103 protein-coding genes and 3 pseudogenes (2 of these 106 only partly in view) are annotated in these 114,027 nt (G+C 71.1%); 67 read left to right on the plus strand and 39 right to left on the minus strand.

From position 1 onward, the window contains the following. From ACYVHU_RS05830 to ACYVHU_RS05850, 5 genes are all read right to left on the minus strand, one after another. On the minus strand, positions 1–302 hold the 5' portion of the coding sequence (locus ACYVHU_RS05830; protein WP_498947728.1) for a hypothetical protein. Its footprint begins 196 nt before the window's first position; only the first 302 of its 498 coding nucleotides appear in the window; its start codon is at positions 300–302; its stop codon lies off the left edge, out of view. Between the two features lie 151 nt (positions 303–453). Then, entirely contained in the window at positions 454–2,307 is a 1,854-nt protein-coding gene (locus tag ACYVHU_RS05835) for an acyl-CoA dehydrogenase family protein (protein WP_498947730.1), read from the minus strand. Between the two features lie 260 nt (positions 2,308–2,567). After that, positions 2,568–3,776 carry a winged helix-turn-helix domain-containing protein gene (locus ACYVHU_RS05840; RefSeq protein ID WP_498947731.1) on the minus strand — a complete coding sequence of 403 codons (1,209 nt, stop codon included), beginning with the start codon at positions 3,774–3,776 and terminating at the stop codon, positions 2,568–2,570. Positions 3,777–4,038: 262 nt separating this feature from the next. Continuing rightward, a complete protein-coding gene (locus tag ACYVHU_RS05845) occupies positions 4,039–4,824 on the minus strand; it encodes a phosphotransferase family protein (protein WP_078764158.1) in 786 nt (261 codons plus the stop codon). A gap of 3 nt (positions 4,825–4,827) precedes the next feature. Then, entirely contained in the window at positions 4,828–5,691 is an 864-nt protein-coding gene (locus ACYVHU_RS05850) for a radical SAM/SPASM domain-containing protein (RefSeq protein ID WP_078764159.1), read from the minus strand. Between the two features lie 956 nt (positions 5,692–6,647). Here ACYVHU_RS05850 and ACYVHU_RS05855 point away from each other — a divergent pair. Further along, positions 6,648–7,376, plus strand: coding sequence for an HAD family hydrolase (locus tag ACYVHU_RS05855; protein WP_078764160.1), 729 nt, complete (start codon positions 6,648–6,650; stop codon positions 7,374–7,376). Here ACYVHU_RS05855 and ACYVHU_RS05860 read toward each other — a convergent pair. The 3 genes from ACYVHU_RS05860 to ACYVHU_RS05870 form a co-directional block, all read right to left on the minus strand. Further along, a complete protein-coding gene (locus tag ACYVHU_RS05860; protein WP_235001210.1) occupies positions 7,339–8,688 on the minus strand; it encodes a helix-turn-helix transcriptional regulator in 1,350 nt (449 codons plus the stop codon). The two genes, ACYVHU_RS05855 and ACYVHU_RS05860, sit on opposite strands and share 38 nt — an antisense overlap. A 203-nt stretch (positions 8,689–8,891) precedes the next feature. Continuing rightward, positions 8,892–10,301 (minus strand): sensor histidine kinase, encoded by a 1,410-nt coding sequence (locus ACYVHU_RS05865; RefSeq protein ID WP_432938256.1) that lies wholly within the window; start codon positions 10,299–10,301, stop codon positions 8,892–8,894. Continuing rightward, the gene (locus tag ACYVHU_RS05870) at positions 10,302–11,024 is read right to left on the minus strand and encodes a response regulator transcription factor (protein WP_078764163.1); all 723 of its coding nucleotides are present in this window, start codon (positions 11,022–11,024) and stop codon (positions 10,302–10,304) included. Positions 11,025–11,603: 579 nt separating this feature from the next. On the opposite strand from ACYVHU_RS05870, the gene ACYVHU_RS05875 reads away from it, so the two are divergent. Continuing rightward, positions 11,604–12,386: an exodeoxyribonuclease III gene (locus ACYVHU_RS05875; RefSeq protein ID WP_268805683.1), complete on the plus strand. Its 783-nt coding sequence runs from the start codon at positions 11,604–11,606 to the stop codon at positions 12,384–12,386. Between the two features lie 65 nt (positions 12,387–12,451). Further along, positions 12,452–13,369 carry a ribokinase gene (locus ACYVHU_RS05880; RefSeq protein WP_144390317.1) on the plus strand — a complete coding sequence of 306 codons (918 nt, stop codon included), beginning with the start codon at positions 12,452–12,454 and terminating at the stop codon, positions 13,367–13,369. Between the two features lie 430 nt (positions 13,370–13,799). Here ACYVHU_RS05880 and ACYVHU_RS05885 read toward each other — a convergent pair whose 3' ends face one another. Continuing rightward, positions 13,800–14,405: a YceI family protein gene (locus ACYVHU_RS05885; RefSeq protein ID WP_078764165.1), complete on the minus strand. Its 606-nt coding sequence runs from the start codon at positions 14,403–14,405 to the stop codon at positions 13,800–13,802. Between the two features lie 393 nt (positions 14,406–14,798). On the opposite strand from ACYVHU_RS05885, the gene ACYVHU_RS05890 reads away from it, so the two are divergent. Then, positions 14,799–15,386, plus strand: a complete 588-nt coding sequence (locus ACYVHU_RS05890) for a hypothetical protein (RefSeq protein WP_498947735.1) — start codon at positions 14,799–14,801, stop codon at positions 15,384–15,386. Between the two features lie 9 nt (positions 15,387–15,395). Here ACYVHU_RS05890 and argS read toward each other — a convergent pair whose 3' ends face one another. After that, entirely contained in the window at positions 15,396–17,129 is a 1,734-nt protein-coding gene (gene argS / locus ACYVHU_RS05895; protein WP_498947742.1) for an arginine--tRNA ligase, read from the minus strand. 61 nt (positions 17,130–17,190) lie between these two features. After that, a complete protein-coding gene (gene plsX / locus ACYVHU_RS05900; protein WP_078764168.1) occupies positions 17,191–18,285 on the minus strand; it encodes a phosphate acyltransferase PlsX in 1,095 nt (364 codons plus the stop codon). Positions 18,286–18,616: 331 nt separating this feature from the next. On the opposite strand from plsX, the gene ACYVHU_RS05905 reads away from it, so the two are divergent. The 3 genes from ACYVHU_RS05905 to ACYVHU_RS05915 all read left to right on the plus strand — a co-directional run bounded on the left by ACYVHU_RS05905 (position 18,617) and on the right by ACYVHU_RS05915 (position 22,107). Beyond that, positions 18,617–19,954, plus strand: a complete 1,338-nt coding sequence (locus tag ACYVHU_RS05905) for a KamA family radical SAM protein (RefSeq protein ID WP_078764183.1) — start codon at positions 18,617–18,619, stop codon at positions 19,952–19,954. A gap of 218 nt (positions 19,955–20,172) precedes the next feature. Next, positions 20,173–21,021 (plus strand): hypothetical protein, encoded by an 849-nt coding sequence (locus ACYVHU_RS05910; protein ID WP_078764169.1) that lies wholly within the window; start codon positions 20,173–20,175, stop codon positions 21,019–21,021. A gap of 33 nt (positions 21,022–21,054) precedes the next feature. Further along, on the plus strand, positions 21,055–22,107 hold the full coding sequence (locus ACYVHU_RS05915; RefSeq protein ID WP_078764170.1) for an ROK family glucokinase: 1,053 nt from the start codon (positions 21,055–21,057) through the stop codon (positions 22,105–22,107). 20 nt (positions 22,108–22,127) lie between these two features. Here ACYVHU_RS05915 and ACYVHU_RS05920 read toward each other — a convergent pair whose 3' ends face one another. Beyond that, positions 22,128–22,685, minus strand: a complete 558-nt coding sequence (locus ACYVHU_RS05920; protein WP_078764171.1) for a globin domain-containing protein — start codon at positions 22,683–22,685, stop codon at positions 22,128–22,130. Between the two features lie 638 nt (positions 22,686–23,323). On the opposite strand from ACYVHU_RS05920, the gene ACYVHU_RS05925 reads away from it, so the two are divergent. The 7 genes from ACYVHU_RS05925 to ACYVHU_RS05955 all read left to right on the plus strand — a co-directional run bounded on the left by ACYVHU_RS05925 (position 23,324) and on the right by ACYVHU_RS05955 (position 31,590). After that, positions 23,324–24,319 carry a substrate-binding domain-containing protein gene (locus ACYVHU_RS05925; protein ID WP_498947749.1) on the plus strand — a complete coding sequence of 332 codons (996 nt, stop codon included), beginning with the start codon at positions 23,324–23,326 and terminating at the stop codon, positions 24,317–24,319. After that, positions 24,319–25,470 (plus strand): ABC transporter permease, encoded by a 1,152-nt coding sequence (locus ACYVHU_RS05930; protein WP_078764172.1) that lies wholly within the window; start codon positions 24,319–24,321, stop codon positions 25,468–25,470. Before ACYVHU_RS05925 ends, ACYVHU_RS05930 begins: the two co-directional genes overlap by 1 nt. Beyond that, positions 25,467–26,276, plus strand: coding sequence for an ATP-binding cassette domain-containing protein (locus tag ACYVHU_RS05935; RefSeq protein ID WP_078764173.1), 810 nt, complete (start codon positions 25,467–25,469; stop codon positions 26,274–26,276). The genes ACYVHU_RS05930 and ACYVHU_RS05935 overlap by 4 nt, the downstream gene beginning before the upstream one ends. A 130-nt stretch (positions 26,277–26,406) precedes the next feature. After that, entirely contained in the window at positions 26,407–27,180 is a 774-nt protein-coding gene (locus ACYVHU_RS05940; protein WP_078764174.1) for an SDR family NAD(P)-dependent oxidoreductase, read from the plus strand. 10 nt (positions 27,181–27,190) lie between these two features. After that, positions 27,191–27,955: a crotonase/enoyl-CoA hydratase family protein gene (locus tag ACYVHU_RS05945; protein ID WP_078764175.1), complete on the plus strand. Its 765-nt coding sequence runs from the start codon at positions 27,191–27,193 to the stop codon at positions 27,953–27,955. A gap of 365 nt (positions 27,956–28,320) precedes the next feature. After that, positions 28,321–29,775 (plus strand): amino acid permease, encoded by a 1,455-nt coding sequence (locus tag ACYVHU_RS05950; RefSeq protein ID WP_432938273.1) that lies wholly within the window; start codon positions 28,321–28,323, stop codon positions 29,773–29,775. A 165-nt stretch (positions 29,776–29,940) separates the two neighbouring features. Beyond that, positions 29,941–31,590, plus strand: coding sequence for an AMP-binding protein (locus tag ACYVHU_RS05955; protein ID WP_432938276.1), 1,650 nt, complete (start codon positions 29,941–29,943; stop codon positions 31,588–31,590). Between the two features lie 201 nt (positions 31,591–31,791). On the opposite strand, the gene ACYVHU_RS05960 is transcribed toward ACYVHU_RS05955, so the two are convergent. Next, a complete protein-coding gene (locus ACYVHU_RS05960; protein WP_498947751.1) occupies positions 31,792–31,959 on the minus strand; it encodes a hypothetical protein in 168 nt (55 codons plus the stop codon). 1 nt (position 31,960) lies between these two features. Further along, positions 31,961–32,763, minus strand: a pseudogene (locus ACYVHU_RS05965) (IS5 family transposase). A gap of 265 nt (positions 32,764–33,028) precedes the next feature. On the opposite strand from ACYVHU_RS05965, the gene ACYVHU_RS05970 reads away from it, so the two are divergent. The 5 genes from ACYVHU_RS05970 to lysX all read left to right on the plus strand — a co-directional run bounded on the left by ACYVHU_RS05970 (position 33,029) and on the right by lysX (position 37,810). Then, on the plus strand, positions 33,029–33,157 hold the full coding sequence (locus ACYVHU_RS05970; protein WP_498947753.1) for a hypothetical protein: 129 nt from the start codon (positions 33,029–33,031) through the stop codon (positions 33,155–33,157). Positions 33,158–33,221: 64 nt separating this feature from the next. Continuing rightward, positions 33,222–34,223, plus strand: coding sequence for a radical SAM protein (locus ACYVHU_RS05975; RefSeq protein ID WP_498947754.1), 1,002 nt, complete (start codon positions 33,222–33,224; stop codon positions 34,221–34,223). 161 nt (positions 34,224–34,384) lie between these two features. Continuing rightward, positions 34,385–35,965 (plus strand): asparagine synthase-related protein, encoded by a 1,581-nt coding sequence (locus ACYVHU_RS05980; RefSeq protein WP_498947755.1) that lies wholly within the window; start codon positions 34,385–34,387, stop codon positions 35,963–35,965. Then, the gene (locus tag ACYVHU_RS05985; RefSeq protein ID WP_498947756.1) at positions 35,962–36,270 is read left to right on the plus strand and encodes a PqqD family peptide modification chaperone; all 309 of its coding nucleotides are present in this window, start codon (positions 35,962–35,964) and stop codon (positions 36,268–36,270) included. Before ACYVHU_RS05980 ends, ACYVHU_RS05985 begins: the two co-directional genes overlap by 4 nt. 31 nt (positions 36,271–36,301) lie before the next feature. After that, the gene (lysX, locus tag ACYVHU_RS05990; RefSeq protein ID WP_498947839.1) at positions 36,302–37,810 is read left to right on the plus strand and encodes a bifunctional lysylphosphatidylglycerol synthetase/lysine--tRNA ligase LysX; all 1,509 of its coding nucleotides are present in this window, start codon (positions 36,302–36,304) and stop codon (positions 37,808–37,810) included. A gap of 102 nt (positions 37,811–37,912) precedes the next feature. Here the strand turns inward: lysX and ACYVHU_RS05995 are convergent. After that, positions 37,913–38,098 (minus strand): annotated as a pseudogene (locus ACYVHU_RS05995) (Lsr2 family DNA-binding protein); the annotation flags it as partial. 86 nt (positions 38,099–38,184) lie between these two features. On the opposite strand from ACYVHU_RS05995, the gene ACYVHU_RS06000 reads away from it, so the two are divergent. Continuing rightward, entirely contained in the window at positions 38,185–38,673 is a 489-nt protein-coding gene (locus ACYVHU_RS06000; protein WP_498947757.1) for a hypothetical protein, read from the plus strand. Between the two features lie 254 nt (positions 38,674–38,927). Here the strand turns inward: ACYVHU_RS06000 and ACYVHU_RS06005 are convergent, their stop codons facing one another. The 4 genes from ACYVHU_RS06005 to ACYVHU_RS06020 form a co-directional block, all read right to left on the minus strand. Further along, positions 38,928–39,740 (minus strand): GntR family transcriptional regulator, encoded by an 813-nt coding sequence (locus ACYVHU_RS06005; RefSeq protein ID WP_432938279.1) that lies wholly within the window; start codon positions 39,738–39,740, stop codon positions 38,928–38,930. Positions 39,741–39,895: 155 nt separating this feature from the next. Further along, positions 39,896–40,645: a GntR family transcriptional regulator gene (locus tag ACYVHU_RS06010; protein WP_144390324.1), complete on the minus strand. Its 750-nt coding sequence runs from the start codon at positions 40,643–40,645 to the stop codon at positions 39,896–39,898. Positions 40,646–41,124: 479 nt separating this feature from the next. After that, a complete protein-coding gene (locus ACYVHU_RS06015; protein WP_078764180.1) occupies positions 41,125–41,313 on the minus strand; it encodes a DUF397 domain-containing protein in 189 nt (62 codons plus the stop codon). Next, complete coding sequence (locus tag ACYVHU_RS06020; RefSeq protein ID WP_078764181.1) at positions 41,306–42,172, minus strand: helix-turn-helix domain-containing protein; 867 nt, start codon at positions 42,170–42,172, stop codon at positions 41,306–41,308. Before ACYVHU_RS06020 ends, ACYVHU_RS06015 begins: the two co-directional genes overlap by 8 nt. 369 nt (positions 42,173–42,541) lie before the next feature. Here ACYVHU_RS06020 and ACYVHU_RS06025 point away from each other — a divergent pair, with 369 nt between their 5' ends. From ACYVHU_RS06025 to ACYVHU_RS06040, 4 genes are read left to right on the plus strand one after another with little or no spacing between them, the layout of a single operon-like run. Continuing rightward, positions 42,542–42,826 (plus strand): hypothetical protein, encoded by a 285-nt coding sequence (locus ACYVHU_RS06025; RefSeq protein WP_432938286.1) that lies wholly within the window; start codon positions 42,542–42,544, stop codon positions 42,824–42,826. Continuing rightward, the gene (locus ACYVHU_RS06030) at positions 42,823–43,050 is read left to right on the plus strand and encodes a hypothetical protein (RefSeq protein ID WP_498947761.1); all 228 of its coding nucleotides are present in this window, start codon (positions 42,823–42,825) and stop codon (positions 43,048–43,050) included. The genes ACYVHU_RS06025 and ACYVHU_RS06030 overlap by 4 nt, the downstream gene beginning before the upstream one ends. After that, positions 43,047–43,286 (plus strand): MerR family transcriptional regulator, encoded by a 240-nt coding sequence (locus tag ACYVHU_RS06035; protein ID WP_432938292.1) that lies wholly within the window; start codon positions 43,047–43,049, stop codon positions 43,284–43,286. Before ACYVHU_RS06030 ends, ACYVHU_RS06035 begins: the two co-directional genes overlap by 4 nt. After that, positions 43,283–43,609: a hypothetical protein gene (locus ACYVHU_RS06040; protein ID WP_498947763.1), complete on the plus strand. Its 327-nt coding sequence runs from the start codon at positions 43,283–43,285 to the stop codon at positions 43,607–43,609. The genes ACYVHU_RS06035 and ACYVHU_RS06040 overlap by 4 nt, the downstream gene beginning before the upstream one ends. A 596-nt stretch (positions 43,610–44,205) precedes the next feature. Here ACYVHU_RS06040 and ACYVHU_RS06045 read toward each other — a convergent pair. The 3 genes from ACYVHU_RS06045 to ACYVHU_RS06055 form a co-directional block, all read right to left on the minus strand. After that, positions 44,206–44,757, minus strand: coding sequence for an HdeD family acid-resistance protein (locus ACYVHU_RS06045; protein WP_144390288.1), 552 nt, complete (start codon positions 44,755–44,757; stop codon positions 44,206–44,208). Between the two features lie 113 nt (positions 44,758–44,870). Beyond that, positions 44,871–45,470, minus strand: a complete 600-nt coding sequence (locus ACYVHU_RS06050) for a carboxymuconolactone decarboxylase family protein (RefSeq protein WP_078763961.1) — start codon at positions 45,468–45,470, stop codon at positions 44,871–44,873. A gap of 53 nt (positions 45,471–45,523) precedes the next feature. Further along, positions 45,524–46,909, minus strand: coding sequence for an aspartate aminotransferase family protein (locus ACYVHU_RS06055; RefSeq protein ID WP_078763960.1), 1,386 nt, complete (start codon positions 46,907–46,909; stop codon positions 45,524–45,526). Positions 46,910–47,123: 214 nt separating this feature from the next. Here ACYVHU_RS06055 and ACYVHU_RS06060 point away from each other — a divergent pair, with 214 nt between their 5' ends. The 12 genes from ACYVHU_RS06060 to ACYVHU_RS06115 all read left to right on the plus strand — a co-directional run bounded on the left by ACYVHU_RS06060 (position 47,124) and on the right by ACYVHU_RS06115 (position 60,526). Continuing rightward, positions 47,124–48,578, plus strand: coding sequence for a gamma-aminobutyraldehyde dehydrogenase (locus tag ACYVHU_RS06060; RefSeq protein ID WP_078763959.1), 1,455 nt, complete (start codon positions 47,124–47,126; stop codon positions 48,576–48,578). Between the two features lie 94 nt (positions 48,579–48,672). After that, positions 48,673–49,818, plus strand: coding sequence for an ABC transporter ATP-binding protein (locus ACYVHU_RS06065; protein ID WP_078763958.1), 1,146 nt, complete (start codon positions 48,673–48,675; stop codon positions 49,816–49,818). A 133-nt stretch (positions 49,819–49,951) separates the two neighbouring features. Further along, entirely contained in the window at positions 49,952–51,166 is a 1,215-nt protein-coding gene (locus ACYVHU_RS06070; RefSeq protein ID WP_078763957.1) for a polyamine ABC transporter substrate-binding protein, read from the plus strand. A gap of 4 nt (positions 51,167–51,170) precedes the next feature. Then, positions 51,171–52,022, plus strand: coding sequence for an ABC transporter permease (locus ACYVHU_RS06075; RefSeq protein ID WP_078763956.1), 852 nt, complete (start codon positions 51,171–51,173; stop codon positions 52,020–52,022). Next, the gene (locus ACYVHU_RS06080; RefSeq protein WP_498947766.1) at positions 52,019–52,855 is read left to right on the plus strand and encodes an ABC transporter permease; all 837 of its coding nucleotides are present in this window, start codon (positions 52,019–52,021) and stop codon (positions 52,853–52,855) included. The genes ACYVHU_RS06075 and ACYVHU_RS06080 overlap by 4 nt, the downstream gene beginning before the upstream one ends. A 70-nt stretch (positions 52,856–52,925) precedes the next feature. Beyond that, entirely contained in the window at positions 52,926–54,341 is a 1,416-nt protein-coding gene (locus ACYVHU_RS06085; RefSeq protein WP_078763954.1) for an NAD(P)/FAD-dependent oxidoreductase, read from the plus strand. 133 nt (positions 54,342–54,474) lie between these two features. Further along, positions 54,475–55,470 carry an ABC transporter ATP-binding protein gene (locus tag ACYVHU_RS06090; protein WP_078763971.1) on the plus strand — a complete coding sequence of 332 codons (996 nt, stop codon included), beginning with the start codon at positions 54,475–54,477 and terminating at the stop codon, positions 55,468–55,470. Between the two features lie 60 nt (positions 55,471–55,530). After that, positions 55,531–56,394 (plus strand): ABC transporter permease, encoded by an 864-nt coding sequence (locus ACYVHU_RS06095; protein WP_078763953.1) that lies wholly within the window; start codon positions 55,531–55,533, stop codon positions 56,392–56,394. Between the two features lie 90 nt (positions 56,395–56,484). Continuing rightward, positions 56,485–57,720 carry a sensor histidine kinase gene (locus ACYVHU_RS06100; RefSeq protein WP_078763952.1) on the plus strand — a complete coding sequence of 412 codons (1,236 nt, stop codon included), beginning with the start codon at positions 56,485–56,487 and terminating at the stop codon, positions 57,718–57,720. A 348-nt stretch (positions 57,721–58,068) separates the two neighbouring features. After that, positions 58,069–58,434, plus strand: coding sequence for a hypothetical protein (locus ACYVHU_RS06105; protein ID WP_200813765.1), 366 nt, complete (start codon positions 58,069–58,071; stop codon positions 58,432–58,434). A gap of 74 nt (positions 58,435–58,508) precedes the next feature. Further along, on the plus strand, positions 58,509–59,681 hold the full coding sequence (locus ACYVHU_RS06110) for an ABC transporter substrate-binding protein (protein WP_498947767.1): 1,173 nt from the start codon (positions 58,509–58,511) through the stop codon (positions 59,679–59,681). 197 nt (positions 59,682–59,878) lie between these two features. Continuing rightward, positions 59,879–60,526: a response regulator transcription factor gene (locus ACYVHU_RS06115; RefSeq protein ID WP_235001186.1), complete on the plus strand. Its 648-nt coding sequence runs from the start codon at positions 59,879–59,881 to the stop codon at positions 60,524–60,526. Between the two features lie 18 nt (positions 60,527–60,544). On the opposite strand, the gene ACYVHU_RS06120 is transcribed toward ACYVHU_RS06115, so the two are convergent. After that, the gene (locus tag ACYVHU_RS06120; protein WP_394330085.1) at positions 60,545–62,734 is read right to left on the minus strand and encodes a SpoIIE family protein phosphatase; all 2,190 of its coding nucleotides are present in this window, start codon (positions 62,732–62,734) and stop codon (positions 60,545–60,547) included. A gap of 339 nt (positions 62,735–63,073) precedes the next feature. On the opposite strand from ACYVHU_RS06120, the gene ACYVHU_RS06125 reads away from it, so the two are divergent. Genes ACYVHU_RS06125 through ACYVHU_RS06135 form a run of 3 tightly spaced genes read left to right on the plus strand, consistent with a single transcriptional unit; the run spans position 63,074 to position 68,176 of the window. Continuing rightward, on the plus strand, positions 63,074–67,327 hold the full coding sequence (locus tag ACYVHU_RS06125) for a HAMP domain-containing protein (protein WP_498947768.1): 4,254 nt from the start codon (positions 63,074–63,076) through the stop codon (positions 67,325–67,327). Positions 67,328–67,329: 2 nt separating this feature from the next. Further along, entirely contained in the window at positions 67,330–67,962 is a 633-nt protein-coding gene (locus ACYVHU_RS06130; protein WP_078763947.1) for a response regulator, read from the plus strand. A 55-nt stretch (positions 67,963–68,017) separates the two neighbouring features. Beyond that, complete coding sequence (locus tag ACYVHU_RS06135; protein ID WP_159457311.1) at positions 68,018–68,176, plus strand: hypothetical protein; 159 nt, start codon at positions 68,018–68,020, stop codon at positions 68,174–68,176. A 17-nt stretch (positions 68,177–68,193) separates the two neighbouring features. Here the strand turns inward: ACYVHU_RS06135 and ACYVHU_RS06140 are convergent, their stop codons facing one another. After that, on the minus strand, positions 68,194–69,357 hold the full coding sequence (locus ACYVHU_RS06140) for a GAF domain-containing protein (RefSeq protein WP_078763969.1): 1,164 nt from the start codon (positions 69,355–69,357) through the stop codon (positions 68,194–68,196). Between the two features lie 189 nt (positions 69,358–69,546). Here ACYVHU_RS06140 and ACYVHU_RS06145 point away from each other — a divergent pair, with 189 nt between their 5' ends. Both ACYVHU_RS06145 and ACYVHU_RS06150 read left to right on the plus strand, forming a co-directional pair. Then, the gene (locus ACYVHU_RS06145) at positions 69,547–70,317 is read left to right on the plus strand and encodes a GAF and ANTAR domain-containing protein (protein WP_078763946.1); all 771 of its coding nucleotides are present in this window, start codon (positions 69,547–69,549) and stop codon (positions 70,315–70,317) included. A 199-nt stretch (positions 70,318–70,516) separates the two neighbouring features. Beyond that, positions 70,517–70,867 carry an STAS domain-containing protein gene (locus tag ACYVHU_RS06150; RefSeq protein WP_078763945.1) on the plus strand — a complete coding sequence of 117 codons (351 nt, stop codon included), beginning with the start codon at positions 70,517–70,519 and terminating at the stop codon, positions 70,865–70,867. A 37-nt stretch (positions 70,868–70,904) separates the two neighbouring features. On the opposite strand, the gene ACYVHU_RS06155 is transcribed toward ACYVHU_RS06150, so the two are convergent. Both ACYVHU_RS06155 and ACYVHU_RS06160 read right to left on the minus strand, forming a co-directional pair. Beyond that, a complete protein-coding gene (locus ACYVHU_RS06155) occupies positions 70,905–71,858 on the minus strand; it encodes a sensor histidine kinase (protein WP_078763944.1) in 954 nt (317 codons plus the stop codon). A gap of 201 nt (positions 71,859–72,059) precedes the next feature. Beyond that, positions 72,060–73,301, minus strand: coding sequence for a glycosyltransferase (locus ACYVHU_RS06160; protein ID WP_078763943.1), 1,242 nt, complete (start codon positions 73,299–73,301; stop codon positions 72,060–72,062). Positions 73,302–73,733: 432 nt separating this feature from the next. Between ACYVHU_RS06160 and ACYVHU_RS06165 the strand changes: the two genes are divergently transcribed. Continuing rightward, positions 73,734–74,639: an SDR family oxidoreductase gene (locus ACYVHU_RS06165; RefSeq protein WP_432938318.1), complete on the plus strand. Its 906-nt coding sequence runs from the start codon at positions 73,734–73,736 to the stop codon at positions 74,637–74,639. Positions 74,640–74,803: 164 nt separating this feature from the next. Further along, positions 74,804–75,565 carry a PP2C family protein-serine/threonine phosphatase gene (locus tag ACYVHU_RS06170; RefSeq protein WP_078763941.1) on the plus strand — a complete coding sequence of 254 codons (762 nt, stop codon included), beginning with the start codon at positions 74,804–74,806 and terminating at the stop codon, positions 75,563–75,565. A 78-nt stretch (positions 75,566–75,643) separates the two neighbouring features. On the opposite strand, the gene ACYVHU_RS06175 is transcribed toward ACYVHU_RS06170, so the two are convergent. Beyond that, positions 75,644–76,855: a copper resistance CopC family protein gene (locus ACYVHU_RS06175; RefSeq protein WP_235001185.1), complete on the minus strand. Its 1,212-nt coding sequence runs from the start codon at positions 76,853–76,855 to the stop codon at positions 75,644–75,646. A 106-nt stretch (positions 76,856–76,961) separates the two neighbouring features. After that, a complete protein-coding gene (locus ACYVHU_RS06180; protein WP_078763940.1) occupies positions 76,962–77,225 on the minus strand; it encodes a WhiB family transcriptional regulator in 264 nt (87 codons plus the stop codon). An 803-nt stretch (positions 77,226–78,028) separates the two neighbouring features. On the opposite strand from ACYVHU_RS06180, the gene ectA reads away from it, so the two are divergent. The 10 genes from ectA to gltX all read left to right on the plus strand — a co-directional run bounded on the left by ectA (position 78,029) and on the right by gltX (position 87,152). Further along, positions 78,029–78,541: a diaminobutyrate acetyltransferase gene (gene ectA, locus ACYVHU_RS06185; RefSeq protein ID WP_235001184.1), complete on the plus strand. Its 513-nt coding sequence runs from the start codon at positions 78,029–78,031 to the stop codon at positions 78,539–78,541. 98 nt (positions 78,542–78,639) lie between these two features. Then, positions 78,640–79,905 (plus strand): diaminobutyrate--2-oxoglutarate transaminase, encoded by a 1,266-nt coding sequence (gene ectB / locus ACYVHU_RS06190; RefSeq protein ID WP_078763939.1) that lies wholly within the window; start codon positions 78,640–78,642, stop codon positions 79,903–79,905. Between the two features lie 101 nt (positions 79,906–80,006). Next, positions 80,007–80,411 carry an ectoine synthase gene (locus ACYVHU_RS06195; RefSeq protein WP_078763938.1) on the plus strand — a complete coding sequence of 135 codons (405 nt, stop codon included), beginning with the start codon at positions 80,007–80,009 and terminating at the stop codon, positions 80,409–80,411. A 55-nt stretch (positions 80,412–80,466) separates the two neighbouring features. Beyond that, entirely contained in the window at positions 80,467–81,378 is a 912-nt protein-coding gene (gene thpD / locus ACYVHU_RS06200; RefSeq protein WP_078763937.1) for an ectoine hydroxylase, read from the plus strand. 215 nt (positions 81,379–81,593) lie between these two features. Next, a complete protein-coding gene (gene ehuB, locus ACYVHU_RS06205) occupies positions 81,594–82,502 on the plus strand; it encodes an ectoine/hydroxyectoine ABC transporter substrate-binding protein EhuB (protein ID WP_078763936.1) in 909 nt (302 codons plus the stop codon). A 10-nt stretch (positions 82,503–82,512) separates the two neighbouring features. Further along, complete coding sequence (gene ehuC, locus ACYVHU_RS06210) at positions 82,513–83,226, plus strand: ectoine/hydroxyectoine ABC transporter permease subunit EhuC (RefSeq protein WP_078763935.1); 714 nt, start codon at positions 82,513–82,515, stop codon at positions 83,224–83,226. Further along, a complete protein-coding gene (gene ehuD / locus ACYVHU_RS06215) occupies positions 83,223–83,876 on the plus strand; it encodes an ectoine/hydroxyectoine ABC transporter permease subunit EhuD (RefSeq protein ID WP_078763934.1) in 654 nt (217 codons plus the stop codon). The genes ehuC and ehuD overlap by 4 nt, the downstream gene beginning before the upstream one ends. Beyond that, positions 83,863–84,684: an ectoine/hydroxyectoine ABC transporter ATP-binding protein EhuA gene (gene ehuA, locus ACYVHU_RS06220; protein WP_078763933.1), complete on the plus strand. Its 822-nt coding sequence runs from the start codon at positions 83,863–83,865 to the stop codon at positions 84,682–84,684. Before ehuD ends, ehuA begins: the two co-directional genes overlap by 14 nt. Before the next feature lie 77 nt (positions 84,685–84,761). Beyond that, positions 84,762–85,223 carry a flavodoxin family protein gene (locus tag ACYVHU_RS06225; RefSeq protein ID WP_498947770.1) on the plus strand — a complete coding sequence of 154 codons (462 nt, stop codon included), beginning with the start codon at positions 84,762–84,764 and terminating at the stop codon, positions 85,221–85,223. A 507-nt stretch (positions 85,224–85,730) separates the two neighbouring features. Continuing rightward, entirely contained in the window at positions 85,731–87,152 is a 1,422-nt protein-coding gene (gene gltX, locus ACYVHU_RS06230; RefSeq protein ID WP_498947772.1) for a glutamate--tRNA ligase, read from the plus strand. 260 nt (positions 87,153–87,412) lie between these two features. Here gltX and ACYVHU_RS06235 read toward each other — a convergent pair whose 3' ends face one another. Further along, entirely contained in the window at positions 87,413–89,692 is a 2,280-nt protein-coding gene (locus tag ACYVHU_RS06235) for a glycoside hydrolase family 3 C-terminal domain-containing protein (RefSeq protein ID WP_498947773.1), read from the minus strand. Between the two features lie 486 nt (positions 89,693–90,178). Between ACYVHU_RS06235 and ACYVHU_RS06240 the strand changes: the two genes are divergently transcribed. Continuing rightward, on the plus strand, positions 90,179–90,817 hold the full coding sequence (locus ACYVHU_RS06240) for a TetR/AcrR family transcriptional regulator (protein WP_078763930.1): 639 nt from the start codon (positions 90,179–90,181) through the stop codon (positions 90,815–90,817). Positions 90,818–91,230: 413 nt separating this feature from the next. On the opposite strand, the gene ACYVHU_RS06245 is transcribed toward ACYVHU_RS06240, so the two are convergent. Both ACYVHU_RS06245 and ACYVHU_RS06250 read right to left on the minus strand, forming a co-directional pair. Next, positions 91,231–91,647 (minus strand): STAS domain-containing protein, encoded by a 417-nt coding sequence (locus ACYVHU_RS06245; RefSeq protein WP_144390285.1) that lies wholly within the window; start codon positions 91,645–91,647, stop codon positions 91,231–91,233. Positions 91,648–92,267: 620 nt separating this feature from the next. Then, a complete protein-coding gene (locus ACYVHU_RS06250; protein ID WP_432938336.1) occupies positions 92,268–93,194 on the minus strand; it encodes a caspase family protein in 927 nt (308 codons plus the stop codon). Positions 93,195–93,841: 647 nt separating this feature from the next. Here ACYVHU_RS06250 and ACYVHU_RS06255 point away from each other — a divergent pair. The 8 genes from ACYVHU_RS06255 (at position 93,842) to ACYVHU_RS06290 (ending at position 102,690) form a co-directional block, all read left to right on the plus strand. Beyond that, entirely contained in the window at positions 93,842–95,518 is a 1,677-nt protein-coding gene (locus ACYVHU_RS06255) for a pentapeptide repeat-containing protein (protein ID WP_498947775.1), read from the plus strand. 492 nt (positions 95,519–96,010) lie between these two features. Next, the gene (locus tag ACYVHU_RS06260; RefSeq protein WP_498947777.1) at positions 96,011–96,175 is read left to right on the plus strand and encodes a hypothetical protein; all 165 of its coding nucleotides are present in this window, start codon (positions 96,011–96,013) and stop codon (positions 96,173–96,175) included. 54 nt (positions 96,176–96,229) lie between these two features. Next, on the plus strand, positions 96,230–96,952 hold the full coding sequence (locus ACYVHU_RS06265; RefSeq protein WP_498947778.1) for a CPBP family intramembrane glutamic endopeptidase: 723 nt from the start codon (positions 96,230–96,232) through the stop codon (positions 96,950–96,952). Between the two features lie 178 nt (positions 96,953–97,130). Continuing rightward, on the plus strand, positions 97,131–98,048 hold the full coding sequence (locus ACYVHU_RS06270) for a CPBP family intramembrane glutamic endopeptidase (RefSeq protein ID WP_159457308.1): 918 nt from the start codon (positions 97,131–97,133) through the stop codon (positions 98,046–98,048). A gap of 10 nt (positions 98,049–98,058) precedes the next feature. Then, positions 98,059–98,985, plus strand: a complete 927-nt coding sequence (locus ACYVHU_RS06275; RefSeq protein WP_078763924.1) for a CPBP family intramembrane glutamic endopeptidase — start codon at positions 98,059–98,061, stop codon at positions 98,983–98,985. Between the two features lie 188 nt (positions 98,986–99,173). Then, positions 99,174–101,240, plus strand: coding sequence for an RNA degradosome polyphosphate kinase (locus ACYVHU_RS06280; protein WP_432938348.1), 2,067 nt, complete (start codon positions 99,174–99,176; stop codon positions 101,238–101,240). Positions 101,241–101,346: 106 nt separating this feature from the next. After that, positions 101,347–102,159, plus strand: coding sequence for a histidine phosphatase family protein (locus ACYVHU_RS06285; RefSeq protein WP_159457307.1), 813 nt, complete (start codon positions 101,347–101,349; stop codon positions 102,157–102,159). Positions 102,160–102,255: 96 nt separating this feature from the next. Then, positions 102,256–102,690, plus strand: coding sequence for an SRPBCC family protein (locus tag ACYVHU_RS06290; RefSeq protein WP_078763921.1), 435 nt, complete (start codon positions 102,256–102,258; stop codon positions 102,688–102,690). A gap of 961 nt (positions 102,691–103,651) precedes the next feature. Here ACYVHU_RS06290 and ACYVHU_RS06295 read toward each other — a convergent pair. Beyond that, on the minus strand, positions 103,652–104,068 hold the full coding sequence (locus ACYVHU_RS06295; protein ID WP_498947780.1) for a MerR family transcriptional regulator: 417 nt from the start codon (positions 104,066–104,068) through the stop codon (positions 103,652–103,654). Positions 104,069–104,153: 85 nt separating this feature from the next. On the opposite strand from ACYVHU_RS06295, the gene ACYVHU_RS06300 reads away from it, so the two are divergent. After that, positions 104,154–104,489 carry an EthD domain-containing protein gene (locus ACYVHU_RS06300; RefSeq protein WP_498947782.1) on the plus strand — a complete coding sequence of 112 codons (336 nt, stop codon included), beginning with the start codon at positions 104,154–104,156 and terminating at the stop codon, positions 104,487–104,489. A gap of 139 nt (positions 104,490–104,628) precedes the next feature. On the opposite strand, the gene ACYVHU_RS06305 is transcribed toward ACYVHU_RS06300, so the two are convergent. After that, the gene (locus ACYVHU_RS06305; RefSeq protein ID WP_498947783.1) at positions 104,629–105,225 is read right to left on the minus strand and encodes a TetR/AcrR family transcriptional regulator; all 597 of its coding nucleotides are present in this window, start codon (positions 105,223–105,225) and stop codon (positions 104,629–104,631) included. Between the two features lie 79 nt (positions 105,226–105,304). Between ACYVHU_RS06305 and ACYVHU_RS06310 the strand changes: the two genes are divergently transcribed. Further along, a complete protein-coding gene (locus ACYVHU_RS06310; RefSeq protein WP_498947784.1) occupies positions 105,305–106,075 on the plus strand; it encodes an SDR family NAD(P)-dependent oxidoreductase in 771 nt (256 codons plus the stop codon). Between the two features lie 331 nt (positions 106,076–106,406). Here ACYVHU_RS06310 and ACYVHU_RS06315 read toward each other — a convergent pair whose 3' ends face one another. After that, complete coding sequence (locus ACYVHU_RS06315) at positions 106,407–107,291, minus strand: helix-turn-helix transcriptional regulator (RefSeq protein WP_498947785.1); 885 nt, start codon at positions 107,289–107,291, stop codon at positions 106,407–106,409. Positions 107,292–107,391: 100 nt separating this feature from the next. On the opposite strand from ACYVHU_RS06315, the gene ACYVHU_RS06320 reads away from it, so the two are divergent. Together ACYVHU_RS06320 and ACYVHU_RS06325 are read left to right on the plus strand one after the other, a co-directional pair. Beyond that, positions 107,392–108,315 carry an oxidoreductase gene (locus ACYVHU_RS06320; RefSeq protein WP_498947787.1) on the plus strand — a complete coding sequence of 308 codons (924 nt, stop codon included), beginning with the start codon at positions 107,392–107,394 and terminating at the stop codon, positions 108,313–108,315. Between the two features lie 57 nt (positions 108,316–108,372). Continuing rightward, a pseudogene (locus ACYVHU_RS06325) lies at positions 108,373–109,219 on the plus strand (IS982 family transposase). Between the two features lie 239 nt (positions 109,220–109,458). On the opposite strand, the gene ACYVHU_RS06330 reads toward ACYVHU_RS06325, so the two are convergent. The 5 genes from ACYVHU_RS06330 to ACYVHU_RS06350 all read right to left on the minus strand — a co-directional run bounded on the left by ACYVHU_RS06330 (position 109,459) and on the right by ACYVHU_RS06350 (position 113,141). Continuing rightward, entirely contained in the window at positions 109,459–109,899 is a 441-nt protein-coding gene (locus ACYVHU_RS06330; RefSeq protein WP_498947789.1) for a hypothetical protein, read from the minus strand. Positions 109,900–110,043: 144 nt separating this feature from the next. Next, positions 110,044–111,102, minus strand: a complete 1,059-nt coding sequence (locus ACYVHU_RS06335) for an ABC transporter ATP-binding protein (protein ID WP_235001183.1) — start codon at positions 111,100–111,102, stop codon at positions 110,044–110,046. Beyond that, complete coding sequence (locus ACYVHU_RS06340) at positions 111,099–111,932, minus strand: ABC transporter permease (RefSeq protein ID WP_078763920.1); 834 nt, start codon at positions 111,930–111,932, stop codon at positions 111,099–111,101. Before ACYVHU_RS06340 ends, ACYVHU_RS06335 begins: the two co-directional genes overlap by 4 nt. After that, complete coding sequence (gene modA / locus ACYVHU_RS06345; RefSeq protein WP_078763919.1) at positions 111,929–112,738, minus strand: molybdate ABC transporter substrate-binding protein; 810 nt, start codon at positions 112,736–112,738, stop codon at positions 111,929–111,931. The genes ACYVHU_RS06340 and modA overlap by 4 nt, the downstream gene beginning before the upstream one ends. Beyond that, a complete protein-coding gene (locus ACYVHU_RS06350) occupies positions 112,731–113,141 on the minus strand; it encodes a TOBE domain-containing protein (RefSeq protein ID WP_078763918.1) in 411 nt (136 codons plus the stop codon). The genes modA and ACYVHU_RS06350 overlap by 8 nt, the downstream gene beginning before the upstream one ends. 228 nt (positions 113,142–113,369) lie before the next feature. Here ACYVHU_RS06350 and ACYVHU_RS06355 point away from each other — a divergent pair, with 228 nt between their 5' ends. After that, positions 113,370–114,027: the 5' portion of a sensor histidine kinase gene (locus tag ACYVHU_RS06355; protein ID WP_432938361.1), read on the plus strand. The gene runs 707 nt beyond the window's last position; 658 of the gene's 1,365 nt are visible here — the first part of the coding sequence; the start codon lies at positions 113,370–113,372; its stop codon lies beyond the right edge, outside the window.

Consider the following 114,027-nt stretch of genomic DNA (forward strand, 5'->3'; position numbering starts at 1 on the left):
GCGAGGGCCGCGGCGATCCACGCCTCGACGTCGGCGGTGCGTGTCCCGCCGCCCGCGAGCGTCACCGGCTCCATCGGGGCGGGCGGTTCGCCTTCGGCGATCGGCTCCTCGGGCTTCTGGTCGGCGCCGTCCGACGGGGAGCGCCGGATCGCCTGCACGTAGACCTGGCCGCTGCCGGGCAGCTCGACCACCTCGCCGAACGGCCGTTTGGCGTAGCCGGCCTCGGCGAACGTGCGGACGGATGCCTGGCCGTCCTCGGTGAGGACGCGGTGGAGCAGTTCCTGGAAACGGGGCAGACGCATGACGTTCCCTCGAAGTGCGTGTGCGTGTGCGTGGACGGTCGCGGCGCCGACACGGCTCGGCGTCACCCAGGGTAGCGTCCCGGGTGACCGTGCGGTCACCCAGAGGCAGGGCGGGAGGCCGGGGCGGTGGCGGTGCCCCGGCCGGCGTCTCTCAGCGGGTGCCGCCGGGGGCGAGGAGCCCGTCGTCGAGCGCGCCCCGGGCCAGGGGGATGTCGGCGAGGACCGCGTCGGGCAGGTCGAACGCGGCGGCCAGGGTCTCGGCCCAGGGCGCGAGCGCCGGGATCCGCGCCTCGACCGCCTCGGGCAGGGCGGAGACGTGCCGTCCCGCCAGGTACCCCTCGTTGAGCAGGTCCCCGCTGTGCTCGGCGACGCGCTGGAGCGCGAACAGCTGGTACAGCCCCATCAGTGGCGCCGCGCTCTCCCCGGCGTCCCCGCCCGCTTCGGCCTCCGCCGTCCTGGCCGCCTCCAGCAGGGCCTGCGCGGCGCGGCGTTCGGCGTGGGCGGCGATCGCGCGCAGCGCGCAGGGCGCGGCCGTGTTCCACCGGCCGAGGGGGTCGCCGGAGGGGGCGCGGCGCAGCCAGCGGCGCGCGCGGGAGAGCTGGACGTACTCGACGGCGGTGAGCAGCCGCAGCAGCAGGCCGGGGTCTGCCAGCTCCCCCCGTTCGGGGGCGGCGTCGGGCGCGTCGAGGGGGTGGTCGAGCAGCATCTCCGCGCCGGCCTTCGCCCAGACGGCGAGGTTGTCGCCCTCGGCGGTGACGGTGCCCTCGACGTCGATCAGGAACTCGGCGAGTCGGTTGGCGGGGAACAGTCCCCGCGCGCCGCACCTCCCCCGGCACTCGGTCAGGATCGCGCGGGCCTGCCAGGTGACCCACCCCTTGGTGACGGCGGCGAACCGGGCGGCCCGGTCCCGTTCCCCGTCGGGGGCGGTGACGAACGTCCGGACGGCCTCCCGGTGCAGCAGGGTCATCGCGTAGGCGGTGGCCAGGGCGCCGATCAGCGGCCCGTGGTGGCTGCGCAGCGCGAACACCGGGACGCGGCCGCGGCCCACCGGCGCGGCGATCTCGCGGTGGTGGCCGTGGGCGACCGCGACCGCCAGGGCGGTGCGCGTCGCCCCCAGCGCGGCGGCGCTCATGCACAGCTTCCCCGTGGTGACGCGGCCGATCGAGTGGAGGAAGCGCCGCCGCCGGCTGCCCGTCGCGCTGGTGAGCGTCCCGTCGGGGGCGAGGCGGCCGTGCGTCCCGTCCAGCAGCGCGCTCGCGGGCAGCCGGACCGTGTCGAAGGAGGTGAGGCAGTGGTCCACCGGGCTGCCCGCCCGGTGGTCCAGGGGGCGCACGCTGATCCCCGGCAGTGGGCCGGAGGGGCCGGTCAGCGGGACGAGGAACAGGAACACGCCGTGGTCGCGTCCGTCCGCGACCAACCGCGCCGCGACAACGGCGGTCTTGGGGCCGCCCTGCGGCCCGGTGTTGGGCATGAACTTGCCGGCCTGCGGGACGGGGGTGTGCAGGACGAACCCGCCGGTGGCCGGGTCGTGGGTGGCGGTGGTGCGTAGCGCCGCCGCGTCGTTGCCGTGGCCGAGCTCGGTGCACAGGAAGGTGCCGATCTCGTGGGTGGTCGCCGGGACGTCCCGGCCACCGCGGCCGTGGTCGAGGAGGCTGCCCAGGAACAGGTTGTAGTGGATGCCGGCGATCGTGGTCAGCCCGCTGTCGACGCAGGCCGTCCACTCGTGCAGGCTGGCCAGCCGTTCGGGGTCGGCGGCGAGCGCCTCGGCGGAGTCCAGGTCCGCGTCGAGCGCGTGCAGCCGCTCGTAGGACAGGGCGACGCGCTGGTCAGCGGTCAGGCCGGGGCGCGCCCGGAAGAGGTCGGTGCCCAGCAGCGCCCGCCAGGGCGCGTGCGACCGGTCGTACTCGGGCTCGGGGCCGTACAGGGCGCGGGTCAGCAGCGCGCGGGCGCGTTTGGCGCGCTCGCCCTCAGGGCCGGCGGGGGCGGCCTCGTCCACGTTCGTCACGTAGGGGATTCAAGCGATCACCGTCCGGGGCGCGTGCCGGAACGGCCGGATCGGCGCTGTGGCGTCGGACACCCGCCGGGCGCCGGCCCGAAGGCCAGGGGCCTCGGCGGTGGACGGCCCGGCCCGGGAGGCGGCCGTGGGCGAGAAGCCCCCGGAAACGGAGGGGACGGACAGGCCGGTTCGGCTGTCCGGAAACCCGGCGGGTTTCGACGCCCCTCAGGCGCGACCGGCGCCACGGCGGCCGCGTCTGAGGGGCGCGGCTAGGCCCGCCCGGTGAGGACACCGTTCAGGCCGAGCCAGCCCGCCATCGACTCCAGCTCGGCGCGCAGCTCCTCGGCGGCCTCGGGCGGGGCGTCCGGTTCGAAGACGGTGTTCAGCGCGCGCAGCACCCCCGCCTTGCGGTCGGCCTTCAGGTCGACCCGGGCGACGAGGCGGTCGCCGAGCAGGAACGGCAGCACGTAGTAGCCGTATTTGCGCTTGGCGGCCGGCACGTAGATCTCCAGGCCGTAGTCGAACCCGAACAGCCTGCGGGCGCGCTCGCGTTCCCAGACCAGGGAGTCGAACGGGCTGAGCAGCGCCCGCGCCGACACCGACCGGGGGACGCGCGCCCCGGCGTAGAGGTAGGCGGGCCGTTTCCAGCCCTCGATGGAGACGGGCACGACCTCGCCCGAGTCCACCAGGTCGGCGAGCGCCGCGCGGGCCTCGACGCCTTTCAGCCGGAAGTAGTCGCGCAGGCACGCCTCGGTGCCCACGCCGTGGGCGCGCGCCGCGATCCGCACGAGGTCGCGCCGGGCGTCCTCGGGGTCGGGGTCGGGGGCGTCGTACACCTCGGCGGGGAGGACCCGTTCGGGCAGGTCGTAGCGGCGTTCGAACTGGGCGGTGCGGGAGTCCGTGGTGACCCGCCCGCACCAGAACAGGAACTCCAAGGCGGTCTTCACCTCCGACCAGTCCCACCATGGCCCCGCGCCGCCCGGTCGCTCATGTTCGAGAGCGGCCTCGATCTCCCGGCAGGTGGCCGGGCCGCTCCGCTTCACCTCGGTGAAGACCTCCTCGACCAGGCCAGGCCGCTCCTCTTCGATGCGGCGCATGCGCCCCCACGCCTCGTCGCGGGCGCGCGCCATGCGCCAGCGCAGCAGCCGGTGGGTCTGCGGCGGGATGAGGCTGGCCTCGTGTCCCCAGTACTCCACGAGGTGGCGGGAGCTCCGGCTGGTGGCCCGGTCGAGCAGGGAACGGTCGTAGGGGCCCAGCCGGGCGAAGACGGGAAGGTACTGGCTGCGCGACAGGACGTTCACGCTGTCGATCTGGATGACGCCGACGCGGTCGATGACCCTGCGCAGGTGGCGCATCGTGGGCGCGCCGGTGGGGCGCCGGTCAGTGAATCCCTGCGCGGCCAGGGCGATCCTGCGGGCCTGCGCGCGCGACAGCGTGGTGTCGCGCCGGGGATGGGGGAGGGGCACAGATCCGTGCATGGCCGCCACGGTAGCGGCACCCACTGACAAAGGGGCGCGGTCGCGGTACCGGCCCTTGACCGGACGCGCGGCTCACCGCCCGCATCCCCCGTGCCCACCGGGAGAGGGGCGCGCCTACCGGTACCCCCACCGGGGCGAACCTGGCCCCCGAAGATCCGCGTGCCCGGCGGGAACCCGCAGGGCCGGCCGTGGTGCTTCCCCGCGATGGAGTCCCGCCCGCCGTGATCAGCGGGCGGGACGCCATCGCGCGACCGGGTCGGGGCTAGCGCAGGGCGCGCGCCCGGTGGTGGGACCAGGTCGAGGCGGCATCGGCCAGGGCGGACAGCCATGTGTCCTCGGGGTGCCGGTTGGCGAACCAGTCCATCATCCTGGAGCCGGCGCGGGCGAAGGCATCCAGTCCATCGGGGTCGGCACGCTGCCACGCGCTGCACCGGCCGATCCAGCTCTCGGCCGACTCGGCGCTGTGTCCGGCCGCGACGAGCTGGACGGCTACCGAGCCCAGGGTGATGAGCCCGGCACCGCGCGTGGGCCACTCCCAGTCCACGAGCCGGCTGCGGCCGTCGCCGTCGATGAGCACATTCCGGCCGTGCACGTCGGCATGGACCAGATCGTCACCCCGGAACAGCGCCCGTTCCTCCTCGGTCGCGAAGCGGTCCCACCGTGTCTCGTGCCAGTCGTGGGCGACGGGGGGCAGCGGGATGGCCGCCAGCCGGTCGAGTACATCGACCAGGAGGGGTAGATCCGGCGATCCGGGTGTGAAGTCGGCCGGTCGGGCATCGATGTGCTCGAATCCGACGACGAACCAATCCGGGTCCTCGACAGTGAACCGGATTTCAGGGGACACCGTGGTGACGAACGGTCCGACCGCGGCCTCTCGCCGGGCGGCGTCGAGGTGCCCGCCGGGGCGGTTGGGAGTCGCCTTGACGAACCATGTGCCACGCTCGGCGGTGACGGTGAAGGTCGTCGCGGTCCCATATCCGCCGGTGACAACACGGGTCCGGGTGATGTGCCCGGTGTGGGGGCGGATCAGGTTCTCGATCTGCCGCACGGGCTACCTCCGGGGTCCACACCAGCTCGGCGGGATACCAGGCCGGCAGCCGTCATCGTCCGGCCGACACGGTACCGGGGGTGTTGGGGGGTTGTCGTCCTTCTTTTCGGCACGGATGAGGGCGCGGGCGTCGCGCATAGTCGGGGCTGACAGGATGCTCTTCAGGGCGGTTTCCCGGACATTGCCGACCTCCATCCAGGTGGAGAAGACGCAGGGGGAGACTGTTCCGTCTGGGGCGATCGACGCGCGACCGTCCCCGCACCGGCCACACAGACCCGATACGTCCGGGGCTGCGCCCTCGGAGCCGCGACCGAACGGACGGACATGGTCGACACCGATGCGCTTGACTCCGAGCGCCTCCAGTTCGCGCTTGGTCGCCTCCAGATCATGGCCATCGGTGGTGATGATGCCGACCCGCAGTGGGATGCCCAGTTTCAGGGCCTTGATGATGTTGCGCCGGGTGTGCTGGTGACTCGGACGCTTGGTTAAAGCATCGTGCCGAGCTGGGTCGTGGGAGTAGTAGGAGGTCGCCAGCGAAGCTCGGTCACGTTGGAAGAACGACCACCAAGCGTTGGTGATGTGAACGAGGTTGCTATAGACCTCGACGGACAGGCCGCGGTCCAGGGCGTGGGCGGCGATGTCAAGGGCGTCGGGGTGCAGGGTGGGCTCGCCGCCGATGAACTGGACGTGGTGTACTCCGGTGGTAACGGCCTGGTCGAGGACGTCGATCCAGTCGTCGCGACTCATGATGCCGTGGTCTCCGGTGGGCCCTGAGTCGTTGTAGCAGTGAATACACTCGAGCTGGCATTTGCGCGTAAGGTCGATCCACAAGCTTTCGGGCGTGCTCCGAATTTCGGTTATGGTCACAGGTTTCTCCTTCGGCTTGGCGAGCGGAATGGTTCTGCGAGACGGGGACTCTCAGGAGTGGCTGTTGACCGATTCGAATGGAGGAAGCGCCATCACAGTCCGCGTGTAACGGTCCCTGCGCAGGCGTCCTGCAACGGCTTCATGTGGACAGTCGTCCGCTGATCTGGAAGGAGCCGGCCGGACGACCGCGCCCGGTCGGCGTGGGTGGAACGCGGGCCATGGGGAGCGGGCGTAGGCGGTTTGGAGTGCCGCGGCGACCTCCGCGCGGCTGTGCCCCTCGATGAGGCGATCGGGCCCGAGCCCCCACCAACGGCCTGTCCGTGTGCCGTACCAGATCACCGGGGCTCCTCGGGGAGAACCGAGAACGGGCGGGCCGGTAGTGACTCCGGGAAGCTCTCGACGGTGACGGTCATCGCCATCAGGGCTTTCGGTGTACTGAGGGTTCCAGCGGCCGGTTCCGCGATCGGAGGACCCGGTACGTCCACCGGTCCGCCGTACCGGTCGTCGCCGGGAACAGGACCTGACCCGGATGGGCGCGCGCAGCGGTCCACAGATTCGCCGTGGCCACGTCGTGCTCCGACGGTGTCCGGTCCTGCGCCGTGGTGGCCCGGGACCGGATGACCGTTGGCCGTATCAGCGCCAGGACGAGGCGCGTGCAGCAGGAGGAACGGAGCGGATGATGCGACAGGCTCACCGCGCGCATCAGGGATGGGCATGACATCAGCTCCTGGAAAGCCGCTTTCGTGCCCCCGGACGCCGTTCGCGTCGTGGAGGGGGCGTGCCCGTTCATGGTTACGCTCGGACGCCGTTGCCCCCATGCGCCCATGCATAATCGCGGTGTTCGAATGATGCGTGGTGTTCGAAACAGAGGGAATGGACTGCGCTGGCGCCCTCTTCCGGAAATCATGCTCGAATTCGACTGAGCGGAGAAAAAGATCGTGTGCGACGATTCGGCCATGACGCCATCCCTGACGAACAGTCTCGTATTGTGGGATATCGATCACACGCTGCTCTCCATCGGATCGGTGAGCCGGGAGATCTACACCTGCGCCTTCGAGAAGACCACCGGTTCGCCTCCCCAGGCCATCGCCCCCATGACCGGGCGCACCGAACGCGCGATCATTATCGACACCCTGGAGATGAACGGGTATCCCTCCGACGAAACCGTCGTCAGCGCCTTCTACCGGTCCTTGGGGGATGCGGCACATCGGCTCAAGGACCGCATGGCCGTTCACGGCCGTGCCCTGCCGGGCGGCCGGGAGGCGATCAAGCTCATCCGCGCGGCCGGGGGGACACAGAGCCTTGTCACGGGGAACATCCGCCCCATCGCGGTGGCCAAGCTCCAGGCGTTCGGGTTGACCGATGGGCTTGAGATCGACACCGGGGGATACGGGGACCTCAGCAATGATCGTTCTCGTTTGGTGGAATCCGCCATCGATCGCACTGGTAGGCGGCTCGGAATCTCTTTCACGCCGGCGGACACCGTGGTCATCGGCGATACCCCGCTTGACGTCGAGGGCGCTCATCGTGCCGGAGCCGCCGTGATCGCGGTCGCCACGGGGACCAGCAGCCTGGGGGAGCTCCTCGACGCCGGCGCTGACCGGGCCGTGACGGACCTGAGCGACGGTGTGCGTCTGGTGGAGCTGATCAGTGAGCTGACTCCGCGCTCGGCGCGGGAGAGGTAGCCAAAGGGCGTGAGCGGTACAGGAACCCCTGGGCGGCGTCATCGTGCCCCCAGGGCGCAAGCAGGGCCCGGAACTCCCTGATCCGGTCGTCGATACGGGGCGAGCTGAGGTGTTCCGCGAGGAGGAACGCTTCTCCGGCGACATCACACGCGGTCGCCACATCCCCCTGGGACAGGTGCGCCCGCGCGGCTCGGGTCAGATAGTGGGATCGGTCCCGGAAACGGTGTGGCGCGCGGGCACGCAGCAGCGCGAGAGCCTTCCCCAGGGATTCAAGGGCCTCGTCGAACAGGCCCATGTCCAGGTAGACGGCTCCGGCCTGCGACTCGATTTCGATCTCGTCGATGTAGGAGAGCCACACCGGCCATGCGCCTTCCCGGCAGGCGAGGTCGAAGGCCGTACGCATGCGTTCGACGCTCACGCGGGCCGCATCGGTGTCGCCGTTTTTCGCCTGAGCGCGGGCCAGCCGGGCATGCAGCATCGTGGCGGCGGCTGGTGAGGCGCCGGTTCCCGTCTCGACGGCCGTCTTCGCGAGTGCCAGGGCCCGGCGCGTCCGGCCCAGGTAGGTCTCGTGCAGGCTTAGGTAGGACAAGGCGCTGGAGACAAGATCCGTTTCCCCTGTCTCATGTCCTGCGTAGACGGCCTCGGTCAGGTGCGCGCGGGCGCCTCCCCGCTCCCCCGCGTCCATGGCGATCCAGCCGGTGAGCTGGCTGAGCGGCCCCAGGGCCTCCATCCCATGGCCATGGTGGTCCACGAGCTCACGCACGTGGGTGGTGTAGGCGCGCAGCGGGGAGTACAGATCTCCGCCGCCGGCCTGGTCGTCCAACGCCACGACGGCGGCGATCACACCGTCCATGGAGTGCCGCGCCCTCCGGTTGCGGAGGATCAGGCTTTCGGGCTTGGGAAGGTGATCCAGTAGTGCCCGCGGAGAACTTGCGGTCGCCGCCGGGGCCTGTTTCCGCGGCGGTCTGGCGTCTGGGAAGACGTCCGTGCCAGGGGCGCCAAGCCCCTGGAGGGCGGCAAGCGCCCTGCGCCGGTCGGTGAGCCCGTGCCCTGCCTCGGCGCGGGCGATGGTGCTCTGCGCGACCCCGCACATTCGCGCCAGTGCCTCCTGCGACAAGGAGTGCACCCGGCGCCGGAGGAGCCGTATCACCGTCTGGGCGTCGTGATCGCGGACGGCAGAGATCATCTCGGCGTCGCGCCATATCCACGCGGGAATGCATTCGCACACCATCCGGCAGCCGTTTCGGGGGCGCCCGCAATTACCGCACAAGCGGGCGTCTTCACCGCCGGAGCCGCGGCGGTATGGTTCCATGGCCTCTCCTCGGCGTGGCACGGCGGTGGCGTTACCGCGAAATAGGCGGTCCATCGGATGACGTGGTCCAGAAAACCGTAGCGCGGCTCCGAAAACAGAGACCCGTATTCACGGAATGGGGCGCCGTTTGTCGCCTCATGGGGAAAGACGCCCACCGTCGCCGATTGGGCTCCCGGCCGGTTCCGGCGGGGTCCGGCCGCGCCTCACCGGCGCAGGGGGAGCCGGACCCGTACCGTGGTCCCCTTCCCGAGTTCGGTGATGAGCGTCACCTCGCCGCCGTGGGCTGTCGCGATCGCCTCCACGATGGACAGCCCGAGCCCGCTCCCGCTGCCCGGCGTGCGGGTGCTGCGGTGGAAGCGGTCGAAGGCGCGTCGCGCGTCCTCCGCGCCCATCCCCGGTCCGGTGTCGGCGACCTCCAGGACGGCGGCGGGCCGGCCGTCGTCGACGGTCCCCTCGGCGCGCAACCGCACCTCCACCGGCGTGTCCGCGGGGGTGTGCTCGCGCACGTTGGCCAGGAGGTTGGCCAGGATCTGGCGGAACCGCGCCTCGTCGACCTCGGCCTCCACCACCTCGGGCACCTCCAGCGCGATGGGACGGTCGGGTTCCAGGGCGCGCGCGTCGGCCACCATCTCGGTGACCAGGGCCGCCAGGTCGCCGGTGGCCAGTTGCAGCGACCCGGTCCGGTCCAGCCGGGCCAGTTCCAGCAGCTCGGCCACCAGCCGGCTCATCCGCTCGGCCTCGTTCTCGATCCTGCGCATCGCGCCGGGCAGTTCGGAGTCGGGGATGGCGCCCTGGCGGTACAGCTCGGCGTAGCCGCGGATCGTCGTCAGCGGGGTGCGCAGCTCGTGCGAGGCGTCGGCGGCGAAGGCGCGAACCCGCTCCTCCGATTCGCGCTGGGCGCGGAACGCCTGCTGGATGCGGCCGAGCATCGTGTTGATGGCCATGCCCAGCCGGCCCACCTCGCTGTAGGGGTCGGCGTCGGGCATCCGGTCGGACAGGTCGGGGCCGGTGCTGATGGCGTTGGCGGTGGTCGCCATGCGGTCCAGCGGCGCCAGGCCGCGCACGATGAGCCAGCGGCCGGCGAACGCGAGCCCGCCCAGGAGCAGGCCCGCGGTGACCAGCTGGGTCCACACCAGCCGCCAGGGGTAGGCCTCGCGGTCGTCGGTGGGCACCCCGGCGATCATGATCGAGTCGTGGCGCAGTCGCACGGTCGCGCGGTGCGGGGGCACGGTGTCGTCGCTGGTGAGTTCGAAGATCTCGCCGGTGGCGGCGTGGCCGACCAGCCGGTCCAGGGGGATGGCGGCGATGCGGCGCAGCACGACGTCCTCGCGCAGCGTGTCGCCGTAGATCTGGTTGACCTCGCCGGTCGCCGGGTCGAGCAGCACCACGAAGTAGGGGGAGGGGCTCGGCGCGTCGACGCCCACCGGCGGCGTGCCGTTGTCCAGGCGCACCATGGCGCGTTCGGCGGTCAAGACGAGCTGGTCGTCGAGGCGTTCGGTGATGAAGGAGCGCAGCATCAGGAACCCGACCACGCAGGTGACCAGCAGCCCGGTCCCGGTCACGGCGAGCAGCCCCATCAGCAGCCGTGACCGCAACGGTCTGTCCTGGCGCATCTAGGCGCCGTCCGGGACGCGCAGCGCGTAGCCGACCCCGCGTTGGGTGTGGATCAGCGGGGGGCCGAGCGGGTCCAGTTTGCGGCGCAGGTAGCTGACGTAGGTCTCGACGATCTGGGACTGTCCGGCGTAGTCCCACCCCCACACGTTCTCCAGGAGCTGGGCGCGCGACAGCACCTGTCCGGCGTTGCCCATCAGGTAGGCGAGCAGCCGGAACTCGGTGGGCGACAGCTCGATCGGGGTGCCGCCGCGGCGTACCGTCCAGGAGCGTTCGTCCAGTTCGAGGTCTGCGACGCGCAGTACGCCGTCGTCCTCGGGCGAGCCGTTGTCGGGGGGATCGCGCCGGGTGCGGCGCAGCAGCGCCCGGATCCGCGCGATGAGGGCCTCCACCGAGAACGGTTTGGTCACGTAGTCGTCGCCGCCCAGGGACAGGCCCGTGACGGTGTCGGAGGGGGTGTCGCGGGCGGTGAGGTAGATCACGGGCACGTCGTCGCCGCGTTCGCGCAGCCGCCGGCAGACGTCGAAGCCGTTGACGTCGGGCAGCAGCACGTCCAGCACGATGAGGTCGGGCCGCCGGTCGCGGGCCAGGGTCAGGCCCTCGCCGCCGTTGCGGGCGGTGCTCACCTCGAAGCCGTGGAAGCGCAGGGCCGCCTCCACGAGGTCCCGGATGTTGGGCTCGTCGTCGACGACGAGGACGTGCGGTCGGGTCGCGGACTCGGGCATGGATCCACCTAGTGTTCCGGGGACTCGCGGGACCGGGCGCGGCCGGCCCGGTCCGGACCCATGATGCCGCAGGTGGACGAAGGGGGCGGAGTCCCCGGGGGTGTCGGACGCGGGCGGGCCATCCAAGGTGCGCGCCACGCCCGGGCCCGCCCGCGTCCGTATCGGAGCCGGTTCCCGGAGGGTCGTGAGCGGCGGTCGCGCCCGGAGGAGATCGGACGGAGATCCGGGCGGAACGCGCCCGGTCCGGGGGGACCGGGTGCCGGCGAACGCCGGCACCAAACATGAAACCGGTTTCACCTGGGACTGGGTAAAGGGACGGCTGGGAAAACGCTGAGACCGCGGGGGTCCAGTGGGGAAGGTGACGGAACGGGACAGAGGTGTTACAGGATGAATTCTTTGAAAATCGTGTGAACCGTAGTCCGCTTGTGGTCATCTAACCAACAGCGACTACGAGAGCCGGATGCGTGCCAGGAGTCGTGCAGGAGCCTTTGGCGTGGAGGACGGCCGCGCCAAGGGCTTTCGGCTTCCCCGGACACGTCGTGGCCGCCGTCGAAAGAACGCTAGCCTGACGTTGTGCGAGTGGCGACGTGGAATGTGAACAGCGTTCGGGCGCGTGCCGAGCGGATCTCGGCCTGGCTGGAACGGAGCGACGTCGACGTTGTCGCCGTCCAGGAGACGAAGTGCCGCGACGACCAGTTCCCGGCCGAGGTGTTCACCGGGCTCGGTTACGAGGTCGCCCACCACGGACTGTCCCAGTGGAACGGTGTCGCCATCGCCTCGCGGGTGGGCCTGGAGGACGTCCAGATCGGCTTTCCCGAGCAGCCCGGCTGGGGCGAGCCTGCCGCGGCCGAGGCGCGGGCCATCGGCGCCACCTGCGGCGGCGTCCGGATCTGGAGCCTTTACGTCCCCAACGGGCGCGACGTCGAGGACCAGCACTACCTCTACAAGCTCCAGTGGCTGGACCGGCTGCGCGCGGCCGGCGCCTCCTGGCTGGCCGAGGACCCCGGGGCGCAGATCGCCCTGTGCGGCGACTGGAACGTCGCCCCCCAGGACGACGACGTGTGGGACATGGCCGAGTTCGAGGGCAAGACCCACGTGACCAAGCCCGAACGCGACGCCTTCCAGGCCGTGGTCGACACCGGCTTCGCCGACGTCGTCCGCCCCTACGCGCCCGGTCCCGGCACCTACACCTTCTGGGACTACAAGGGCCTGTCCTTCCCCAAGCGCAAGGGCATGCGGATCGACTTCGTGCTCGCCTCGCCCGCCCTGGCCGCGCGCGTCGGCGACGCCCGGATCGACCGCGAGGAGCGCAAGGGCAAGGGCGCCTCCGACCACGCGCCGGTCATCGTCGACTTCGGCTGAGCGTCCCGAGCGGACCGCCGCCGCGGTGAGCGGGGACGCCGTGGCTTCTCGGTAACGTACAAGGCGTGAACTCAGCATCGGCGCCGCGCATCGCGGTATTCGGCAGCATCAACATGGACCTCGTCGCCTACGTCGACGCCGCCCCACGCAGCGGCGAGACCGTCGCCGGGCGGGAGTTCCGTCAGGTGCCCGGGGGCAAGGGCGCCAACCAGGCGCTGGCCGCCGCCCGGGCCGGCGGGGACGTCGTTTTCCTGGGGGCCGTCGGGGACGACGCTTTCGGCACCCAGCTGCGTACGAACCTGGTCGACTCCGGTGTCGAGGTCTCGGGGCTGCGCCTGGTGCCCGGAACGTCCGGGGTCGCGCACATCGTCGTGGACGGCACCGGCGCGAACTCGATCATCTTCGTCTCCGGCGCCAACAAGACGGTGACCGACGTCACCGAGGAGGACGTGGCGCTGCTGGAGGGCAGCGCCGCGCTGCTGCTCCAGCTCGAACTGCCCATGGAGGGCGTCGTCGCCGCGGCGCGCGCGGGACGCGCGGCCGGCGTCCCCACGGTCTTGACCCCCGCCCCCGCCCGGGAGCTCCCCGGTGAACTGCTGGACCTGGTGGACCTTATCGTGCCCAACCAGCACGAGGCCGCCGCGATCACCGGCGAGTCCGAACCCGAGGCGGCGCTGGAGGCGCTGCTGCGGCGGGTGCCCGAGGCGATCATCACGCTCGGCGAGGAGGGGTCCCTGTACGGGCGCCGGGGCGAGGAGCCGATCCGGGTTGCGGCCCGCGCGGTCACCGCCGTGGACACCACCGCCGCCGGCGACACCTTCTGCGGCGCGTTCGTCGTGGCGCGCGCCGAGGGGTACGCGCCCGCCGACGCGCTGCGGTTCGCCTCGACCGCCTCGTCGCTGGCGGTCCAGCGGCACGGCGCCAGCACGTCGATGCCCACCCGCGCCGAGATCGACGCGGCGCTGGAGGCCGACCGCGCCTGACCCGGCACACGGTGCCGCGCCCGGGGCGCCTTCGGCGCGCGCGGCCACGCCCACGTCGTGGTCCGCCCGTGCCCAAGGCGCCCCTGTCCGTTGCCGGGCACGTCGCCGCGCCGCGCGCGGGCAGCACGGGGGACCTCCCGGCGTGGAAGGGGAGCGTGGTGGCGGTGATGTGGCGCTGTGGCGCGGGGGTTCGACGGTGCGCTGCGGCGGTGCCGGCGCGGGCCGGTCCACGGCCCCGAGGACGCCGGTGCGGCGGGGCCGACGACCTCCGTCGGCCGGTGGGATGGGCCGTCTGGGCGCGATGACGGCCGCCTTCCCGTCGCGCGTCGCCGTGCGACGCCTGGGGGCGGCGCGGGGTATCCCGCGCGGACCGGTGGGGAGGGCCCGTCTGAGAGGACGCCCGGTCCGCAGGTGCCGGGACCGGGGACGTCTAGACGTGCCCGATCTGGCGGAGGAAGTCGATCGGGTCGTGGTTTTGGATGCGGACCTCCAGCACGACGTCGACGGTGTCGCCGACGAGCCGGCCGCCCCATGGGAGGTGGTCGCCCTGGCCGATGCCGAAGTCGGACAGGCGGATCTCGGTGTTGGCGGCGAAGAAGTGCCCGTAGCCCTTCTCCTGGTCGACGTAGTCGGGGGCCTCGCCCACCCACTGGCAGTCGAAGGTCGTCTCGCGCGTGGTGCCGTGGATCGTGAGGTCGCCGTGCATGAGGAAGGAGTTGCGGGCCCGGCCGCGGCGCTCCAGCCGGGTGCTGGTGAAGCGCAGTTCGGGGTGGTTCTCGACGTCGAGGAAGTCGGCGGAGCGCAGGTGGTTGTCCCGCGCCTGCACGCCGGTGTTGAGGCTGGCGGCCTCGACGACGACGTCCACCTCGGAGTCCAGCGGGTTCTCGGCGACGGTGACGGTCCCCTCGGCGCTGCCGAAGGTGCCCTGGACCCGGCCGAACTTCAGGTAGCGGGCGACGAAGATCAGGCTGGAGTGCAGCGGGTCGAGGTGCCAGACGCCCGGGGTGGGCCCGACGGACTCCTCGGTCTGTGGCATGGGTTTCACGAGTGTTTTCTCCTTCTTTGAATATCTTTCGGAATTCACAACACTAATGTCCCGCCCGGCGACGCGTCCCGTCCGGAGCGAGCGGGGGCGCTGGGGAAGGGCCCCGGGGAAGGCGCGCGCGGCGGGGGCGGATCCGCGTGCCGGCCGTATCCGTGAAGGCGGGAGGACGCCGGGGCGTCCGGTGTCACCTGGGCCTTCTGTGAATCGACTCACAGGTGAACGCCGGGAAGCGCGCTGGTTGCCGGACTTCTCCCTGCTTTAGCGGCTAAGTGGGACGGGAAAGGCGAAATGGGCGCCTACCGTTCTAGAGGCGCCGATCCGGTGGACCGGCGACCCCGGCCGCGGGCCGGACCGAAGGACCCCCGAGGAGGAGAGAGGAAGGGCATGGCCGGCGAGACCCGACCGGAACGCCAGTCCCGCAGCGCTCGGAGGCGTCGGGAACGGCGACGCAGACGGCGCAGGATCGCCGTGTGCGCCGTGGCCGGCGGAGCCCTGCTCACCGGGGCCGCGCTGTTCGTTGTGGACCCCACGAGCGCGGGCGCGCCCGCGCCGACCGGCGCCACCAGCCCCCAGACGCCGACTCGGGAAACGACGTCCCCCACGACGCGGCCCACCGCCCGGCCCGGCACCCCCGGCGCGGAGGCGTCGGCGAGCGTCGGGGCCTCGCGCGAACCGGCCGGCGCCCGGCCGGAGTCCTCCTCCCCGGCCCCCTCGGCCGCCGACAGCGGCCCCTCGGAGCCGCGCGCGGCCGACACCCCGACCCGGGAGCGCCCCGGCGACCAGGGCGGATCCGACCGCCCCGGCGACGACCGTCCCGGCGGCCAGGACCCCCGCCCCTCGGCGACGCCCGAACCGAGCACAGAGCCCGAACGGCCCGGCCCCTCACGGCCACCGCAGTCCCCCTCGCCCGAGCCGCGGCCCACCCCCGCGCCGGCCCCGACGTCCCCGCAGGGGCCGGGCGCGGGAGCGTGAGAACCGGGGCTACATCTGCTCCGGGGCGCTGACACCCAGCAGCGACAGGCCGAGCACCAGCGTGCGCAGGGTTGCCGCGGTCAGCGCGAGCCGCGAGGCGCGCACGTCGGCGTCCTCGGCCTTGAGCACCGGGCAGTGCTCGTAGAACGAGGTGAACGTCTGCGCCAGGTCGAACAGGTAGGCGCACAGCCGGTGCGGCTCCAGGGAGTCGCCGACCTGTTCCACGACCGGGCCGAAGCCCAGCAGCGTCAACGCGAGGGCGCGCTCGGCCGGCTCGGCGATGCGGATCGGGCCGGTGGCCTCCTCCGGCGTCAGCCCGCCCTTGCGGAAGATCGAGCGGATGCGCGCGGTCGCGTACTGGAGGTAGGGGCCGGTGTTGCCGTTGAGCGCGAGCATGCGGTCGAAGTCGAACACGTACTCGTTGTCGTGCGACACCGACAGGTCGGCGTACTTCACCGCGCCCACGCCCACCTCGCGGGCGATCTCGGCGCGGGTGGCCTCGTCCAGGTCGGGCCGGTTCTCGGCGACGACCCGGCCGGCGCGTTCGATCGCCTCGTCCAGCAGCGCCATCAGGCGGATCGGGGCGCCGCTGCGGGTGCGCAGGATCTTGCCGTCGGAGCCGAGCACGTTGCCGATCTGCACGTGGATCGGGGTCGTCCCGCCGTCCAGCCACCCCGCCTTGCGCGCGGTGCCGTAGACCATCTCCAGGTGCAGGTGCTGGGGCGCGCCGATCACGTAGAGGATGCGGTCGGCCTTGAGGACCTCGGCCCGGTACTTGATGGTGGCGAGGTCGGTGGTGCCGTAGCCGTAGCCGCCGTCGCTCTTGCGGATGATGAGCGGGACCGGCTTGCCCTCGCGCCCGGTGAAGCCGTCGAGGAACACGCACAGCGCGCCCTCGCTGACCTCGGCGATGCCCTTGTCCTCCAGCTCGCGGCAGATGCCTTCGAGCGCGTCGTTGTAGGAGCTCTCGCCGGCCAGGTCGGCGTCGGTGAGGGTGACGTCGAGCTTGCGGTAGATCTTGTTGAAGTAGGACTTGGACAGCTCGATCAGCTCGCCCCACAGCCGCAGCGTCTCGGCGTCGCCGCCCTGGAGGGCGACCACGCGCCGGCGGGCGCGGGTGGCGAACTCCTCATCGCCGTCGAACTTCGCCCGGGCGCCCTGGTAGAAGGCGTTGGGGTCGCTCTTGAGCAGGTCGGCCTGCTCCGAGTGCTCGCCGACGTCCAGCAGGTGCTCGATGAGCATGCCGAACGGGGTGCCCCAGTCGCCGATGTGGTTCTGCCGGATGACGTTGTGCCCGAGGAACTCCAGCGTCCGCGCCAGCGCGTCGCCCACCACGGTCGTGCGCAGGTGGCCGACGTGCATCTCCTTGGCCACGTTGGGCGCGGAGTAGTCGATCGGGATGTTCTGCGCCTCCTGCACGGCCACGCCGGCGCGCGGGTCGGCGAGGATCTGCTGGGCCTGCGCGGCGATCCACTCGTCGCGCAGCGTCAGGTTGATGAAGCCGGGGCCGCTGATCTCGACCTCTCGGACGACGTCATCGACGTCCAGGCGCTCGACGATCTCGGCGGCGACGTCGCGCGGCTTGCGGCCGAGCCTCTTGGCCAGCGCGAGCGCGGCGTTGGCCTGGAAATCGGCGAACTGGGACGGGCGGATGACGGGGTCGGTCTCGGCGTACTCGGGGCCGAAGGCGGCGCCGAGCGCGGACTGGACCCGGTGCGAGAGGACTTCTTGCGGGTCGGCCATGTCGAAAGCCTACCGACCTCGCCGACCAGCGCCGTCTGCCTGCGCGAACGCGGGAGGGGGCTCACTCCTCGGGCTGGCCGCGCCGGTGCAGCCAGGCCGGGGCGCGTCCGGCCGGACCCAGGCGGCGGCGCACCTGGTCGACGATCCGGCCGGCGACGAGGTCGTGGGCGAGCCGGCAGGCCTGCGCGACGCCGCGCGCGTGGCTGTCGCCGTGGGCGATGACGACGGTCCCGTTGAGCCCGAGCAGCACCGCGCCGCCGTAGCTCTCGCTGTCCATGCGGTCGCGGAGCCCGCGCAGCGCCCTGCGCTGGAGCAGCGCCCCGGCCCGGGCCAGCGTGCCGGAGGTGAGCGCGCCGCGGATCTCGTCGAAGGCGAACCGCACCGCCCCCTCCACGGACTTCAGCGCGACGTTGCCGGTGAACCCGTCGGCGACGACCACGTCGACCCGGCCGGCGAGCAGGTCGTGTCCCTCGATGTTGCCGCGGTAGTCCAGGCCGCCGGGGCCGGCCGCGGCGGCGAGCAGCTCGGCGGCCTTGCGGGTGAGCCGGTTGCCCTTGCCCGGCTCGGTGCCGATGGTGAGCAGGCCGACCCGCGGCTCGGCGATGCCGTGCGCGGTCTGCGCGTAGGCGACGCCGAGGTGGGCGAACTGGACCAGCATCTCGGGCTTGGCGTCGGCGTTGGCGCCGGCGTCGACCAGGATCGTGGGGGTGGGCAGGGTGGGCAGGACGACCGCCAGGGCCGGCCGCAGCACCCCGGGCTGGGTGCGCAGCCGCACCGTCGAGGTGGCGACGACGCCGCCGGTGGAGCCGGCCGACACCAGCGCGTCGGCGTCGCCCTGGCGGATCAGCTTGCAGGCGACCGCGACGCTGGAGCGCGGGCGCCGCCAGCTCGCCAGCGCGCCCTCGTGCATCGCGAGGGTGTCCTCGGCGTGCACGATCGGGATCTCGCGGGCGGCGTCCTGTTCGGACAGCAGCGCGAGCAGTTCGGGGGTGCGCCCGACCAGGATCACCCGTAGCCCGTGTTCGCGGGAGGCTTCGACGGCTCCGGCGACGATCTCGCGCGGGGCGTGGTCGCCTCCCATGGCGTCCACCGCGATGACGGGTGGGGCAGCGGGCTCGTCACCGGAGGGCCTTCCGGCGGGAGATTGGCTGGTCATGGGGGTGGGCTCCTGTCGTGCGGTGGAGGGACGCACCTGCGTGCCCCTGCCGGGCGCCAGGTTATGCCCGAAGCGGAGTGGTCCGGTCCGGGCGGGGCGGTCGGGTGGATCGGGATCGAGAGAACGGAAAAAGAGTGAGGAAAGCGAAAGAACGGGTATATCCGTCGCCCGGACCTGGCGTCTCCCCCGTCCCTGCCAGGTCCGATCACACCGCCAACAACGCGGCGGCCTACGGACGTCCGTCCTGGGACCGCCGCCGGCCGCGCGCCGCCCCCCAATCGGCGGCGACCGCGCGGCCGCAGAGAGGAGACACGTGAGCTTGACGCACGACGTGGCAGTACCCCCGTCCGCCGGACGTCGGTTTCGTGCCTACACCGCGAAGCACCTGGACGAGTTGACGGCGCGCGCCGGACTCGCCCCCGACGAACGTCTCGCGGTCCGCGCCGTGGCCAGTGTGTTGCCCTTCCGGGTCAACGCCTACGTCATCGACGAGCTGATCGACTGGGACTCGGCTCCCGACGACCCGATCTACCGGCTGACCTTCCCCCAGCCGGACATGCTCCCGCACGAGGACGTCGCGCGGATCGCCGACCTGCTGCGCGGGGACGCGCCGCGCAAGGAGGTCGACCGGGTCGCCAACGAGATCCGCGCCCGCCTCAACCCCCACCCCGCCGGCCAGATGCTCCTCAACATTCCCAAGCTCGGCGCCGAGGAGCCGATGTCGGGGGTGCAGCACAAGTACCACGAGACGGTGCTGTTCTTCCCCAAGCAGGGGCAGACCTGTCACGCCTACTGCACCTACTGCTTCCGGTGGGCGCAGTTCGTCGGCGAGCCCGACCTCAAGATGGCCACCGACGACATCGACCGGCTCGTCGCCTACCTGCACCGCCACCCCGAGGTCACCAGCGTCCTGCTGACCGGCGGCGACCCCATGATCATGGGTGAGGGCGTCATCTCCCGCTACATCGAGCCGCTGCTCGCGGTTCCGACCCTGGAGTCGATCCGCATCGGCACCAAGTCGCTGGCCTACTGGCCGCAGCGGTTCCTCACCGACCCCGACGCCGACGACACGCTGCGGCTGTTCGAACGGGTCGTCGACGCGGGGAAGAACCTCGCCTTCATGGCGCACTTCTCCCACCCCAACGAGATGGCCCCCGCGCTCGTCCAGGAGGCGGTCCGCCGCATCCGCGACACCGGCGCGGTGATCCGCACCCAGGCGCCGCTGATCCGCACGATCAACGACGACTCCGCGATCTGGGCGGACATGTGGCGCACCCACGTCCGGCACGGGATGGTGCCCTACTACATGTTCGTCGAGCGCGACACCGGGCCACAGGACTACTTCGCGGTGCCGCTGGCCCAGGCTTACCCGATCTTCCGGGACGCCTACGCCGAGGTCTCGGGCCTGGCCCGCACGGTCCGGGGACCCTCCATGTCGGCCACCCCGGGGAAGGTCTGCGTGGACGGCGTCGCCGAGATCGCCGGGGAGAAGGTGTTCGTGCTGCACTTCATCCAGGCGCGCGATCCCGAACTGGTCGGCCGTCCCTTCTTCGCCAAGTACGACGAGAAGGCGGTCTGGCTGTCCGACCTGGAACCGGCGCTGGGCGCCACCCGCTTCCCCTTCCAGGAGGGGCCGGCCGGGGCCGGTGCCACGGCCGCGCGGGAGTAGCCGGGCGGGGCGGCGTCGCGTCGGGCGGGGCCGCCCTCTGTGGGCTTTTCCACACCCGCTCGTTAAGCCGTAAATCGCTACCTTTTGTGACCGAAACCCGGATCGAGGGGCGCGGGCGGCGGCATAATCGGGCGGGTACGAGGCGTTGGTTCCGGGCATGGAGCCACACTCACGGATCGGCCGACACGCCGGCCGGTTCCGGGCGGGAGGGCGCGCGCATGGCTGACTGGTTCACCGACCACGTGATCGCCACCGGCCGGTTGCCGTTGTTCAGCTTCTTCATCGCCTTCGTCGCGGGATTCCTGCTGATCCGCGTCAGCGTCCGGTTGATCCGCGCCGAGGTGCGCTGGTGGCCGGGCAACGTCACCCCCGGCGGCCTGCACATCCACCACGTCGTGTTCGGCGTGGCGTTCATGCTGCTCGGCGGGGTCGCCGGGCTGCTCATCACCGACCGCGAGGGGATTCCCATCGCGGTGGCCGCCGCCCTCTTCGGGTTCGGCGCGGCGCTCGTGCTGGACGAGTTCGCGCTCATCCTGCACCTGCGCGACGTCTACTGGACCGAGCAGGGCCGCACCTCGGTCGACGCGGTGTTCGTGGCCATCGCCCTCACCGGCCTGCTGCTCACGGGGATCCGCCCGTTCGGCTGGAGCGAGCTCAGTGCCGCCGGCGCCGGGGGCGAGGCGGTGCGCCTGGGCCTGGTCCTGCTCGCGTTGGTCAACCTCGCGGGCTCCGTCGTGAGCCTCCTCAAAGGCAAGATCTGGACAGGGATCGCCGGGGTTTTCGTCCCCGCCATCTCGATCGTGGCCGCGCTGCGGCTGGCCGTTCCCGGCTCCCCGTGGGCGCGCTGGCGCTACCCCGAGGGCTCACGCCGCCATCAGGCGGCGGTCCGCCGTGACCAGCGTCTGCGCCGCCCGCTGATCCAGGCCAAGATCCGGTTCCAAGAGCTCATCGCCGGCCGCCACGACCTCGTCTTGGACCCGCCCCCGGGGCTGGGGCCCATCGACCCCGGGGTCCGACCCGCCGAACCGGTCCCGGTGGCGCCCGCCACGCGCGGGCCTCGGCCGTGAGGTCGCCGCAGGTCCAATAAGGTGTCGTGGGCTATGGCTTTTACCAAGGGGGCTGGCCCGCACCAGCGCGGGCTCACGATCGGCGTCGACATCGGCGGCACGAAGGTGGCGGCGGGTGTCGTCACGCCGGCCGGGCGTGTGCTGGCCCGGGTGCGCACGGAGACGCCGCACAAGAGCAAGAGCCCGAAGGTCGTCGAGGACACGATCGCCGGGGTCGTCGAGGAACTGCGGCGCGACTACACGGTGGGCGCGGTCGGGGTCGGCGCGGCCGGCTTCGTCGACGACCAGCGGGCCACCGTACTGTTCGCCCCGCACCTCGCCTGGCGCAATGAGCCGCTACGCGACGCCCTCAAGGCCCGCCTGGACCTGCCGGTGGTCGTGGAGAACGACGCCAACGCGGCGGCCTGGGCCGAGATGTGCGCCGGCGCCGGACGTAACGCCGACGACGTCATCGTCGTCAACCTCGGGACCGGTATCGGCGGGGCCGTGGTGATCGGCGGGGTCCTGCGCCGCGGCCGGCACGGGCTGGGCGGTGAGTTCGGGCACATGACGATCGTGCCCGACGGCCACCGGTGCGAGTGCGGCAACCGCGGCTGCTGGGAGCAGTACGCCAGCGGCAACGCGCTCACCCGTGAGGCGCGCGAGCTCACCCAGGCGGAGTCCCCGGTCGCGCGCGGCCTGGCCCAAGCCGTCGGCGGCGACCCCGCGCTCATCACCGGCCCCTTGGTGACCGAGCTCGCCCAGAAGGGCGACCGGGCCTGCGCCGAGCTGCTGGAGGACGCCGGGACGTGGCTGGGGATCGGCCTGGCGAACCTGGCGGCGGCCTTCGACCCCGAGCTGTTCATCATCGGCGGGGGTGTCTCCGAGGCCGGCGACCTGCTGCTGGAGCCGGCCCGCAAGGCGTTCCGCCGCACCCTGACCGGGCGGGGCTACCGGCCCGAGGCCGAGATCGTCGCCGCCGCGCTGGGCAACGAGGCGGGCCTGATCGGCGCCGCGGACCTCGCCCGCGACGCGCTACCACGCTGGCGCCAGGGGCGCCGTCAGCGCCGGCTGTCCCGCTCCCGGGAGTCCCGCCGCGCTTTCTGAGCGGGACCGCGGGCCGTCCCTCAGCGTAGGGGGAGCTGGCCCGCGGGAACGGATTCGCGCCGCTCTTCGGGTCCTTTGTAGCGCGGGGGCAGGGGCCGCGCGGCCCGCGCGGGGGCGCTTTCGTCGCCACGGGTCTGGGCGGTCTCGGCGCCCGACATCATGCTGGCCGCGATCCACTCATAGACCGTGACCCACGACGAGCTCATCCGCGACGACCAGGTGGGCGACAGCTCGCTGACCGCGCGGACCATGGCGCGGCCGACGTAGGGGTAGTGCTCGGGCTTGACGCCGAGCGCGGTGTGGTGGCGGGCGCCCAGCCGGCGCAGCTCCTCCTGGACCTCCTCGGGCTGGTCCAGGTGGCGGATGACGCCGAGCAGGGCCCGGCTCATCCTGAGGTGCTGGGGCCCCATGTCCTTGGAGAACATCGACCGGATCTCGGGAACCAGCTCGAACAGGTGGTCGTAGAAGCGCTCGGCGAGCTCCACCGAATCCTCGGGCAGGTCCGCGCAGGAGAGTCTGACGTCGTCGATGGCCTTGGCGTCAGGCAGGGGGACTGAGGAGATGGGGCGAGGTTGCATCGCTGGCTCCGGGTGCGTTGACGGCGGTTCGATCGCGCTTCGGAAGGCCGATCCCGGTGGCCGGGCAACGCCCATGGGGCGTGCAGCGCGTTGGCCCACCGGGTCGCCGCGGGCGGGACGGTGCCGTCGGGAAGGCGCCTGCCGCCGGTCCCGTCCGATGTCGACCGGTGGAGAGCACGGACACCGTGGCTCCGGAGATTATCACTGCATTATTCGCGATAGCGATACGCATTCGGAGACAGTGCGCGGATAATCCGACGTTTCCAAAGCTGAGATCCCAACAGAACGATGTCTTCGGAAGGGGGAAATCGGTGGGCGATCCTCCGGAATCGTACCGGAGCGTGCGGTAACCGTGTCCCCACCTGCCGTGACGGCGCCCTCTGGTGGGGGCGGACGGCGGTGGGGCGTCGCCCGTGACCTCGGTCGAGGGGCGTCCCCGACGGTGGGTGTGACGTAGGCGACAGGGCCTGTTTCGGTGTCCCGCGCCAGGGGCGAGGACCCTGGTGGCTGGGGGATCTGGCCGTTGTTTTGCTGTTTTGCGTGGAATGCGAAGAAAATCGACTGGTCCGCTCCGAAGCGTTCGGGAAACGAACGAGGTGGTCCAGGACGCGCGACGGGGACGGAAAGCTTCGGAGGTGATGATGAGGTCAGGCCGGAAACGGCGGCCATGGGCGATCCTGGCGGCCTGCGGGCTGCTGCTCGCCGGATGCACCAACGGGGAGATGCCCGCCGGGACGGGGGCCGCGGCACCGGTGCCGGCGGAACTCGCCGACGGCCCGTTGACCATGGCGGTCGTCAGCCACGCCAAACCCGGTGACGCCTTCTGGGAGGTGGTCAAGAGCGGCGCGGAGCAGGCGGGGACGGAACTCGACGTCGCCGTCGAGTACGCGGGCGACCCCGATCCCGTCCAGCAGACCCAGCTCATCGACAACGCGGTCGCCCGGGGGGTGGACGGCCTCATCGTCTCCATGGCCAACCCCGAAGGGGTCAAGGCCGGGGTCGAACGCGCGGTCGCGGCGGGCATCCCCGTCATCACCATCAACTCCGGCCTGGAGGAGTCCGCCGACTACGGCGCGATCACCCACGTCGGGCAGAGCGAACGGATGGCCGGCGCGGCGGCCGGCGAGGCGTTCGCCGACGCCGGGGCCACCAAACTCGTCTGCGTCATCCACGAGGCCGGCAACGTCGGCCTGGAGGAGCGGTGCGGCGGGGCGCGCGACGCCTTCCCCGGCGAGGTGGAGAACCTCCAGGTGGACATCTCCAACACGGCCGACGCCCGCAGCACCATCCGCAACAAGCTGATGTCGGACGACGAGGTGGACGGCGTCCTCGCGCTCAACCAGGCCGTCGCGGTCGCCGCCGTCGGCGCGGCCGACGACGCCGGGAGCGACGTGGGGATCGGCACCTTCGACGTCTCCACCGACATCACCGACGCCATCGCCTCCGGCGACCTGCTGTTCGCCGTGGACCAGCAGCCCTACGTCCAGGGCTACCTTCCGGTGACCCTGCTCGCCCTCAAGGCGCGCAACGGCAACGAGGTCGGCGCGGGGGAGCCGGTGTACTCGGGGCCGGCGCTGGTCACCAAGGACAACGTCGATCAGGTCAGCGCCTTCACGGAACGGGGGACCCGGTGATGGGTACGAGCACGGGCGCGGCCGAGCCCCTTCCCGGCGCGCGGCGCCCGACGGTTCCGCGGGCCTCGCTGCGGGTCCGCCTGCTGCGCCGTCCCGAGGTGGGCGCGCTGGCCGCGGCGGTGGCCGTCTTCGTCTTCTTCTCCCTGGTCACCGACACCTTCCTGACACCGCAGGGGGTCGCCACCTGGCTGGAGTCGGCGGCGCTGTTCGGGATCATGGCGGTCGCGGTGTCCATGCTGATGATCGGCGGCGAGTTCGACCTGTCGACCGGTGTCATGGTCGGCTCCACCGGGCTGCTCACCGGGGTGCTCGCGACCCACGCCGGCGTCAACGTCTGGGTCGCGGTCGTGGTGTCCCTGGTCGCGGCGCTGGCGGTCGGCCTGGTCAACGGCCTGCTGGTGGTGCGCACCGGGCTGCCGAGCTTCATCGTCACGCTCGGCACCTTCTTCGTCCTCCAGGGGCTCAACCTGGCCCTGACCAAGGCCGTCACCGGCCAGGTGGCGGTGCAGGGCATGACCGGCGCCGCCGGGTTCTGGGACGCCCGCTGGCTGTTCGGGTCGAGCATGCGCCTGGGGCCGGCCACCTTCCAGGTGTCGATCCTGTGGTGGGCGCTGTTCACCGCGGCCTGCACCTGGGTGCTGTTGCGCACCCGCGCGGGCAATTGGATCTTCGCCGCGGGCGGGGAGGCGCGCAGCGCCCGGCACAGCGGCGTCCCGGTCCTGCGGACCAAGGTCGGCCTGTTCGCGTTGACGGCGTTCGCGGGCTGGCTCGTGGGCATGCTGTCGCTGTTCCGTACCACCACGGTCCAGGCGTCCACCGGCGTGGGCGTGGAGTTCGTCTACATCATCTGCGCCGTCGTCGGCGGCTGTCTGCTGACCGGCGGGTTCGGGTCGGCGATCGGGGGCGCGCTGGGCGCGCTCATCTACGGCATGACCTACCAGGGCATCGTGTTCGCCGGTTGGGACAACAACTGGCTCAAGGCGTTCCTGGGGGTGATGCTGCTGGCCGCGGTGGCGGTCAACACCTCGGTGCGGCGCCGGGCGCACACCGCCGGCGCGGCGCGGACCGCGCGGACCAGCCCGCACGTTGCGGCCGCCGGCGGGTCTCCCGGCGGGGCGGCCCTCGACCCGGAAGGCGAGGTGCGGCGGTGAGCGGCGTGGACGGCGCCCCGCGCGGCGGCGAGGTGATCATCGAGGCCCGCCGTATCGGAAAGGACTACGGCAACGTCACCGCCCTGGCCGACGTCTCGACGACGGTGCGGGCCGGCGAGGTGACGTGCGTGCTCGGCGACAACGGCGCCGGCAAGTCGACGTTCATCAAGGTCCTGTCCGGCGTGCACCGCCACGACCACGGCGAGCTCGTCGTGGACGGCGAGCCGGTCGTGTTCGACGGGCCGCGGGCCGCGCTGGAGCGCGGCATCGCAACGGTCCACCAGGACCTCGCGATGGTGCCGCTGATGCCGATCTGGCGGAACTTCTTCCTGGGCTCCGAGCTCACCCGGGGGCGCGGGCCGCTGCGCCGGCTCGACGTGGCGCGGATGCGCGCCATCACGCGGGCGGAGCTGCTGCGCATGGGCATCGACCTGCGCGACGTGGACCAGCCGGTGGGCACCCTGTCGGGCGGGGAGCGCCAGTCCGTGGCGATCGCGCGCGCGGTCCACTTCGGCGCGCGCGTGCTGATCCTGGACGAGCCGACCGCGGCGCTCGGGGTGAAGCAGGCCGGGGTGGTGCTGCGCTACATCGTCGGGGCGCGGGAGCGCGGCCTGGGGGTCGTGTTCATCACCCACAATCCGCACCACGCCCACCCGGTGGGGGACCGTTTCCTGCTGCTCAACCGGGGGCGCAGCCTCGGCGACTTCGCCAGGGGCGAGGTGGACCGCGCGGAGCTGGTCCACCTGATGTCCGGCGGCGCGGAGCTCGACGAGCTGGCCCACGAGTTGGACCGGGACCGCTCCTGACCCCTCCCGGGGTGCCGGCCGCGTGGTCCGGCCCCGCCTTCCGGCAGGTGGGAGGGGGTGGCAGCGCGGCCCACAAGAATTACCGAACCTCGTTCTACTCGGAGGAGGGGGAGTCGGTAGAGTGCCGCGCATGGAGCTGAATGGAGTAGCCGCCCTCGTCACCGGCGGGGCGAGCGGGCTGGGAGAGGCCACCGTCAGGGAACTCGCCGCGGCGGGGGCCACCGTCGTCATCGCCGACCTCAACGCCGAGCGCGGTGCGGCCCTGGCCGAGGAGGTCGCGGGCGTCTTCGTCGCCACCGACGTCTCCGACGAGGAACAGGTCCAGGCCGCGGTGGACGCCGCCGTCGCCACCGGGCGACCGCTGCGCGTCGCGGTGTCGTGCGCCGGCATCGGCTGGGCGACCCGCACCGTCAACCGCGACGGGGTCCCCCACGACCTGGCCTCCTACAAGAAGGTCATCGACGTCAACCTGATCGGAACGTTCAACCTCGTCCGCCTGGCGGCCGCGGCCATGGCCGCCACCGAACCGGTCAACGAGGACGGCGAGCGCGGGGCCATCGTCAACACCGCGTCCCTGGCCGGGATCGAAGGACAGATCGGCCAGATCGCCTACTCCTCCTCCAAGGGCGGCATCATCGGCATGACCGTCCCCGCCGCCCGCGACCTCGCCGCCATCGGCGTGCGCGTCAACACGGTCGCGCCCGGCATCCTCGACACCCCCATCTACGGCCAGGGTCCCGAGGCCGAGGCGTTCAAGGAGCGGCTGGCCGCCCCGGTCCCCTTCCCCAAGCGCCTGGGCACCCCCGGGGAGTTCGCCAAGCTGGTCCGCGCGCTGCTCGAGATCAGCTACATCAACGCCGAGGTCGTCCGCATCGACGGCGGCCTGCGGATGCAGCCGAAGTAGGGAGGTTCCCGTGTCCGACGAGGTTCTCTACACGACCGAGGACGGCGTCGCCGTCATCACCATCAACCGGCCGCAGGCCAGGAACGCGGTCAACGCCGCGGTCGCCCGTGCCGTCGCCGAGGCGCTGGACGACCTCGACGCCCGCCGTGACCTGTCCGTGGGCATCATCACCGGCGCGGGCGGCACGTTCTGCGCGGGCATGGACCTCAAGGCGTTCATGCGCGGCGAGGTGCCCCACGTCGAGGGGCGCGGCTTCGCCGGCCTGGTGCAGCGTCCGCCCCGCAAGCCGCTGATCGCCGCGGTCGAGGGGTACGCGCTGGCCGGAGGGTTCGAGGTGGTGCTCTCCAGCGACCTCGTGGTCGCCGCCGAGGACGCCAGGTTCGGCATCCCCGAGGTCAAGCGCGGCCTGGTGGCCGGCGCCGGGGGCCTGCTGCGCCTGCACCACCGCATCCCGCGCAACATCGCCATGGAGCTCGCCCTGACCGGCGACTTCGTCGACGCCGGGCGCATGGCCGAACTGGGCCTGGTCAACCGGGTCACCCCCTCCGGCGGGGCGCTGGAGGGGGCGCGGGAGCTCGCGGCCGCGATCGCGGCCAACGCGCCCCTCGCGCTGGCGGCGTCCAAGCGGGTCATCGTCGAGGCCGACGACTGGCCCGGCGCCGAGCGCTGGGAGCGCCAGAGCGACATCATCGGCCCGATCTTCGCCAGCCATGACGCGATGGAGGGCGCGGCGGCGTTCGCCGAGAAGCGCCCGCCCCGCTGGAAGGGCGAGTGACCCTCGCCGTCCCCTTTCCCGGGCGGGGCCGCGCACGCGGCCCCGCCCGGCCGCGTCCGGGGGCCGGACGGGCCGGCCGATCCGCGGTGTCGCGCACGGCCCGGGTTACGGGGAAGCGCGGCGCCGGGAGGTTACCCTGACCGTGGGCTCCGCCGGAGCCCGTCCGGCCCGCGCTTCCGCGCGGGCCTGCGCGGAAGCGCGCGCCCACGGCCGCGCCTCCAGTGATGCGGAGCCCGCGGGCGAAGCGGCACCCGCGGGCCGACCCCCACCCGTCAGGGCATGGCCGAGCGCCGGTGACCCACCGGAGCGGCCGCCGTCGGTCCCACGTGTTCCCACTCCGTGCCCCACGAGGGATGAGGAACCGGATGAGTGGACAGACGATGCCGCGCGACGGGGGGACGCCCGTCCCGCCCACGGACGCCGGCGACGCCGGGTACAGCAAGTCGCTGAGGGCCCGCCACATCAACATGATCGCGATCGGGGGAGCGATCGGGACGGGCCTGTTCCTGGGCGCCGGCGGGCGGCTGCACGACGCGGGGCCGGTGCTCGCGCTGGTCTACGCGGTGTGCGGGGTGTTCGCGTTCTTCGTCGTCCGGGCGCTGGGCGAACTGATCCTGCACCGGCCCTCCTCGGGCTCCTTCGTCTCCTACGCCCGGGAGTTCATGGGGGAGAAGGGCGCCTATGCCGGCGGCTGGCTGTACTTCCTCAACTGGGGCACCACCGGCGTCGCCGACATCACCGCGATCGCGATGTACACGCACTACTGGGCGGTGTTCAGTGACGTCCCGCAGTGGGTGCTGGCGTTGGCCGCGCTGGCGGTGGTGCTCGCCGTCAACATGATCTCGGTGCGGATCTTCGGCGAGATGGAGTTCTGGTTCGCCATCGTCAAGGTCGCCGCGCTCGTCGCCTTCATGCTCGTGGGTGTCGGGCTCCTGGTGGCCGGTCACGACGTCGGCGGACACGACAGCGGCCCGCACCTGCTGGTGGCGGACGGCCTGCTGCCCAACGGGCTGCTGCCGGTGGTGCTGGTGGTGCAGGGCATCGTGTTCGCCTACGCCGCGGTGGAGCTGGTCGGCGTCGCCGCGGGCGAGACGGCCGAACCCGAACGGATCATGCCCCGGGCGATCAACTCGATCATGTGGCGGATCGGGGTCTTCTACGTCGGATCGGTGCTGCTGCTGGCGATGCTGCTCCCGCACGGTGCCTACACCGCGGGGGAGAGCCCGTTCGTGACGGTCCTGACCGAGCTGGGGGTTCCGGCCGCGGGCGACGTCATGAACCTGGTGGTCCTCACCGCGGCGATGTCGAGCCTCAACTCCGGCCTGTACTCCACCGGCCGGATCCTGCGGTCGATGGCGGTGGCGGGGTCGGCTCCGCGGTTCGCCGGTGTGATGAGCCGCAGCCGGGTCCCCTACGGCGGCATCCTGATGACCTCGGGGGTGTGTGTTCTGGGGGTGGGGTTGAACTACGCGGTCCCGGCCCGCGCGTTCGAGATCGTGCTGAACTTCGCCGCCATCGGCATCCTCAGCACCTGGGGCATGATCATGCTGTGCCACCTGCTGTTCTGGCGTCAGGCGCGCGCGGGCCTGGTGGAGCGGCCCGTCTACCGGCTGCCGGCGGCGCCGTGGACGACGCTGGCCACGCTGGGCTTCTTCGCGGTGGTGCTGTTCTTGATGTGGCTGGACGAGGAGGCCGGGCGGGCGACGGTCATGTGCGTGCCCGTCATCGCGGCGGGGCTGGTCGCCGGCTGGTTCGTGGTGCGCGGCCGGGTGCGGGCGGTCGCGGCCGGTGAACGGGAGGCGCTGCCGGAACCGGGCTGACCGGGGCGGGGCGCTCCACCCGCGCGGCCGTGCCTGGTCGGGCGAAGGACGGGGCGGGCCACCACCGTGTCGAAGGGGCCTCCACGCGCCGGCCCGCGCGTCTCGGGCCGCATTGGGCGCTCCACCCTCTTGACCGTGAGGTGGCTCACAGACAAGGTGGCCGTTATGCAACGTCTTTCCTACGCCAGTGGGACATCGGACTTCCCGCTCCTGGGCGAGACCATCGGGGAGAACCTGCGGCGCGTGGCGGAGCGTTTCGGCGAGCGCGACGCCCTCGTCGAGTACGCCACCGGCCGCCGCTGGACCTACGCGCACTTCGACGCCGCGGTGGACGAGATGGCCAAGGGCCTGATCGCGTCCGGGGTCGCGCCCGGCGACCGGGTGGGCATCTGGTCGCCCAACTGCGCCGAGTGGGTCATCACGCAGTACGCCGCGGCCCGGGCGGGGGCCATCCTGGTCAACCTCAATCCGGCCTACCGCACGCATGAGCTGGCCTACGCGCTGCGGCAGTCGGGGACCTCGCTGCTCGTCTCGGCCACCGAGTTCAAGACCAGCGACTACCGCCGCATGGTCGAGGAGGTCCGGCCGGACTGCCCGCAGCTGCGCGAGGTCGTCCACATCGGCACCCCCGACTGGGCGGAGCTGATCGCCCGGGGCCGCGCCCTCGACGACGGCGAGCTGCGCGCCCGCGAGGCGGCGCTGTCCTGCGACGACCCGGTGGACATCCAGTACACCTCGGGGACGACGGGCACGCCCAAGGGGGCGACGCTGACCCATCACAACATCCTCAACAACGGGTTCTCCGTCACCGAGCTGCTGGGCACCACCGAGCACGACCGCTTCTGCGTGCCGGTGCCCTTCTACCACTGTTTCGGGATGGTCATGGCCAACCTCGGCATCACCTCGCACGGGGCGTGCATCGTGATCCCGGCGCCGGTCTTCGACGCCGCGGCCACCCTGGCGGCGGTCCAGGCCGAACGCTGCACCGCCCTGTACGGGGTGCCGACGATGTTCATCGCCGAGCTCGACCACCCCGACTTCGCCTCCTACGACCTGTCGAGCCTGCGCACCGGGATCATGGCGGGTTCGCCGTGCCCGGTCGAGGTGATGAAGCGGGTGGTCCACGAGATGCACATGAGCGACGTGGCCATCTGCTACGGGATGACCGAGACGTCGCCGGTGTCCACCCAGACCCGGATCGACGACGACCTGGAGCGCCGCGTCTCCACGATCGGCCGGGTCGCCCCGCACATCGAGGTCAAGGTCGTCGATCCGGCGAACGGGCGCGTCCTGCCGCGCGGACAGGCCGGGGAGCTGTGCACCCGCGGCTACTCGGTCATGCGCGGGTACTGGCGCGAGCCGGCCAAGACCGCCGAGGCCGTGGACGAGGCGGGGTGGATGCACACCGGTGACCTGGCGGTCATGCGGGAGGACGGCTACCTCACCATCGTCGGCCGGATCAAGGACATGGTGATCCGGGGCGGCGAGAACATCTACCCGCGCGAGGTCGAGGAGTTCTTCCACGCCCACCCCGACATCGCCGACATCCAGGTGGTCGGGGTCCCCGACCCCAGGTACGGCGAGGAGCTGTGCGCGTGGGTACGCCTGCGCGCCGGCGCGCAACCTCTCGACGCGGCGGCGCTGCGGGACTTCGCGGCCGGCCGCCTATCCCACCACAAGATCCCGCGTTATGTGCTCGTCGTCGACGACTTCCCCATGACCGTCACCGGCAAGGTCCGCAAGGTGGAGATGCGCGAACGCTCCGTCGCCCTGCTGGGGCTCGGGGACGCGCCGGCCGGTCCGGCCGCCTCCTGACCGCCGTGGCGCCCCGCCAGGGCGGCGGGCGGGGCGCCCCGGTTCACCGGCCGGGCGAGGGGCGGTCCGGAGCGGCTCCCAAGGCGACGGAGCAACGGTTGTGGGGACACCCCGTGACGAGGTGACGTGAGCGGCGGGGAGCCGCCCGTCGGGGGTGTGCGCCGCAGGCCCCGGCTGCCGGGGCCTGCGGCGGTTGCGGGGTCAGAACTGGTCGCTTCCCGACACCTGGCCGATCGGGAACACGTGCCGGGTCGCCGCGCAGATCGTTTCCAGGGCGTGAATCGGCACGTCATCGGTGCTGACGCTGACGCGGAGCACCTGGACGACCCATTCGCCCGCGATGTCGAGCAGATCGGCCTTAGAGGTCATCTCATTTGGTGAGTCGGCGGTAGCAAATCAGCATGCGGGCGATGCCGGTGAAGGCCAGGAAGTGGTTGGCCGTGCGCTTGTAGTGGCGGTGCGGGCGACGGCATTCGGCCAGCCAGGCCATGGTCCGCTCCACCTGCCATCGGTGCCTGTCCAACCGCTGCGAGGACTGCACACCCCGGTGGGCCAGACGGTGCGCGATCCCGCGCTCGCGTAGCCATCGGCGCAGGTGGGCGTAGTCATGGCCCTTGTCGCCGTGCAGCTTGGCCGGGCGGTGCCTGCGCGGGCCGCGGCGGGAGCGGATCGGCGCAATCCCCGCCACCAGGGGGCGCAGGGCCTGGCTGTCATGGGTGTCGGTCCCCGAGATCGCCATGGACAACGGCAAACCCTGCCGATCGGTGATCAGGTGGGTCTTCGATCCTTTCTTGCCTCGATCGACAGGATTGGGCCTGTCAGGTCCCCCCTTTGGGGGCTCGCAGGTTCACCGAGTCGATCGCGCACCGCGACCAGTCCAGCTCACCGCGGGAGCCGAGCTCGTCCGACACAAGCCGGTGGAGCTTGGCCCAGATGCCGGGACCGGGTCCACTCGGTGAAACGCCGGTGCGCGGTGGCACCGGAGGGGCCGAACACCGGCGGAAGCTGGGCCCGGGTACAGCCGCTGGTGGCCACGAAGATGATCGCGGCCAGCACCTGCCGGTCGCCGTGTCTGCGCCGCCCGCCGCCCTGTGGGCGGGTGGGCGTCTTGGGCGCCACCCGTTGGAACAGTTCCCACAGCTCATCCGGCACCAACCGCTCCGCCATCGACACGCCGCCAGGTTACCGAGAACCCAAATGAGATGAGCTCTTAGCACTCACTAACGCCACACGTACCACTTCTACACCTGAGGCATCTTCCGACTAGGAACAGGAGTCGATAAACAACGCAATCGAATAATGAATATTCACCGCGACAAACGGAATTCAAGCGTGCCAGAAATCGAAAAAGGGCAAGGAAGTTTTTCCTTGCCCTTTCGCGCTTTCCGTTGTTAGTGTCAGATGGCGCTCGGTGATCGACCGAACGCAGAAGGGATTGATGATGCAGGAACACATGGAGTACCCCTACGAGACCCCGGTCATCCTGGCTGTGCTCGACTCCGCTGACCTCGCGGGCAGCGTCCCCCCGGACCTGACCCCGCACGTCCACGCCAGCCAGAACAGCTGAGGCTGTAGGTGACCACCGGGGCCCGCGAGACACTGTGTTTCGCGGGCCTCCGAAAGGCGATCCAATGCGCTATAACACGCTAGGAATTCACGTCACCAACACGTGCAACATGGAGTGCGCGCACTGCATCACCGACTCTTCCCCGAGCGTGCGAGGCGACCTCACCTGGGACGAAATCGAGGCAGCTGTTAGGAGCTCCGCTCCCTATATCGACGGAGTTTGCGTTACCGGCGGAGAGCCATGGCTCAGGCGTGAGACTGCCCTGGCGACCATTCGACTCACCCGCGAGCTCAACCTGGTTCCCTCCATGATCAGCAACGGCTTCTGGGCGAGGAACACCGACGACGAAACCGACCGGGTCTTCTCGGAACTCTCCGAAGCAGGGTTGGACAAACTCGCGGTCTCTTACGACGGTTTCCACAACGCCCACGAGCGCCTTGTGTCTATCGCTACGTTGAGCCGGCTCCTGGCCTGCGGCTCTGCCACGGGGATCCGATTGCAGGTTCAGTACTGCGGGCGGGGAGACGACGAGGCATACCGCGAAGTCGAGGAGTTGACCGCGCGACACCGTGTTCCACTCATCGCCTCCGGAGTACTCCCGTTCGGGCGTGGTAGGCAGCTGGCGGTCCTGCGCCATCCGCGTATCGAGAATGTCCCCGGCGACGCCTGCGGCGTAGTCGTCCGCCCAGTCCTCACACCTGAACGGGACCTCTACACCTGCTGCGGCCCTGCTCGTGGAGCAGCTCCGGAGTCGCCGCTGAGATTGCCGATCAACAACGAGGCAGCCCACACGGGCGACGCCTTGAGGCGAGCCGCGTCCTCGCCCCTGCTGAACCTCCTGCACACCCAAGGGCCACGCGCAGCCTACGAACGGTTGTCCCCATCCACGCAGGCGCGTGTCGCTGGACGGCTGCTCGACGAGTCCTTCTGCTCGCTGTGCCGTGCAATCACCGACGATCCGGCCGCCGTCACGGAGCTGGAAGCGCTCCTGGAGGATGACCGCTTCTTCCTCCTGGCTGCTTCCGGCTACATGCAGGTCAATGCAAAACGACGGGAGATGATGTAATGACGGCGCTGGCTGCCCTGGCCGGTCCATGGCCACCCCTTGAGGGCGCGCGCGTGATGCGCGAGGCCCTGTCCTACCGCGCACCCCGATGGGACGAGTACGCTGTGGGGCCGGTCATCGTCGGTGGTACAGCCGTTCGACGCCTGGGCCAGAGTGGCACTGTGCTGGCAGTCGACGCTCCGGACTGGGTGCGCGACAGACTCCCCGAGCCAACTCCGAAGGACCTGTCCGAACCTGCCCACGCTGTGAGCTGGCTGGCGCACATGAACGGGGACGCACATGCCGTTCTTGCGCTAGGCAAGGACCAGCTCGTGGTCTACAGGGGACTGTCTGCCAGGCCCCTGTTCTATGCTCAGCCCAGCAAGCGACTGGCAGTCGCCACCCGGCCAGATCCCCTGGTTTCGCTCACCTCGGCCCGCGTGGACTCGGCTGGACTGGCCGCCTTCCTCATCCCACAAATGTGTGACCCCTACGGGTCGGCCTGGCAGGGCATCCATCGTCTGCCCCCTCGGCACGCCCTCATATGGGAGCACGGTGAGACCTCCCTGGTCCCGCTTCCAGATCCGGAAACGCCAGACCTCACAGGAGCCACTGACAGGGAGCTGATCTCCCTGTTTCGCGACGCGTTGTTCACCGCTGTAGATCGCTGCTCCGGGAATACCGATGCGCTCCTACTCAGCGGGGGCATCGACTCTTCCAGCCTGGCCGGAGTCTACTCAGCCACCCGAAATACACAGCGGGTGACGGCATTCGGACTCACCTACACCAAGTGGGACGCCTGCGACGAACGGCGGTACGCCCGCGACGTAGCGGAGCTCCCCGGAATCAGACTGATAGAGCTACCAGCCGACGAACTACTGCCGATCACCAGCCCGTACATGCTGGGCCCGGAACCGGAGGCCTGGTCATACGCGGGGCGAAACCAGGCGCTGCTCAACCTCATCTCTGCCCATCCAAGCGGTGCGGCCACCGTAGTTGCTGGCGAAGGCGGTGACGAGTTGCTGCTTGGGCAGGTGTTCTCCGTGGCCGACCGCATCGCCCAAGGCGATCCTCGTGGTTGGAAGGAGGTGGATACGTTCCCTGAACCTGACCAGGTCCGCCCCGTGATCCAAGCGCTGCTCGACGGCGCCTACGACACGCCGATCGCCCGCCTGCATCGAGCTCTCGCCGAGATCCCTCCATGGCTCTGCCCGGAATGGCTGGAGAAGTCTGACGTCCTCCGCAAGTTCACGAGCGGGTATCCCGTGCTCGGCCCTCCAGGAGGGATGACCGCTTCCTATTCCCGCGCGCTGTTCGCCGAATCCGGTGCAGCCGGTCGTGCGCAGTGCGGCGGCTGGTGGGAGGACACCGGACAGCGCAACGGAATGACCATCGTCTACCCATTCCTCGACCCCGACCTTGCTGAACTCACCTGGGCTCTCCCGCCCCACATGTTCCGTGACGAGGGCCTGGAGAAGCATGTGCTGCGCCAAGCTGTAGCGGACACGCTGCCCGTCTCCGTGCGGGCCCGGCCGGACAAGGCTGAAGCGCTGTACATCCTCAACGCCGGGCTCACCGCCAACCTCCAGCAACTCCGCGAGACCATTACGGGGCCCTTGGCCGAGCTCGGAGTACTCGTCCCGGAACAGGCCGAAAACGCCCTGCAACGGTACATAGCCGGAGACCGCCGACATGCACCTGCTTGGTGGGCGATGTACGCCGTCCACATCTGGCTCCTCGACAACGAACGGGACCTGCCGTGAACGCATTCCGACCGCAACTCACTGAATCCACCATTCAGGACACCGGAGAGCACGCCATCCTGGTGCCGACCTGTATGGACAGGCCCACACTCGTCCTCCACCCGATCGCAGGCCGAATCCTTGCCCTGTGCGATGGAAGCCGCACTCTGAACGAGGTCATCGACGAGATCGCGTCGACCCACAACGCTGAGCGCGGTCGAGTGGCTACCGACATCACGAATCTACTGGTCAAGGTCGGCGAACACGGGCTCCTGCGCGAACAGCTCCCTGCCGCTACCCACGTGTCCAGCGCCGAAACGCTCTGACTTAACGCGGACGCGGGAGAGCACAGATAGGATCGGTGCCGTGACTGACACGCACGACGACACGTACAACGACCTGCCCGAACAGATGAGAGTTCGGCGCCAGAAACTGGACCGACTGCGCGAAGCGGGCATTGACCCCTTCCCTGTGCTCTTCCACCGGTCCGCGTCGATTGGCGCCGTGCGTGACAAACACAGCGACCTGTCGCCGGACACCCACACCGGGGAAACCGTAGCCGTATCGGGCCGCGTGATGCTGTATCGGACCGGCGGCAAGTTGTGCTTCGCGACGCTGCGCGACGAGACCGGCGACCTCCAGATCATGTTGTCCTTGGACCAGGTCGGTCAGGAGCGCCTGGACGAATGGAAGTCCGTCGTCGATCTCGGCGACCACGTGGGGGTAGAGGGCGAGGTCATCACCTCCCGTCGCGGCGAGCTGTCCGTGCTGGTCCGCTCCTGGGTGCTCACGGCCAAGACGCTGCGTCCGTTGCCGGAGAAGCACAAGGGCCTGACCGACCCCGAGGCCCGCGTGCGCCAGCGCTACGTCGACCTCATCGTCAACCCCGAGGCACGACAGATGGTGCGTGCTCGTTCCCGCATGGTTCGTGCTCTCAGAGCTGAGCTGGAACTCCAGAACTTTATGGAAGTCGAAACGCCCATGCTGCAACGGGTGCACGGCGGGGCCACCGCGCGGCCGTTCACCACCCACATCAACGCCTACGACATGGACCTGTACCTGCGCATCGCCCCCGAGCTGTATCTCAAGAGGCTGGTCGTGGGCGGTCTGGAGCGGGTGTTCGAGATCAACCGGAACTTCCGCAACGAGGGTGCGGACTCCACGCACAACCCCGAGTTCACGATGCTGGAGTTCTACCAGGCGTACGCCGACTACAACGACGGTGCTGCGCTCACGCAACGGTTGATCCAGGGAGCTGCTCAAGCTGTGTTCGGATCCACCGTGGTCGAGCGGGATGGGGTGGAGTACGACCTGGGCGGGGAGTGGCCGCAGATCACCCTGTACGGCGCGGTGTCCGAGGCACTGGGCGCCGACGTCGACCCGCGCACCCCGGTCGAGGAGGTCCGGCGCCTGGCCGAGACCAAGGACGTGGAGTACGACCCGACCTGGGGGCCCGGCAAGCTGGTCGAGCACCTCTTCGAGGAGCTGGTAGAGCACACGCTCGTCCAGCCCACGTTCGTGCGCGACTTCCCGCTGGAGACGAGCCCGCTCACCCGCCAGCACCGCGAGGACCCGATGCTCACCGAGAAGTGGGACCTCATCGGCTTCGGCATGGAGCTGGGCACCGGTTTCTCGGAGCTGACCGATCCTGTGGAACAGCGTCGCCGCCTCACCGAGCAATCACTCATGGCGGCTGGTGGTGACGTTGAAGCGATGCAGCTCGACGAGGACTTCCTGCGCGCCTTGGAGTACGGAATGCCCCCGACCGCTGGAGTAGGTGTGGGCATCGATCGGCTGCTGATGGCGTTCACCGGCAAGGGAATCCGGGAAACCATCCTGTTCCCCCTGGTCAAGCCTGAAGCTTGATTCCTCGAAACACGGTCTGAACAAGAAACACAGAGCGCAAACCACACGACCCGAGGTGCTCAGGATGCACCTCGGGTCGTGTGGTTTCGAACAGAGGCAAGCCTAGCCCTTGACCGCTTCAAACTCGGCGACGATCGCCGCAGGGATACGGCCCCGCCCGTTGACGGGCTTCCCCTGGGCCTTCGCCCAGGCGCGAATCTCCGCGCTGCGCTCACGACTGGGGACATTGCGGCTACCACCCCTGCGGCCCACGCTCCGAGACGCCTTGGCCGGGGCCTTGCGGGCGGCACCCTTCGCGCGCTGTGGAACGGCTGTGCCTTGCGGTGGGTCAGGGCGAGCCCGCGCAGCACGTGCACCTCCTGGTAGGTGTCGCCATGGGAGCGGAACCACTCCCTCGCCTGGAGTCCCAGTGCTTCAGCGGTGTTGATGTTGCCGAGTTCGCGGCGGCAGTCGGCGATGTGGCGGTCCATCAGCGCGATCCCCTGCTGGCGTTCCAGGTGGGCGAAGGCGCCGCGGGCTTCGCGGTAGCGCACCTCGGCTTCTTGGGCTTCGCCCCTCTCAAGGTGCACCGAGAGCAGCGCTTCCACGGCCTGCACGATCCCGAGTTCGTGCCGGGCGGCCGCCCACAGCGCCTGGGCGTGGAGGAAGCGAGAGGCGGCGAGGTCAACGCGTTCCTGCCACATCAGGCACCGGCCAAGGCCGACGGGCATGTAGGCCTGCGAGGCCTTGGACCCCAGGCCTCCGCCGAAGCAAGGACCAGGAGATGGGTCTCCTCCCATATCTCCAGGTTCTGGCGCCGCGCCGACCAACTCGCGAGCGCTTCGCACAGCTCCCACGCCGCATTGTGTCGGGCGATGGCGTGAGCGATCTCTTGAGGCGGCAGCGTTGCGGGTCTTCGCGACCGGCCGCCTCCTGACCGCCGTGGCGCCCCGCCAGGGCGGCGGGCGGGGCGCCCCGGTTCACCGGCCGGGCGAGGGGCGGTCCGGAGCGGCTCCCAAGGCGACGGAGCAACGGTTGTGGGGACACCCCGTGACGAGGTGACGTGAGCGGCGGGGAGCCGCCCGTCGGGGGTGTGCGCCGCAGGCCCCGGCTGCCGGGGCCTGCGGCGGTTGCGGGGTCAGAACTGGTCGCTTCCCGACACCTGGCCGATCGGGAACACGTGCCGGGTCGCCGCGCAGATCGTTTCCAGGGCGTGAATCGGCACGTCATCGGTGCTGACGCTGACGCGGAGCACCTGGACGACCCATTCGCCCGCGATGTCGAGCAGGTCGGCCTCATACGGCGTGGCCGGCCGGACGGTCAGTGTCTCGGTCGCGTGGCCGAACCGGTGCCCCATCTCCTCAAGGGCGGCCTGGAGTGTGGGGAGCACGAAACCCTCGGCGTCGAGCCGCGTGTTCTCCCCCACGTCCAATCGGAAGTAGCTGGTCGCGATACGTACTGGAACGTCGTTGGCCCAGAACATTTTGCGACGCGCGATGACCGGCGCGCCCGCTTCCACACGTAGAGCGGCGGCCACGTGTTCGTTGGCCGGCTCCTTCCCGACGAACAGCATGCGTCGCTCGGGTTTGAGCCCCTGTTGTTCGGCCTCGGTGAGGTAGAGCGATGTGGATCCGCGCACGGTCGGTGGCGTGGGAAGGGCGCGTTCGACCAGGACCCTCGGCCGGGGTTCGACCGGTCCGGTCGGCGCCCGGTGCCCGCTGTCACCGCCGGCTTTCTTCATCTGGCTGATCCGCCCCGGCGTCACGCCCAGGTGGCGGGCGATGTCGTCTTGGCGGAGGCCGGATTCCTGCGCTTCGATGATGGCGCCGCGCCGGATTCGCGACAGCTCGACCGACTGCCCTTGGAGGGTGGCCATCGCACTCGACGCGGCTCGCGCCCGGTCGAGCGGGTCGGAGATCTGCGCGATGTCGTGCAGCGTCCTCGCATCCATGACTGTCCTTTGCAGGTAGGTCGCTCGCGCGAGCTTCAGCCCCTATAAACAGCCTCTCATGTGGGCGAAGACGGGGAGGCCCAGCCGCGAATGTTACGACCCGGCCCTCGCCTTGACCGGAGAGCAGTGGGTGGGTGGAGGCGGTTTCGTTTTGTTCAATCCCGTCCGACCGGGATCGTGTACGCCAGTTCGTAGCGATCCGTGGGGACAACGATGTCGGCCGTCTCGACGGGCCGGTCAGTGGTGGAGTAGGTCCGCCGGATGACCATGACGACGGCGCCGCGCGCGATGCGGAGACGGTCGGCCTCCTCCGCCGAGGCGGTCCGCGCGGTCACGATCTCCGAGGCGTGAGTGATCTCGTGTCCGATCACCCGCATGCGCTCGACCACTCCGCGGCCGGCGTGGATACCGTCCTCGGGCAGGACGATCTCGGTGCCGCGGGTGATCTCCAGTGGCTCATAGGAGGTGGAGAGCATCACCGGCTCATCGTCACCGGTGAAGGTGTAGTGGGTCCGCATCACCTCGTCTCCGGCCCCGATCGCCAGGCGGTGCGCGATGTTCTCCGATGCCGGGACCGGTTGGGAGGTGGACTCCCACCCACCACGTACGGCTTGTGCCGCCATGTCCGCGCGAAATGGGGAGCCGTCTCTGGCCTCCCGGTACCAGCTTCGGGTGAGTCGTCTGAGCGGCGGTTTGGGGCGGACGTAGCTTCCCGAACCCGTGCGTGAGACCACGTATCCCTCGGCGACGAGTTGTTGTACGGCGTCGGCCGCGATGCGAGGGCCGACGTCGAACTCGGTCGCGAGGGCCTGTCGTGACGGCAGCCGGTCACCGGGTCCGTAGTCGCCCGCGATGATGCGTCGCCGCAGCTCGTCGGCTATGCGCTGGTAGGTCGGGCGGCTCACGTGCGGGCTCCTTGGATCGGCGGATCTCTCTGAACAGCTTGACAAGCCGCACGTACAGATTATTGATTCGCGCGCCAATCCGAGGTGGTTCATGGAACATGGGGTCCACGTCATCACCGCACCGGCGACCGCGAGCATGGTTTCGGTTGTACGTCGCGCCGTCTCGGCACGAGTCTCCTGTAAGCCCCGCGCACGCGGGGGAGTCCCGGGCCGGTTGGAGTACTAAGGCCCGAGAGTGCGTCCCTATCGAGAGGGCACTGTGTTGCCAGTGTGAGCCAGGGACTACCTAGTCGTAGGTGATCTCTAGTTGATGTCGGGACCTGTCTGCGGCGATGCCTCCAGGGAGGACCCGGCGTTGCGTTGAGGGTCGGTCGGCCGGCTGGTGGCCGTCTGTCCGTAGCGGAGTATGCTGGCGTTGGGAATTCAGGTAGAAGGGCCTCGGCGGAATCTCGCCGAGGCCCCTTCTTTTCGCCTGTCAGCTAGCGTGCCGTCTCGCTGTCGGACCCTTTCAGGTCACGGAGGAACGCGGCCCATTCTCCAGCGGGGAACGTGAGGTGGCCGAGGTGGGGGTTCCGTGAGTCGCGGACGAGAGTCCGCTGCCCCTCAGCGACCTCGACGCAGTTCTCTGTCTTCGCGTGGGAGTAGCTGCTCTTGTGGAATTCAGGCATGGTCATGTCCTTCGATCAGCGCCTCCAGGTAGGCGCGTGACTGGTCGACCCCTAGAGAGCTGCCCCGTATATGGTCATACACGGTGATGTACTCCTCAAGGTCAGCGGGGTCGTCGAGGAAGATCCCCGACGCCACGTTCTCACGGTAGACGACGCTGGGATCGTCGTCGGGTAGATCGAGGATGGTGAACGCGCCACTGGTCGCGGCGTGCGGCCCCACCGAGTCGGGCAGGATCTGTACTCGGACGGATGCCTGTTCCTGGATGTCCAGCAGGTGCTGAGCCTGCTCTTGCAGGAGCTGCGATGGAATCTTCCGGAGAGCGGCCTCATCGATGATCGCCCAGAGACGGGGCGCATCTGGACGGCGGCGTAGGACTGTCTGGCGCATGACCCGTGCCTCGACACGCCGTTCGACGTCTGCGCTGTTAGTCAGGCCGCCGCCGCGGATCACCGCACGTGCGTAGTCCTCAGTCTGCAATAGCCCAGGGATGACGAGCACCTCGTAGGTGCGGATCATCTGAGCCTCTGCCTCCAGGCCGACGTAGGCGCCGCGTCCCAAGATGTCACCGTAGCTGGCCCACCAGCCGCGCTGGCGCGCCTCTGCGGCGAGCGTGAGGTACGTCGCTCGCTCGGCCTCGTCGGTGACGCCGTAGATGTCGAGTAGCGTTCGCACGTCGTCGAGGCTCGGCAGGACCCAGTCGTCACGCTCGATGCGCGTCAGCTTATGCCTCGACCATTTCGCGGTGGCGGTTTCGCGTGCCCGCTGCACGACCACCTCAGTCGTGAGGCCGCGTGCCGCGCGAAGCTCACGGAGGCGGCGACTGAGCCGCCGTCTCCTGAGGGTCGGGGAGTGGGCCATCTGTGCTCCTCTCGAGGAACTGATGACCCCCGATCTTACGGTCAGCAGCCGATTTTGCGCCATTTAACCTTCAGTGCACCTTTCCGTGCTACGCACAGTGAAGCATGCAGAGGCGATCTTCAAATGTGCATTGCATATTTGACTCCCGTGCGTCACCATACAGATGCCTGAAGTCATTCGCCGGCCGTTCATTCCCATCAGTTACTCTCGGCCGGCCTGACCCCCGAAGGGGTTCCCATGAGACTGTTCTCCCTGCTCTTGCTTGTGTTCGCGGCGTTGGCGCGCGGTGGTCCGTCTCCTTCGGGGTCTGTACCGCCCGCCCGTCGCCCCCAGGAGCCCTCGCCCCCACCTCCGTCCCCGCCTCGGCGGTTGCCGGATCACTACGGGTGGTGTCTGCTCGCGGAGCGGTATGCGCATAAGTGGGAGCTCACCTATGACTACGACGCGGTGATGCCGTATCGGGCGCGGCATCGGGGGCAGCCGGATCTGGTGTTCGCGGCGACGGATCGGGAGTTGTTCGAGGTGATGTTGTCGGTGGCGGAGCCGCCGTCGCGGGTGCGCCGCTATGTGGTGGAGGCCGAGGAGCGCCAACGCGCCGAGGAGTTGGCGGCGTTGAATGATCTGGTGTTCATGGCCCCGGGAGGGGCGTGGTGAGTGCCTGTACCCCCGCAGGGCCGGAAACGAGCCGGGAGCATTACGCGGCGCAGTGCCGGGTGTCAGAGCGGGCGCGGTTGCTGGGCCTGCTCTTGTCGTGGGAGGAGCACCGGCACGGGTGGGAGTACTGCCTGATGTGGCCGGACGGCCGGTGCGAGGTGTATGGCCTGCTCTCCCGGGTGCAGGAGCGCCTCGACCGGTTGGAGCGGGAGGTCCGGTGGTGAGCGTGCAGGTGACGGTCCGGGTGAACGGGCGTCACCTTCCCATCGCGCAGACACCCGCCGTGGGGTGGCCGGAGTTGTTGACCACGATCGAGGTCGCCGATCTGTGCCGGGTGGCCCCCAGCACCGTCGGCCGATGGCTACAAGAAGGACGGTTGCGCGGACAGCGGACGTTGGGGGGTCATTGGCGGATTCCCGCCGACCAGATCCGCGCACTCCTGGAAGGAGACCGGCGGTGAGGCGGCCCTGTCTTCCCGGTCACGCCGTCGCGCGTGATCTGTCCCGCCGAAGCGGCGTGCTGGTGTGGCACGGGGAAACCTCACGCGGCTATCTCGCTCTGGCCGGACGTGAACTGCTCATCGCGGCCACCGCTGAGGAGATGTGGATGAGGCTCGCCGCGCGCGGCCTCATCCCGACACGGGAGGAATCTTCCCCGCGTTCCATGGTTCTGCCCGGGCGCGATCACCTGGCCGACGCCGACACGACCAACACCACCTGGACCCAGACCAGACCGGTCAGACCAGCCCGACCGGTCTCGTGGGGGCGGCCCGCCTCCGCGTAGACGGCCGCGTCGGGGTGAGCGTCCTGCTCACCGGAAACCCCGGCGTTGGCCAGCCGCCCGTCTCAGGCGCGGGGCGGGCGGCCCGAGCTCCCGCGCGTCGTCCTCAGAGCCCGGCGCGCGGGACCCCGGGGAACCATTGAGGGGTGTTCCCCGGCCCGGTCCGGGACGGTAGAGGGACCGTCCCGGACCACCCCCCTTGTCCGCCGCTACGCCTCCCCGAAGGCCGGCAGCGGCGTATCGATCCCGCGCGCGGATGACCGTTCGACCCCTGCGAGCCCGCGCGCGGCGCCGCCCGCCCCGTCCTCACCCCCGCGGGGCGGGCGGCACACCCATAGAGAGGAGAGACCAGGCCGCGCGCCGTCCACCATCGCGCGTCACACGGTGTGGGCGGGGATCACGCCGCGCAGGTTCTGCGGATACCTCACCCTTCCCGCGTGGGAGATCGCGATCGTGTGCGCATGGGCGCGTCGCCGCGATCCCCGGCACGGGAGTACGGCTGCTCGCCGGGGACCATCCGGTACCGGGTGGTCCGCTACCCGCGCGGCGGGGGATGACGGAACGGTCCGGCCACCTCCTGGGCGCCGGGGCGCCCCGGTTCACAGGCCGGGGGGCAGGCCGCGCCACTCGCGCAGCCGGATCCCTAGCACGATGAGCAGCACTCCGAACGCCAGCGCGTACAGGCCGATGAGCCACGCCAACGCGAGCGCGCCCGCCCCCGGCCACAGCAGCAGGAGCAGACCGGTCACCACCGACAGCACGCCGGCGACCGCGAGCAGCCACTCCCGCCCCATCTCACGCCGCAGCCGGATCGCGGCGGCGATCTGGAGGACACCGCTGAAGAGCGCCCACAACGCGATGAGCGTGACGAGCACGACGGCGGAGATCCCCGGCCACACGACGATCGCGATACCGAAGAGCAGACCCGCCACACCCTGGAGGACGACCACCCACCTGGGCCGTGGATCGGCGGCCGGGGAGAAGGCGTGGAACAGCAGCAGGACACCATCGACGAGCACGTAGACCCCGGCGAGCATCACCAGGACCAGCACGGTGATCTGCGGCCAGAACAGCGTCAACAGACCGAACACCACCGCGGCCACCCCGCGCGCGACGAACGCCCACCAGCGTCCGGACAGTATGTCCAGCATCCCGGCACGACCCCCCGTGTGTAGACGAACACGGGAGGCGCTACCCGGGGTCGCGGCCTTGTGTCCCCCTGGGGAGGTAATGACGAGGGCAGGGGATGCCAGACGGGGGCGGATCAGCCGTGGCGCGTCGGGCCGCCGCCCGGCTCCTCGGCGGGGACGGGGACGCGCAGGGCCCGCAGCAGGGTCGCCAGGAAGTCGTAGTAGCCGGTGAGGGTGATCAGCTCGACCACCCCCGCCTCGCCGAACGCCGCCTCCACGGCGGCGTGGCGGGCGTCGTCCAGATCGCGGTCGCGCAGCAGCGCGCGCGCCGCCTCCACCGCGGCCCGCTCGGCCGCGTCGAGGGAGGACGGGGTGGCGCGCGCCCCCAGCGCGGCGATCTCCTCGTCGGTGAGCCCGACCGTGGCCGCGACCCGGCGGTGCGCGGACCACTCGAACGCGCTGTCCCGCTCGGCCGCCACGGCCAGGATCACGATCTCGCGCGTCCGCGGCGGCAGCGACGTCCCCGAGCCCACCGCCGCGCTGAGCGCCTGGAGCGCGGCGCCGACCCCGGGCGCGGCGAGCATCGCGTTGAACGGGCCGTGCAGCCGGCCCTCGGGGTCGGTCAGCGGGAACGGCGGGCGCGCGCCGTACTTGGCGAGCACGCCGGCGTAGATGTCCCGTTGCGTCCCGCCCAGCTCCTCGGGGGAGTACCAGTGGAGTCGTCCATGCCGCATCCCCCCTTCCTACACCGTGGCCGCGACCTCCGCCGCGGCCACGGCGGGGGAGGTCACCGCCGCTTCCACGCCTCGGTGAGGACCGCGCGCAGGATGGACGCGATCTCCTCGAAGTGCTCGGGGCCGCAGATCAGCGGAGGGGAGAGCTGGATGACGGGGTCGCCGCGGTCGTCGGCGCGGCAGATCAGGCCGGCGTCGAACAGGGCGGGGGAGAGGAACCCCTTGAGCAGGCGGGTGGCCTCCTCGCTGTCGAAGGTCTGCCGGGTCTCCTTGTCCTTGACCAGTTCGATGCCGTAGAAGTACCCCTCGCCGCGAACGTCACCGACGATCGGCAGGTCCAACAGCCCCTCCAGGGCGGCCCGGAACGCCGGGGCGTTGCGCCGGACGTTGCCCAACAGGTCCTCGCGCTCGAACACGTCGAGGTTGGCCAGCGCGGCGGCGGCGGCGACCGGGTGCCCGGCGAAGGTGATGCCGTGGCTGAAGACGCTCCCCTTCTCCTGGAAGGGCTCCATGAGCCGGTCGCGGGCGATCACCCCGCCCAGGGGGACGTAACCGGAGGTGGCGCCCTTGGCGAAGGTGATCATGTCGGGCAGGTAGTCGTAGCGCAGCGCGCCGAAGTACTCGCCGAGGCGGCCGAACGCGCAGATGACCTCGTCGGAGACGAGGAGCACCCCGTGGCGGTCGCAGATCTCGCGGACCCGCTGGAAGTAGCCGGGCGGGGGCGGGAGGCAGCCGCCGGAGTTCTGCACCGGCTCCAGGTAGACGGCGGCGACGGTCTCGGGGCCGTTCTGGATGATCGCGGCCTCGATCTGGTCGGCCGCCCAGCGGCCGAACGCCTCGGGGTCGTCGCCGTGGACCGGGGCCCGGTAGGCGTTGGTGTTGGGCACCTGCACGGTGCTGGGCACCAGCGGCTCGAACTGCGTCTTGAGGGCCTGGACGCCGGTGATGGACAGCGCGCCCAAGGTGGTGCCGTGGTAGGCGACGGCGCGGCTGATCACCTTGTGCCGGGTGGGCTGGCCGACGGCCTTGAAGTACTGGCGGGCCAGCTTCCAGGCCGATTCGACCGCCTCGGAGCCGCCGGTGGTGAAGAAGACCCGGTTCAGGTCGCCGGGGGCCAGCGAGGCGAGGCGTTCGGCCAGTTCGATGGCGCTGGGGTGGGCGTAGGTCCAGATCGGGAAGTAGGCGAGGCGCGCCGCCTGCTCGGCGATGGCCTCGGCGATCTCGGTGCGTCCGTGGCCCACCTGGGAGACGAACAGGCCGGCGAGGCCGTCGAGGTAGCGCCGCCCCTTGTCGTCGTAGACGTAGGCGCCCTCGCCCCGGGTGATCACCGGGACGTCGGCGTCCTGATAGGCCGCCATCTCGGTGAAGTGCATCCACAGGTGGTCCTTTGCCGCGCGCTGGAGCCGCTGGGCGTCGAGCCGGCCCGTCTGGGCTGTCACCTTGTTCCCCCTCGAACTGCCGCCGGATCACGCTGCTCCTGGCGGAGACAGCGGAGTGAACCAAAGAAATAGTCGCATTTCCTGGCTCCATGTCAAGTATCAGTGGCGAAACAAGATATTTACAACGGAATCCCTTGTGTTGAGGGATCTTGTTTGCCAAGGTCTGATCAACGACAATGTGCCTTTCGTCACCTTCCGGAGGAGAGACGCGAACGTGCCCAGCCAGCCCGGACAGCTCCAGCGCCTGCGCAACTTCGTCAACGGCGAGTACGTGGACGCCAGCGACGGCCGCACCGCCGAGATCATCGACCCCTCCACCGGCGAGCCGTTCGCCGAGGCACCCGTCTCGGGCCCGCGCGACGTCGACGCCGCCTACCAGGCCGCGGCGGCGGCGTTCGAGGGAGGCTGGCGCGACTCCACCCCCGCCGAACGGCAGATCGCGCTGAACCGCATCGCCGACGCGGTCGAGGCGCGCGCCGACGAACTCGTCGCCGCCGAGGTCCGCAACTGCGGAAAACCCGTCCAGGCCACCCGGGACGAGGAGATCTGGCAGGTCACCGACGCGCTGCGGTTCTTCGCGGGGGCCGCACGCACCCTGGAGGGCAAGGCCGCCGGCGAGTACATGGCCGACCACACCTCCTGGATCCGCCGCGAACCGATCGGCGTCGTCGGCCAGATCACGCCGTGGAACTACCCGATGGCGATGGCGGCCTGGAAGATCGGCCCGGCCCTCGCCGCGGGCGACACCATCGTCCTCAAACCCTCCGACACCACCCCCCTCTCCACCCTCCTGCTCGCCGAGATCGCCGCCGAGTTCCTGCCGCCGGGCGTGTTCAACGTCGTCACCGGCGACCGCGACACCGGCCGCGCCCTCGTCGACCACCCCACCCCCCGGCTCATCTCGCTCACCGGCTCCACCCGCGCCGGCCTCGAGGTGGCCCAGGCCGGGTCCCGGGACCTCAAACGCCTGCACCTGGAGCTCGGCGGCAAGGCCCCCGTCATCGTCTTCGACGACGCCGACGTCGAAAAGGCCGCCGAGGGCATCGCCGGGGCCGGCTACTTCAACGCCGGCCAGGACTGCACCGCGGCCACCCGCATCCTCGCCGCCCCCGGCATCCACGACGACCTCGCCGCCGCGCTGGCCGAACAGGCGCGCGCGACCCGCACGGCCGGCCCCGACGACACCACCGCCGCCTACGGCCCCCTCAACAACGCCGGCCAGCTCGACCGGGTCAGCGGCTTCCTCGACCGCGCGCCCGACCACGCCTCGGTGCTCGCCGGTGGCTCCCGCGTCGGCGACACGGGCTACTTCTACGCCCCCACCGTCGTCTCGGGGCTGCGCCAGGGCGACGAGATGGTCACCGACGAGATCTTCGGGCCGGTCATCACCGTGCAGCGGTTCGACGACGAGGACACCGCCGTCGCCTGGGCCAACTCCGTGCGCTACGGCCTGGCCTCCAGCGTGTGGACCCGCGACCACGCGCGGGCGCTGCGGGTGTCGCGGCGCCTCGACTTCGGCTGCGTGTGGATCAACACCCACCTCCCCCTCGTCGCCGAGATGCCCCACGGCGGCTTCAAGCACTCCGGCTACGGCAAGGACCTGTCGCTGTACAGCCTGGAGGACTACACCCGCGTCAAGCACGTCATGAGCTACATCGGCCGAGACTGAGAAGGACACCGGCCGCGGGGCGGGCCTCGGCCCGCCCCGCCCCCCACCCCCACCCTTCCGGGTGCCGACCGGACCGACAGGGAACACGCGAACCATGGCCACCAGCACGCACGAAGGCCCGGCCCCCCACCCGCCCACCACCGCCCGCGAAGGCCCCGCCGCCATCGGCCTCGAAGGCGTCGTCAAGACCTACCGCTCGGGCCAGGAGACCGTGGCGGCGGTGCGCGGCATCGACCTGGCCGTCCACCAGGGCGAGTTCTTCTCGCTGCTGGGTCCCTCCGGGTGCGGCAAGACCACGACCATGCGGATGATCGCCGGGTTCGAGGAGCCCACCTCCGGAACGGTCCGCCTGGCCGGGCGCGACGTCACCGGCGTGCCACCGGACCGGCGCGACGTCAACATGGTCTTCCAGAGCTACGCGCTCTTCCCGCACATGAGCGTGGCCGACAACGTCGCCTTCGGGCTGCGCCGCAAGAACGTCCCCAAGGACGAGGTCAGGCGGCGCGTCGGCGAGGCGCTGGACCTGGTGGAGCTGTCCGGGCTGCACCGCCGCCGCCCCGGCCGGCTCTCCGGCGGACAGCAGCAGCGCGTCGCGCTGGCCCGGGCCCTGGTCAACCGGCCCGGGGCGCTCCTGCTGGACGAACCGCTCGGCGCGCTCGACCTCAAACTGCGCCAGGCCATGCAGATCGAGCTGAAGCGCATCCAGCGCGAGGTCGGCATCACCTTCGTCTACGTCACCCACGACCAGTCCGAGGCGTTGACGATGTCGGACCGCATCGCGGTCATGAACGAGGGCGTCGTCGAACAGCTCGGCCCGCCCGCGCAGATCTACGAGCGTCCCGCCTCCCGCTTCGTCGCCGGCTTCATCGGCACCTCCAACCTGCTCTCCGGCACCGTGACCACGGGGGTCGGCGAGTACGCCAGGGTCGAGTTCGACGGGATCGGCCACGTCCTCGTCCGCACCGACCAGACCAGCGGGTCGGCCGTGGACGTCACGGTCCGCCCGGAGAAGGTCCACATCGGCGCCGACGAACCCGCCCCCGGCATGAGCCGGCTGCGCGGCACCGTCGGCGAGGTGGTCTACCTGGGGGCGTCGACGCACTACACGGTCGTCCTCGCCAACGGCGCCGAGGTCGTCGTGTTCCGCCAGAACTCCTCCGACGCGAGCAACGCCGCCGAACGCGGCGACCAGGTCTGGCTGTCGTGGCGGCCCGACCACTCCTACGCGCTGCCCCGGTGACCCGGCGCGGGACCGGCCCGACCCCGCGCCGGCCCCGCCCCACCCCCGGACCAGCCAGGACGCCTCCCCGCCCGCCCCACGGGACGGTGGACCCGACCGGAAGACGGATGACGTCGTGCCTCTCCCCCACCGCATGGACCCCGCGGCGATCCGGGGCCTCACCCGGGCGCGGCCCGGCCGCCGCGCCGCCCTGAAACTCTCGGCGCTCGCCGCGGCGGGCGCCGCCCTGGCCGGCTGCTCCATCCGCGGCCAGCGGCTCACCGAGCAGTCGCCCGAACGCTACTGGGCCGGCAAGGAGAGCAACGGCCACCTCAGGTTCGCCAACTGGCCGTTGTACATGGACCCCGAGCGCCCCCAACTCGACCAATTCACCCAGCACACCGGGATCACCGTGGACTACCGGGAATCCATCCAGGACAACCCGTCGTGGTTCGGGCGCATCCAGCCGGTCCTCGCCAGCGGCGGCGACATCGGAGCCGACCTCATGGTCATGACCAACGGCCTGGAGTTCACCAGGCTCAGGGAGCTCGGCTACCTCGCGCCGCTGGACCACGCCCTGCTGCCCACCTACGCCGACCACGGCGGGTCCTCTTACAAGAACACCTCCTACGACCCCGGCAACCGGTTCAGCGTCCCCTACACCTCCGGCATCACCGGGATCGCCTACAACCCCGACCGGGTCGACCGGGAGATCACCTCCCTCGCCGACCTGTGGGACCCCGCGTTCCGCGGGCGGGTGGGCATGATGCGCGACCCACAGGAGATCGCGAACTTCGCGCTGCTCCTCGACGGCGTCGCCCCCGCGGACTCCACGCCCGCCGACTGGGACGCCGCGGCGGCCCGCCTCGCCGAACAGCGCGACAACGGCATCGTCCGCGCCTACTACGAACAGGACTACATCCAGCCCCTCACCAACGGCGACGTGTGGCTGACCATGGCCTGGTCCGGCGACGTCTTCCAGCAGAACGCCGCCGAGGGGACCCGGCTGGAGTTCGTCGTCCCCGAGGAGGGCGGCACGATCTGGACCGACAACATGATGATCCCCATCACCGCGCGCAACCCGGTCGACGCGATCATGCTCATGGACTTCCTCTACGATCCGGCGATCGCCGCCGACCTCACCGAGTACATCAACTACGTGACCCCGGTGCCCGAGGCCCAAGACGTCATCCGGGACCGGGCCGCGCGGGCCAGCGGGGAGGAACGGCAGGCGCTGGCCGACCTCGCCGAAAGCCCCCTGGTGTTCCCCACCGACGAGGAGTACGCCCGGTTGCACAGCTACGTGACCCCCGACGCCGGGGACGCCGAGGCGTTCACCTCGCGCTTCCTCGCGATCACCCAGGCGTGACGGCATGAAGGCGAAGACGACCCCCTACCTCCTCGTGCTGCCGGCCTGGATCTGGCTGGCGATCTTCTTCGTGGTGCCGATCTGCGGCATGCTGTCGGTCTCGCTGATGACCGGCAACGTCCTCGACGGCTTCACCCAGACGTTCCACGTCGCCAACTACGCCGAGGCGATCGACCGCTACTGGCGCCAGATCCTGCGCTCGCTGGCCTACGGCGCGTGCGCGACCGCGCTGTGCGTCGCCATCGGCTACCCGGTCGCGGCCTGGATCGCCTTCCGCGGCGGCCGGCACAAGACGACCTACCTGCTGCTGCTCCTCCTGCCGTTCTTCGTCTCCCAGGTGCTGCGGACGATCTCGTGGCGGTTCCTGCTCGCCGACGACGGCGTGCTGCTGGGGCCGCTCAAGAGCATCGGGCTGCTGCCCGAGGACGCCCACGTCCTCAGCACCCCGCTCGCGGTCGTGACCGGACTGGCCTACAGCCACCTGCCGTTCATGGTCCTGCCGATCTACGCGGTGCTGGAACGGGTGGACCACCGCGTGGTGGAGGCGGCGCGCGACCTGTACGCCACGCGCGCCCAGGCGTTCCTGCGGGTGGTGCTGCCGATGTCGCTGCCCGGCGTGTTCGCCGGCGTGCTCATGGTGTTCGTCCCCACGAGCGCCGACTACGTCAACGCCTCGCTCCTGGGCGGAACGGGCACGACGATGATCGGCAACGTCATCCAGTCGCAGTACCTGGTCAACAACGACTACCCGATGGCGGCGGCGATCACGTTCGTGCTGATGGCGCTCCTGCTCGCCGGGATCTTCGGGTACGCCAGGGCGCTCGGTACCGAACGGGTCATGGAGGTGCGGGCATGACGACCACGCGGACACCCGCCGCCGAGGCGCGCGCGGGCGACCCGGCCCGCCGGCGCCCGCGCCGCCGGATCGACTGGGGGCGCCTGTTCACCTGGGCCGTCCTGGCGTGGCTGTTCACCCCGGTCGCCGGCATGATCGTGTTCAGCTTCAACGACATCGCCGGCCGCCAGAACGTCACCTGGCAGGGCTTCACCCTGAAGTGGTACGGGCAGGCCTTCGCCTACCCCGACCTCAACGCCGCGCTGCTGACCACGGTCGCCGTCGGGGTGCTGACCATGCTCATCGCCGGCGTCACCGGCAGCCTGCTCGGTCTCGCCCTGGGCCGCCACCGTTTCCACGGCCGTGGGGCGACCAACCTCGTCATGTTCGCGGCGATCTGCGCCCCCGAGGTCGTCCTCGGCGCGGCGCTGCTGTCGCTGTTCCTGACCACCGACGTCACGACCGGGTTCGTCACGATCGTCATCGCCCACGTCATGTTCACGATCTCGTTCGTGGCGATCACGGTGCGGGCCCGCGTCATGACGCTCGACCTGAGGCTGGAGGAGGCCGCGCGTGACCTCGGGGCGGGGCCGTGGACCACGTTCCGGCTGGTCACCCTGCCGATGCTGTTCCCGGCGGTCATGGCCGGAGGGCTCCTCGCCCTCGCGCTGTCGGTGGACGACTTCATCATCACCTCCTTCGTCGGCGGCGAGACGACCACCTTCCCGCTGTGGATCTGGGGGTCCACCCGGGTGGGGATCCCGCCCCAGGTCAACGTCATGGGCACGCTCATCTTCGCGGTAGGCGTCCTGCTCGCGATCGTCAACATCGTCCTCGCCCGGCGCCGGTCCTGACCGGCCGACCACGGCCCCGGCGAACGCCGGGGCCGCCCCGCCCCTGCCCCCTCGACGGAAGTGAAGGGCTGTGCCCGCTTCGGACCCGATCTCCGCCTCCCTCGCCCACGCCGAACCCGTCCCCTTCTGGCTCGACCCGACCATCCCCGGCCAGGCCCCACCCGAGCCCCGCCCGCCGCTGACGGGCGCCACCTCCGCGGACCTCGCGGTCGTCGGCGGCGGGTACAGCGGTCTGTGGACCGCGCTGATCGCCAAGGAACGCGCCCCCGGCCGCGACGTCGTCTTAGTGGAGGCGCGGACCGCGGGGTGGGCCGCCTCGGGCCGCAACGGCGGGTTCTGCTCGGCCAGCCTCACCCACGGCCACGCCAACGGCGCCGACCGCTGGCCCGACGAGATCGCCGAACTGGAACGGGCCGGCCGGGACAACCTCGACGGCATCGAGGCCGCGGTGCGCCGCCACGGCATCGAGTGCGAGTTCGAGCGCACCGGTGAACTGCTGGTCGCCACCGAGCCGTGGCAGGCCGCGGACCTCGCCGAACAGGCCGAGCGGATGCGGCGGCTCGGATACGAGGCGGTCCTGCTCGACCGGGAGGAGACACGCGCCGAGGTCGACTCGCCCACCTACGTCGGCGGCCTGTTCGACCCCGCCACCGCGATGGTCCACCCGGCCAAGCTCGCGCGGGGACTGCGCGAAGCCTGTCTGCGGGCGGGGGTGCGGATCTTCGAGCACACCCCCGTGCGCGCAATCCGCCCCGACCCCGCCGGCCTGCGCCTGGAGACCCGCGGCGGTTCGGTCCGGGCCCGCCGCGTCGCCTGGGGGACCGGCGCCTTCCCCGGCCCCCTGCGCCGCCTGCGCGCCTACGTCGTCCCGGTCTACGATTACGCGCTGATGACCGAGCCGCTCACCACGGAGCAAAGGGCCGCGATCGGCTGGAAGGGCCGACAGGGGGTCTCGGACTGCGGAAACCAGTTCCACTACTACCGGCTCACCTCCGACGGCCGTGTCCTGTGGGGCGGCTACGACGTCGTCTACCACTACGGCGGGCGGGTCCGGCCGGAGTACGACCAGCGCCCCGAGACGTTCCAGACGCTGGCCCGCAACTTCTTCGCCACCTTCCCCCAGCTCGAAGGGGTGCGTTTCACGCACCGCTGGGGCGGGGTCATCGACACGTGCAGCAGGTTCTGCGCCTTCTTCGGCACGGCCTTCGGCGGCCGGCTCGCCTACGCCTCCGGGTTCACCGGCCTGGGCGTGGGCGCGACCCGCTTCGGCGCGCAGGTGATGCTCGACCGGTTGGCCGGGGCCTCCACCGCGCGCACCCGCCTGGAGATGGTCCGCACCAAGCCGATCCCGTTCCCGCCCGAACCGGTCCGCTTCGCCGGTATCGAGATCACCCGCCGCTCGATGGCCGCCGCCGACCGCGCCGGCGGGCGGCGCAACCTGTGGCTGCGCGCGCTCGACGCGGTGGGGCTCGGCTTCGACAGCTGAGCGCGGGGCCGGGACGCCCGAGTCGGCGTCCCGGCCCATGACATCTGTCATCGTGGCGTGGCAGCGGAACTCACGGCCGACCGGTGACAACAGCGCCTACCCCGCGCGGACGCCGAAGGCCAAGCTGGTGGACATGAGCACGGCACAGCAGACCTCCCCCTCCGCGACCGGGTCCGTCCCGACCCTCGCCATCAGCGTCCGCGACCTGCGCCAGTCCTACGGGACCTTCGAGGCGGTCCGGGGCATCTCCTTCGACGTCGCCCCCGGCGAGCTGTTCGCGCTGCTCGGCACCAACGGCGCGGGCAAGACCACCACGATCGAAACGCTGGAGGGCTTCCGCCGCCCCAGCGCGGGGACCGTCCGCGTCTTCGGCGTCGACCCCTACGGCCAGCCGCCCGAACTGCGCGAACGTGTGGACGCGGTGCTCCAGCACAGCGGGCTGTTCGAGGAGCTGACCGTCGCCGAGACGATCGACCTCAGCCGCGACCTCGCCGCCGACCCCCGCGACCGCGCGGACGTGCTCGAACTCGTCTCGCTCACGGACAAGGCCGACGTCGCGATCCGGCAGCTCTCCGGTGGGCAGAAGCGCCGGCTCGACCTGGCGCTGGCGCTGGTGTCGCGGCCCGAGGTGCTGTTCCTGGACGAGCCCACCACCGGCATGGACCCCGAGGCCCGCCACGCCACCTGGAAGATCGTCTCCGACCTCGTCTCCGAGGGCGTGGCCGTGCTGCTGACGACGCACTACCTGGAGGAGGCCGAGCGCCTCGCCGACCGGCTCGCGATCATGCACCACGGCGAGATCAGGGTCGAGGGCCGGCTCGACGACGTGCTCACCGGCTGGGGCGACCGGATCGGGTTCCGCCTGCCCGAGCGGGTCCGCGCCGAGGACCTGCCGGACCTGCCCGGCGCCGACCGCGACGTCGACGTCCACAACGGCGAGCCGTGGGTCACCTACACCGTCACCGGCGAGGACACCGCGGGGCGCGCCCACCGGGCGCTCGCCACGCTGCTGGCCTGGGCCGGCGAGCGCGCGGTCCTGCTGGAGCGCCTGCAGGTGCGCGGCGCCTCCCTGGAGGACGTGTTCCTCGACGTCGCCGGCGGCGGCGTCGCCGACCTCGCCCGCGACTGAGCCCGGCCCCGGCGCACGCCCCCTTCCTCCCCTCCACCGACCCCGAGGAGATCCGTCACCATGGTCGCCCCGACCACCCCGTCCCCGCGCTCCCAGACCGCCGCGCCGCGGCCGCCGCGCCGCCCGGTCGGACTCGTCCGGCAGATGCTGCGCCTCACCCGCACCGAGTTCGTCCTCTTCTACCGCTACCGCATGGCGTTGTACGTCGCGGTCCTGCCGGTCGTCTTCCTGCTGCCGTCCTTCAACGCCGGCGACGAGGAACTGCTGCCGGGCGTCAGCGCCGGCGCGTTCTCCCTGGCCTCGACGTTCGCGATGATCGCGATGACGGTCGGCGTCATCCACGTCTCCAACGTCTACGCGGCGCGCCGTGAGCAACTGGTCCTCAAGCGCTTCCGGGTCAGCGGGGTGCGTCCGGCCGCGCTGTTCGGCGCGACGACGCTGTCGGTGTTCGGGGTGGTCTTCGCGCAGTCGCTCATCGTCGTCGCCCTGCTGGCCCTCCAGTACGACGTGCTGCCGGCCGATCCGGTCCTGCTGCTGATCTCGATCGTGCTGTCCACGGTGATCATGTCGCTGTTCGGCGCTGTCATCACCCGTTTCGCCCGCAACGCCGAGAGCGCGCAGATGATCAGCATGATCCCGTTCATGCTGCTGCTCGCGGTCAGCGGGTTCTTCGTCCCGCTGGACGCGATGCCCGACGGGCTCCAGCACGCGCTGGGCCTGCTGCCGATGGTCCCCGCCGTGGACATCGCCCGCAGCGCCTACTTCGGCCACGACTTCTTCGGCGGGGTCGAGGGCGCCGGCGAGCTCGGGTTCGTGGACCTGTGGATCGCCGCGGGGCCGTCGCTGCTGGTGCTGGTGGCCTGGACCGCCATCATGGCCTACCTGGTGCGCTTCATGCCCTGGGACCCGCGCCAGGGCAAGTAGGGACGGAGCCTGTGACGCGGACCCGGCCGGGAGGATCGGCCGGGTCCGTCGTCTACGCTGGCGCCCGGACGAACGGGAGGGGAGCACGACATGCAGGAACCGGTCGGAGGGGGCCACGTCACGGTCCTGGACACCGGTCGGCCCCGTTCGAAGCGGTTCGTCATGGCGCGCAGGGTCATGATGTGGTCGTTCGGGTTCATCCCGGTCTTTTTCGTGGGCTTCCCGCTGCTGGGAATGCTCGGCATGACCCCGCAGATGGACGCGGCGGCGCCGCTGTTCGCCGTGCGGGCCCTGATCGGCTTCGCGGCCTCGGCGGGCTCGGGCTGGCTGACCCTGCGCGCGCTGCTGGCCCGGGTCGCCCACCGCCCCTACACGGTCACGTCGCGCGAGGCCGTCGCGTCGATGGCGCTGCTCGGCGTGCTGATGGTGACGCAGTACGACAACTGGATGGCCCAGATGGTGCCGGCGCTGTGGTGGGCCTCCGTCGTCCTGGCGTTCCCGCGGCGCGAACACCGTGTCGCCCACGTGTCCTTGGTGCTGTCCCTGGTACCCGGCGCGCTGTTCTTCCTCGCCGGCGACCTTCCGCTCATGCTGGGCGCGGTGATGCTGTGCTACCTCGTCTTCTGGGCGGGGATCATGCTGCTGGCCAACTGGTCGCTGATGCTGCTGTGGGACGTGATCGGCGAGGCCTACGCCGCCCGCGACGCCCAGGCGCGGCTCGCCGTCACCGAGGAGCGGTTGCGCTTCGCCCGCGACATGCACGACCTGATCGGCCACAGCCTGTCCGGTATCGCGGTGAAGAGCGAGCTCGCCGCCCGGCTCGCCGAGCGCGACCCGGCCCGGGCGGCGGCGGAGATGCGGTCGGTGCAGCAGGTGGCCCGCGAGGCGCTGCGCGAGGTGCGCGCCGCGGTCAGCGGCTACCGGGACGTCGATCTGGCCGAGGAGATCGCGAGCGTGCGCGCGGTCCTCGTCGCCGCCGGCACCCAGGTCACGGTCACCGGAGAGGACGTCACGCTGCCCGCCGAGCTGCGCGCGCTGGCGGCCTGGGTGGTCCGTGAGGGCGTGACCAACGTCTTGCGGCACAGCTCCGCCAGGCGGTGCGACATCGCGCTGCGCCGTGAGGGGCGCGTGGTCGTGGTGGAGGTGCACGACGACGGCGCCCAGGTCGACGGGGAACGGCTTCTCCGCCGCGGCAACGGCCTGACCGGTCTCACCGAGCGCGTCGCGGCGGTCGGCGGCGCCCTATCGGCCAGCCCGACGGGCGAGCGCGGTTTCCTGCTCAGGGCGGTCCTGCCGCTGCCCGCCGCGTCGTCGGCGACGGAGTGAGCGCGGCCGGGAGGCTCCGGGCCTCCCGGCGGGCGTTGGACGGGCGCGGGGCGCGTTCCCGAGGCGGGGCACCCCTCCGGTGAGGGGCCGCCTCGCTGTCCCGGCCGGGGGCTGACGGCGTCGGGCGCCGTGGCCGACCGGTCCCCAGGGGCCGGCCGGGACGCTGCGGCGACCTGCGGGGACGTCACGGTCGCCCTATCCGAAGAACTGCCGGAATTCCAGCATCGCCGCGCCTTTTTGACGATTCCCATAACTAAAAGTGGTCATGCTGCTACTTTTCGTGTCGTTGGTCACGCAGGGTGACCGACCCAGAACGACGACACCCTCAAGGCAGGAACGATGCAGACGATGCGCAGGATCGCCGTGGTCGCGGCGACCGTCGCGGGGATCATGGCCGCTCCGGTGGGACTCGCCGTGGCCGCGGCCGACACCGGCGACTACGACGCGGGCTCGGGCGGTCTGCTGTCCAACCTCTCCGGACGCAACTCCTCGGGGCACGCCAACCTCTGCGGCACCGGCAAGGTCGCCATCTTGAAGGAACGCACCTGCGTCTCCGAGGACCACGGCTCCGGCGGCGGGGACGTCGCCGGCCCCAGCGGCGGCACCCTGTCCAACCTGCTGTTCGCGCGCAACGCCTCGGGCCACAGCAACAACTGCGGCAACGAGACCGTCTCCGTCATGAGCCGCACCACCTGCATCACCGTGCAGTACTGACCACGACCTTCCGCACGTCGAGGGGGCCCCGATCCCGGGCCCCCTCTCGGAACCGGCCCCGGGCCGAGGTGACCATGAGAACCGACTCACAACTGTGCATAGGCGCGGTGATCCCGCAGACCGGACGGCTGGCCCGCCTGGGCGACCCGCTGTCGTACGTCCTGCGCAGGCTGGCACCACGCCTGGCCCGGACGCGCGTCGGCGGCCGTGACCGCCCGGTGCGCGTCGCGGTCCGCGACAGCCGCTCCGACCCCGACCACGCCCGCCGCGCAGTGCGCGAACTGGCGGTGGACGAGGGCGCGGACGTCGTCCTCACCATGGCCGGCACCCAGGTGCTGCCGGCGGTGGCCGACGCCTGCGAACGGCTCCAGGTGCCGTGCGTGTCCACCACCTTCCCCTGGCAGGCCTACGTCCACCGGCCCGCCCCCGAGGGGGGCCACCGGTTCGCGTGGACCTACCACTTCGCCTGGGGGCTGGACGACATCGCCCGGGTGTTCGCCGAGATGTGGGAGCGCCTGGGACCGGCGCAGACGGTCGGCTGCCTGTGGAACGACGACCTCCAGGGCACACTGCTGCGCCGGGAGTTCGTCCCCGTGGCGCGCGAGCGCGGCCACGAGCTGGTCGATCCCGGCGGCTACCAGGAACCCGCCGCCGACCTGACCAAGCACGTCGAATACCTGCGCGGAAACGACGTCGACGTCATCACCAGCGCGGCCACCTCCACCGACCTCGCGCTGTTCCACCGCGAGGCCCGCAGGGCCGGGATGCGCCCGCGGCTGATCACCTGTTCGCGCTGGCTGGCCTACCCCCACCTGCACGCCGGCGACGACCTCGCCGACGCGCGGGTGGCCACCCTGGTCTACTGGACGCCGCGCCACCCCTACGCCTCCTCCCTGGACGGCACCACCCCCGCGGAACTCGCCGCGGCCTACCAGGACGAGACCGGCAACCCGTGGCTCCAGCCCCTCGGCCTGGCCCACGCCCTGGTCGAGGTCGCCCACCACGCCCTGGTCCACGCGGACGACCCCGACGACGGCCGGGCCGTCGCCGAGGCCGTCTCGCGCACCCGCCTGCACACCATGGCGGGGTTCCTCGACTGGACGAGCGGCCCCACCCCGAACGTCGCGCTGGTCCCGCTGGTCGGCGGCCAGTGGCAGTCCGGCCCGCAGGGCCACGACCTCGCCGTGGTCACCAACACCGCGCTGCCGGACCTTCCCGTCACCGCCGACGTGCTGCCCGCGGGGTGACGCCGAGGGCCGGCCGACGCGACGCCCTCCTTCCGGCGTCCGGTCCGGCCCACGGCGCGGCGTTCCCTCCCTCCGAGGGACGCCGGGCACCCGGCCCCGCGCGGGGGCACGGGCCGGGTGCCCCACCGAGGCGCTACGCGGGTCCCGTGGGCCGGCTCCGGCGACCAGGCCCGGCCGCGGCCGTCTACCCTGGAGCCGTGCCCGAGCCTCACGCGATCCCGCCGTCCCCCGCAACGCCGCCCGTGCGCATCGTCCTGGCCGACGACGAGCACCTGGTCCGCGGCGCGATCGCCGCCCTGCTGGGCCTTGAGGAGGACCTGGAGGTCGTCGCCGAGGTGGGCCGGGGCGACCAGGTGGCCGCGGCGGTCACCGCGCACCGCGCCGACATCGCCGTCCTCGACATCGAGATGCCCGGGGCGACCGGCCTCGACGTGGCCGCCGAGCTCAAACGAGCCGCCCCGGACTGCGGCGTGCTGATCCTCACCAGCTTCGGGCGCCCCGGCTACCTGCGCCGGGCGCTCGCGGCGGGCGCGCGCGGGTTCCTGGCCAAGGACGCGCCGGTGGAGCAACTGGCCGGCGCGATCCGCAAGGTGCACGCGGGAGGCCGCTACATCGACACCGAGCTCGCCGCCACCGCGATGACGGCGGGCGAGAGCCCCCTCACCGACCGCGAGACCGACGTGCTGCGGGCCGCGGCCGAGGGCGCCTCCGTCGCCGACATCGCCCGGGACCTGCACCTCAGCGAGGGCACCGTGCGCAACTACCTGTCCGCGGCCATCGGCAAGACCGGGGCGGCCAACCGCATGACCGCGATCCACACCGCCCGCGAGATGGGCTGGTTGTAGGAGCCTCCGGCCCCGGCCTCACAGGAAGCGCAGCACCAGCATGGCGGTGTCGTCGGTGTGCCCGCTGGGGGCGAACTCCTCCAGCTCGCGGTCGATGCGTGCGATGACGGCCTGCGCGGTCAGTCCCGAGCAGCCCGAGAAGATCTGGGTCAGCCCCTCGTCGCCGAGCATCTCCTCGGCGTTGCGGCGCTCGGTGACGCCGTCGGTCACCGCGAGCAGCACGTCGCCCGATGCCACCTCGACCGTCTCGGTGAAGAAGTCCACGTCCTCGAACGCGCCGAGCAGCGGCTGGGAGGTGCCCAGCGGGCCGACCTCGCCGTCGGCGCGCAACCGCAGCGGCAGCGGATGGCCGGCCGAGACCAGGCGGATGCGCACCGTCCCGCCCGGGGCGGCCGGGATGATCTCGCCGTACAGCATCGTCAGGAAGCGGGTCGTGGTGTTCTCGTCGAGGATCGCGAGGTTGAGCCGGCGCATGATGTGCGACGGCGAGAACCCCTCGCGGGCGAGCGCGCGCAGGGTGTGGCGGGCCAGACCGGTGACCGCGGCGGCCTCCGGACCGGTTCCGCACACGTCGCCGATCGCGAAACACCAGCGCCCGTCGCTGGCGAACACGTCGTAGAAGTCGCCGCCCACCACGGTCCGCTCGTCGGCCGGCCGGTAGAACACGGCGTGGTCCACGCCGGGGATCTGCGGCTCCTTCTCCTTCGCGGGCAGCAGGCTGCGTTGCAGCGCCTCGCTCATCGAGGTCTGGTTGGAGTACAGCCGCGCGTTCTCCAGGGCCGAGGAGACACGTTGGGTCAGGTCATCGGCCACGTCGACGTCTTCGCGGGTGAAGTCGTCGGCGGGGGCCTTGCCGATGGACATCCGGCCGAGCACCCGTCCGTGGGCGACGAGGGGGATGCTGATGGCGGGGCCGTCAGCCAGCTCCAAGGTCAGCTCGTCGTCGAGGCCGGCCCCGACCAGGGCCTCGTGCGGCCACAACGGGGCCGGTTCCCGCTGTTCGCGCGGCGGCAGGGCGGTGATCAGCTCGCGCAGCACGTCGATGCGGTTCTCGTTGCGGTGTGTGACGTGCAGCAGCCGGAAGGCGCCGAGCTCGTTGGCGATGTGGATGGCGCACCAGTTCCCCAGCCGGGACGTGATGAGCTGGGCCGCCAACGCCGCGGTCATCTGCTCGTCGAGCGTGCCGGCGAGCAGGTCGCTGGCCTCGGCGAGGAAGCTCAGCGACGCCCGCCGGGCCAGCTCCACCTGGGCGAGCCGGGCGCGTTCGACCGGCAGCGCGATCCGGTCGGCCCCCTCCTGGAGCCGGTCGGCGGCGGTCCGGCCGAAGTGGCGGATGCGGCGGGAGGCGACCCCGATCAGCCCGGTGATGCGCCCCTCGACGATCAGGGGCGCGGTGACCAGCGAGCGCATGCCGGCCGCGGAGAGACGCCCCCGGTGGGCGCGCGCGATCATCAGGTCGTCGTTGATGACGGGGCCGGGCTCGGGCGTGGCCGAGGGGAAGGTCTCCTCGGTGCGGCTGCGGAAGGGGCGCCACGGGCCACTGGTCAGCCCGACCGCGGCCCGCACCTCCCACTCGGTCTCGTCGGTCGTGGCCAGGGAGATGTAAGCGGCGTCACCGCCCAGGACGGTCCGGGCGTGCTCGACCATGCGCTCCAGCAGCTCCGGCAGCGTCAGGCGGGCCGACAGGGCCTCGTCCAGCGGGGCCCACGGGTCGGGGCGCTGCTGCCGGGGACGCTGCGCGCCGCGGACGGGCAGCGGCGGGGACAGGGAGGGGCGTCCCTGCGGGCCGGTGACCTCGTCCTCGATGCGGAACCAGACGGCCTTGTCCTCTTTGCTGTAGCTCACGCCCCAGCTCGACGCGATCGCGCCGGCCAGCGCGAGCCCCAGGCCGCCGCTGCGGGCGTTGTCCAGGGAGGGCGAGGTGTCCACCGCGAGCGGCCCGGCCTTGGGGACCGCGCGTTCGGGGACCCGGTCGGCGACGACCACCTCGATCGCGTCGGGCAGCCGTCGCACGGTCAGCTCCAAGACGGTCTCGGCGTGGATGACCGCGTTCGTCACCAGTTCGCTCACCAGCAGGATCACGTCGTCGGTGGAGCGGCGCACGTCCCAGTCGCGCAGCGTCTCGCGGACGAAGGCGCGGGCCTCGCCCGCGGTTTCGGGATCTGGAGCGAATTCTCGGCGGGCGACCTTCATTGCGTCATGTGGCATCGTGAAGCCGTACGGTTTCTCTGAGTCGCGGACGGGGACGGAAGGGATGGAGGACCTTGACACGATCGATCCATACCCGGTCCGGTCCCGTCCCGGACCCTGGTGTGCGGCGGTACTCGACCGTGGAGCATCGTGGGAACCCAGCCATGATGTCAGAACGTCGTCGTATTGAGCAGCTTGGCCGATTAACGTAAAGCATGCGGTTCATCTGGCCCGATCCCGGACGAACCGCGTGACGAGTGGGTGGAGCCGTGGGCGGCCCCGCTCCCGAACCCCCTCTCGCCGGCCCCCGGCGCGAGTGCGGAGCGGCGTGCCACCGACGGTAGAGGAGGGGGATCCATGCCCGAAGTGACGAACGCGCCGGCGTCGGACGACGAGCTGGACAAGCTCCTCGACGTCCTCTACAGCATGCGTGACGGGGACTTCAGCGTACGCCTCAACAATAGGGGCGGTGGCAAGCACGGCGAGATCGCCTCCGTTCTCAACCAGGTCCTGGACCACTGCGAACAGCTCAGCAGCGAACTCCAACGAGTGGGCGGCGTGGTCAGCACCGAGGGGCGGCTCGTCGAGCGGGTGTCGGTCCACCCGGCGAAGGGCGCGTGGGGCAAGAGCGTCCGCGCCCTCAACCAGCTTCTCGACGACGTGAGCGGCCCGGTCATCTCCGTCGCCCAGATCCTCGACGCGGTCGCCAACGGTGACCTGTCCCAGCGTGTCGACCTCGCCGGCCGGCGCGCCCCCCTCCACGGCGACCTGCTCCGCCTGGCCACCTCGGTGAACCGCATGGCCGACCAGATGGCCGGTTTCACCATGGAGGTCACCCGGGTGGCGCGCGAGGTGGGCACCGAGGGCAAGCTCGGTGGCAGCGCCCGGGTCGAGGGTGTCTCGGGTGCCTGGCGGGACGTGACCGAGGCCGTCAACCAGATGGCGGCCCGGCTCACCGCGCAGGTGCGCGACATCTCCACGGTGACCGTCGCGGTCTCCCGGGGTGATCTGAGCCGCAAGGTGACGGTGGACGTCCAGGGCGAGATGCTTCAGCTCAAGGACACCGTGAACACCATGGTGGACCAGCTCTCGACGTTCGCCGACGAGGTGACCCGGGTGGCGCGCGAGGTGGGCACCGAGGGCAAGCTGGGCGGTCGGGCCAACGTCAAGGGCGTGTCGGGCATCTGGAAGGACCTGACGAACAACGTCAACTCGATGGCCGACAACCTCACCAACCAGGTGCGCGACATCTCCCAGGTCACCACGGCCGTGGCCCGGGGTGACCTGAGCCGCAAGGTGACGGTGGACGTCCAGGGCGAGATGCTCCAGCTCAAGGACACCGTCAACACGATGGTCGATCAGCTCGACTCCTTCGCCGATGAGGTCACCCGGGTGGCCCGTGAGGTGGGCACCGAGGGCAAGCTGGGCGGTCGGGCCAACGTCAAGGGCGTGTCGGGCATCTGGAAGGACCTCACCGACAACGTCAACTCCATGGCCAACAGCCTGACCTACCAGGTGCGCAACATCTCCCAGGTCACCACGGCGGTCGCCAAGGGCGACCTCACCAAGAAGATCACCGTGGACGCCCAGGGCGAGATGCTCCAGCTCAAGGACACCGTCAACACGATGGTGGACCAACTGGAGTCCTTCGCCGACGAGGTCACCCGCATGGCGCGCGAGGTCGGTACCGAGGGCAAGCTCGGCGGACAGGCCCACGTCCGCGGCGTGTCCGGGGTCTGGAAGGACCTCACCGACAACGTCAACTCCATGGCCAACAACCTCACCCACCAGGTGCGCCAGATCGCGATCGTGACGACCGCGGTGGCCCGGGGCGACCTCACCAAGAAGATCACGGTCAACGCCAAGGGCGAGATCCTCGAACTCAAGGACACCATCAACGTGATGGTGGACCAGCTGTCGGCCTTCGCCGACGAGGTGACCCGGGTCGCGCGCGAGGTGGGCACCGAGGGCAAGCTGGGCGGCCGCGCCGACGTCAAGGGTGTCTCGGGCATCTGGAAGGACCTGACCGAGAACGTCAACTCGATGTCGCACAACCTCACCACGCAGGTGCGCAACATCTCGCAGGTGACGTCGGCGGTCGCGGCCGGTGACCTGAGCAAGAAGATCACCGTGGACGCCCAGGGCGAGATGCTGGAGCTCAAGGACACCATCAACACGATGGTCGACCAGCTCTCGACGTTCGCCACGGAGGTCACCCGGGTGGCCCATGAGGTGGGCAGCGAGGGGCAGCTCGGCGGCCAGGCCAAGGTCGACGGGGTGTCGGGCACCTGGAAGCAGCTCACCGACAGCGTCAACGAGCTGGCCGGCAACCTCACCACGCAGGTGCGCGCCATCGCCTCGGTGGCCAGCGCCGTCACCCGCGGCGACCTCACCCAGTCGATCCAGGTGGACGCCCGCGGAGAGGTCGCCACGCTCAAGGACAACATCAACCTGATGGTGTCCAACCTGCGCGAGACCACCGCGGCCCAGCGGGACGAGGACTGGCTGAAGAGCAACCTGGCGCGGATCTCCGGCCTCATCCAGGGCCACCGCGACCTCAACGAACTCGCCCGGCTCATCATGACCGAGGTGACACCGCTGGTCCACGCCCAGCACGGCGCCTGCTTCCTGCCCGAGGACGAGAACGAGGAGGAGGTGTTCCGGCTCTACGCCGGGTTCGGCTACCAGCCGGCCGAACCGCGCCGGCGCATCCGCATCGGCAGGGGCCTGGCCGGCGAGGCGATGGCCCAGCGCAAGGAGATGGTCATCCGCGACGTCCCCGGCGACTACGTCAAGATCGAGTCGGGGCTCGGCGAGGCGCCGCCGATGAGCATCGCGATCTTCCCGATCATGTCCGAGGGGCGGGTGCTCGGCGTCTTCGAGTTCGCCTCCTACGGCGAGTTCCGCGAGATCCACCTCAACTTCCTGCGCCAGCTCATCGGCCTGATCGGCGCGACGATCAACACGATCCTGGCCAACTCCAAGACCGAGTACCTGCTGTTGCAGTCCCAGCAGCTCACCACCGCGTTGCAGGAGCGCTCCAACGAGCTCCAGCGCCAGCAGGAGGAGCTGCGCCGCAAGAACGCCGAACTGCACAGCAAGGCCGGGCAGCTCGCCAGCCAGAACCGCGCGATCGAGTTGCAGAACCGTCAGATCGAACGGGCCCGGCGTTCGCTGGAGGACCGGGCGCACCAGCTCCAGGTGTCCTCGAAGTACAAGTCCGAGTTCCTCGCGAACATGTCGCACGAGCTGCGCACGCCGCTCAACAGCCTGCTCATCCTGGCGCGGCTGCTGGCCGACAACACCGAGCAGAACCTCACGCCCAAGCAGGTCGAGTTCGCCCAGACCATCCACAAGGCGGGCAGCGACCTGCTCCAGCTCATCGACGAGATCCTGGACCTGTCCAAGGTCGAGGCCGGACGCATGGAGGTGCGGCCCGGGGACGTGTCCATCAGCCAGCTCGTCGACTACGTCGAGGCGTCGTTCAGGCCGATGGCCAGCGACAAGGGGCTGGCGTTCGCGGTCGAGGTGTCACCCGACATCCCCGAGTACCTGTGGACCGACGAGCAACGCCTCCAGCAGGTCCTGCGCAACCTGCTGTCCAACGCGGTGAAGTTCACCAACACCGGCGAGGTGCGGCTGCTCATCGAGCCGGCCTGGGCGCTGGAGGACGCCGACCTCGACGTCTTCGGCGAGAACGACGAGGTGATCGCCTTCTCCGTGGCCGACACCGGCATCGGGATCCCCGAGGACAAGCTTCAGGTCATCTTCGAGGCGTTCCACCAGGGCGAGGGCGGTACCAGCCGCCGCTACGGCGGTACCGGCCTGGGGCTGTCCATCAGCCGCAACATGGCGCTGCTGCTCGGCGGTGAGATCCGGGTCCAAAGCGTCCACGGCCAGGGCAGCACCTTCACCCTGCTGCTGCCGGTCCGGCTGCCCGAGGGCACCACCGAGCGGCTGGACGAGACGGTCGACATCGCCCCGACCCAGCTGCCCGGCGACTCCTCCTCGGCGGGGACGGGGCCGCTCGCGCTGCTCGACGACTTCGGCGACGACAACGACGTCGAGGAGGAGCCGCCCTCGTTCGCGGACGAGGAGCCGGCGCAGGTTCCCGTCCTCAAGACGCCCGAACCGGTGGCCGACTCCGGTCCGAAGGAGCCGGAGGTCCGCGACGACCCCGAACGGGACGCGGTCTTGGAGGGGCGCCGGGTCCTCATCGTCGATGACGACATCCGCAACGTCTTCGCGCTCACCAGCGCCCTGGAGGCGCACGGACTGGAGGTGCTCTACGCCGACAACGGCCACACCGGCATCGAGAAGCTCGAGGCCAACGAGGACATCGCCCTGGTCCTGATGGACATCATGATGCCCGAGCTCGACGGTAACGCCACGACCCGGGCGATCCGCGAGATGCCCCAGTTCGCGGACCTGCCGATCATCTCGTTGACGGCCAAGGCCATGCAGGGCGACCGCGAGCGCAGCCTCGAGGCCGGCGCCTCCGACTATGTGACCAAGCCGGTCGATCTCGATCACCTGCTGGATGTCATGCGAACGTGGTTGGATCGGGACAACCGTACGCACCGCGCAGAAGAAGATGGGCAGGAGTCGTAGACGTGCCGCACAAGGCCAATATCCTCCTCGTCGACGACCGCGACGACAACCTCACGACCCTGGAGGCGATCCTCACCTCCCTCGACCAGAACCTGGTGCGGGCCAGTTCGGGCGAGGCCGCGCTCAAGGCGTTGCTGGAGGACGACTTCGCGGTCATCCTGCTCGACGTGATGATGCCGGGGATGGACGGCTTCGAGACGGCCGCGCACATCAAGCAGCGCGAGAAGACCAAGGACATCCCGATCATCTTCCTGACCGGGGCCGACATCGACCGCCACCAGGTCTTCCGGGGGTACGCCTCCAGATCGATCGACTACCTCACCAAACCGTTCGACCCCTGGGTGCTGCGGGCCAAGGTCGAGGTGTTCGTCGACCTCTACCACACCAAGCGCCGGCTCCAGGAGCAGTCGCGGATGCTCCAGCGCGAGCTGGGCGCCGAGGTCGACGGCCCGGTCCGCTCGGTCGTGACCCGGCTGTCCGAGCGCACCGCCGAGGTCTCCGAGGGGGTGGAACGGGTGCGGGAGCGGGTTCTCGCCACCGACGCCGACGGGCGGACCGCCGCCGCGCTGCGCGACCTCGACCGTTCGGTGGCGCGGCTCGCCGAGTTCGTCTCGGCGCTGCGCGGATCCTCGTGACCCGAGGCCGTGGCATCCGCCCACATCGGAGGCCGGTGGCGCATACGCTGGTGGCATGGACGTCGTGATCGTGTGTCCCGACTGCCACGGCAGTGGTTACCGGATCACCGTCGTGGGTTATGCGGGCAGTGACCTGACCGGCGAGATGCTGGTGCCCCGGGAGTGCCGTGGCTGTGCCGGGACGGGCCGCATGACCGTCTCGGGGTGGTCCTGAGCCGGGACGCGGCCGGCTCAGCCCGCCGAACGCGGCGGCAGGGCCAGCCCGATGTGCTCGCCGATCTCCTCGATCAGGCCCAGGTCGGCGAGCCGGAAGGAGCCGCGGTTGCTGCGCCGGATCAGGGTGAGCGCTCCGCGCACGCCCCTGCTTCCGCGCAGGGGGACGCACAGCAGTGAACCCGCGCCGAGCGCGCCGAGGACCGGGACCCCGTTGGGGTCGTGGCCGAGCACGCCCCCGTCCTCGATGAGCTGGTGCAGGACGGACTGGCCGGTGCCCAGCACGTCGCGGGGGACCTCGGACGAGAGCGGGTCGAGCCCTTCCAGCATTTTGCGCGCCTCGTCGCCCTCGGGGCCGGCCACCACCGCGCGCCGCGGTTCGGAGGCGTCGGAGGGCAGGTCGCAGACGTCGATGATGACCCAGTCGGCGTAGGAGTCCGCGAGCAGGGCCGCGGCGTCGTCGAGGGCGAGCGGGCTGCCCGCGCCGCCGGGGCCGGCGCTGCGCAGCAGCAGCCGGGTCATGCGGGTGAGCACGTCCAGTCGGCGCGCGGCGAGCACGACGACCTGGTCCTCGACCTCGGCCTCCAACGGGGCGGGCCCCTCATCGGCGCTGCTGTCCAGCGGCGGCGACATGACGACGAGGACGAGCGGGTTGGCCTCGGTGGGCACGTCCAGGCGGGTCAGGGTGAGGTGGACGTCCTCGGCCCAGCCGCGGCGGGCCAGCCGCGAGTCGAACGACGCGGGCTCCCCGCCGCGCAGCACCGCGGCCAGCCGCGAGCGCATGGCGGCGCGGCGGCGCAGGTCGACGAAGATCGACAGCGGCTTTCCGGTGAGGTAGCCGCTGGTGCTGCCCAGCCGTTCGGCCCCGATCGCGTTGATGCGGCGGATGTAGCCCTCGTGGTCGAGCAGGACGACGGGGATGCTCAGCTCGGTGAAGACGGCCCGCAGCACGGCGCGGTCGTCGTCGTTGGCGGCGCGGCGGGACGCGCTCGCGTCGACCTCGCTGGCCATCCTGCGCCCACAGTCGCGCAGCAACCGTTCGGCGAAGTCGAGTTCGGCGAGCGCGGCTTCGAGGGTGCTCGCGGCGTCACCGGGATACATGGCGTGCGTGCTGCGCAACGCCGCCGCGCGTTCGCCCAACTCGGTGATCTCGCGTTCGAGGTCGGCGAGGTTCTCCGGCAAGCTCATGGCTCCTGACGTGTGAGGATGGGGAGGCCCAGGGGTGTGGGAGTGCCCTCCGCCGCCGTGGGCCCCGGGGGTCGCCCGCGGGAACGGCCCCGCATATGAAGCTAACGCATGACCCCAGTGGAGCCGACGGTGGTTACGGTGGAGTAGCGGTGACCGGACGAGAACGGGACGGGGGGCACGGACATGTGGATCGAGCGTCTCGCGCGGGAGATCGGCGCGCTGGGGCAGGAGGGCAGCAGCACCCCGGAACGGGCGGTGGACCGGTTGAGCACGGTGGCCGCGCGCGGGGTCCCCGGCTGCTCGGCGGCCCTGGTGGTGGTCTGGCGGGCGGTGGAACGCGGTGACGGCGACGATGTCGCGGAACACCCCGGCGGGCACGTCGTCGTCGACTACGGCGCCTCCCACTCCGACCTGGCGGCGGCCTTCGAGCACCAGTACGCCACCGATCAGGGGCCCGCGGTGGAGGCGGTGCGCGAGATGCGGCCGGTCTCGGTGGGAGACGTGCTGCGCGGGGATCGCTGGCCGCGCTACACCAGCATGGCGGTGCAGTGCGGTGACCGTTCCTCGGTGACGCTGCCGCGCGCCTTCGGCGATGAGGTTTTGACCCTCGGAGTGCATTCGGGCCGGGCCGACGCCTTCGACCCGGTGATCGTGCAGCCGCTCATCGAGCTGCTCGCCGAGCAGGCCACCGCGATGCTGCTCCAGGCGGGCCGCTACAGCGACGCCGAGCGCGAGGCCGCGCATATGCGGCGCGCCATGTCGTCGCGCGGCGTCATCGACCAGGCCAAGGGCATCATCATGCACGCGCGCGGGTGCGACGCCGACGAGGCGTTCCGGGAACTGCGCAGGGTCGCCCAGCGCAACCGGATGAAGGTGGCCGAGGTCGCCCGCAAGCTCGTGGAGGAGCACGCCGCCGGCACGACGACGGGACCCCGCAGGGTGGCCGTCCGGTGAACCGAGGGGCACGCTTGGTACCGGTCCGATGACGGAAGGTGTGCGGGCCCGACCGGGTGTGCCGAATGGCGCTAAGGTGACGGAGTAGCGGAGTGTACGGCCGGCGTGGACGCGACGGTGGTGCGGAGCGGAAACGCCGATCCCCCACCTCCCCAACCCCCATCTCCCGCCAAAGGCGTGACGAGCGAGGAGTGCGTGCGTGACAGCCGAGATCTCGACCCGAACCGAGGGCGATGTCGTCGTGGTGCTCCCACGGGGAGACCTCGACGCCATCACCTCACCCGAGCTCGCCCGTGAGCTCGACGGCTTCCTGAGCGCCGACTCCCCGCCCCGAGGGGTCGTCGTCGACTTCTCCGGCGTCGACTTCTGCGACTCCCGCTGTATCGGGGTCCTGGTCGCCTGCTACCGCCAGGCCCGCGACCGGTCCATCGGTTTCGTCGTGGCCTCGCCGCAGCGCACGGTGCAGCGCCTGTTCGTCATCGCCGGCATCGACCAGGTCATCACCATCGAGGACGACATGAACCGGGCGCTCAAGGCCGCGCTGACCTGACTCCGCCGCGCCTCTCCGGGTTCGCGCGGCGAGGGGCTCAGGCCTTGAAGTGCAGCCGTACCAGCGACCCGCCGGCGTTGCCGCGCACCTCCATGAAGTCGCAGATCTGCCGGGTGATCCACAGGCCGTACCCACGGACGCTCAGCGCGTCGGCGGGGAAGTAGCCGCTCAGCGGGTCGGTGAGGTCGCCGCCCTCGTCGAACACGTCGCACATGAGCCGTCCGGGGGCCAGCCACAGCGAGATCATCCCCTTGCCCGCTCCGTGCTCCAAGACGTTGGCCGCCATTTCGTTCACCGCGACGACCAGATCGTTGACGCGCTCGCGTGGCGCCCCCAGGCGCTTGGCCAGCGCGGTGAGCTCGTCACGCAGGGCGGGCAGGTCGGGCACGATCTCCAGCGACTCGACGGGGCCGTCGGGGGGAGGCAGGGGCTCGAGCGCGTCGGCGGCGCTGTAGGCGGCGGCGTCACGGTAGTCGGGGCTGTGCCGTGGGGTGCCCCCGATGATCATCACCGGGTGGGTGTGCCACACCCGTTCCAGGACGGATCGGGGAAGCGCGTCCGTGTCGTGCAGGCACATCAGCCGGAGTCTGCTGCCCGCGAGGGAGGCCCCCAGGACCGAGTCCAGCCGGTGCCACTCGCGCAGCTCCAACGGGTTGTCCAAGGGGAGCGCGGGCTCGCCGACCACGGTGATGTGGCGGTCGGGGTGGAGCAGGGTGAGCCTGTGCAGGGCGGCCAGCGTCCGACCGGGCGCCTCGTACCAGGTGTCGTGGTCGACGAAGTGGACGGAGTCGCTCTCGGAGGGCGTCAGGGCCGCGCGCACGGCGGTGGCGTGGCCCGGCCGCAGGGCCACCACCACGTGGTCGCCACTGGCCAGGCCGGCACGGATCCGGGGTACGACGACGTCGCACAGCTCCCGGGCCGAGTGGAACAGCACACCGTGGTGCTCGAATCCCTCGAATCCGGCGTTGTCGGGTACCGCACGTGAACTCATCGCATCACCCCGGGCGCTCGTCCTCCCAGCCGGGAATGACTCTCTCACCGCCGAGGCCACGTTCGGCGAACCTCTCATCCCGCTCTGCTGGGCAGGGCGCGGGGACCGGCCGGGGAGGACGGCCCTCACCCCCCTGGGGGTGGAGGCGGAAAGTCGTTGCCGCGACATTCGCCGGATATGACCTAGGAGGTCGTACGCGGACTAGTGTGCATCATCGCCGACCGCCATGGGCATCTCCTCCTCCATCGGCAGCACCCGGGAGTAGACCCGCTCGGTCTCCGCGGCGACGCGCTGCCAGCCGAAGCGGGAGGCGGCGCGGTCGGCCCCGGCGATTCCGTAGGCGGTGCGCGTGGTGGAGTCGGCGGCCAGGTGACGCAGCACACGCGCCAGCGAGTCGGGCCGGGCCTGGCGCAGCAACACGCCGGTGGTGCCGTCGAGCACGGCGCCGGTGACGCCTCCAACGGCGGTGGCCACAACCGGAAGCCCGCACGCCATGGCCTCCAGCACCGCGCCGCCGTAGGGGTCGTACAGGGCGGCCGAGGCGTAGACGTCGGCCGAGCGCAGCAGACGCGGCAGCTCCTTGCGGTCGACGGAGCCGAGGAGCGTCACCCGCTCGTCCACGCCGGCCTCCTTGGCGACCAGCTCCAGCCGGCGGGCGTCGGGGTCGATGGCCAGGTTCTCGGAGGAGGGGCCGCCGACGATGACGAGCTCGGCGTCGGGGACCCGCGCCATGGAGCGGATGAGGGTGTCGGCGCCACTCTCGGGCCCCAGGCCGGTGACCGAGATGATGCGGGTGCGCTGCTCACGGCGGCCGCGCCAGGGGCCCGCCGCGGTTCCGCCCTCGGGCAGGAACTGGTCGGTGTCGACGCCGTAGGGCACCACGCTGACGCGCGGCCGGGGCAGCCCCATGCGGGCCAGCTCGAAGCGCTGGTCGGCGGAGTCGACGACAACGGCGTCGGCGCGCCCGGCGATCGCGGCCTCCAGGCGGACGCGCTCGGTCCGGCCGGGCAGGCCGGCGCGCTGCTCGGCGACGTTGAGCGAGTGGAACGTCTGCACCAGCGGCGGGCGCTGCTCGGTCAGTCCGCGCAGCGCCGACAGCGCGGCCAGGCCGCTGGTCCAGCCGAAGGCGTGCACGACGTCGGGGGTGTCCTCGGCGAGCGCGCCGGCCAGCGCCTTGGCGAAGGCGCCGGTGTGCTCGGCCTCCTCGTCGGTCCCCAGCGGGCGGGCCGGGCCGGCGGTCAGGTGCTCGACCGCGACGCCGCGGCCCATGCGGGAGCGGCCGGCCGATTCGGCGTCGGAGCAACGGGCGTAGACGGTGACACGGTGGCCGTTCTTGGCGAGGTGGCGGGCCAGGGCGGCGACGTGGACGCTGTCACCGCAGGTCGGCTCACCCTTGTGGGCGGGAAGCGGGGTGGCGTGCTCGGAAACCAAGGCGATCTTCACGTGAAACTCCTCGTGGTGAGACGGCGACCCGGAGAGTCGATCGACGTGCGCCCATGGCGAAGGACCCCTTCGGTGCAGGGAAAGGGGAGCGGCCAGGCCGACGGGAGCCGTACGGGACGGGGGAGAGAAAGAAGAGGGGAGGGCAGACGCATGAGAATCACACCTTTGGCCGTTCGGAGAAACACGAAAAGCGCTCGAGAACACTCCGGCCGTTGCGGCCAGGTGCGAGCGCACGAAGGCGAAGGTGTGTCTGCGTCTTAGACACCCAACGCCGTCATTGTGTCAGAGGTTTGCGATAAAGACAACGCCCGATTATCTGTGCCGATGGCGGAACCCGGCGCTCCGGCAGGCCGGGAGCGGTTTGCGGGTGATCTTCTCGGGCACGCTCCGGCAGCGACACAGGGGCGGAGGTCCCGGATGGGAGAAAACGTGATGAAAGGGTCAAAAGCGTCACGCTGGCCGGCCGACAGGGCGTTCCCCGCACGCACGACGGTGCCGCACGACCCGATCCCCCACTACACCGGCCGCGGTCGGCTGACGGGACGGCGCGCCCTCGTGGTCGGCGGCCTGGTCGACGGCACCGGCCCGGGACGCGAGGTCGCCGCGGCACTGGCCAAGGAGGGGGCGGCGGTCGCCGTCGCCGACGACCCCGGAGGCCCCTCGAAACCCGCGGCACCGCAGGGATGGAGACGGGCGACCCCCACCGCGAACGGCGTCCCCGCCGATCCCCTGCACACGACGGCACGGATGCTCGCCGACCTGGGGGCCTGCGCGCTGCCCGTCCGCTGTGACCCCACGCGCGAGGCCGACTGCCGCGGGGCGGTGGCGCACACCACCCTGGAGTTCGGCGGCATCGACCTGCTGGTCGTGTGCGGCCCGGGCCCGCGCGACCACGACGGGCTCATGGACATCACCACCGACCGGCTCGACCGCACCCTGCGCGCGACCTTCTACAGTGCGCTATGGCTGATCCAGGCGGCACGGGTGTTCCTGCCCGCGGGCGCCTCGATCGTCCTCACCGGCGCCCCGTCGGGCGACCACGGCTCCCCCGAGCACATCGACCACGCGGCCGGCGCGGCCGGCGTCATGTCCCTGCCCCGCTCCCTGGCCGGCATCCTGGCCGATCGCGGGGTGCGGATCAACTGTCTGGTCCCCGCCGAGGAGGACGACCCCCACGACGTCGCGGCGGCCTACGTGGACCTCGCCCGCGAGGGGGTGGACCTGGGGACGGGCGCGGTGCTGTCCGTGGCGGGGATCACGCGGAGGCGGCCGGAGGTGCCCCGGCGTGCTCCTCACGGGTGGCCGGATGCGGATCGGCGCGAAGCGGGGGCAGGATAGGAACTGCGCATCGTGGCGATTTCCGCCATGATGTACGCGGGTTTTAGCCGTGGCCGACCGTCCCCCGATACGGTTACATGATCAACGCGCCTCGCCACCGTCCGGCAGAGGCGCCGCTTGGGACTGTTCGGCAGGTACTGCCGATGAAACAGGAGGTAGGGCGCATGGGTGTCGATGGCGGGGCAGTCGCGGTAACGGCCCTCACGCACCGGGGCGCTGTTCGCCAGGCCAATGAGGACGCCGTGGTGATGGGCGCGCTCACGGTGGCCGGCGCCGACATGAAGATGCCCGCGCGCTGCGTGCTCCCCCTGGCCGAGCCCCTCGTCGTCGCCGTCGCCGACGGCCTCGGCGGGCACGCCGCGGGAGAGATCGCCTCCGAGCACGCCGTCCATCGCATGGCCGAGAGCGGCGCCGACCTGGTCGGCCCCGAGGCGGTGGAACAACTCCTCAAGCACATCGACGAGGAGATCAAGGAGCACGCCAGCCAGCACACCGAGTTCTCCGGCATGGGCACGACGGTCGCGGGCATGCTGCTGACCGCCGACGGCAACTACTGGTTCAACGTCGGCGACTCGCGCACCTACCGTCTCCAAGACGGCCGGCTCTACCAGCTCTCCCAGGACGACTCGCCGGCGCTGCCCCCTTCCGAGGACGGCAAGCCGGTCACCACGAACTTCATCACCCAGTCGCTCGGCGGCAGCGGCGCCAGCCCGATGGAGCCCCACGTCGGCCGCGACCCCGAACCCGGTCCCGGGGCGTGGTTGATGTGCAGCGACGGCCTGTCCGACCTCGTGGCGCTGGAGGAGATGGAGCGCATCATCGCGGGCTCCGGCAGTGACGAGGCGGCCGTGTTCAACCTGTGGCAGGCCGCCATGGACGCCTCCGGACGCGACAACATCAGCATTCTGCTCGTGCGCCGCGGCTGAGACCCCGGCGGCACGGGAACGCGCGCGGCCCCGCGGGGAGGATTCCCCCGCGGGGCCGCGGTGTTTTTCAGCCGGGGATCAGCCCTGCCCGCCGGGGCGCCTGCGCAGCCGGACGATGACGATGACGATCAGGCCGACCACGGCCAGGGCGCCGACCACCGCCAGCGCCGGACCCCACGGTCCCGCGGTGGAGGTGGGATTGGCGACCGGCCCCTCCTCGGAGGTGGGGCTCTCCTCGGCGGTGGGGGATGTCTGGGTGGCCGGGCTCTCCTCGGCCTCGGGGGACGCCGCGGCGACGGCCTCCTCGGAGAGGGTGAAGGCCAGTTCGTCCTCCAGCGGGTGGCCGTCGGCCGAGATGATCCGGTAGTTGATCGTGTACTCGCCGGACTCCGTCAGGGGGACCAGGTCGATCGCGGCCTTCTCGCCGTCGAGACGGACCTCGCCCTCGGCGACGTTCTCCCCGTTGGGGTCGGAGACGACGATGCCGTTACCGCCCTCGTTGACCTCGGCGTTGAAGGTGAGGACCACCTCCTGGGGCGCCTCGTCGAGGGTCGCCCCGTCCTCGGGGGAGGACGACAGCAAGACGTTGTGGGCCAGCGCGCTCTGCGCCGGTGCCAGGGCCAGCAGCAACGAGAGGCCGAACGCGATCGGCAGGCGGGACCTGCGCCGGGACGTGATGGTGGATGCCATGAGAGACCTTTCCGGTGCTCGTCGGATTCGTTTCGGACGGGGACGACGAACAACGGATGGTGGCCCGCGGGGGCGGGACCGGCGCGCCAGACCCGAGCGAGGGCGCATGGCGGGCGGCCGGATGGGGAGGAGGGGGCGCGGGGGCAGGGGCGGAAGGGGCGCCGCCACCGGGCGGGGAAGCGCGCGCAGGACGAGGGTGGCCAGCGCCCACAGCCCGGTTTCGCCGTGGGAGAGCAGGGCCGTGGCGAGCAGCGCGGCCCACAGGTGGCCGGCCAGCATGCCGGGGGAGTACCCGGCCAGGCAGAAGTGGCCGATGTGCGCGAGCGACGTGCTCGCCGGCCCCGCCTGGGGGGACTGGAACAGCAGGTGCAGCCCCGCCTGGGCGAGGGCCAGGACCGCGAAGATCTCGCCGGGGCCGCGCCGGGCCCGGGTGAATGGGGTGAGCGCGAACGCCATGAACAGCGTCGCGAGCGCCAGGGTCCCGGGCGGGGCGGTACCGTCCGACCACGCGGCGTGGCCGGACCAGGACAGGCCGGTGCACGCCAGGGCCAGGACGGCCGTCCGCAGGAGCCACAGGGGGCCCCGGGTAGGCAGGTGCACGGTCTCAGAACCTAACAGGTGACCAAGGGACCAGCCGAGAACCGGTACCGCGGAAGCGAAGGGCCGTCAGACCGGAGGGTCTGACGGCCGATGGCGCATGGCCGGGTCAGCTGGCGGGGACCAGCTCGCGGCGCATGTAGCGGCGTTCCTCGGGCGTTGTCGCACCCCAGATCCCATGCGCCTCCCCGGCGCGCAGTGCCCACCGCAGGCACTCTTGGCGAACAGTACACGTACGGCAGATGGCCTTGGCGAGCTCCGCGTCATGCCGCCCAGGCCCGGTCGTGCTCACCGGGAAGAACAGTTCGGGGTCGTAGCTGCGGCAGGCGCCCTGCGCGACCCAGTCTTCGCTTTCGTGGTAAAGGCGGTTCACCAGGTGCCTCCGAATCCCTGGCTCGTGTCCTCGGAACCCACGGTGATCCACCGTGGGATGAGGTGGCCGCGGATGGCCGTTCGCTGCACCGCGGGCGGACCTCGGGTCCCGTCGAAGGGCGACGGGGCCCGCGCGCGGGCTACCCGTGGATGTGCCAGGGAAGCACCGTCGCGTCTCGACCGATTGTAGTACTACGCCGGGTCGTACTACAGAAGGTCAGCGAGAAAATTCCCCTGGAAGCGCCGCTGTTATGGCACTTTTCGTGCATACGGTGCAAAAGCTCACACGAGGATGGGGCGGTCGCGGGGCGGGCGGGGGCGGTCCCGGCGGTGGTCGTCGCGGGAGGTGCGCGCGGTCCGGGGCGAGGGGGGCGTGTTGCCTCATGTGGAACAGAGGGTGTCGATAATGGCGATGAATATCCCTACTTCGATAGATTCCGTGTGATCTATGCCACCCTTAAAGTTCCGTGTGTGAGGCCCTATGTTTGGCTGTGGTTCCACGCGAAGGGTGGAACGCGATCCGCGCGGCCCGTTTCCACGGCCGCGCCCGAGGCGTTTCGAACCCCCTGGTGGCAACCGAGGGCCGGCGCGGAGCGACCCCGAGAGCGGCCGTGACCAGCGCGGCGACGCCGGGAACCGCGTTTTTAAATGAACGAGCCCTACCCGGTGCAACATCGCCGAAACATTCACCACTGAAATCCCGGAAATTTCGCTCAGGAACGTTCGCTAAATTCCTGCGACGTGCCTCTTCAACGAACAGCTCCAGCCGACCGAGACGATTCCGGATACGTCCACGACCGTCGCGTGGACGCTCCCGTGGACCCCGACGGGGTGCGTCTGGCCGCGCCATCGTTGGAGGACGGACGGCACCTGTGGCGCCTGGCGGGTGACTGCGGGCTCGACGTGAACTCCCCGTACGCCTACGCCCTGTGGTGCCGCGACTTCGCGCGGACCTCGCTGGTCGCCTACGACGCCGAGGGCGTCGTCCGCGGTTTCGTCACCGGCTACGTCCGCCCGGACTCCCCCGAGACCTACTTCCTGTGGCAGGTCGGCGTCGACCCCGCGTTCCGCGGCCGCCGGCTGGCCCGGAGGATGCTCGACCACATCGCCGATCGCGTCGTCGCCACTGGCCTCACCCGCCTGGAGGCGACCGTCACCCCCGGCAACACGGCCTCGCGCGCGCTGTTCGCCTCGTTCGCCCGCGACCGTGGCGCCCACATCGCCTGGACTCCCCTGTTCGGACGCGAGCACTTCCCCGCCGACGGCCCTGACGGGCACGAACCGGAGGAACTCGTGCGCATCGGTCCGATCGGCTGACCCGTTCCACCCGACTCGACGTTCACAGCGACGCCCGACTCATCCCGACCCCGCCGCCCCGCACGCGGTGGATTGCGGAAAGGACACAAGGGGAAACGATGGAGATCTTCGAACGCCTCGAATCGGAAGTCCGTAGTTACTGCCGTGGCTGGCCGGTCGTCTTCAACGAGGCGCGCGGCAGTCACGTCTACGACGAATCCGGCCGTCCCTATCTCGACTTCTTCGCGGGCGCGGGATCGCTCAACTACGGGCATAACAATCCCCGCCTCAAAACCGAGCTCCTCGACTATCTCATCGGGGACTCCATCGTCCACAGCCTGGACGCCTACACCACGGCCAAACGCGATTTCCTGAAAACCTTCGGCGAGGTGATCCTCGCCCCCCGCGGGCTGGACTACAAGGTCCAGTTCCCCGGCCCGGCCGGCAACAACGCGGTCGAGGCGGCGCTCAAGCTCGCCCGCAAGTACACCGGCCGCGAGACCGTCATCAGCTTCACCAACGGCTTCCACGGCATGACCCTGGGCGCGCTCGCGGTCACCGGCAACTCGATGAAGCGCGGCGGCGCCGGCGTTCCGCTGGGCCACGCCGCGACCATGCCGTTCGACGGCTACATGGACGGCCGGACGCCGGACTTCCTGTGGCTGCGCAGCCTGCTGGAGGACAGCGGCAGCGGCCTGGACAAGCCGGCGGCGGTCATCGTCGAGACGGTGCAGGGGGAGGGCGGCATCAACGTCGCCAGCGCCGGGTGGCTGCGCGGCCTGGCCGCGCTGTGCAAGGAGTACGAGATGCTCCTCATCGTCGACGACATCCAGATGGGCTGTGGCCGGACCGGGCCGTTCTTCTCCTTCGAGGAGGCCGGTATCGAGCCGGACATCGTCACGCTGTCGAAGTCCATCAGCGGCTATGGCCTGCCGATGGCCCTCACCCTGTTCAAGCGCGAGCTGGACGTGTGGGAGCCGGGCGAGCACAACGGCACCTTCCGGGGCCCCAACCCCGCCTTCGTCACCGGCACCGCGGCCCTGACCACCTTCTGGCGCGACGACGAGTTGCAGCGGGAGACCGTCGCCAAGGGCGAGCTGATCGGCTCCCGCCTGGAGGCCATCGCCGAGGAGCACCCGCAGACGGGCGCCCACGCCCGCGGCCGGGGGATGGCTCGCGGCCTCGCCTTCACCGAGGAGGGCCTGGCCAAGTCCGTGTGCGCCGAGGCGTTCCAGCGCGGCCTGCTCATGGAGACCTCCGGTCCCGAGGACGAGGTCGCCAAGCTCCTGCCGCCGCTGACCACCTCCCGCGAGGAGCTGGAACAGGGCCTGGACATCATCGCCGAATCCGTGCGCGCCGCCGTCAAGGTGCCGCAGCCGGCCTGAGCCGCGGCCGGCAGAAGGACCCGGGGCCCGGAGCGAATCCGGGCCCCGTACTCGGGGACACCGTCCCCACCGCGAGAGAAGGAAGAGGAGACGCGACCGCCGTGATCGTTCGCAGCCTGGACGACGTCAACGACACCGACGCCGACATCAAGACCGAGACCTGGCGCAGCCGCCGCGTCGTGCTCGCCAGGGACGGTGTTGGTTTCTCGTTCCACGAGACCGTCTTGTACGCGGGCACCGAGACGCGCATGTGGTACGCCAACCACATCGAGCTCGTGCACTGCATCGAGGGCGAGGCGGAGGTCACCAACGAGGAGACGGGCGAGACCCATCTGATCACGCCCGGCACGCTCTACCTCCTCGACGGGCACGAGCACCACACGGTCCGTCCCAAGACCGACTTCCGGGTGCTGTGCGTGTTCAACCCGCCGGTGACGGGCCGCGAGGTTCACGATGAGAACGGGGTCTACCCGTTGTTGCACGAGGAGCCCGCGGCACAGAGGTAGGGCGCGACCGGTCCGGGCACAGCGCAGGACAGAGATCCCTGGAGGGGGCTCGAAGATGACACTGATCACGACCGACTTCGAACAGCCGACCACGGACGACTACCCGACGCGCAAGGGAACCGAACCCGCACTGCTCTACCGCAGGGACCCCGCGGTCTGGGGGACCGCGGCCGACGGCCCGATGTCCCAGGAGGAGCTGGACTCCTTCGACACCAAGGGCTACTACCAGGCCGAGGCGCTGGTGACCGCCGAGGAGCTCGCCATCTACCGCGCCGAGCTGGACCGGCTCGCCGGTGACGAGGCGATCAAGCGGGACGAGCGCACCATCGTCGAGCGTTCCTCCGACGAGGTCCGTTCCATCTTCGAGGTGCACAAGATCAGCGAGGTGTTCGCGAAGCTGGTCCGCGACCCGCGCGTGGTGGGCCGCGCCCGCCAGATCCTCGGCTCCGACGTCTACGTCCACCAGAGCCGGGTGAACTACAAGCCGGGCTTCGGCGGGGGTGACTTCTACTGGCACTCCGACTTCGAGACCTGGCACGCCGAGGACGGCATGCCCCGGCCGCGGGCGGTCAGCCTCTCGCTGGCGCTGACCGACAACCACCCCTACAACGGGTGCCTGATGATCATGCCGGGGTCGCACAAGACCTATGTGAGCTGTGTCGGCGAGACGCCCGAGGGGCATTATCGCGACTCGCTGAAGAAGCAGGAGATCGGCACTCCCGATCCGAGCAGCCTGACGATCCTGGCCGACAAGCACGGCATCGACATGATCACCGGACCGGCCGGTACCGGCCTTTTCTTCGACTGCAACTGCATGCACGGGTCCAGCGGCAACATCTCGCCCTATCCCCGTTCCAACGTGTTCATCGTCTTCAACAGCGTCGACAACACGTGCGGGGAGCCTTTCGCGGCGCCCAGCCCGCGGCCCACGTTCGTCGGCGCGCGTGATTTCACGCCGGTGATCTGACGCCTTCGCCGGAGCGGATGTTAGGACCGGCCGATCGCGGGCACGCCCGCTTGGCGGGCACGCGCCCGTGACCGGCCGGGTACCGTCCGCCCGGCGGGGCACGGGGGTGGGGCGGGACCGGTTCCACCGGGCCACCCCACCCCCATCCCGCACAAGACGCGCGGCGCCCCCTCCCTCGGGGAGGGGGCGCCGCGTGGTTCCCCGAGGAGAAGAGCATGACGAGGATTCGAGGAAGCGGTCCGGACCGCCGGCGCTTCTTCGCGAGCGCGGGCGGCGCCGGTCTGGCCGCGCTCCTTGCACCGCCGCTGTTGAGCGGCTGTTCGAAGGTCGGTACCGGCAACACCTTCGACCGGATCCGCGAACAGGGGTACATCAACGTCGGATTCGCCAACGAGGCCCCCTACGGCTACACCGACCTGGCCACCGGTGAACTCACCGGCGAGGCCCCCGAACTCGCCAAGGCGATCTTCGCCGAGCTGGGGATCGAGGAGATCCGCGGCGTCCCGGTCCAGTTCAGCGGCCTGATCCCGGGCCTGGTGGGCGGCCAGTTCGACATGGTGGCCGCCGGGATGGCGATCACCCCCGAACGCTGCGAGCAGGTCGCGTTCACCGACCCGGACTACCTCAGCCGCACCGCCTTCCTGGTCCGCGAGGGCAACCCGCTCGGCATCACCACGTTCGGCGACGTCGCCGACAACCCCGACGCCGTGTTGTGCGTCATGAACGCGACCGTCGAACAGCAGATGGCCGAGGGGCAGGGGGTTCCCGCCGCCCAGATCCAGACCGCCCCGGACACGCCCAGCGCCTATGAGCTGCTGGAGACCGGCCGGATCGACGCGGTCGCGCTGACCGCGATCTCACTGCGCTGGATGCTGGACCAGCGGGGCGGCCCTTTCGAGGTGACCGAGGGGTTCTTCCCGATCGATCAGGAGACGGGCGAGGAGATCATCGGCGGCGGGGGGTTCGCGGTGCGCCCGGCCGACACCGACCTGCGGGACGCCTTCAACGGTGTCCTGGCCGACTTCAAGGACAGCGGGCGCCTGCTGGAGATCATCGAACCGTTCGGGTTCACCGAGGAGGAACTCCCCGGCGATCTGACCGCCGACCGTCTGTGCCGGGCGTGAGGAGACCACGATGACCTTCTTCGACCTCCTGCCGTTGTACCTCAACGGCGCCTGGTACACCCTGCTGATCACGCTCGGCGGCTGCGCCCTGGCGTTCGTCATCGCGATGACGGTCGGCATCGTGGGCAGCGTCCGCAACCCGGTGCTGCGCGCGGCCGCGGCCGTCTACGTCGAGGTGTTCCGCGGTGTGGCGGCGCTGGTGCTGATGTTCTGGCTGTTCTACGCCCTGCCGCTGGTCACCGGCTACCGGGTGGAACCGGTGTTCGCCGCGATCCTCGCGCTCGGGCTCAACGTCGGGGCCTATGGCGCCGAGAACGTGCGCGGCGCGATCAAGGCCGTGCCCCGGGCCCAGTACGAGGCCACGGTGGCGTTGAACATGACCCCCGTGCAGCGGATGCGCATGGTGATCCTGCCGCAGGCGTGGGCGCAGATGCTGCCCACGTTCGGCAACCTGGCGATCGAGCTGATGAAGGGCAGCGCGGTCGTCTCGCTCATCGCGGTGTCGGACCTGACGTTCGTCGCCCAGCAGCTGCGCACCTTCTCCGGTGACACGGCGCTGGCGTTCACCGCGGCCCTGGTCATGTACTTCATCATCGCCCAGGTCCTGCTGTTCTTCGTGCGGATGGCCGAGCGCCGGGCCGACCGGCGGCTGGGCCGGGCTCCGGCGAAGCCGACGAGGCGCGGCGGCCGGATCGCCGCCGCGGTGAAGGGCGGTGGAGCGTGACGTTCGACTGGGGATTCGTCGGCGAGGTCCTGCCCGACCTGCTGCTGGGCCTGCGCTACACCTTGTTGGCCACGGTCGTCTCCTATGCGTTCGCGCTGGTCCTGGGGTTGGTCGTGGCGATGGTCCGGCGCGCGGCGCCGCGTCCGGTGGCCGCCGTCGTGCACTGGGTCATGGAGTTCATCCGCTGCACGCCGCTGCTGGTCCAGCTCTTCTTCGTCTTCTACGTGCTGCCATCTGTGGGGGTCCAGCTCTCGCCGTTGACGGCGGGCATCATCGGACTGGGCGTCCACTACGCGGCCTACACCGCCGAGGTGTACCGCTCGGGTCTGGAGGGGGTGCCGCGCGGCCAGTGGGAGGCGGCCCGGGCGCTGAGCCTGCCGGCCCGCCGCACCTGGACGGCGGTGGTCCTGCCGCAGGCGGTGCGCAGGGTGATCCCGGCGCTGGGCAACTACCTGATCTCGATGTTCAAGGACACCCCGCTGCTGTTCGCGATCACCGTGCCCGAGCTGCTGTTCGAGGCCAACCGCCTGGGTGGCCAGTACTTCAAGTACCTCGAAATGATGACGGTGGTCGGCCTGCTCTTCATCTGCGTGAGCGTGCCGGCCGCGATCCTGATCCGATTCCTGGAGCGACGCTATGCCGCAATCTGACAACCTCCCGGCCGGCGCCGCGGGTCACGCCCCCGGTGAGGAGCCGCTGATCCGGTTCGACAAGGTGGTCAAGAGGTTCGGCCGCAACGTCGTCCTGCGTGAACTCGACTTCACCGTGGACGCGGGCGAACGGGTCACCCTGATCGGTCCCAGCGGTTCGGGTAAGACCACGATCCTGCGGCTGTTGATGACGTTGGAGCGGGTCAACGGCGGCGTCATCTGGGTCAACGGCGATTCGCTCAGCCACATGCGGCGTAACGGGCGGCTCGTCCCGGCCAACGAGAAGCACCAGCGTGAGGTGCGTAAGAAGATCGGGATGGTCTTCCAGCAGTTCAACCTGTTCCCGAACATGAGCGTGCGCCGCAACATCACCGAGGCGCCCGTCCACACGCTGGGGATCTCCCGGGAGGAGGCCGACCAGCGGGCGGAGGAGCTGCTGGACATGGTGGGGCTGCGGCAGAAGATCGACGCCCACCCCACCCAGCTCTCCGGAGGGCAGCAGCAACGGGTCGCGATCGCCCGGGCGCTGGCGATGCGCCCGCAGATCCTGCTGCTCGACGAGGTGACCTCGGCCCTGGACCCCGAGCTGGTCGCGGGGGTCTTGGACGTGCTGCGCGAGATCGCGCGCACCACCGACATCACGATGCTGTCGGTGACCCACGAGATGGCCTTCGCCAAGGACGTCTCTCACCGGGTGCTGATGTTCGACCAGGGCCGGATCGTCGAGGAGGGGCCGCCGGAACAGATCTTCGGCGACCCCCACGAGGAACGCACCAAGGAGTTCCTGCACGCGGTCCTGGAGGGGTGAGACCCGCCGGGCCGGCCGCGCAGGCCCGGCCGGCCCGGTTCTCCCCGGCGCGGCGGCTCCTCTGCGAAGCTGGTGGCATGGCCCGACTGCTGATCGTGCACCACACCCCGTCACCGGCCACGCAGGTCCTGTTGGAGGCCGTGCTGGAGGGGGCGCGCACCGACGAGATCGAGGGCGTCGAGGTGGTCACCCGTCCCGCGCTCGCGGCGACGGCCGTCGATGTCCTGGCCGCGGACGGCGTCGTCCTCGGCACGCCCGCCAACATCGGCTACATGTCCGGCGCCCTCAAACATTTCTTCGACGGTGTTTACTACCCGTGCCTGACCGACACGGCCGGCCTGCCCTACGCGCTGTACGTGCACGGCAACGACGACACCGCGGGCGCGGTCCGCGCCGTCGAGGCGATCGCCAAGGGCATGTCCTGGCACCGGCACCGTCCCCCGGTCAGCGTCACCGGCGCCCCGGACGCCGCGGCCCGCGAGGCGTGCTGGGAGCTGGGTGCGCTGAGCGCGCTCGCCACCCTGGAACGGGCCGGCTAGGGGGTGAAGGCCGGTGGGCATCCGCCGACCCCTGCGCGTCCACGGCCACAGCCCACCGTGCTTTCCTCGGCGAGGAAGGCGCGGCCATCCCGGCGCGCAAGAACGTCAGGTGACCGTGACCATGGCCGGGGTTCTAGGAGTTCGCACGAGCCGTCGGCCTCTTCCCGTGTTGCTCCTGGATTCCAGAGCATCAGAATCGACCTGTCCTGTGGCGATCTCAACCCCTTTCTTCTTGGGGAACCGATTTCGCCCACTACGCGCAGGTGAACATCGTCGGCGCCCGGCGTCCGCACGAAGCCGCACGCGAGGGGGGAGGGGGAGAACCATCAGAGCGAGGGCCGAAAGCCTGCGAAGCGATTACGCTTGCCCGGGAAAGGCGCTCGTGACACGTCTCACTCACAAGCCGTTGTGGGAGCCCTTCTCCCGTGCCTGCCTCAGGACGGCCATCGAGACCAGGTGCCGACAGAGCACGGATGCGCCCAGCAGCACTCGTCTAGGATGCCCACGGTGACTGAAACCCCTGTACGCACTAGGTTCGCCCCTTCTCCAACCGGCATGTTCCACGTCGGCAGCGCCCGTTCCGCCCTGTTCAACTGGGCGCTGGCCCGGCAGCCCGAGGACCGGTTCGTACTCCGCATCGAGGACACCGACGCGGCCCGCAACCGCCCCGAATGGACGGACGGGATCGTCCGGGCGCTGTCCTGGCTGGGCATCTCCGCCGAGGACCCGCACTTCGAGGGGCCCTACTTCCAGTCGGCCTACGCCGACAAGCACCGCGAGACGGCGCGGCGGCTCTACGAGGAGGGGCGGGCCTACTACTGCGATTGCACCCGTGAGCAGGTGCAGCAGCGGCGCGGCAACGAGCACCTCGGTTATGACGGGTTCTGCCGGGATCGCGGCCTGGAGCCGGGGCCGGGGCGGGCGTTGCGTTTCCGGGTGCCCGAGGGCGGCCCCACCGTGGTCGACGACCGGGTTCGCGGCCGGGTGGAGTTCGAGCACAGCGCGATCGAGGACTTCGTGATCGCCCGGGCCGACGGTTCGCCGTTGTTCGTCCTGGCGAACGTCGTCGACGACATCGAGATGGGGATCAACGAGGTCGTCCGGGGTGAGGAGCACCTGTCCAACACCCCCAAGCAGCAGCTGCTGTGGGAGGCGCTGGGCCACACCCCACCGGTGTGGGCGCATCTGCCGGTCATCGTCAACGAGAAGCGGCAGAAGCTGTCCAAGCGCCGGGACAAGGTGGCCCTGGAGTCCTACCAGGACGAGGGCTACCTCCCCGAGGCCATGGTCAACTACCTGATGCTGCTGGGCTGGGGCCCCGGGGGCGACCGGGAGATCATGCCGTGGTCGGAGATGGAGCCGCTGTTCGACATCGCCGACGTGAACAGCTCCAGCGCCTTCTTCGACGAGAAGAAGCTGCGTGCCTTCAACGGCGAGTACATCCGCGCGCTCAGCGTCGAGGATTTCGCCGAGCGCTGCCGCCCCTGGCTGGAGGGCCCGGACGCGCCCTGGGCCGCCGAGGACTACGACCCCGAGGTCTTCCGCGCCATCGCGCCGCTGGCCCAGAGCCGGATCGCGGTGCTCAGCGAGATCGTGCCCAACGTCGACTTCCTCTTCCTGCCCGAGCCGGTCTTCGACGAGACGTCGTGGAACAAGGCGATGAAGCCCGGCATCGGCGCGGAGATGCTCACCGCCGCGGCGGAGCGCTTCGCCGACGAGAAGCAGGAGTGGGAGGCCGAGGCGCTCAAGGCGGCGCTGGAGGAGATCGGCACCGCCCAGGGGCTCAAGCTCGGCAAGGCCCAGGCGCCGGTGCGGGTCGCGGTGACCGGCCGCACCGTCGGCCTGCCGCTGTTCGAGTCGCTGGAGCTGTTGGGCCGCGACCGGGTGTGTCAGCGCTTGGAGGCCGCGCTGTCCCGCCTCAACGCCTGACGGGCCGAGAAGACACGCTCCTGGAGGAGGCCCGGGGGCAGCCTGATGGTCTCCCGGCCGAGGCCGCACCGTGGGGACCACGCGGCCGCCGCGGTCCGGACGCTCGGCCTGCGCCGCCGTCGATCCCCCGCATCGGGCCGGGCGAGCACGTGGTGGGGGAGCTCGGCGTCCCCTTCACGGGACCGTGCTGTTCCTCCGTGGGAGATCACGGCGCGGCGGGCGCCCCGGCCGGTGATCCGGTGGGACGCCCGCCGCGTCGCTCAGGAGTCCTTCCCGGTCCCGGTCGCGGCGGGGGCACCGGTCGAGCGCCGCGCGTTGGCGTGCTCCAGCAGCTGCTCCAGCCGGGCGCGGTCCACCCGGCCGCCGGAGAAGGCGACCATCCGGTCGATCGGGATCGACGCCATCATCCGCTGCATGTCCATGCCCAGGTCGGCCCCCTCATCGCCGGCTACACCGGGAAGGGCGCTGCCGCTCATGGCCTCCATCAGCACCGGGCCGGCCACGGGGTCGGCGAGCACCTCGCCGAGAGTCGACTCCAGGGTGAGCGGCGGACGGACGCCGTCGCCGTCGAGGGCCACGGTCCCCGTCAGGCGCAGGTCGCGGCTGGAGGCGCCCACCGAGATCACGTAGTCGCCGCCCTCGACCACCCAACGGTCCTGCCGCACATCCCAATAGGCGAGGTCCTCCCGGCGGAGCAGCAGCTCGACGGTGCGGCTCTCGCCGGGGTCCAACGTGACCCCCGCGAACCCGGCGAGCCAGCGCGGCGCCCGGGCCACCTCCGAGGCCGGCAGCCCCGCGTAGACCTGCACCACCTCGCGCCCGGCCCGCGTTCCCGTGTTCGACACCGTGAGCCGCACGGCCACCCCCGCCTCGGAGGGCGCCAGCTCCAGGCCGGAGTAGGTGAACTCGGTGTAGGACAGGCCGTGCCCGAACGGGAAGGTGACCTCCAGGCCGCGGGCGTCGTACCAGCGGTAGCCGACGAAGATCCGCTCACCGTACAGCACGTGCCCGTGCTCGCCGGGGAAGGACAGGTAGGCGGGGGAGTCCTCCAACCGCACCGGGACGGTCTCCGTCAACCGCCCCGACGGGTTGACGACACCGAACAGCACGTCGGCGATCGCGCCGCCGCCCGCCTGCCCGAGCAGGGCGCCGTCGAGGATCGCGGGCGCCAGCTCGGCGACCGGGGCGAGCCGCAGCACGCCCCCGTGGGAGAGGACGACGACGGTGCGCGGCTGCGCCCGCACGACGGCCTCCAGCAGTTCGACCTGCTCCCGGGGCAGCTCGATGTGCTCCCGGTCGAAGCCCTCCGACTCCTGCCGCGCGGCCAGCCCGAGGAAGACGACGGCGGTCCGCGCGGCGGCCGCGGCCCGCACCGCCTCGGCGCGCAACGCCTCGGCGTCGCCGGACCCGTCCGTCGTGAAACCGGGGGAGAAGGAGACGTCGCCGTCGCCGGCGAGCCGGCGCACCTCGTCGAGCGGAACGTCCAGGCGGGTGGGGTTCACGTGCGAACTGCCGCCGCCCTGGTAGCGCGGCGCCTGCGCGAACTCGCCGATGACGGCGATCGAGCCGCCGGGCGCGAGCGGAAGCAGCGCGCCGTCGTTCTTGAGCAGGACGACGCCGCGCCCGGCCGCCTCGCGGGCGAGGGCGTGGTGGGCGTCGACGTCGAACGTCGCCCCCTCGCGCGCCCCCTCGGCGGCCCGGGCGGCGAGCCGCGCGACGCGCCGCGCGGAACGGTCGACGGCCGCCGCGTCCAGCTCGCCGGCGGCGACCGCGGCCACCACGCGCGCGTCCGACACGCCACCGGTCGCCGGCATCTCAAGATCCAGGCCGGCCGCCACCGAGGCGACCCGGTCCCGCACGGCACCCCAGTCGCTGACCACGACGCCGTCGAAACCCCACTCGTCGCGCAGGACCGATGTCAACAGCCACGCGTTCTCACCGGCGTAGGTCCCGTTGATCCGGTTGTAGGAGCACATCACCGTCCAGGGGCGCGCCTCCTCGACGACCCGCTGGAACGCGCGCAGGTAGATCTCGCGCAGCGTGCGGGGGTCGATGTCGGAACTCGAACGCATCCGGTCATGCTCGGCGTTGTTGGCCGCGAAGTGCTTCACCGAGGCGCCCACGCCGCGGCTCTGTAGTCCCTTCACCCAGGCCGCGCCGAGAACACCGGAGACGAGCGGGTCCTCCGAGTAGTACTCGAAGTTGCGGCCACAGCGCGGGTCGCGCTTGATGTTCACACCGGGGCCGAGCAGCACGTTCACCCCGGCGGCCCGGCTTTCGTCGCCCAGGGCCGCGCCGACGCGCTCGACGAGTTCGGGGTCCCAGGACTGGCCGAGCCCGACCGCGGGCGGGAAGCACGTCGCGGGGATGCTCGCCGAAAGCCCCAGGTGGTCCGACGCGCCGGTCTGCTTGCGCACGCCGTGCGGCCCGTCGGTCAGTGAGACCGCCGGGACGGGGCCGACGGCCTTCGTGGTCCAGAAGTCGGCGCCGCTGCCGAGCGCGGCCTTCTCCTCCAGGCTGAGGTCGGTGGTTTCACTCATGGCTTCCTCTCGTGACTGGTGGTCGGACGGGGTGCCGGAAAGGAACGGGACGCCCGCGGTGGACGCGGCCCTGTCCGGGCGCGGAACCGCCGCGCGCGGGCGTCGTGTGGCCTGGGAAGGGCCGCGGATGCCGCTTCCCGGGCGCCCCGCCGCTCCCGCCGCGTCCACGGTCCGGCCCTGTCGAGCGGGCGGGGAGGCGTCTGGGCGGGCGGGGTCGCGTGGCGGGGAGGGCGCCGGCGGGGGCCGGAGCGGGCGGGCCCTCCGTCCTCCCGGAGTCCGGGGCGCGAGGAGGGGAGCGGCGCTCGCGCCGGGCGGGCCGTGGGACGGTCGGACCGCTGGTGTTCGGGCCATGCTGTGCGATCGCCCCCTGCTCGGTGGACGGGACCACGACGTCTACCTACTACCTAGTAGTTAGTAGGTAGACGTTAATCTAGCCATCCTGGTGCTGACCAGGCAAGAGGTATCCGGTGGGAGAGGTGCTCGAACATGGCCGAGAGCGCGCCGACCTATAGACGGGATCGGCCGCGTCTGCCGGCGGAGCAGCGACGCCGGCAGATCGTCGAGGTGACGACCCGCCTGATCGCCGAACGGGGTTTCTGGGGACTGTCGATGCAGGACGTCGCCGACGGCTGCGGGCTGACCGTCCCCGGGCTGCTGCACCACGTCGGCTCCAAGGACGGGCTGCTCATCGCGGTCCTGGACCACCGCGACGCCGAGGACGCCCGGGCCCTCGCCGAACAGCTCGGCGTCGACGAGCACGACCTGCCCGGCGACCTGTCCGCCGGGCCCCCCTCAGGCGTCGACCTGCGGCGCATGTGCTCCGCCCTGGTGCGCCGCAACGCGTCCCAGCCCGAGATCGTGCGGCTGTTCACCGTCTTGGACGCCGAGTCCCTGAACCCCGGCCACCCCGCCCACGCCTATTTCGTGGCCCGGCAGGAGCGGGTGGTCACCGTGCTCGCCGCGCTCGCCAGGGACCTCACCGACCGGCCGGAGTCGCTGGCCCGGCAGCTCGTCGCGATGATGGACGGCCTCCAGACCCAGTGGCTGCGCGCGCCCGAGACCACCGATCTCGTCGAGGAGTGGAACGCCGCGGCCGAGGTGCTGTTCGCGGGTCTCGGCTCCTGAGCGCCCCTGCTCCCGGACCGGCGCCCGGCCCGCCCACGCCCCGAGAACGCCGGCACCACGAGCCACGTCACGGGGGTGTGACGTCGGAGAACGCCTCGCCCATGGTGAGGGGAACGTGGCGGTCGGCTCACCGAAGGAGGTCGGCGGTCCCCGCCCGCTGGGCGGTTTCGGGGAGGCGTCGGCACCGCCGCCGAGCGGACACGGCCGTCCAGGGCGCGGCCCGGTGCCGTCGGCACGGACGCGAGGCCCGCGACGGGTGATCCGGGCCGATCCCCCTGAGAGCGGCCGTCCGAGAGCGGCGTCGCCCCCCGGATCCTCTCCGGGGAGGACCGGCCCGGTGAGGGGCCGTCTCCCGGGAGCGCGGGGCGGGCGCCCGGATCAGGGTGTCCGCGCTCCCACGTGGAAACGCCTCGTCAACCGGTCAAGGCCTCGTCCAGGTCGGCGTGGACGGGCATGAGCAGGTCGAGGCCGACGATGGTGAGGACCCGGCGGACCCGGGGGTGGGGCGCGGCCAGGCACAGGAGCGGTCCGCCGGCGTGGATCCGGTTGAACGCGGCCATGATCGCGGAGATGCCGGAGGAGTCGCAGAAGACCGTGCGGGTCATGTCCACGATGACGCGGCGTGGACCGGCCGCGATGGCTTCGGTGAGATGCCTCCCGAACTCATCGGCCACGTCCATGTCGATCTCCACGGGAGCGGGGACCAGGAGTGGGGCGTCGTGGGCGCAGGGCGCGTGCATGTGGGCGGAGACCTTCCAGCTCCGAAGGACGAGGAGGGCGAGTCGCGATTCGTCGCCGTCATCGTTGCACTGTGGTCGGAGTGAGGGCAAAGCGGGTTGTTATGGGAGAGCGGGCCCTCAGGCGCCCGGAGGGGAGAAAGGCGCCGTATCGGGAGGAGGGGGGCGAGGGCCCGCTCCGCGCGCCGTCCGGGCGGCGCGTGCCCTTTCGATGCCCCGCCTGCGGAGGGTAAACATCCCTCTCCCCTAGGTCAGCGCGGAGAAGGGAAGGAACCGTGGTCAGCGGGGGCGCGCCGGCGGAAACCGGCCGTGGGAGTCCGGGGGGCGACCTGGTGAAGAGACGAAGGGGAAGGAGGCCAGGGACGAAGGTCGGAAACGCCCTGGCCGATTGTGGTCGTGGCGGGAGGGGGCCGCGTCGGCCGGTACGGGACGGGGTGGACGGGGACGGGTGGTGCTTTCGGGACCGGTGTCCGCCTCCTCTCGGGCTCCGTACCCGGCGGTCTCCGGCCGCGTCCGCGATCGTTCGCGTCCCGGAGCCGGCCGAGGCACCCCCACGCCTGGGCCAGGCGGAGCCGGGGCCGAGGACATCCGGCCGGCGGTTCCGGCCGGCGGTCCCCGGCCACGTGGGGGAGCGGGGACGGGGAAGGGTCCCCGCTCCTCCCTCTCCCGGGTGCGTCGCCCCGGGGCCGGTCCCTCGCGGCGCGTCCGCCGGCTCAACGGCGGCTCGTGATCCGTTTCGCCTCCTGACGCTTTGCCGGGGCGCCGTCACCCTGCTCACTGCCGGCCTGCCTGGGCGCGAACCAGGACGACCGGAGGCGGTTTCCAAAGGAGAACGCCTTGCGGTCGGCGAAGTTGACGTCGGGGCGGCCGGCCTGGAAGAGGTTGGGGTTCTGGTCCGCGTCTTCTGGGAGCGCGTCGAGGATGGCCGCGTGCAGTTTCCGGTAGCTGCCGCGGAACCTCCCCTCGTCCCACACGTCGATCAGCGCCCGGGTGAACAGGCCGTGTCCGTTCTCCTCGGTGGAGGACTCGTAGTCCTGGCAGCCGGAGAGCAGGAGGACGCTGGCGTCGATGGGATCGTGTTCCCTGATCCTGAGGCCCTGGACGATGCGGCGGTACTGATCGCCGTACTCCTGGAGGTGGGCCTCCTGCACGTCGTCGGGAATGGCGCGGACGAGCCGCTGCCCGGTCGTGTCCTCGCCGTCGGCCCCGAGGCTGATCACCGTCCCGCTGGAACAGCTGTCCGACAGCACGACGATGTGCGCGCCCCGGGCGAATCCGCCGTAGAGGGCGTAGAGCTCGTCGTCGATGACCTCCCGGTCGTAGAGGACCCAGGTCTCGTCCAACTCGTCCTCTTCGTCCTCGTCCAGGTCCGGCACCTGTCCGCCGTGGCCCGAGTAGGTGAGCAGCAGCGTGTCCTCCTCCCGGAGGAGGCGGGCCGCCCGTTTGATCGCCTTGATCACGTTCCCGGCCGTGGCCTCGGCGGTCAGGAGAAGGTTCAGCGGGAGGAAGTCGGCGCCCATGGCCAGTTTCAGCATCGCCCTGGCGTCGTTCTCGCACCCGCCGAGCTCCCCCTTCCAGCCGTTGTACTTCTCGGGGTCGACCTCGTTGAGACCGATGTGGATCGAGTAGCCCCGTGCCATGGCTGTCCCTTCGGAGTGTGGTGAGGTCCTTTGACGGCTTCACCTGCCCTTCGGCCCGTGGCTTCTCATCACCTTCGCTGAAAAAACGGCCAAACACTCCTTTTCTCTAGAAAAGAGACATTTCGCCAGAGGGTGATCGGGACCGTCGGCCACTCCGCGACGCCGGAGAAGGCGGCCTGGCCGCACCCGGTCACCATGAAAACCCGTGGAAACGACGCGACCGGCGCTCCTCTCAGGGAGCGGCCACGGAGGCGGCGCATCCGCGTCGGACCTGTTCCTGGCACCTCGGGGAAGCGCACCCCGCCGTGATGTCCCGCCCCACCGTCTGCGGCGCTTCGGGACCGGACCCGCTCGTCCTCGCTCCTTCCGCGACGAGCCCGACCACCTCCACGCCGTCACGGACGATCCAGGTCGCGCCGGAGCAGGCCGGAACGGAGGACGGGAAAACCCGTCGCGCCGCCCCGCTCGCCACACCGCCCCCGGCATCTGGCGGGACGGCGATGGCCGTCACCGCCCCGGACGGCCGGCGCGACGAGGGGGAACGCGTGGAACGCCCCCGGGCGTCCGTCGCGACGCCATTGGGGCGTGTCCGGCCGGCTGCGGATACCGCCTTCGAGGCGAGGGGCGATCCTGGCTACGGTGCGTTCATGAGCGCGGAGCAGACCCCCGGACCCCCCGAACGCGAACGTCCACGTGCCCGCCTCACAACCGTGTTCCCGCGCGCGGGACGCCGGACCTTCCTCCTGTCGGTGTCGGCGGTGGGCGTGCCGATCGCGGGCGCGGCCGTCCTGGCCTGGCCGGTCGCGGCCGCGGCGTGGGAGTCGTTGGCCCCTCCCACCGCCCAGGTGCTCCGCGCCGTGGGGGTGATCGTCTGCCTGATGGCGGCCTCGGCCGGGTTGGCGCGGCTGCGCGGCGAACGCGACGGACCGGTGTGGCTGGGCTGGCTGATCCTGGGGGCGTGGGCGGTCGCCGTGGGGGTGGTGGCCGCGTTGGTGGTGGGGGCCTGGTGGGTGCTGGGCACCCCTACCTGGGATCCGCCGGCCACTCTGACGCCCAAGGCGCTGGACTCCATCGCCACCCGCGCCTTCGCGATCGTGGCCGGTCTGGGCGGTGTGGCGCTGCTGGTCATCAACTACCGGCGCCAGCGCACCACCGAGGCCGAGGACGCCCGCGCCGAGCTCGCGGTGGTGCGCGAGGACACCCGCTTGTTCACCGAGCGCTTCACCACAGCCTCCGCCCAGCTCGGTGACCCCGAGCCCGCCGTCAAGCTCGCCGGCGTGCACGCCCTGGCCCACCTCGCCGACGACGCCCCCCAGGGCCGCGACGAACTGGTGCAGATGGTCGTCGACGTGCTCTGCGCCTACCTGCGCATGCCCTACGCCCCGGCCCCCGGTCCCCTCCCCGCCGACGCCGACCCCGACCAGGTCCGCGAACACCGCGCGGCCGAACTGGAGTTCGCCGCCCTGCGCGAGGTCCGTTACACCATCGTCCGCGTCATCGGCGACCACCTGCGCGCCGACACCCGCTGGCGCGGCAGGAACTACGACTTCACCGGCGTGCGCTTCGATGGCGGCGACTTCCACGGCGCCCGCTTCACCGGGGGACAGATCTCCTTCGTCCGCGCCGTCTTCGCCGGCCGCGTCTCCTTCGACGGCGCCGAGTTCGCGGGCGACCGGGTCTCCTTCGCCGGGGCCGAGTTCGTCGGCGACGAGGTGACCTTCACCAGCGCCGGTTTCGCCGGGAACCGGGTCTCCTTCAACGGGGCCGTGTTCTCCGGGGCGCTGGTGTCCTTCGACAACCTCAGGTTCACGGGGAACCGGATGTCGTTCGACGGCGCCGTGTTCGCCGGCGACCGGGCGTCCTTCGACGGTGCCGTGTTCGCCGGTGACCAGGTGTCCTTCAACGGGACCGGGTTTCGCGGGGCCGTGGTCTCCTTCACCGGCACCGAGTTCGTCGGTACCTGGGTGTCCTTCGGCAGCGCCGCGTTCGATGGCGGACGGGCCGCCTTCGAGGGCGCCGTGTTCACGGGCGACTGGGTGTCCTTCGGCGGCGTCAGGTTCGCGGGGGAGGGGGTGTCGTTCGAACGCGCCGGGTTCGGAGGGGACCGGGTGTCCTTCACCGACGCCGACTTCACGAGCGAGGGGGTCTCCTTCGCCGGGGCCGCGTTCACGGGCGCCCAGGTGGCCTTCACCGACGGCGTCCGTGCCGCCAAGGGGCCCTGTCCCAGGGGGCTGGGGGAGGCGCTGGCGCGGGGCGGGCCCGGCGGGGTCGCCCTGCCGGACGGATGGCGGGCCGACACGGCGGGGTGGGACACCACCACGTAGCCGCGCCACGGGCCGGCGCGGTCCCGCCACTCGCCGACCTGCCCGTCGACGTCCACCGGCAGCGGACCCCGACGCGCGTCCCCCCGTCCCGCCGGGTGGGACCGCGGCCGGGCCGGCGCTGTCGCGCCGCTCGCCCCTGCTGTTTCGGTCCACGCGATCGCCCTGTACCGCCTACGGCGGTGGTGGTCGGTGGGGCGGTGCGGACTCTCCTTGGTGCCCGCTGGGCCGCCGGCCGTGGTCGCCGCCGGCCGGGCCTCGTGGTGAATCGCGCCGTGCCCCTGGCGAAGGAGCCGGAGGCGCCGGCCGGGCCGGCCGGCCCGTGTGGGGAGAGGCCGCGCGGACCTTCGCGCCCTCGCCTTCGGGCCGGCGACCGCGGCGGGGAGGCGAATGGTGCGCCGAACCGACGACACCGGTTTCCTTCTCTGGGAGGAGGAGCCCCGGACCGCCCCGTTCGATGATGGGGGTTCCGCCCACGGTGACGAAGGGGCTCCCATGGCCGATTCCCTGGAGGCGGCGCGGCACGCGCGCACCGGTCCCGCCCGTGCCGGCCGGATATGGCCGGCCGGTGGCGTCGCGGTCTTCGCCGCCGCGCTGCTCGCCCTCGTGCTGACCGGACACACCGAGGTCGAACGTTCCGCCGACGAGTACGGCGCGTAACCGCTGTGGACCCTGCTCGGACCGGTCGCCGTTGGACTGCTGCTGGTCCGGTCGGTGCCGCCGCGGGTCCCCGACCTCGATCCCGCTCTCCGCCTCGGCCTGCACGGCCGTCCGGTCGGTCGCGAGGCGCTCGGCCTGCTGGCCTGTTCGGCGCTGTTCGTGGCGGCGCAGGCGTCGGCCGGCCTGGTGCTCGGCGACGAGGAGGCGTCACTGGTCTATCCGTTGACCAAGGTCGTGTTCCTGCTGGTCGTGCCGCTCGTCCTGATGCGCCTGTGGCGGCCCGACCGTCGTCTCGCCCCCGGGCCGACAGCCCTGGGCGCGCGTCCGGGACGGGGGTGGCGCTGGGGCGGTCTGGTCGCGGTGGTGGTCTACCTGTGGGCGACCGTCTTCTCCCCGTGGGCGCCCGCTCCGCCCACCGCCGAACAGCTGCCGCCCTACGCGGTCACGGTCGTGGTCATGACGGTCACCTTCCTCACCGCGAGCGTGCTGGAGGAGTTCTTCTACCGGCTGTGGTTGCAGAGCCGGCTGGAGGTCCTGTTCGGGCGGTGGGCCGGGATCGTGCTGTCCGCGCTGGTGTTCGCGTCGATGCACGTCGTCAGCCATGGCGCCATCGGCCACCTGGGCCTCGACCTCGCCGTCGTGGTGACCGTCCAGGGGACGGCGGGCCTGCTTTTCGGCTACCTGTGGAGCCGTTACCGCAACCTGTGGCTGCTGATCCTGCTGCACGGCGGTACGAACGCGCTCGGCCTGGTCCCGTTCCTGCTGGGGGCCGCCTGACCTGCGGCGGGGCGTCCCGCCGTGGTTGTGGACGGCCGTCCAGGGCAGAGGGCCCATGCCCAGTGCCGCCCATTTCCGATGGACCGGAAAAGAAATCGCGACATTCCACATTCATTCTCCTACTGAATGTTCCGATCGGGGCAAACTGGGACCCTGAACTGGGAGGATGCCGGTGGACATGGCGCGACGGGCGGTGTTGTGGGCGGGAATCGCCCTGTTCGCCGTCGCCTTGGTCGCGACGGCCACCATGGAGATCACCGCGGTCGAGGGATCCCTCATCGAGGAGGGGCCATCCCCGTTCTGGGTGACCTGGATTCCGATGGGCGCGGGCATTCTCCTGCTGCGCATGCTCACCCCATCGCGGCGTCACCAGGCGCTGGACCGGCGTGTCCAGGACACCCTCAAGCCCCATCCCATCGTCCGGGAGACCGCGCTCCTCGGCCTGTGCCTGGCGGGCTTCCTCCTGGGGCTGGCCATCATGTCCTACGTGTTCGGTCTGGTGAGCGAGGGCTTTCCCTGGCTGGCCGCCCCCGCGGTGCGCTTCATCTTCCTGCTCCTCTTACCGGTGCTGCTGGTGGACCGCGCCGGCATGATCAGGTCCGAGCAGGGCGACACCATGGCGGGCATCGCGATGCGGATCGACGAGCCGTGGCGCTGGAGCGGCGCCGTCGCCGTGGCCGGTGTCCTCGCCCTCATCCTGGCCGGCCAGTGGGACGGTTTCCTCCCGTTCTCCCTGGAGTGGCTGATCACCCTGTTCGGCATCCTGTTCGCGGTCGCCCTCCCGGAGGAGATCTTCTACCGGGGCATGTTGCAGAGCCGGCTGGAATGCCTGTTCGGACGGCACGGTGGGATCGTCCTCGCCGCGGCCGTGTTCGGACTGGTCTACGCGCTGATGGGCGGTTACGAGGACGTCGCGCGCGGGGACCCCTGGACCCTCGGCGCGAGCAACCTCCTGCTGTCGCTGGCCACCTTCGGGGTGTCCTCGCTGATGTACGGCTACCTGTGGTCGCGCTACCGCAACATCTGGCTCAACATCCTCCTACGGGCCGGTGTGATCACCCTGATCACGGGTCCCGCCGTGTCGATCCTGGAGTGAGGGGGCGCGGATGCTCTCGATCGCCGCCCAACGCCGGGTGCTCGTCGCGGGCGCCGCGGTCTACGTCGCCTCGGCCGTCCTGCTCTACGCCACGGGTAACACCCGGATCCGCCCGGGCGAGGAGTACGCCCGGGGGGAGCTGTGGTCCCTGTGGATTCCGGTCGTCGCCGGGATGGTGTGCGTGCGGCTCTTCCCCTGGCGGACTCCCGCCGACGACTTCGAGGAACGGCTGCGCACCGCGCTCAAAGGGCACTCGCTGGGGCGCGAGGTGATGGTGCTGTTCGCCTGCATCCTCGGTTTCGCCGTGGGCGAGCGGGTGCTCCAGATCGTGTTCGGGCTGATCAGCCCCTCCCTCGTCGACCTCTCCTATCACACGGCCAAGGTCTTCTTCCTGCTGTTCGTTCCGGTGATGCTGGTCGGGTCATCGGGGGTGCTGCGCAGGGCGACGGGGCCGGACCTGCCCCGGCTCGCGCTGTGGGTGCCGCAGGGGTGGCGCTGGGGTGGGCTGTTCGCGGTCGCCGCCTACCTCTACTTCGCGGTCTTCCCGCCCTGGACCGCGCCCGTGCCGACCTACGACCGGCTCCCCGACGACTACCAGCCGTTGCTGTCGGTGCTGCTCACCTTCGCGACGGTGTCGCTGCTGGAAGAGGCGTTCTACCGGGTGATGCTGCAGTCCCGGCTGGCGCTGCTGTACGGGCGCTGGCCGGGGATCGTGCTCACGTCGTTGATCTACGCGGTCTCCAGCGCCATCGGGCTCGGCGTCGACACCAACCCGCTGGTCCTCGTCGCGATGGTGGTCTCGGTGCAGGGCGCCGCCGGGCTGATGTACGGCTACCTGTGGTCGCGCTACCACAACCTGTGGTTGAACTTCCTGCTGCACACCGGTGTCAACGCCGTCGCACTGCTCCCGTTCCTCGGCTGGACGGGGTCGGTGTAGCGACCTTCAGGTGAGGGGTCGCCCGGCGTGGCGCCTTGCCGTCGGTCGATAGGGCGTTCCGGATTGCTCAAAACTCCTGGGGAACGGGTATGGACCACTCGGGTCCGTAACGGGGCGGAAACCGTCCCTTCCGGCGTCGTTCATGGTGATGGGGGAGTCTGCGAGCTGTGAGTGTGGAACCGGTTCCCATGGCCCGGGGCGGAGAGAACCTCCCCGCTGATCGCTTCCTGGATCGGGAGGAGGGCTGGCTCCGCTTCAACCAGCGTGTCCTCGAACTCGCCGAGGACACCGACATCCCGTTGCTCGAACGTGTCCGCTTCCTCGCGATCTTCTCCAGTAACCTCGACGAGTTCTTCATGGTGCGCGTCGCCGGGCTGAAACGGCGCATGGCCACCGGTGTCGCGGTCGTCTCGCCCAGCGGCCACCCTCCCCAGGCCCTCCTGGAGCGCATCGCCGAGGTCACCCACGAGCTGGTGGTGCGCCAGGCCGACTGCTTCCGCGGCTCCGTGGCCCCGGCCCTGGCCAAGTCGGGGATCGCCATCGTGCGCTGGGAGGAGCTGGAGGAGCACGAGCGGCGCCGCATGCACCGTTTCTTCCGGGACTCGATCTATCCGGTCCTCACCCCCTTCACCGTCGATCCGGCCCACCCGTTCCCCTACATCTCCGGGCGGTCGCTCAACCTCGCGGTGACCGTCCGCGACCCGCACACGGGCCGCCGCGCCTTCGCCCGGATCAAGGTCCCCTCGGTGCTCCCCCGGTTCCTCGAAGCCTGCTCCGAGCGGTTCGTCCCCGTCGAGGACGTGATCGCCGCGCACCTGCCCCAACTGTTCGAGGGCATGGAGGTGCTGGAGCACCACGCCTTCCGGGTCACCCGCAACGCCGACCTGGAGGTCGACGAGGACGAGACCGACGACCTGGTGCAGTCGTTGGAGAACGAGCTGCTGCGCCGCAGGTTCGGCCCCCTGGTCCGGCTGGAGGTCGAGGAGACGATCTCCGATTCGGTGCTGGAGATCCTGCGCGAGGAGCTGGGCGCCGAAGAGGAGGAGGTCTACTGCGTGCCGGGGCCGTTGAACCTGGCCGGCCTCCACCAGATCGCCGACCTCGACCGGCCCGAGCTGTCCTACCCGCCGATGGTCCCGGCCGAGCCGCGGGCACTGGCCCAGGAGGACTTCTTCGCCGCGATCCGCGAACGCGACCTCCTCGTCCACCACCCCTACGAGTCGTTCGCGACGACCACCGAACGCTTCCTCGCGCTGGCCGCCGCCGATCCCGACGTCCTCGCCATCAAGCAGACGCTGTACCGCACGAGCGGGGACTCCCCGATCGTCGAGGCGCTGATCGAGGCGGCTCGGGCGGGGAAAGAGGTCGTCGCGCTCGTCGAGATCCGGGCGCGCTTCGACGAGCGCAACAACATCGAGTGGGCGCGCAAGCTGGAGGACGCCGGCTGTCACGTCGTCTACGGGGTGGTGGGGCTGAAGACCCACTGCAAGCTCGCCCTGGTCGTCCGCCAGGACAACGACGGCGTGCTACGCCGCTACTGTCATGTGGGGACCGGAAACTACAACCCGCGTACCGCTCGCACCTACGAGGACTTCGGCCTGTTCAGCGCCGACCCCAAGCTCGGCGAGGACCTGAGCGACCTGTTCAACCACCTCACGGGCTTCTCCCGCAAGAAGCACTACCGGCGGCTGCTCGTCGCCCCCGACGCGCTGCGTGAGAGCCTGACCCGGCGGATCCGGCACGAGATGGCCAACCAGATCAAGGGCGAGCCCGCACGCATCCGCATCAAGGTCAACTCCCTGGTCGACGAGGAGCTCATCGACGTGCTGTACGAGGCGTCGCGCGTGGGCGTCCCCATCGACCTGTGGGTGCGGGGAAGCTGCGTGCTGCGTCCGGGCGTGCCCGGCCTGTCCGAGACCGTGCGGGTCCGCAGTGTCCTCGGCCGCTTCCTGGAGCACTCCCGTGTCTTCGTCTTCGAGAACGGCGGGGACCCGGAGGTGTGGATCGGCAGTGCCGACCTGATGCCGCGCAACCTCGACCGCCGGGTCGAGGCCCTGGTCCGGGTCATCGACTCCGGGCAGCGGACACGGCTGGTCGGGATGATGGATCTCGCGATGGCCGACACCACCTCGACGTGGCACATGAACCCCGACGGAAGCTGGACCCGGCACACCCTCGGCGCCTCGGGGGTGCCCCTGCTGGACCTTCAGAACACGTTGCGCCGCGACCGCCATCTCCGGGTCGTCGATGGGTGATCCGCGCGGGTCCGCCGTGGCGGGGACGGCTTCGCGCCCGTCGCCCGCGCGCGAGGTCGGCGCGGTTCTGTGGCGTCCGGGCGCGGCCGAACGCGAGGTGGCGCTCGTGCGCCGTCCCGGTCGCGGCGGATGGGCGCTGCCGCGCGGCGCGTCCGGCCGGCACGAGCACCCGCTCACCGCCGTGGCGCGGGTGCTCGCCGAGCAGGCCGGGGTCCGGCCGGTCCTGGGGCCGAGGCTGTCCCCCGCCGTCTCGCTGGGGCGGTCCGCTCCGGTCAGGTGGTGGTCGGCTGCGGCGCCGCCCGCCCGCCCCACCGTCGTCGGGCGCGGCGGCGAGGCCGTCTGGACGCCGTTGACCGCGGCCCGCGACCGGGTGACGGCGGCGGAGCGGGAGGTCCTCGCCGACCTCGCGGCCCGGCCCAGCGCGACCGTCCCCGTCATCCTGCTCCGACACGCCTCGGCCGGCGACAAGCGCGCCTGGGACGGCGACGACCTCAGGCGTCCCCTGGACGACACCGGCCGGGACGACGCGCGGAGGCTGGCCGAGGTGCTGGAGACCTTCGGCGCGCCGCCCGTCGTCACCTCGACCGCGTCGCGCTGCGTCGAGACGGTCCGGCCCTACCAGGCCCGTACCGCCGCGACGGTCCGGGGCGAGCCGGCGTTCACGGTGGGAACGGGCGATGCCCGCGACCCGTTCGACCGCGCCGCGGCCCGCGCCGCCTTCGCGGCGCTCCTCGCGCGGCGCACCCCCGTGCTGGTCTGCACGCACGGCGAGCTGGTTCCCGACCTGGTGGCCGAGGCGACGGCCGGTACCACCCCGCCCGCCGATCCCGAACTCGCGAAGGGGGCGTTCTGGGTGGTGCACCTTCCGGCGGCGGGAGGAGGGCTCGCCGGACTCGAACGGTACGGTCCCCGGGAGTGACGGGGCGTGGGGGCGCTCGGGATCGCCGTCGATAGAGTGGCGACGAGCCGGGCCCGGCCCGCGGTCCCGGACGCACCGACCGGAGAACGTGCAGACATGGCCAGACACCAGGTTTCGCGGAGCATCGTGGTCGATGCCCCGGCGGAGAAGATCTTCGACCTCCTCGCCGACCCCCGACAGCACCCCCGTTTCGACGGTTCGGGCAGTGTGCAGGGCGTGGTGCACGGCCCGCAACGGCTCGCCCTCGACGACACGTTCGGGATGGAGATGCGGCTCGGGCTCCCCTACCGCATGACCAACCGCGTGGTGGAGTTCGAGGAGGGGCGGCTCATCGCCTGGCGGCACGCGGGACCGCACCGTTGGCGTTGGCGGCTGGAGCCGCTGGAGGAGGGCGGCACGCTGGTGACCGAGACCTTCGACTACTCCTACGCCGGCGCCTTCGTCTACCAGCTGATCGGCGCTCCGGCGCGCAACGCGCGCGGGATCGAACGGACCCTTCCGCGTCTCAAGCGCCTCGTCGAGGGCGACTAGGGTGCGGTGACCAGGATGTTCGGGTGTGCGGTCGGCGGGTCTTGACGGCGTGACACGTCGTGAGATCCCGGACGGGGTGTGGGCGCTGTTCCGGAGCTGTTGACACCGGTGTCACAGGGGCGCTCACGCCCGTGGACGGACCACCGTCTCGCGGGCGAGGGCATTGCGGGGAAACACCGCACCGGCGCTCCGTGGCGGGAGGATCCCGAGCGGCTCGGAAAGCGAGCCCCGATCCGCGAGCGCTTCCCCGCTGGGCCGGGAACGGCACGTGGGAGAAGCTGTCGGCCGAGGTGGGGAAGCGGTCCGACGCGGCCGGCACGCTCGACGGGGTGGTGCCGATCGACCCGAGGGTCGCGCGTGCGTCAGCGCGGCGCGACCCTCGCCCGTGACACAGGGCGGATCGCGCGGATCCACGGGAAAGAGCCGCCTGATCACGTGATCGGTCGCTCTCGTGGTGGACTGACGGACAGGGCCCATCCCGTCCGTGACGGGCACGACCGTCCACTGAGCCGGGGCATCACCGGAGGGAACGTCAATGACGCCACGATGGTGAGCGCCACGCTCGGCCAGGTTCGCGTGTCCTGCGCCGTCGGCAGGCCGAGGTCACGGTCGGGGCGTGGCCTCGTGGACGAGGGCCACCCCTCAAAGGGGAATCGCGCCCGGCCTCGTCAGCCCGGGGACCGCCGCGACGGTCCCCGGGCGGGACAACCAGACCGCCCGCCGCTGAACAGGTCCGGCAGACCGATCGGCTTCGGTGACGAGCAGCGGGAACGTTACCGCGGTCGCGGCGTCGTCCAGTGCTGCCTCGGCAGGCAAGGCCCGGGGGCGAGGTGAGACCGGACAGGAGCGCCCGCGTCCACAGCTCAGTGATCACCCTCGCCGCCACGCTGATCTGTATCCGACCTCCGTGGCCGGCTCACCTGGACGGCTTCGCCGACGCCCTGACAGCGCCGGTAGGACCTCAATCGATTTCGTTCTCGGGATCTCGGTCCGTTCCCGCGCGCGGTCGGGCCGAACTGAGCCGGGCCTGGTACTGACGAGTCTCTTCGATGAGCCCGTCCAACGCCTTGACCGCCCCGTCGAGCCGTGCGCGCGCTTGAACGAGCCGAGCCCGCTCACGCTTCATGACATACAACGAGCCGCGAGCGGCCTCCAGCGTCGGCCGCATGGTCATGCACGGCAGCATCTCCGAGATGACTCTGCTCGAGATCCCAGCCGCGAAGAACGCCTGGATGAGGCCCACCCGCCGCACGGCGTCCTCGTCGAAGCGCCTCTGGCCGCTGGCGGCACGCGTGCTCTCCAGGAGGCCTTGCTCCTCGTAGTACCGCAGCGACCGCCGGCTCACGCCCGTCCGGGCGGACAGCTCACCGATCCGCATCTCTTCTCGATCCGGACTTGCCCCTCACATCAATGTCACCTTTTAGCGTAGCGGGCGGCAGCACGTCCCCCGGAGGAGAAGACCCGTGATCAAGCTCGCCTACATGATCAACCGCGTGCCCGGCATGAGCGTCGAGGAGTTCGTCACCCACCACCGCGACCACCACGCCCCGCTCTTCACCTCGATCCCCGAGGCGGCCCGGTACGTGAGGAGGTACACCGTCAGTCACCCGGTCCCGGCCGAAGGCTACCCGGCTCCGGCGTACGACGGGCTCACCGAGATCTGGTTCGACACCTGGGCGGACCACGACGCCTTCTTCTCGTCCGAGAACTACAGGTCGAAAGTGAATCCCGATGAGGCCACGTTCATCGACATGGATTCGGTCGCCGTGATGGTCACCGAGGAGACCGTCGTCCTCTAGTCGCCATGAGGCGAGCCCGGGGCCCTTCATGCGCGTCGTGAGGGCCCCGGCGCTTGCCGCCCGTACGCGTACCGGGCGACACCACCAGGGCTACAGGGGCTGCGGATCGCGTACCGCATACTTCCTCGGGCCTGCGCCTTCACCGCGCGAACGCGGTCCCCGGATCGGTGTCGCTCTTCGCGGTGCTTGGCCTGTCGGCGGGCTCGAGCCCATCGAGTACGACGCGAAGGAGCGCGTGAGCCCGTGGACTGTCGGCCGTGACCCCGGCGGATCGCACCGCACTCGCGAGCGCGCAGACGAGCAGTATCGCCCCGGCGGCGTCGATGTCCGCGCGTAAGGTCCCCCGGAGCCGAGCGTGGTCCATGATCTCCTGGAGCTGATCGGTCAGGGAGGCGCGTAGCGCAGCCGTCCGTTCGAGCACGGGTGAAGCCCGCGCGGTCACTTTCTGGAACAGCGTGTCTTCGACCATCAGTTCGAAGAGCGCTGTCAGCACGGGCTCGATCCGGGGGGGTTGCGACTCGTGTAGCACTGACGCGAGGTCGTCGAACTTCTCCCAGACGAGAGCTTCCTCAAGCTCGTCCACGGTCGCGAAATGCCGATAGACGGTCGCCACGCCCACCCCCGCGGCTTTGGCGACGGCGTTCAGGGCCGGCGCGTCGCCGCGCGTCACGAGGGACCGAGCCGCGTCGAGGATCCGGCCCCGGTTGCGTGCTGCGTCGCTGCGGAGTCCATCCATGCGTCCATGCTACAAGCGGATACTATATCCGAACGGATAACTTATCCGCTTCGGATCGTTCTCGTTGAAGGGACCTCTCATGTCCGAGTCCTCCCGCCCGCTTGCTGTCGTCACCGGAGCGAGCTCCGGCATCGGCGAGCAGTACGCCCGGCGGTACGCGCGCGAGGGGTATGCCCTCATCCTCGTCGCACGCTCCGGGAAGAGGCTCGAAGCCATCCGCGAGGAGCTGGGTCGCCTGCATGACACCGAAGCCCAGGCCCTGGTCGCCGATCTCTCCACGCCTGAGGGGGTCTCACGGGTCGCGGACGCCATTGCCGGGGACCTTCCCCGGCTCGACCACCTTGTCAACTGCGCCGGCGTCGCCTACGAGGGCGACCTCGTTCGGGCGAGCCGGGATGAGCTGCGTCAGATGATCGATCTCAACGTCACCGCGCTCACCGAGCTGACCCGCGCGGCGGTCGTCCGCATGCGCGAGCAGCGGAGCGGGACGATCGTCAACGTCGCCGCCGCTGCCGCGTACCAGCCGATGCCGCACCTTGCCGCTTACGCCGCGTCCAAGTCCTATGTTCTGAGCTTTACCGAGGCGGTCTCGGAGGAGAACCGTGAGTACGGCGTGCGCGTCATCGCTGTCTCGCCCAGTGGAACGGATACTCCCATGAACCCTGGAGCGGGAAGAGGCAAACGCATGCCTGAACAGGTGGTCGACACCACCTGGCGCGCGCTTCCCGGCCGGGCGCCATCTGTTGTGGACGGTTTCGCGAACTCCGTCCTCGCGCAGCTCTCCTCGCGGCTCTTTCCCAAGCGTTTCGGTCTCCGAGTGGCTGAGAGGATGATGCGCGACAGGGCGTGAGTACGCGAATGAGCCGTGGCCTCTCCGGCCGGTCTCACCGGATGCGCTCGCCCGACGTACCCGTGGAGCAAGGCCGGGGGGTACGCCCTCGGGACGTTGGCGACCTGGCCGGAGAACGCCGGTGGCGGCCCGAGCGGGTCGCCGAACCCGTTGCCGTATCGCCGTGAGGCGGGGAGCAGGGGGCTGCTGAACGAACTGACGTTCGCGCGGATCAAGGGATTGCCGCGGATCGCGGAGTCTCGTCACCGGAACCCCGGTCTCGGCCTCACAGGGGGTTCAGCGGCTCACCACGCTCGGAAACGGCGTCGTGCCCCGCAGGCCTCTGCTGCGCTCAGATCGCTGCTCGGGTTCTGACTCCGGACGGCTGGGTGACACCGTCGAGGCTGGAGACGGTGGCGAGCAGCCGCATCCGGTCCTCGTTGCCGGACTGCGGTGCGAAGACGATCATGTTCGCCCCGGGCGCGCCTGAGAGTGGGTAGGCATCCCATTCGACGGCGATCTCGCCGATGCGGGGGTGCCTGACCGTCTTCGCTCCGTGGACGCTGTCTCGAACGTCGTGCCTGGCCCAGAGACGCCGGAACTCGGCGCTTCGGATGCTGAGCTCCCCGACGATCGCGATGGCCCGGGGATGGTCCGGGTCGAGAGCGACGGCGGCGCGCAGCATGCCGATGTAGTCCAGCGCCATCGTCTCCCAGCCCGCGCAGCGGAGCCGGGTCTCGTCGTCGCGGAACAGCGCGATGAGCACGTTGCGCTGACCCGGTGGGAGCTGGAGCGGGTCGCCCAGGAGTTCGGCGGCGAGCTCGTTCCACGCGAGGACGTCGAGGTGGCGGCTCACCGCGAACGCGGGCAACGCAAGGGAGGCGATCAGCAGCCTGGCGTTCTCGGGCACGCGCTCTTGCGTGCGCCGGCGAGGGGGTGATGGCCTGCGAGTGGCTCGGGCGAGCGCCATCAGGTGGCGGCGCTCGACCTCGTCGAAGTCGAGCGCGTCTGCGATCGAGTCGAGCACCGCGTCCGAAGGACGCACGTTCCTGCCCTGTTCCAGACGCTGGTAGTAGTCAGTGCTCAATCCGGCCAGCGCTGCGACCTCCTCACGCCGAAGCCCTTCGACCCTCCGCCGCGGTCCAGGCTCCAGCCCGAGCTCCTCGGGGCGCGTCTGCTCTCGGCGCGAGCGCAGGAACGCGCCGAGCTCACGCGCGGCGGTCCGTTCTGTAGCCATGTATCCAGTCTGCCCTGGGGCCAGCGTCGATGGTGGTTCTGCCAGACCCAGGATGGCAGGGACGCTCGAGGTTCGGTGGCGGCTTCCTAGCGTGGGAGGCATGACTGCGTGGAGTACATCCGAGATCCCCGACCAGAGGGGCCGAACCGCAATCGTGACCGGGGCCAACTCCGGCCTCGGGTTGGTCACCGCCACCGAGCTATCGCGGCACGGCGCTCGCGTGGTCCTGGCCGTGCGGAACACCGAAGCGGGCGAGAACGCGGCGAGGACGATCCGGTCGACCGTCCCACGTGCCGACGTGACCGTGCGCGCGCTCGACCTCGCCTCCCTCGACTCCGTCCGCGGCTTCGCCGAGCGTGTTGCCGGCGACCTGGACCGGGTCGACCTGCTCGTCAACAACGCCGGCGTGGTGATCCTCGGTCCGCGCCGCATCACGGCGGACGGGTTCGAGCTGCACTTGGGAACGAACCAGCTCGGTCACTTCGCTCTCACCGGGCTGCTGCTTCCGCTCCTGGAGCGCGGCCGCGAGTCGCGGGTCGTGTCCCTCAGCTCGATCTCCCATAAGCCCGCCCACCTCGATTTCGAGGACCTCATGTTCGAACGGCGCTGGGACGCCTCCGCGGCCTACGGGGCGTCGAAGCTCGCCACCACGGCGTTCGGGATCGAGCTCGACCGTCGCCTGCGCGCCGCCGGGTCCCCGGTCATCAGCGTGCTCGCCCACCCTGGGGTTTCCCGTTCCAACCTCGTCCCCCGGGCATGGGCCGAGCGCGGTTGGGTCGGGCGGATCGCCACCAGCCTCTTCCTGACCCTCTCGACCCAGCCCACGGAACAGGGCGCCCTCCCTCAGCTCCGCGCCGCCACCGCGTCGGACGTCCAGGGCGGTCAGTTCTTCGGGCCGGGCGGCCGGAACGAACGCCGCGGTGACCCGGTCGAGGTCAAGGCCTCCACCGAAGCACTCGACCCCCTCGTCGGACAGCGGCTCTGGGCCGTGTCGGAGGCGCTCACGGGCGTCTCCTACCTCTAGGTCGTTGACGGGGTTGGCCGAACCGGTGGCGAACATGGCGAAGGGCGCCCATGACCAGTGAAGACTGGTCTGGACGCCCTTCCTGCCGCACTCCAGGTCCATCTGGACGACCACGTCCCGCCCTCGCCCCCAAGGCAGGAGAACGCGGCCCGCCCGGCTGCTCAACGGCGCCGAACTCGTCCACGTGGCCCTCGTCCAGGTCCTGCTGGGCTGCGAGGCTCCGAAGGCCGGTGGCTGCGTGCCGCCCCGGCCGGGAACGGACACCTGTCTCCCGCCTGCCGGACCGGTCGGGGGACGACCGCCACCTGCGCGAGGCGGCGCCGGCCCTGCTCGCCGCCTCCCAGTGGCCGGCCCGGCTCGTTTCCGTGTGGCAGGAGTCCCCTGTGGTCGGTGGACGCCACCCCGGTGCGTTGCTGGGCCTCCCGCGCCACCGTCAACCGATCGGAGCCGGGCGAGATCGCCGGCTACGGGACGGACACCTCCCACCACGCCTTCTCGCCCATGCCGACACCGCTGCCGAGGAGCTGGACGGACGCAGGAAGGCCCTGCACCTGCTCCGCGTCGGTCGATGCGCTGCGGGGCCGTGCGCGGTCGTGTGCGACAAGGGCGTCGCCGGGACCGGGATCGAGAAGGCCGCCCGTGTTCTGGCGCATGTGCCGATCCGCCTGGCCCGTGCTGATGAGCCCGGCCCCAAGGCGTTTCCCGGTTGGCCGCGCCAGCGTGTCGAGGCGGTCACCTGGACAGGGAAGAACCAACTCGGCCTGGAGCGCCACGCCGCCCGTGGCAATGAGGGCGGCCGGTGGGCGCGTACCTGCCGGCGCATCTGCGCGCTCAACACCGTGACCTGGCACACCGGGTCATCGACGCCCCGGTCAAGCGATCACTCATCTCCTACGACCACTGACCGGCACACCGAACCTCCGTCAACGCTCCAGGCGCCACGGTTCACTGCCAGGTGCGGCGGAGACGGTGGCGGCCCCGGTGCCGAGGTCGATGACCTCGGCACCGGGGCCGTTGCGCGCTGGGGGCCGGGCTCATGGGCGTGACGTCGGTGCGAGCCGTCTTTCAGGGATCGATGGCCGCGTGCGGCGGCGTCGCGGACGTCACCGGGGAGTTTCCGCCGGTACCCCGGGGCAGGGTGTCTCAGGAGTGGCTGTGCTCGTGGTCGTGGTCGTGGCCGTAACCGTGGTGGCCCTTGTCCTTGCCCTTCTCCTTGTCCTTGCCCTTGTCCTCTTCCTTGCCGTGACCGTGGTGGCCCTTGTCCTTGTTCTTGTCCTTGTCCTTCTTGTCGTCTTCCTTGCCCTTGTCCTTGTCGTAGCCGTGGTGGCCCTTGTCCTTGCCCTTCTCCTTGTCCTTGCCCTTGTCCTCTTCCTTGCCGTGACCGTGGTGGCCCTTGTCCTTGTCCTCCTCCTTGTCCTTCTCCTCGCAGTAGCCCTTCTTCCGCTCTTCCTCGGCCTTCGCGCAGTAACCGTCGGAGGTGTGGGCGCCCTCCGCGGCGAAAGCGGGCGCGCCGCCCAGGAGGCCGAAGGAGGCGCCGGCGACGGCGGTGAGCAGAGCGGACGCGACGATGCGCTGCAGGGACATGCTGTTCCTCTCGCTGTGTAACTGAATTGTTGCGGAGAGTGATCACTCGCGGGAAGCGTACCCCAGCCCTCCCGTGATCAGAAGCGCATCGACACGCGGTTCTATGGCCGGTCTTTTACGGTGAAAAGTGGACTGGTGGGCGATTCAGGCTTGATATGCCGCGATCTCCATCGCCTTGACCCCCGCCCAGATCCGGTCACCGACCCCCAGACCCAGTTCGGCCAGGGCCGCCGGGGTGACGTCGGCGCTCAAGGGGAGATCGCCGTCGAGGTGCACCCGGACCTGGTCGCCGAAACGCTCGACGCCGTCGATCCGCGCCGGCCAGGCGTTACGCGGCGAACCGCCAGGACGCTCCCGATACAGGGCCACCGCGCGCGGAGCAAAGGCGACGAACACGTCGCCGTACCGCCTTTCGGCGATCGTCACCTCGACCGGCCCTCCGTCGGCCACCCGCACCTCCACCCGCGTTCCCGAGGCGACACCCCGATACAGGTTCAGCCCGACCAGCCGGGCCACATAAGCGGTACGCGGACGCCGGGCGATGTCGGCGGGCCGGCCCTGCTGCACGACCGCGCCGTTCTCGATGACCGTCACCCGGTCGGCCAGCACCATCGCGTCCAGCGGATCGTGCGTGACGAGAACGGTCGCGCCGTCGAAGTCCGCCAGGTCCCCGCGCAGGCGGGAGCGGACCGCTACACGGGTGTGCGCGTCCAACGCGGCCAGCGGCTCGTCCAAGAGCAGGAGCCGCGGCCGTGCCGCCAGCGCGCGGGCCAACGCCACCCGTTGCGCCTGACCGCCCGACAGCTCGCGCGGCCGGAGCCGGGCCTGGTCGGACAGCCCGAACCGGTCGAGCAGGTCGGCCGCCAACGCGCGTGCGCGGGCCCGGCCCACCCCCTGACAGCGCGGCCCGAACGCGACGTTGTCCAACGCGCTCATGTGGCCGAACAGCAGGTAGTCCTGGAAGACCATGCCGATCGGCCGGTGCTCGGTCGGGGTGGTGGTCAGGTCCGTCCCCTCCACGGTGACGTGCCCCGACGACAGGGGGACCAGCCCGGCCAGGGCCCGCAGCGCCGTGGACTTGCCCGCGCCGTTGGGGCCCAGCAGGGCCACCACCTCCCCCGGGTCCGCCTCCAGCCCGGCGTCCAGGCGGAAACCCGCGCGCTCCACGACCAGGCGGGCCGACAGGGCGGCGTCGGGCCTCACGGCGTGCCCACCCAGCGGTCGCGCAACCCGATCAGGATCGCCAGCGACACCACCAGCAGGACCAGGCTGAGCACGACCGCGCCCTCGGGGCTCTGCTGCATCGCCAGGTAGACCGCGAGGGGCATGGTCTGGGTGCGGCCCGGGAAGTTGCCGGCGAACATGATCGTCGCCCCGAACTCGCCGAGCGCCCGCGACCAGCACAGCACGGCGCCCGCCAGCACGCCCGGCCCGACCATCGGCAGGGTCACCCGCCGAAAGATCGTCGCGCGCGACGCGCCCAATGTCGCCGCCGCCTCCTCGTAGCGCCGATCCGCGCCGCGCAACGCCCCCTCGACGCTGATGACCAGGAACGGCATGGCGACGAACAGCTGCGCCACCACGACCGCCGCCGTGGTGAAGGGCAGGGAGTAGCCCGTCCACTCGTAGAGGGGACGGCCGACGACGCCGTTGCGGCCGAGGGCGAGCAGCAGCGCCACACCGCCCACCACCGGAGGAATGACCAGGGGGACCGTCACCAAGGCGCGCACGATCCCCCGCCCGGGAAACTCGGTCCGCGCCAGCAGCCAGGCCAAGGGCACCCCCAGCACCAGCGCGATCGCCGTCGTCACGGTCGCCGTCCCCAACGACAGCAGCAGGGCGTCGCGGACCTCGGGCATCAGCAGGCGCGTGCCGAGCGTGGACCACGGGGTGCGCGCCAGCAGCCCCAGGAACGGCAGGATCAGGAACGCGAACCCCAGCGCCGCCGGTACCGCCAGGAGCCAGGGGAAGCGCCGTCGGGCCGCCGGCCGCCCCCGGCGCGGCGGTCCGGACGTCGGGCCCGTCCCGGTCACGGTGCCTGGAACCCCGCGTCGAGGAGGACCGCGCGCCCTTCGTCGGAGGTCACCAGCCCCACCCACGCCTCGGCGAGGTCGGCCTGGGCGGACTCGGCCACGACCGCGATCGGGTAGTCGTTGACGGCGGACCGCGCTTCGGGGAAGGAGATCCCCTCGACCGCGTCGCCGGCCTCCCGCACGTCGGTCCGGTACACCAGTGCCGCGTCCACCTCGTTCAGGCGGACCTTGGTCAACGCCGCCTTGACGTCCTGTTCCAGGGTGACCGGGTCGACCTGCACCCCGGCCTCCTCCAGGGCGGTGCGCGCCGCGGTGCCGCAGGGCACCTCCTCCGCGCAGAGGGCGACCTTCACGTCCGCGCGCGCCAGGTCGTCCAGGTCCTCGATCCGGGCGGGGTTGCCCGCGGGGACGGCGATCTCCATGACGTTACGGGCGAAGACCTCCGGTTCTCCCGCGATGGCGCCGGTCTCGACGGCGCGCCGCATGGTGGACGTGTTCGCGGAGGCGAACACGTCGGCGGGCGCCCCCGCGGCGATCTGCGCGGCCAGGTCGGAGCTGCCGGCGAAGTTGAACTCGACGCGGGTGCCGGCGTGGCCGTCCTCGAACCGTTCGGCCAGTTCCTCGAAGGAGCCGGTCAACGACGCCGCCGCGAACACCGTCAGCGTGCGCTCGGCGGAGGCGTCCGTTGAGGTGGCGCCGTCCGCGCCCTCCTCGACCGGGGCGCAGGCCGCCACCACGGACAGCAGGAGGGCGGCGGCGAGCGCCGCGCGGCGGCCAGGGGCGGGGGAGCCGGAGCGGTCAGGCATGGCGCGCTCCCGAGGACGAGCCGGTTTCCACGATGACGGCGGTCGACTTGACGATCGCGGTGGCCGGGGCCCCCACCTCCAACCCCAACTCGTCGGCCGCCTCACGGCTCATGAGCGACACCACCCGGTGAGGGCCGGCCTGGATCTCCACGTGCGCCATGACCCCGTCCCGGCGCACGTCCGTCACCAGACCGCGGAAGCGGTTGCGCGCGGAGGAGGAGCGCCGGGCCGGATCCTCGTCCGCGCCCTCACGCATGAAGGCGGCCAGGGCGGCGCCGTCGACGAGCCGGTGCCCGTGTTCGTCGCGCACGGCGGACAGGCGCCCGGAGTCCACCCAGCGGCGGACCGTGTCACCGCTCACGCCGACGAGTTCGGCGACCTCGCTGATACGGAAATTCGGCACGAGGCAAACGTATCCCTCGCAGATGCCTATGGAAAGGGGGAAAAGCCCTCGCGTGTGCCCAGGGCGTCCCCGTGACGCGGACGGGCACCGGCTCCCAGCGAACGCCGCACGTCACGCCATGTCACCTCGGGGTCGTGCCAGCACTACTCCGCCTCCACGTGGTCGTGTCATCGCCGTCCTTCCACCGAAGACCTAACGTGGAGGAGGATCGGAGGGAGGACGGGGCGCATGGCGACCACGCGACCGGTGACGGCCATGACGTGGCTGAAACCGGTGTTCGACGGGATCACGGCGCACCGGTCCCCCCGCGAGCGGCTCGTCGCGGTGCTGCACCTGCTCACCTCGCTGGCGCTGTCCCTGCTCTACCTGTTTCCCGCGCTGCTGCTCCTGGTCGGCGCCGACATGTTCTCCCGCGAGCTGTTCGCCCCGCCCGGCGGAGAGTGGCGCTGGGGGATCCTGGCCAACATCCTCATGTTGTGGGGCGGGGTCCTGGCCCCCGCCGCCACTCTGCTGGCCCGGATCAACCGCTGGATCCAGCGGGTCCGCCTGGGCGACACGCCGCTTCCCGTCGTCACCGAGCCCCTCTCGCCCACGCCGGTCGCCCCCTGGCGATGGCTGGTCCTCCTCTACGGCCGCGAGGCGTGGTCGTGCGTCCTGCACAGCACCGTCATCGGCGCCTACGGGCTGGCCGCGGGGGCGCTCGCGCTCGGCCTGGCCGCCTACGGGACCGGCGCGACGCTGGGCGCCCTCATGGGCGTCGGCTACGCGGTGGTGTACGACTCCCTGGCGACGGCCCTCGGCGACCCCCTGATCACCGGCCCGCTCGCCGTCCTCGTCGTCGGCCCGGCGGCCGCGTTCGTCGGCGTGCGGGTCGCCCCGGCGCTGG

The sequence above is a fragment of the Marinactinospora endophytica genome (assembly GCF_054780875.1).

Coding starts and splice junctions, on each gene's coding strand:
- ACYVHU_RS05840 (WP_498947731.1), bottom strand. CDS start 3,776: ATGCACGGATCTGTGCCCCTCCCCCATCCCCGGCGCGACACCACGCTG.
- ACYVHU_RS05855 (WP_078764160.1), top strand. CDS start 6,648: ATGACGCCATCCCTGACGAACAGTCTCGTATTGTGGGATATCGATCAC.
- ACYVHU_RS05860 (WP_235001210.1), bottom strand. CDS start 8,688: ATGGAACCATACCGCCGCGGCTCCGGCGGTGAAGACGCCCGCTTGTGC.
- ACYVHU_RS05865 (WP_432938256.1), bottom strand. CDS start 10,301: ATGCGCCAGGACAGACCGTTGCGGTCACGGCTGCTGATGGGGCTGCTC.
- ACYVHU_RS05870 (WP_078764163.1), bottom strand. CDS start 11,024: ATGCCCGAGTCCGCGACCCGACCGCACGTCCTCGTCGTCGACGACGAG.
- ACYVHU_RS05885 (WP_078764165.1), bottom strand. CDS start 14,405: ATGCCACAGACCGAGGAGTCCGTCGGGCCCACCCCGGGCGTCTGGCAC.
- ACYVHU_RS05890 (WP_498947735.1), top strand. CDS start 14,799: ATGGCCGGCGAGACCCGACCGGAACGCCAGTCCCGCAGCGCTCGGAGG.
- argS (WP_498947742.1), bottom strand. CDS start 17,129: ATGGCCGACCCGCAAGAAGTCCTCTCGCACCGGGTCCAGTCCGCGCTC.
- plsX (WP_078764168.1), bottom strand. CDS start 18,285: ATGACCAGCCAATCTCCCGCCGGAAGGCCCTCCGGTGACGAGCCCGCT.
- ACYVHU_RS05910 (WP_078764169.1), top strand. CDS start 20,173: ATGGCTGACTGGTTCACCGACCACGTGATCGCCACCGGCCGGTTGCCG.
- ACYVHU_RS05915 (WP_078764170.1), top strand. CDS start 21,055: ATGGCTTTTACCAAGGGGGCTGGCCCGCACCAGCGCGGGCTCACGATC.
- ACYVHU_RS05920 (WP_078764171.1), bottom strand. CDS start 22,685: ATGCAACCTCGCCCCATCTCCTCAGTCCCCCTGCCTGACGCCAAGGCC.
- ACYVHU_RS05925 (WP_498947749.1), top strand. CDS start 23,324: ATGATGAGGTCAGGCCGGAAACGGCGGCCATGGGCGATCCTGGCGGCC.
- ACYVHU_RS05930 (WP_078764172.1), top strand. CDS start 24,319: ATGGGTACGAGCACGGGCGCGGCCGAGCCCCTTCCCGGCGCGCGGCGC.
- ACYVHU_RS05940 (WP_078764174.1), top strand. CDS start 26,407: ATGGAGCTGAATGGAGTAGCCGCCCTCGTCACCGGCGGGGCGAGCGGG.
- ACYVHU_RS05950 (WP_432938273.1), top strand. CDS start 28,321: ATGAGTGGACAGACGATGCCGCGCGACGGGGGGACGCCCGTCCCGCCC.
- ACYVHU_RS05955 (WP_432938276.1), top strand. CDS start 29,941: ATGCAACGTCTTTCCTACGCCAGTGGGACATCGGACTTCCCGCTCCTG.
- ACYVHU_RS05960 (WP_498947751.1), bottom strand. CDS start 31,959: ATGACCTCTAAGGCCGATCTGCTCGACATCGCGGGCGAATGGGTCGTC.
- ACYVHU_RS05970 (WP_498947753.1), top strand. CDS start 33,029: ATGATGCAGGAACACATGGAGTACCCCTACGAGACCCCGGTCATCCTG.
- ACYVHU_RS05975 (WP_498947754.1), top strand. CDS start 33,222: ATGCGCTATAACACGCTAGGAATTCACGTCACCAACACGTGCAACATG.
- ACYVHU_RS06000 (WP_498947757.1), top strand. CDS start 38,185: ATGGGAGCGGAACCACTCCCTCGCCTGGAGTCCCAGTGCTTCAGCGGT.
- ACYVHU_RS06005 (WP_432938279.1), bottom strand. CDS start 39,740: ATGGATGCGAGGACGCTGCACGACATCGCGCAGATCTCCGACCCGCTC.
- ACYVHU_RS06015 (WP_078764180.1), bottom strand. CDS start 41,313: ATGCCTGAATTCCACAAGAGCAGCTACTCCCACGCGAAGACAGAGAAC.
- ACYVHU_RS06020 (WP_078764181.1), bottom strand. CDS start 42,172: ATGGCCCACTCCCCGACCCTCAGGAGACGGCGGCTCAGTCGCCGCCTC.
- ACYVHU_RS06045 (WP_144390288.1), bottom strand. CDS start 44,757: ATGCTGGACATACTGTCCGGACGCTGGTGGGCGTTCGTCGCGCGCGGG.
- ACYVHU_RS06050 (WP_078763961.1), bottom strand. CDS start 45,470: ATGCGGCATGGACGACTCCACTGGTACTCCCCCGAGGAGCTGGGCGGG.
- ACYVHU_RS06065 (WP_078763958.1), top strand. CDS start 48,673: ATGGCCACCAGCACGCACGAAGGCCCGGCCCCCCACCCGCCCACCACC.
- ACYVHU_RS06070 (WP_078763957.1), top strand. CDS start 49,952: ATGGACCCCGCGGCGATCCGGGGCCTCACCCGGGCGCGGCCCGGCCGC.
- ACYVHU_RS06075 (WP_078763956.1), top strand. CDS start 51,171: ATGAAGGCGAAGACGACCCCCTACCTCCTCGTGCTGCCGGCCTGGATC.
- ACYVHU_RS06080 (WP_498947766.1), top strand. CDS start 52,019: ATGACGACCACGCGGACACCCGCCGCCGAGGCGCGCGCGGGCGACCCG.
- ACYVHU_RS06090 (WP_078763971.1), top strand. CDS start 54,475: ATGAGCACGGCACAGCAGACCTCCCCCTCCGCGACCGGGTCCGTCCCG.
- ACYVHU_RS06095 (WP_078763953.1), top strand. CDS start 55,531: ATGGTCGCCCCGACCACCCCGTCCCCGCGCTCCCAGACCGCCGCGCCG.
- ACYVHU_RS06100 (WP_078763952.1), top strand. CDS start 56,485: ATGCAGGAACCGGTCGGAGGGGGCCACGTCACGGTCCTGGACACCGGT.
- ACYVHU_RS06105 (WP_200813765.1), top strand. CDS start 58,069: ATGCGCAGGATCGCCGTGGTCGCGGCGACCGTCGCGGGGATCATGGCC.
- ACYVHU_RS06110 (WP_498947767.1), top strand. CDS start 58,509: ATGAGAACCGACTCACAACTGTGCATAGGCGCGGTGATCCCGCAGACC.
- ACYVHU_RS06120 (WP_394330085.1), bottom strand. CDS start 62,734: ATGCCACATGACGCAATGAAGGTCGCCCGCCGAGAATTCGCTCCAGAT.
- ACYVHU_RS06125 (WP_498947768.1), top strand. CDS start 63,074: ATGCCCGAAGTGACGAACGCGCCGGCGTCGGACGACGAGCTGGACAAG.
- ACYVHU_RS06135 (WP_159457311.1), top strand. CDS start 68,018: ATGGACGTCGTGATCGTGTGTCCCGACTGCCACGGCAGTGGTTACCGG.
- ACYVHU_RS06145 (WP_078763946.1), top strand. CDS start 69,547: ATGTGGATCGAGCGTCTCGCGCGGGAGATCGGCGCGCTGGGGCAGGAG.
- ACYVHU_RS06155 (WP_078763944.1), bottom strand. CDS start 71,858: ATGAGTTCACGTGCGGTACCCGACAACGCCGGATTCGAGGGATTCGAG.
- ACYVHU_RS06165 (WP_432938318.1), top strand. CDS start 73,734: ATGAAAGGGTCAAAAGCGTCACGCTGGCCGGCCGACAGGGCGTTCCCC.
- ACYVHU_RS06170 (WP_078763941.1), top strand. CDS start 74,804: ATGGGTGTCGATGGCGGGGCAGTCGCGGTAACGGCCCTCACGCACCGG.
- ectB (WP_078763939.1), top strand. CDS start 78,640: ATGGAGATCTTCGAACGCCTCGAATCGGAAGTCCGTAGTTACTGCCGT.
- thpD (WP_078763937.1), top strand. CDS start 80,467: ATGACACTGATCACGACCGACTTCGAACAGCCGACCACGGACGACTAC.
- ehuB (WP_078763936.1), top strand. CDS start 81,594: ATGACGAGGATTCGAGGAAGCGGTCCGGACCGCCGGCGCTTCTTCGCG.
- ehuC (WP_078763935.1), top strand. CDS start 82,513: ATGACCTTCTTCGACCTCCTGCCGTTGTACCTCAACGGCGCCTGGTAC.
- ehuA (WP_078763933.1), top strand. CDS start 83,863: ATGCCGCAATCTGACAACCTCCCGGCCGGCGCCGCGGGTCACGCCCCC.
- ACYVHU_RS06225 (WP_498947770.1), top strand. CDS start 84,762: ATGGCCCGACTGCTGATCGTGCACCACACCCCGTCACCGGCCACGCAG.
- ACYVHU_RS06235 (WP_498947773.1), bottom strand. CDS start 89,692: ATGAGTGAAACCACCGACCTCAGCCTGGAGGAGAAGGCCGCGCTCGGC.
- ACYVHU_RS06240 (WP_078763930.1), top strand. CDS start 90,179: ATGGCCGAGAGCGCGCCGACCTATAGACGGGATCGGCCGCGTCTGCCG.
- ACYVHU_RS06250 (WP_432938336.1), bottom strand. CDS start 93,194: ATGGCACGGGGCTACTCGATCCACATCGGTCTCAACGAGGTCGACCCC.
- ACYVHU_RS06255 (WP_498947775.1), top strand. CDS start 93,842: ATGAGCGCGGAGCAGACCCCCGGACCCCCCGAACGCGAACGTCCACGT.
- ACYVHU_RS06260 (WP_498947777.1), top strand. CDS start 96,011: ATGGCCGATTCCCTGGAGGCGGCGCGGCACGCGCGCACCGGTCCCGCC.
- ACYVHU_RS06270 (WP_159457308.1), top strand. CDS start 97,131: ATGGCGCGACGGGCGGTGTTGTGGGCGGGAATCGCCCTGTTCGCCGTC.
- ACYVHU_RS06275 (WP_078763924.1), top strand. CDS start 98,059: ATGCTCTCGATCGCCGCCCAACGCCGGGTGCTCGTCGCGGGCGCCGCG.
- ACYVHU_RS06280 (WP_432938348.1), top strand. CDS start 99,174: ATGGCCCGGGGCGGAGAGAACCTCCCCGCTGATCGCTTCCTGGATCGG.
- ACYVHU_RS06290 (WP_078763921.1), top strand. CDS start 102,256: ATGGCCAGACACCAGGTTTCGCGGAGCATCGTGGTCGATGCCCCGGCG.
- ACYVHU_RS06295 (WP_498947780.1), bottom strand. CDS start 104,068: ATGCGGATCGGTGAGCTGTCCGCCCGGACGGGCGTGAGCCGGCGGTCG.
- ACYVHU_RS06305 (WP_498947783.1), bottom strand. CDS start 105,225: ATGGATGGACTCCGCAGCGACGCAGCACGCAACCGGGGCCGGATCCTC.
- ACYVHU_RS06310 (WP_498947784.1), top strand. CDS start 105,305: ATGTCCGAGTCCTCCCGCCCGCTTGCTGTCGTCACCGGAGCGAGCTCC.
- ACYVHU_RS06315 (WP_498947785.1), bottom strand. CDS start 107,291: ATGGCTACAGAACGGACCGCCGCGCGTGAGCTCGGCGCGTTCCTGCGC.
- ACYVHU_RS06320 (WP_498947787.1), top strand. CDS start 107,392: ATGACTGCGTGGAGTACATCCGAGATCCCCGACCAGAGGGGCCGAACC.
- ACYVHU_RS06330 (WP_498947789.1), bottom strand. CDS start 109,899: ATGTCCCTGCAGCGCATCGTCGCGTCCGCTCTGCTCACCGCCGTCGCC.
- modA (WP_078763919.1), bottom strand. CDS start 112,738: ATGCCTGACCGCTCCGGCTCCCCCGCCCCTGGCCGCCGCGCGGCGCTC.